At 39.1% G+C, this 115,343-nt stretch carries 104 protein-coding genes and 1 pseudogene (2 of these 105 only partly in view); 64 read left to right on the top strand and 41 right to left on the bottom strand.

The annotated features are described in order from the left end of the window. Together M1E96_RS10235 and M1E96_RS10230 are read left to right on the top strand one after the other, a co-directional pair. Window positions 1-517 carry the 3' portion of a dihydrofolate reductase family protein gene (locus tag M1E96_RS10235; protein ID WP_369426985.1) on the top strand. It extends 20 nt beyond the left edge of the window, so 517 of the gene's 537 nt are visible here — the last part of the coding sequence; its start codon lies beyond the left edge, outside the window; its stop codon occupies window positions 515-517. Between the two features lie 46 nt (window positions 518-563). Further along, a complete protein-coding gene (locus tag M1E96_RS10230) occupies window positions 564-1,172 on the top strand; it encodes a LysE family translocator (protein ID WP_070927943.1) in 609 nt (202 codons plus the stop codon). An 18-nt stretch (window positions 1,173-1,190) separates the two neighbouring features. Here M1E96_RS10230 and M1E96_RS10225 read toward each other — a convergent pair whose 3' ends face one another. After that, window positions 1,191-1,970: a GNAT family N-acetyltransferase gene (locus M1E96_RS10225; protein WP_318705723.1), complete on the bottom strand. Its 780-nt coding sequence runs from the start codon at window positions 1,968-1,970 to the stop codon at window positions 1,191-1,193. Between the two features lie 165 nt (window positions 1,971-2,135). Between M1E96_RS10225 and frmR the strand changes: the two genes are divergently transcribed. The 4 genes from frmR to yqfB all read left to right on the top strand — a co-directional run bounded on the left by frmR (window position 2,136) and on the right by yqfB (window position 4,860). Further along, entirely contained in the window at window positions 2,136-2,408 is a 273-nt protein-coding gene (frmR, locus tag M1E96_RS10220; RefSeq protein ID WP_070927947.1) for a formaldehyde-responsive transcriptional repressor FrmR, read from the top strand. 18 nt (window positions 2,409-2,426) lie between these two features. Further along, window positions 2,427-3,539, top strand: coding sequence for an S-(hydroxymethyl)glutathione dehydrogenase/class III alcohol dehydrogenase (locus M1E96_RS10215; protein ID WP_319066005.1), 1,113 nt, complete (start codon window positions 2,427-2,429; stop codon window positions 3,537-3,539). A gap of 60 nt (window positions 3,540-3,599) precedes the next feature. Further along, window positions 3,600-4,430, top strand: a complete 831-nt coding sequence (gene fghA, locus M1E96_RS10210; RefSeq protein WP_272579829.1) for an S-formylglutathione hydrolase — start codon at window positions 3,600-3,602, stop codon at window positions 4,428-4,430. 91 nt (window positions 4,431-4,521) lie between these two features. After that, window positions 4,522-4,860, top strand: a complete 339-nt coding sequence (gene yqfB / locus M1E96_RS10205) for a N(4)-acetylcytidine aminohydrolase (RefSeq protein WP_070927951.1) — start codon at window positions 4,522-4,524, stop codon at window positions 4,858-4,860. Here yqfB and M1E96_RS10200 read toward each other — a convergent pair. Then, the gene (locus tag M1E96_RS10200; RefSeq protein WP_070927953.1) at window positions 4,838-5,707 is read right to left on the bottom strand and encodes a LysR family transcriptional regulator; all 870 of its coding nucleotides are present in this window, start codon (window positions 5,705-5,707) and stop codon (window positions 4,838-4,840) included. The two genes, yqfB and M1E96_RS10200, sit on opposite strands and share 23 nt — an antisense overlap. Window positions 5,708-5,889: 182 nt before the next feature. Here M1E96_RS10200 and M1E96_RS10195 point away from each other — a divergent pair, with 182 nt between their 5' ends. After that, window positions 5,890-6,744 carry a DMT family transporter gene (locus tag M1E96_RS10195; RefSeq protein ID WP_369426984.1) on the top strand — a complete coding sequence of 285 codons (855 nt, stop codon included), beginning with the start codon at window positions 5,890-5,892 and terminating at the stop codon, window positions 6,742-6,744. Window positions 6,745-6,818: 74 nt separating this feature from the next. Here M1E96_RS10195 and M1E96_RS10190 read toward each other — a convergent pair whose 3' ends face one another. From M1E96_RS10190 to M1E96_RS10170, 5 genes are all read right to left on the bottom strand, one after another. Next, a complete protein-coding gene (locus tag M1E96_RS10190) occupies window positions 6,819-7,334 on the bottom strand; it encodes a GNAT family N-acetyltransferase (RefSeq protein WP_140180073.1) in 516 nt (171 codons plus the stop codon). Window positions 7,335-7,355: 21 nt separating this feature from the next. After that, a complete protein-coding gene (locus tag M1E96_RS10185) occupies window positions 7,356-7,793 on the bottom strand; it encodes an N-acetyltransferase (protein WP_272579831.1) in 438 nt (145 codons plus the stop codon). A gap of 336 nt (window positions 7,794-8,129) precedes the next feature. Next, a complete protein-coding gene (locus tag M1E96_RS10180; protein WP_272579832.1) occupies window positions 8,130-9,119 on the bottom strand; it encodes a D-cysteine desulfhydrase in 990 nt (329 codons plus the stop codon). A 17-nt stretch (window positions 9,120-9,136) separates the two neighbouring features. Next, window positions 9,137-10,564: a Na+/H+ antiporter NhaC family protein gene (locus tag M1E96_RS10175; protein ID WP_272579833.1), complete on the bottom strand. Its 1,428-nt coding sequence runs from the start codon at window positions 10,562-10,564 to the stop codon at window positions 9,137-9,139. A 473-nt stretch (window positions 10,565-11,037) separates the two neighbouring features. Next, a complete protein-coding gene (locus M1E96_RS10170; RefSeq protein WP_272579834.1) occupies window positions 11,038-11,583 on the bottom strand; it encodes a GNAT family N-acetyltransferase in 546 nt (181 codons plus the stop codon). Between the two features lie 128 nt (window positions 11,584-11,711). Here M1E96_RS10170 and M1E96_RS10165 point away from each other — a divergent pair, with 128 nt between their 5' ends. Continuing rightward, window positions 11,712-12,554, top strand: a complete 843-nt coding sequence (locus M1E96_RS10165; protein ID WP_272579835.1) for an AraC family transcriptional regulator — start codon at window positions 11,712-11,714, stop codon at window positions 12,552-12,554. A gap of 7 nt (window positions 12,555-12,561) precedes the next feature. On the opposite strand, the gene M1E96_RS10160 is transcribed toward M1E96_RS10165, so the two are convergent. After that, the gene (locus M1E96_RS10160; protein ID WP_272579894.1) at window positions 12,562-13,461 is read right to left on the bottom strand and encodes a LysR family transcriptional regulator; all 900 of its coding nucleotides are present in this window, start codon (window positions 13,459-13,461) and stop codon (window positions 12,562-12,564) included. A 175-nt stretch (window positions 13,462-13,636) separates the two neighbouring features. Here M1E96_RS10160 and M1E96_RS10155 point away from each other — a divergent pair, with 175 nt between their 5' ends. The 6 genes from M1E96_RS10155 (at window position 13,637) to M1E96_RS10130 (ending at window position 21,006) form a co-directional block, all read left to right on the top strand. Continuing rightward, window positions 13,637-14,821 (top strand): MFS transporter, encoded by a 1,185-nt coding sequence (locus M1E96_RS10155; protein WP_140180064.1) that lies wholly within the window; start codon window positions 13,637-13,639, stop codon window positions 14,819-14,821. A gap of 280 nt (window positions 14,822-15,101) precedes the next feature. Next, complete coding sequence (ada, locus tag M1E96_RS10150; RefSeq protein WP_070927967.1) at window positions 15,102-16,166, top strand: bifunctional DNA-binding transcriptional regulator/O6-methylguanine-DNA methyltransferase Ada; 1,065 nt, start codon at window positions 15,102-15,104, stop codon at window positions 16,164-16,166. A gap of 266 nt (window positions 16,167-16,432) precedes the next feature. Further along, a complete protein-coding gene (locus M1E96_RS10145) occupies window positions 16,433-17,680 on the top strand; it encodes an adenosylhomocysteinase (protein WP_070927969.1) in 1,248 nt (415 codons plus the stop codon). A gap of 19 nt (window positions 17,681-17,699) precedes the next feature. Beyond that, on the top strand, window positions 17,700-18,968 hold the full coding sequence (locus M1E96_RS10140) for a NupC/NupG family nucleoside CNT transporter (RefSeq protein ID WP_070927971.1): 1,269 nt from the start codon (window positions 17,700-17,702) through the stop codon (window positions 18,966-18,968). Window positions 18,969-18,990: 22 nt separating this feature from the next. After that, window positions 18,991-19,644, top strand: a complete 654-nt coding sequence (locus tag M1E96_RS10135; protein WP_272579836.1) for a Crp/Fnr family transcriptional regulator — start codon at window positions 18,991-18,993, stop codon at window positions 19,642-19,644. A gap of 201 nt (window positions 19,645-19,845) precedes the next feature. After that, a complete protein-coding gene (locus tag M1E96_RS10130; protein ID WP_272579837.1) occupies window positions 19,846-21,006 on the top strand; it encodes an MFS transporter in 1,161 nt (386 codons plus the stop codon). A gap of 29 nt (window positions 21,007-21,035) precedes the next feature. On the opposite strand, the gene ydeE is transcribed toward M1E96_RS10130, so the two are convergent. From ydeE to M1E96_RS10115, 3 genes are all read right to left on the bottom strand, one after another. Then, window positions 21,036-22,229 carry an efflux MFS transporter YdeE gene (gene ydeE, locus M1E96_RS10125; RefSeq protein ID WP_369426983.1) on the bottom strand — a complete coding sequence of 398 codons (1,194 nt, stop codon included), beginning with the start codon at window positions 22,227-22,229 and terminating at the stop codon, window positions 21,036-21,038. Between the two features lie 289 nt (window positions 22,230-22,518). Next, complete coding sequence (gene yghU, locus M1E96_RS10120) at window positions 22,519-23,358, bottom strand: glutathione-dependent disulfide-bond oxidoreductase (RefSeq protein WP_140180058.1); 840 nt, start codon at window positions 23,356-23,358, stop codon at window positions 22,519-22,521. Window positions 23,359-23,406: 48 nt separating this feature from the next. Further along, window positions 23,407-24,564, bottom strand: a complete 1,158-nt coding sequence (locus M1E96_RS10115) for an iron-containing alcohol dehydrogenase (protein WP_272579839.1) — start codon at window positions 24,562-24,564, stop codon at window positions 23,407-23,409. A gap of 314 nt (window positions 24,565-24,878) precedes the next feature. On the opposite strand from M1E96_RS10115, the gene M1E96_RS10110 reads away from it, so the two are divergent. Next, window positions 24,879-26,051 carry an anthrax toxin-like adenylyl cyclase domain-containing protein gene (locus tag M1E96_RS10110; RefSeq protein ID WP_272579840.1) on the top strand — a complete coding sequence of 391 codons (1,173 nt, stop codon included), beginning with the start codon at window positions 24,879-24,881 and terminating at the stop codon, window positions 26,049-26,051. 189 nt (window positions 26,052-26,240) lie between these two features. Beyond that, a complete protein-coding gene (locus M1E96_RS10105) occupies window positions 26,241-27,125 on the top strand; it encodes a 4Fe-4S binding protein (protein ID WP_272579841.1) in 885 nt (294 codons plus the stop codon). A gap of 179 nt (window positions 27,126-27,304) precedes the next feature. On the opposite strand, the gene M1E96_RS10100 is transcribed toward M1E96_RS10105, so the two are convergent. Then, entirely contained in the window at window positions 27,305-28,198 is an 894-nt protein-coding gene (locus tag M1E96_RS10100; RefSeq protein ID WP_272579842.1) for an alpha/beta fold hydrolase, read from the bottom strand. A gap of 95 nt (window positions 28,199-28,293) precedes the next feature. Beyond that, window positions 28,294-29,451 (bottom strand): MFS transporter, encoded by a 1,158-nt coding sequence (locus tag M1E96_RS10095; RefSeq protein ID WP_349489766.1) that lies wholly within the window; start codon window positions 29,449-29,451, stop codon window positions 28,294-28,296. Window positions 29,452-29,548: 97 nt separating this feature from the next. Here M1E96_RS10095 and M1E96_RS10090 point away from each other — a divergent pair, with 97 nt between their 5' ends. The 3 genes from M1E96_RS10090 to M1E96_RS10080 all read left to right on the top strand — a co-directional run bounded on the left by M1E96_RS10090 (window position 29,549) and on the right by M1E96_RS10080 (window position 33,606). Beyond that, window positions 29,549-30,481 carry a LysR family transcriptional regulator gene (locus M1E96_RS10090; protein WP_233445674.1) on the top strand — a complete coding sequence of 311 codons (933 nt, stop codon included), beginning with the start codon at window positions 29,549-29,551 and terminating at the stop codon, window positions 30,479-30,481. A gap of 288 nt (window positions 30,482-30,769) precedes the next feature. Further along, complete coding sequence (locus M1E96_RS10085; protein WP_369426982.1) at window positions 30,770-31,981, top strand: hypothetical protein; 1,212 nt, start codon at window positions 30,770-30,772, stop codon at window positions 31,979-31,981. A gap of 59 nt (window positions 31,982-32,040) precedes the next feature. Next, window positions 32,041-33,606: an autotransporter outer membrane beta-barrel domain-containing protein gene (locus M1E96_RS10080; RefSeq protein WP_272579845.1), complete on the top strand. Its 1,566-nt coding sequence runs from the start codon at window positions 32,041-32,043 to the stop codon at window positions 33,604-33,606. A 97-nt stretch (window positions 33,607-33,703) separates the two neighbouring features. Here M1E96_RS10080 and M1E96_RS10075 read toward each other — a convergent pair whose 3' ends face one another. After that, a complete protein-coding gene (locus M1E96_RS10075; RefSeq protein WP_272579846.1) occupies window positions 33,704-35,890 on the bottom strand; it encodes a glycoside hydrolase in 2,187 nt (728 codons plus the stop codon). Window positions 35,891-36,140: 250 nt separating this feature from the next. Between M1E96_RS10075 and alkB the strand changes: the two genes are divergently transcribed. From alkB to M1E96_RS10060, 3 genes are all read left to right on the top strand, one after another. After that, on the top strand, window positions 36,141-36,773 hold the full coding sequence (gene alkB, locus M1E96_RS10070) for a DNA oxidative demethylase AlkB (RefSeq protein ID WP_272579847.1): 633 nt from the start codon (window positions 36,141-36,143) through the stop codon (window positions 36,771-36,773). 124 nt (window positions 36,774-36,897) lie between these two features. Further along, the gene (locus tag M1E96_RS10065; RefSeq protein ID WP_272579848.1) at window positions 36,898-37,923 is read left to right on the top strand and encodes a low specificity L-threonine aldolase; all 1,026 of its coding nucleotides are present in this window, start codon (window positions 36,898-36,900) and stop codon (window positions 37,921-37,923) included. Window positions 37,924-38,194: 271 nt separating this feature from the next. Next, the gene (locus tag M1E96_RS10060) at window positions 38,195-38,659 is read left to right on the top strand and encodes a YaiI/YqxD family protein (protein ID WP_140186486.1); all 465 of its coding nucleotides are present in this window, start codon (window positions 38,195-38,197) and stop codon (window positions 38,657-38,659) included. Window positions 38,660-38,723: 64 nt separating this feature from the next. Here M1E96_RS10060 and M1E96_RS10055 read toward each other — a convergent pair whose 3' ends face one another. From M1E96_RS10055 to M1E96_RS10040, 4 genes are all read right to left on the bottom strand, one after another. Beyond that, window positions 38,724-39,287, bottom strand: a complete 564-nt coding sequence (locus M1E96_RS10055; protein WP_140180033.1) for a class I SAM-dependent methyltransferase — start codon at window positions 39,285-39,287, stop codon at window positions 38,724-38,726. Window positions 39,288-39,825: 538 nt separating this feature from the next. Beyond that, the gene (locus M1E96_RS10050; RefSeq protein WP_272579849.1) at window positions 39,826-41,124 is read right to left on the bottom strand and encodes an MFS transporter; all 1,299 of its coding nucleotides are present in this window, start codon (window positions 41,122-41,124) and stop codon (window positions 39,826-39,828) included. Window positions 41,125-41,209: 85 nt separating this feature from the next. After that, window positions 41,210-42,325, bottom strand: a complete 1,116-nt coding sequence (locus M1E96_RS10045) for a M20 family metallopeptidase (protein ID WP_272579850.1) — start codon at window positions 42,323-42,325, stop codon at window positions 41,210-41,212. A 617-nt stretch (window positions 42,326-42,942) separates the two neighbouring features. Then, a complete protein-coding gene (locus tag M1E96_RS10040; protein WP_272579851.1) occupies window positions 42,943-43,401 on the bottom strand; it encodes a GNAT family N-acetyltransferase in 459 nt (152 codons plus the stop codon). 211 nt (window positions 43,402-43,612) lie between these two features. Between M1E96_RS10040 and M1E96_RS10035 the strand changes: the two genes are divergently transcribed. Genes M1E96_RS10035 through M1E96_RS10020 form a run of 4 tightly spaced genes read left to right on the top strand, consistent with a single transcriptional unit; the run spans window position 43,613 to window position 53,713 of the window. Beyond that, window positions 43,613-45,448, top strand: a complete 1,836-nt coding sequence (locus M1E96_RS10035; RefSeq protein ID WP_369426981.1) for an AAA family ATPase — start codon at window positions 43,613-43,615, stop codon at window positions 45,446-45,448. Window positions 45,449-45,454: 6 nt separating this feature from the next. Beyond that, window positions 45,455-46,087, top strand: a complete 633-nt coding sequence (locus M1E96_RS10030; protein WP_369426980.1) for a 4Fe-4S single cluster domain-containing protein — start codon at window positions 45,455-45,457, stop codon at window positions 46,085-46,087. 17 nt (window positions 46,088-46,104) lie between these two features. Next, window positions 46,105-52,344: an AAA domain-containing protein gene (locus M1E96_RS10025; protein ID WP_369426979.1), complete on the top strand. Its 6,240-nt coding sequence runs from the start codon at window positions 46,105-46,107 to the stop codon at window positions 52,342-52,344. 7 nt (window positions 52,345-52,351) lie between these two features. Further along, entirely contained in the window at window positions 52,352-53,713 is a 1,362-nt protein-coding gene (locus M1E96_RS10020) for a hypothetical protein (RefSeq protein WP_272579855.1), read from the top strand. Between the two features lie 64 nt (window positions 53,714-53,777). On the opposite strand, the gene M1E96_RS10015 is transcribed toward M1E96_RS10020, so the two are convergent. Then, window positions 53,778-56,864, bottom strand: coding sequence for an efflux RND transporter permease subunit (locus M1E96_RS10015; protein WP_272579856.1), 3,087 nt, complete (start codon window positions 56,862-56,864; stop codon window positions 53,778-53,780). Then, window positions 56,861-57,952 carry an efflux RND transporter periplasmic adaptor subunit gene (locus tag M1E96_RS10010; RefSeq protein ID WP_349485328.1) on the bottom strand — a complete coding sequence of 364 codons (1,092 nt, stop codon included), beginning with the start codon at window positions 57,950-57,952 and terminating at the stop codon, window positions 56,861-56,863. Before M1E96_RS10010 ends, M1E96_RS10015 begins: the two co-directional genes overlap by 4 nt. A 201-nt stretch (window positions 57,953-58,153) precedes the next feature. Here M1E96_RS10010 and M1E96_RS10005 point away from each other — a divergent pair, with 201 nt between their 5' ends. The 4 genes from M1E96_RS10005 (at window position 58,154) to M1E96_RS09990 (ending at window position 62,039) form a co-directional block, all read left to right on the top strand. Then, window positions 58,154-58,801, top strand: coding sequence for a LysE family transporter (locus M1E96_RS10005; protein WP_070928014.1), 648 nt, complete (start codon window positions 58,154-58,156; stop codon window positions 58,799-58,801). A 136-nt stretch (window positions 58,802-58,937) separates the two neighbouring features. Further along, on the top strand, window positions 58,938-60,338 hold the full coding sequence (locus tag M1E96_RS10000; RefSeq protein ID WP_272579858.1) for an amidohydrolase: 1,401 nt from the start codon (window positions 58,938-58,940) through the stop codon (window positions 60,336-60,338). 128 nt (window positions 60,339-60,466) lie between these two features. Next, on the top strand, window positions 60,467-60,730 hold the full coding sequence (locus tag M1E96_RS09995; RefSeq protein ID WP_070928017.1) for a DUF3811 domain-containing protein: 264 nt from the start codon (window positions 60,467-60,469) through the stop codon (window positions 60,728-60,730). Between the two features lie 211 nt (window positions 60,731-60,941). Next, complete coding sequence (locus M1E96_RS09990; RefSeq protein WP_272579859.1) at window positions 60,942-62,039, top strand: pyruvate dehydrogenase (lipoamide); 1,098 nt, start codon at window positions 60,942-60,944, stop codon at window positions 62,037-62,039. Here the strand turns inward: M1E96_RS09990 and M1E96_RS09985 are convergent. Then, entirely contained in the window at window positions 62,036-62,470 is a 435-nt protein-coding gene (locus M1E96_RS09985) for a MarR family winged helix-turn-helix transcriptional regulator (RefSeq protein ID WP_233445675.1), read from the bottom strand. The two genes, M1E96_RS09990 and M1E96_RS09985, sit on opposite strands and share 4 nt — an antisense overlap. A 153-nt stretch (window positions 62,471-62,623) precedes the next feature. On the opposite strand from M1E96_RS09985, the pseudogene aceE reads away from it, so the two are divergent. Then, a pseudogene (aceE, locus tag M1E96_RS09980) lies at window positions 62,624-65,298 on the top strand (pyruvate dehydrogenase (acetyl-transferring), homodimeric type). Window positions 65,299-65,423: 125 nt separating this feature from the next. Here the strand turns inward: aceE and mnmH are convergent. Then, window positions 65,424-66,512, bottom strand: a complete 1,089-nt coding sequence (mnmH, locus tag M1E96_RS09975; protein ID WP_272579861.1) for a tRNA 2-selenouridine(34) synthase MnmH — start codon at window positions 66,510-66,512, stop codon at window positions 65,424-65,426. A 58-nt stretch (window positions 66,513-66,570) separates the two neighbouring features. Continuing rightward, complete coding sequence (locus tag M1E96_RS09970) at window positions 66,571-67,389, bottom strand: aminoglycoside adenylyltransferase family protein (protein WP_369426978.1); 819 nt, start codon at window positions 67,387-67,389, stop codon at window positions 66,571-66,573. A 113-nt stretch (window positions 67,390-67,502) separates the two neighbouring features. On the opposite strand from M1E96_RS09970, the gene M1E96_RS09965 reads away from it, so the two are divergent. Both M1E96_RS09965 and M1E96_RS09960 read left to right on the top strand, forming a co-directional pair. After that, window positions 67,503-68,105, top strand: coding sequence for a TetR/AcrR family transcriptional regulator (locus M1E96_RS09965; RefSeq protein ID WP_070928027.1), 603 nt, complete (start codon window positions 67,503-67,505; stop codon window positions 68,103-68,105). Window positions 68,106-68,157: 52 nt separating this feature from the next. Then, complete coding sequence (locus M1E96_RS09960) at window positions 68,158-69,258, top strand: alkene reductase (RefSeq protein WP_369426977.1); 1,101 nt, start codon at window positions 68,158-68,160, stop codon at window positions 69,256-69,258. 95 nt (window positions 69,259-69,353) lie between these two features. On the opposite strand, the gene M1E96_RS09955 is transcribed toward M1E96_RS09960, so the two are convergent. Beyond that, window positions 69,354-70,556, bottom strand: coding sequence for an MFS transporter (locus M1E96_RS09955; RefSeq protein ID WP_272579864.1), 1,203 nt, complete (start codon window positions 70,554-70,556; stop codon window positions 69,354-69,356). 165 nt (window positions 70,557-70,721) lie between these two features. On the opposite strand from M1E96_RS09955, the gene M1E96_RS09950 reads away from it, so the two are divergent. Further along, a complete protein-coding gene (locus M1E96_RS09950; RefSeq protein WP_070928033.1) occupies window positions 70,722-71,339 on the top strand; it encodes a TetR/AcrR family transcriptional regulator in 618 nt (205 codons plus the stop codon). A 27-nt stretch (window positions 71,340-71,366) separates the two neighbouring features. Further along, window positions 71,367-71,864, top strand: a complete 498-nt coding sequence (locus M1E96_RS09945; protein WP_369426976.1) for an N-acetyltransferase family protein — start codon at window positions 71,367-71,369, stop codon at window positions 71,862-71,864. A 125-nt stretch (window positions 71,865-71,989) separates the two neighbouring features. On the opposite strand, the gene M1E96_RS09940 is transcribed toward M1E96_RS09945, so the two are convergent. The 5 genes from M1E96_RS09940 to M1E96_RS09920 all read right to left on the bottom strand — a co-directional run bounded on the left by M1E96_RS09940 (window position 71,990) and on the right by M1E96_RS09920 (window position 76,655). Next, window positions 71,990-72,451 (bottom strand): GNAT family N-acetyltransferase, encoded by a 462-nt coding sequence (locus tag M1E96_RS09940; RefSeq protein ID WP_272579867.1) that lies wholly within the window; start codon window positions 72,449-72,451, stop codon window positions 71,990-71,992. 459 nt (window positions 72,452-72,910) lie between these two features. Continuing rightward, window positions 72,911-73,249, bottom strand: a complete 339-nt coding sequence (locus M1E96_RS09935; RefSeq protein ID WP_337979351.1) for a hypothetical protein — start codon at window positions 73,247-73,249, stop codon at window positions 72,911-72,913. 495 nt (window positions 73,250-73,744) lie between these two features. Then, window positions 73,745-74,374, bottom strand: a complete 630-nt coding sequence (locus M1E96_RS09930) for a tetratricopeptide repeat protein (protein WP_319066109.1) — start codon at window positions 74,372-74,374, stop codon at window positions 73,745-73,747. 822 nt (window positions 74,375-75,196) lie between these two features. Beyond that, window positions 75,197-76,051, bottom strand: coding sequence for an SDR family oxidoreductase (locus tag M1E96_RS09925; RefSeq protein WP_272579870.1), 855 nt, complete (start codon window positions 76,049-76,051; stop codon window positions 75,197-75,199). Window positions 76,052-76,184: 133 nt separating this feature from the next. Continuing rightward, on the bottom strand, window positions 76,185-76,655 hold the full coding sequence (locus M1E96_RS09920; RefSeq protein ID WP_272579871.1) for a GNAT family N-acetyltransferase: 471 nt from the start codon (window positions 76,653-76,655) through the stop codon (window positions 76,185-76,187). A 168-nt stretch (window positions 76,656-76,823) separates the two neighbouring features. Between M1E96_RS09920 and M1E96_RS09915 the strand changes: the two genes are divergently transcribed. The 6 genes from M1E96_RS09915 to M1E96_RS09890 all read left to right on the top strand — a co-directional run bounded on the left by M1E96_RS09915 (window position 76,824) and on the right by M1E96_RS09890 (window position 81,307). After that, the gene (locus tag M1E96_RS09915; protein ID WP_369426975.1) at window positions 76,824-77,939 is read left to right on the top strand and encodes a mucoidy inhibitor MuiA family protein; all 1,116 of its coding nucleotides are present in this window, start codon (window positions 76,824-76,826) and stop codon (window positions 77,937-77,939) included. A 103-nt stretch (window positions 77,940-78,042) separates the two neighbouring features. Then, window positions 78,043-79,251: an IS4-like element ISVsa5 family transposase gene (locus tag M1E96_RS09910; protein WP_369426974.1), complete on the top strand. Its 1,209-nt coding sequence runs from the start codon at window positions 78,043-78,045 to the stop codon at window positions 79,249-79,251. Next, window positions 79,248-79,784: a DUF4139 domain-containing protein gene (locus M1E96_RS09905; RefSeq protein WP_369426973.1), complete on the top strand. Its 537-nt coding sequence runs from the start codon at window positions 79,248-79,250 to the stop codon at window positions 79,782-79,784. Before M1E96_RS09910 ends, M1E96_RS09905 begins: the two co-directional genes overlap by 4 nt. Window positions 79,785-79,860: 76 nt before the next feature. After that, window positions 79,861-80,610 (top strand): bifunctional NADP-dependent 3-hydroxy acid dehydrogenase/3-hydroxypropionate dehydrogenase YdfG, encoded by a 750-nt coding sequence (ydfG, locus tag M1E96_RS09900; RefSeq protein ID WP_070928051.1) that lies wholly within the window; start codon window positions 79,861-79,863, stop codon window positions 80,608-80,610. A 78-nt stretch (window positions 80,611-80,688) separates the two neighbouring features. Continuing rightward, window positions 80,689-81,048 (top strand): DUF1283 family protein, encoded by a 360-nt coding sequence (locus tag M1E96_RS09895; protein ID WP_070928053.1) that lies wholly within the window; start codon window positions 80,689-80,691, stop codon window positions 81,046-81,048. Between the two features lie 25 nt (window positions 81,049-81,073). Then, window positions 81,074-81,307 carry a DUF1161 domain-containing protein gene (locus M1E96_RS09890; protein WP_070928056.1) on the top strand — a complete coding sequence of 78 codons (234 nt, stop codon included), beginning with the start codon at window positions 81,074-81,076 and terminating at the stop codon, window positions 81,305-81,307. A 50-nt stretch (window positions 81,308-81,357) separates the two neighbouring features. Here M1E96_RS09890 and bioD read toward each other — a convergent pair whose 3' ends face one another. The 3 genes from bioD to M1E96_RS09875 all read right to left on the bottom strand — a co-directional run bounded on the left by bioD (window position 81,358) and on the right by M1E96_RS09875 (window position 84,465). Next, window positions 81,358-82,032 carry a dethiobiotin synthase gene (gene bioD, locus M1E96_RS09885; RefSeq protein ID WP_140179588.1) on the bottom strand — a complete coding sequence of 225 codons (675 nt, stop codon included), beginning with the start codon at window positions 82,030-82,032 and terminating at the stop codon, window positions 81,358-81,360. 142 nt (window positions 82,033-82,174) lie between these two features. Next, the gene (locus M1E96_RS09880) at window positions 82,175-83,383 is read right to left on the bottom strand and encodes an ROK family protein (protein ID WP_272579873.1); all 1,209 of its coding nucleotides are present in this window, start codon (window positions 83,381-83,383) and stop codon (window positions 82,175-82,177) included. A gap of 179 nt (window positions 83,384-83,562) precedes the next feature. Continuing rightward, entirely contained in the window at window positions 83,563-84,465 is a 903-nt protein-coding gene (locus M1E96_RS09875; protein WP_070928062.1) for a LysR family transcriptional regulator, read from the bottom strand. Between the two features lie 112 nt (window positions 84,466-84,577). On the opposite strand from M1E96_RS09875, the gene M1E96_RS09870 reads away from it, so the two are divergent. From M1E96_RS09870 to tus, 3 genes are all read left to right on the top strand, one after another. Then, a complete protein-coding gene (locus M1E96_RS09870; RefSeq protein ID WP_272579874.1) occupies window positions 84,578-85,831 on the top strand; it encodes an MFS transporter in 1,254 nt (417 codons plus the stop codon). Window positions 85,832-85,945: 114 nt separating this feature from the next. Then, window positions 85,946-86,509, top strand: a complete 564-nt coding sequence (locus tag M1E96_RS09865) for a lytic polysaccharide monooxygenase (protein ID WP_272579875.1) — start codon at window positions 85,946-85,948, stop codon at window positions 86,507-86,509. A gap of 121 nt (window positions 86,510-86,630) precedes the next feature. Further along, window positions 86,631-87,551, top strand: coding sequence for a DNA replication terminus site-binding protein (tus, locus tag M1E96_RS09860; protein WP_272579876.1), 921 nt, complete (start codon window positions 86,631-86,633; stop codon window positions 87,549-87,551). 85 nt (window positions 87,552-87,636) lie between these two features. On the opposite strand, the gene fumC is transcribed toward tus, so the two are convergent. Further along, window positions 87,637-89,034, bottom strand: a complete 1,398-nt coding sequence (fumC, locus tag M1E96_RS09855) for a class II fumarate hydratase (RefSeq protein WP_319066117.1) — start codon at window positions 89,032-89,034, stop codon at window positions 87,637-87,639. A 180-nt stretch (window positions 89,035-89,214) separates the two neighbouring features. Here fumC and manA point away from each other — a divergent pair, with 180 nt between their 5' ends. From manA to add, 3 genes are all read left to right on the top strand, one after another. Further along, window positions 89,215-90,393: a mannose-6-phosphate isomerase gene (gene manA, locus M1E96_RS09850; protein WP_140179578.1), complete on the top strand. Its 1,179-nt coding sequence runs from the start codon at window positions 89,215-89,217 to the stop codon at window positions 90,391-90,393. A 111-nt stretch (window positions 90,394-90,504) separates the two neighbouring features. Then, window positions 90,505-92,145 (top strand): YdgA family protein, encoded by a 1,641-nt coding sequence (locus tag M1E96_RS09845; RefSeq protein ID WP_272579877.1) that lies wholly within the window; start codon window positions 90,505-90,507, stop codon window positions 92,143-92,145. Window positions 92,146-92,345: 200 nt separating this feature from the next. After that, a complete protein-coding gene (add, locus tag M1E96_RS09840) occupies window positions 92,346-93,350 on the top strand; it encodes an adenosine deaminase (RefSeq protein ID WP_272579878.1) in 1,005 nt (334 codons plus the stop codon). Window positions 93,351-93,506: 156 nt separating this feature from the next. Here add and M1E96_RS09835 read toward each other — a convergent pair whose 3' ends face one another. Together M1E96_RS09835 and M1E96_RS09830 are read right to left on the bottom strand one after the other, a co-directional pair. Beyond that, window positions 93,507-94,481 carry a bile acid:sodium symporter family protein gene (locus tag M1E96_RS09835; protein ID WP_272579895.1) on the bottom strand — a complete coding sequence of 325 codons (975 nt, stop codon included), beginning with the start codon at window positions 94,479-94,481 and terminating at the stop codon, window positions 93,507-93,509. Between the two features lie 48 nt (window positions 94,482-94,529). Then, a complete protein-coding gene (locus M1E96_RS09830; protein ID WP_319066119.1) occupies window positions 94,530-95,573 on the bottom strand; it encodes an oxidoreductase in 1,044 nt (347 codons plus the stop codon). A gap of 117 nt (window positions 95,574-95,690) precedes the next feature. On the opposite strand from M1E96_RS09830, the gene M1E96_RS09825 reads away from it, so the two are divergent. From M1E96_RS09825 to M1E96_RS09755, 15 genes are all read left to right on the top strand, one after another. After that, on the top strand, window positions 95,691-96,131 hold the full coding sequence (locus M1E96_RS09825; RefSeq protein WP_070928079.1) for a DUF2569 domain-containing protein: 441 nt from the start codon (window positions 95,691-95,693) through the stop codon (window positions 96,129-96,131). A gap of 88 nt (window positions 96,132-96,219) precedes the next feature. Further along, entirely contained in the window at window positions 96,220-96,801 is a 582-nt protein-coding gene (gene rsxA, locus M1E96_RS09820) for an electron transport complex subunit RsxA (protein WP_070928081.1), read from the top strand. Further along, window positions 96,801-97,406, top strand: coding sequence for an electron transport complex subunit RsxB (rsxB, locus tag M1E96_RS09815; protein WP_140179576.1), 606 nt, complete (start codon window positions 96,801-96,803; stop codon window positions 97,404-97,406). Before rsxA ends, rsxB begins: the two co-directional genes overlap by 1 nt. Beyond that, window positions 97,399-99,927 carry an electron transport complex subunit RsxC gene (rsxC, locus tag M1E96_RS09810; RefSeq protein ID WP_369427511.1) on the top strand — a complete coding sequence of 843 codons (2,529 nt, stop codon included), beginning with the start codon at window positions 97,399-97,401 and terminating at the stop codon, window positions 99,925-99,927. Before rsxB ends, rsxC begins: the two co-directional genes overlap by 8 nt. A gap of 13 nt (window positions 99,928-99,940) precedes the next feature. After that, a complete protein-coding gene (gene rsxD / locus M1E96_RS09805) occupies window positions 99,941-101,026 on the top strand; it encodes an electron transport complex subunit RsxD (protein ID WP_272581382.1) in 1,086 nt (361 codons plus the stop codon). A gap of 9 nt (window positions 101,027-101,035) precedes the next feature. Beyond that, window positions 101,036-101,662 carry an electron transport complex subunit RsxG gene (rsxG, locus tag M1E96_RS09800; protein WP_272581383.1) on the top strand — a complete coding sequence of 209 codons (627 nt, stop codon included), beginning with the start codon at window positions 101,036-101,038 and terminating at the stop codon, window positions 101,660-101,662. 2 nt (window positions 101,663-101,664) lie between these two features. Further along, window positions 101,665-102,381 carry an electron transport complex subunit E gene (locus tag M1E96_RS09795; RefSeq protein ID WP_140179569.1) on the top strand — a complete coding sequence of 239 codons (717 nt, stop codon included), beginning with the start codon at window positions 101,665-101,667 and terminating at the stop codon, window positions 102,379-102,381. 20 nt (window positions 102,382-102,401) lie between these two features. Beyond that, window positions 102,402-103,043 carry an endonuclease III gene (nth, locus tag M1E96_RS09790; RefSeq protein ID WP_070928091.1) on the top strand — a complete coding sequence of 214 codons (642 nt, stop codon included), beginning with the start codon at window positions 102,402-102,404 and terminating at the stop codon, window positions 103,041-103,043. Window positions 103,044-103,152: 109 nt separating this feature from the next. Further along, window positions 103,153-105,096, top strand: a complete 1,944-nt coding sequence (locus M1E96_RS09785; RefSeq protein WP_140179567.1) for an exoribonuclease II — start codon at window positions 103,153-103,155, stop codon at window positions 105,094-105,096. A 193-nt stretch (window positions 105,097-105,289) separates the two neighbouring features. After that, window positions 105,290-105,508 carry an osmotically-inducible lipoprotein OsmB gene (gene osmB, locus M1E96_RS09780; RefSeq protein ID WP_070928095.1) on the top strand — a complete coding sequence of 73 codons (219 nt, stop codon included), beginning with the start codon at window positions 105,290-105,292 and terminating at the stop codon, window positions 105,506-105,508. A gap of 415 nt (window positions 105,509-105,923) precedes the next feature. Beyond that, complete coding sequence (locus tag M1E96_RS09775) at window positions 105,924-107,165, top strand: YjgN family protein (RefSeq protein WP_140186597.1); 1,242 nt, start codon at window positions 105,924-105,926, stop codon at window positions 107,163-107,165. After that, window positions 107,162-108,184, top strand: a complete 1,023-nt coding sequence (locus M1E96_RS09770) for a M48 family metallopeptidase (protein ID WP_337979344.1) — start codon at window positions 107,162-107,164, stop codon at window positions 108,182-108,184. The genes M1E96_RS09775 and M1E96_RS09770 overlap by 4 nt, the downstream gene beginning before the upstream one ends. Window positions 108,185-108,302: 118 nt before the next feature. After that, the gene (locus M1E96_RS09765; protein WP_337979343.1) at window positions 108,303-108,818 is read left to right on the top strand and encodes a type II CAAX endopeptidase family protein; all 516 of its coding nucleotides are present in this window, start codon (window positions 108,303-108,305) and stop codon (window positions 108,816-108,818) included. Continuing rightward, entirely contained in the window at window positions 108,752-108,946 is a 195-nt protein-coding gene (locus tag M1E96_RS09760) for a CPBP family glutamic-type intramembrane protease (RefSeq protein ID WP_369427510.1), read from the top strand. Before M1E96_RS09765 ends, M1E96_RS09760 begins: the two co-directional genes overlap by 67 nt. Before the next feature lie 100 nt (window positions 108,947-109,046). Next, window positions 109,047-109,640, top strand: coding sequence for a tetratricopeptide repeat protein (locus tag M1E96_RS09755; protein WP_337979342.1), 594 nt, complete (start codon window positions 109,047-109,049; stop codon window positions 109,638-109,640). 24 nt (window positions 109,641-109,664) lie between these two features. Here the strand turns inward: M1E96_RS09755 and yciH are convergent, their stop codons facing one another. The 5 genes from yciH to pgpB all read right to left on the bottom strand — a co-directional run bounded on the left by yciH (window position 109,665) and on the right by pgpB (window position 113,120). Continuing rightward, window positions 109,665-109,991, bottom strand: a complete 327-nt coding sequence (gene yciH / locus M1E96_RS09750) for a stress response translation initiation inhibitor YciH (RefSeq protein ID WP_070928099.1) — start codon at window positions 109,989-109,991, stop codon at window positions 109,665-109,667. Next, entirely contained in the window at window positions 109,984-110,724 is a 741-nt protein-coding gene (gene pyrF, locus M1E96_RS09745; protein WP_337979341.1) for an orotidine-5'-phosphate decarboxylase, read from the bottom strand. The genes yciH and pyrF overlap by 8 nt, the downstream gene beginning before the upstream one ends. Before the next feature lie 42 nt (window positions 110,725-110,766). Continuing rightward, entirely contained in the window at window positions 110,767-111,936 is a 1,170-nt protein-coding gene (lapB, locus tag M1E96_RS09740) for a lipopolysaccharide assembly protein LapB (RefSeq protein ID WP_272581389.1), read from the bottom strand. A gap of 6 nt (window positions 111,937-111,942) precedes the next feature. Then, the gene (locus M1E96_RS09735; RefSeq protein WP_070928102.1) at window positions 111,943-112,260 is read right to left on the bottom strand and encodes a LapA family protein; all 318 of its coding nucleotides are present in this window, start codon (window positions 112,258-112,260) and stop codon (window positions 111,943-111,945) included. Window positions 112,261-112,397: 137 nt separating this feature from the next. Then, a complete protein-coding gene (gene pgpB / locus M1E96_RS09730) occupies window positions 112,398-113,120 on the bottom strand; it encodes a phosphatidylglycerophosphatase B (RefSeq protein WP_272581390.1) in 723 nt (240 codons plus the stop codon). A gap of 215 nt (window positions 113,121-113,335) precedes the next feature. On the opposite strand from pgpB, the gene ribA reads away from it, so the two are divergent. Next, on the top strand, window positions 113,336-113,932 hold the full coding sequence (gene ribA / locus M1E96_RS09725; RefSeq protein WP_070928461.1) for a GTP cyclohydrolase II: 597 nt from the start codon (window positions 113,336-113,338) through the stop codon (window positions 113,930-113,932). A gap of 301 nt (window positions 113,933-114,233) precedes the next feature. Continuing rightward, window positions 114,234-115,211: a porphobilinogen synthase gene (hemB, locus tag M1E96_RS09720; protein WP_272581391.1), complete on the top strand. Its 978-nt coding sequence runs from the start codon at window positions 114,234-114,236 to the stop codon at window positions 115,209-115,211. 54 nt (window positions 115,212-115,265) lie between these two features. On the opposite strand, the gene M1E96_RS09715 is transcribed toward hemB, so the two are convergent. Next, on the bottom strand, window positions 115,266-115,343 hold the 3' portion of the coding sequence (locus tag M1E96_RS09715) for a hypothetical protein (RefSeq protein WP_070928106.1). 378 nt of this gene lie beyond the right edge of the window; the window shows 78 of its 456 coding nt (coding positions 379-456); its start codon lies off the right edge, out of view; it ends in the stop codon at window positions 115,266-115,268.

Below are 115,343 nucleotides of genomic sequence, written 5' to 3'. Positions count from 1 at the left end.
TGCAACCAGTCTTGATGGTTATATTGCGGATAAAAATGGTGATATTGATTGGTTGACCAATATTGATAACCCCGATGGTTCTGATTTTGGCTATGCTGAATTTATGGCTAGTATTGACGCTGTTATTATGGGGCGAAATACCTTTGAAACCGTCTTGGGGTTTGGTGGTGATTGGCCGTTTGATAAGCCTGTATTTGTATTAAGTCAATCATTATCAACATTACCTGAATCACTCCCTGATTCAGTTAAGTTATTACAAGGTACACTTCAGCAAATTGAACTAACACTTAAACCTTATAATTTTAAAAGGGTGTATATTGATGGGGGAAAGGTAATACAGACGTTTTTAACAGAAAACAAAATTGATGAGTTGATTTTGACTAGAGCTCCAATCTTATTAGGTCATGGTGTACCTTTATTTACCCAAAGTGATATTCAATCTCACTATCGCCACGTTAAAACAACAGTTTACCTCGATACCCTAGTGAAATCTCATTATATAAAGCTTGCTGAATAGCAAACTTTTATCTGCTTGTTAACTAGGAAATAAAAAAGGGGAGGCCATGGATATTTGGGGATTCATATTAACATTATTACCTATCGTTATCTCTCCAGGGGCAAGTTTTGCGATTGCTCTTAATAGTTCGTTGAATAGCGGATTTCGTGGCCTTGTTGTTCCCATTGTAGGAACTGGATTAGGGATTTTAACTCATGGATTGTTAGTTGGTTTAGGTGTAACAAAAATCATCGTTTCTTCGCCTTGGTTATTTAAATTGATCGGTATCCTAGGCTCGATTTATTTAATTTACCTGTCTGTGATGTTAATTTATTCAGGAATCAAAGCATCGAAACAATCTATTGGTAAAAAGCTTAAAACTGTTACCTTAAAAGATGCCTATTTAGCGAATTTGCTTAACCCAAAGGCGATCATTCTTTATTTAGTGGTTGTTACCAGTTTCGCTGGTATAGATCCAACTCTATTTAGTTTTCTTTTATTATCAACTATTCATATTATTATGATGGCACTTTGGTTAGTACTGTCATGTGGTCTATTAATAGTGACATCAACAAAAATTGATATCGTGAAACTAAAAAAAGTGATTAATATTGGTGGTGGGATATTACTATTAATTATGACGATAGTACCTTATTTAACTACAGGTACTTTTTAATCAGTACCTGTAGATGGTTTATTCGACAATAAAGCAATGATACTGAAACAACGAAGTAAAGCCTAATTTTTTATAAATCGATAAGCCATCGCTTGATGCTTCCAAAAAGCACGACTCAATTCCTTTATTCTTACACTCGTTTAACGCATATTTAATCAAGTGCGTTGCTAGTCCTTTCCGCTGGTATTGGGTTTCTGTGCCGATATCATCTAAACGTGCCATTTTGCCATTTACAGTGAGTGTAAGTGAGCATACTGGTTGAGCATCTTTTAATAATACATAATGTTCTAATTGTGTATTCCTATCCAACGCTCTTTGGTGATAGCGAATGTATTCATTAATTACAGTTAAATCTTCTTCTTCATCATTATCTTGTGAACCGAAAGCACTGATCAATGGTTGTGCCCAATCAGTTAAATTCTGATTACATTGCATGATGGTATATCCTTCGGGAATTGTACTATCTGCATTTTTTATGATGTCTGCTTTGGCTAATATCATAGCCGTCGTTTCACCGTCACTTTGATAACGATGCTCAGTAATTAATGGCATGACTTGTTGTAATGTGTTCTCATGAACCACCAATAAATAAGGTTTGTTTTTTATCGTAAACTGATGATTAGCAGCAACAAAATCAGATAATTCAGCGTTTGCATGTAAGTAAATAAAACTAAACGCGGGGATAGGCAACTCCGAGAAATAAGCAGTTGTCGCCTGGCCAAATTGCATGGTTTCTTGGCAGATAGCCGACCAAAAATGTTGCTCTTGTTGATAGAATTTTATTTCATCGTTATTCATTGGGTTCACTCAAAAAATTAATTTTTTTCAGTGTATAAAAAGCGTATTGCTATTAATAGTATTACGCTAATAGAAAGCACTTTCTAACCCATATAGCATCAATTCTGTACAGATTATCTTAATAATACTATACTCCCCCTATGTATATTATAGGTACTCATTATCATGCCTCATTCACCGAAAGAAAAAAAAGCTGTGTTGACTCGAGTTAGAAAATTAAAAGGTCAGTTACAAGCTCTGGAAACCGCCTTGGAAGATGAGGTGGAGTGCGGCTTAGTATTGCAACAAATTGCCGCTATCCGAGGAGCCGTGAATGGCTTAATGGCTGGGGTGTTAGAAAGTCATTTACGAGAAGGGCTACAAGAGTCCGCAACAACACAAATCCAGAAAGAATCTGTTGATGATGCTATTTCACTCATTCGTACATACCTGCGTTAATAACAAAAAGGATCCATTATGAAATCACGTGCAGCGGTGGCATTTGGCCCCGGAGAACCACTGAAAATTGTTGAAATTGATGTAATGCCACCTCAAGCGGGTGAGGTACTGGTCAAAATCAGCCATACTGGTGTCTGCCATACGGATGCTTTTACACTATCAGGGGAAGATCCTGAAGGGCTTTTTCCTGTTGTTCTAGGGCACGAAGGGGCTGGTGTAGTAGTTGAAGTCGGTGAAGGGGTCACCAGTGTGAAACCGGGAGATCATGTTATTCCTTTATACACAGCAGAATGTGGTGAATGTCTATTCTGTAAATCAGGAAAAACCAATTTATGTGTCTCGGTACGTGCAACACAAGGAAAAGGTGTTATGCCTGATGGTACGACACGTTTTTCTTATAATGGTCAACCGCTATATCACTACATGGGATGTTCTACATTTAGCGAATATACGGTGGTTGCAGAAGTTTCATTAGCAAAAATTAATCCCGAAGCCAATCACCAAGAGGTTTGCCTATTAGGTTGTGGTGTGACAACGGGTATTGGTGCTGTTCATAATACCGCCAAGGTACAAGAAGGTGACTCTGTAGCCGTTTTTGGTCTCGGGGGAATTGGTTTAGCAGTAATTCAAGGTGCGAGACAGGCTAAAGCGGGGCGTATTTTTGCTATCGATACGAATCCAGCAAAATTTGAATTGGCACGTCAATTTGGGGCAACAGATTGTTTGAACCCTAACGATTTTGATAAACCTATTCAGCAAGTGATCATTGAAATGACCGAATGGGGTGTCGATCACACATTTGAATGTATTGGTAACGTGAATGTGATGAGAGCTGCATTAGAAAGTGCACATCGTGGTTGGGGCCAATCCGTAATCATCGGTGTCGCAGGTGCAGGGCAAGAAATATCGACCCGCCCATTTCAATTAGTTACAGGACGTTCATGGAGAGGTACGGCCTTTGGCGGTGTGAAAGGGCGAAGTCAACTTCCGGGCATGGTTGAAGATGCCATGAAAGGTGATATCGAACTGAAACCATTTGTTACTCATACATTACCTTTAGATAGTATTAATGAAGCTTTTGATTTAATGCATGAGGGCAAGTCCATCCGTACGGTGATCCATTACGATTGATTATCAAAGCCCGAATTATCGGGCTTATATTATTTACATACATATTTGGAGTCTGCATACATGGAAAGAATTGAACGCCATGCTTGCTTTGGTGGCTGGCAAGATGTTTATCAACACCATTCAGTAGCTTTAAACTGTACGATGAAGTTTGCCGCTTATTTGCCTTCTGATGTGATAGATAAACAATATCCTGTGATTTATTGGCTTTCAGGGTTAACTTGTAACGAGCAAAATTTTATTACTAAAGCGGGAGCTCAGCAATTTGCCGCTGAACATGGAGTGATCATTATTGCGCCGGATACTAGTCCTCGAGGGGAGCAAGTTGCTGATGACGATGCCTATGATCTCGGCCAAGGTGCCGGTTTTTATCTCAATGCGTTAATGGCGCCTTGGCGTGATCATTACAATATGTATGACTATATTGTTGATGAATTACCTACATTAGTTGAAGCGCATTTACCTGCAAATGGGAAAAGAGCTATTTTGGGGCATTCAATGGGTGGCTATGGTGCATTGATGATCGGGTTACGTAATTCTGAACGTTATTGCAGTATTTCTGCATTTGCACCTATTGTTGCGCCAACTCAGGTTCCGTGGGGGCAAAAAGCATTTTCTGCCTATTTAGGAGAAGATAAGTCTCTCTGGGCTCGTTACGATACCATTAGCTTATTGAATGAAATACAAGTGACTCCCCCTATGTTGGTTGATGTAGGGACTCATGATCCATTTTATCACGATCAGCTAAAGCCCGAATTATTCGCTGAAGTGTGCCAAAGAAAATGTCATGATTTCACCTTAAATTTACGTGAAGGCTATGACCATAGCTATTATTTTATTGCGAGTTTTATAGGTGAACATATTGCATTTCATGCCCGCTATCTAAAAAATTGAGTTACCTATTTTAGGTACCGCTGTAGCTACCATGCCTCAATGTACAGTACTTGGGAGCATGGTTAATAGAGATTAATTGAAAGGATTTTTGATGAAGAAGAACGTACCTGATACGATCACTTTTTTTGAGCGTTTGCTGCCGTTGGTCACTTCTGGCGAAAAAGTGATTACCATTCGTGATAAAAGTGAAAGCCATTATGTTCCGGGTACGGTTGTAAAGGTCTTTGCCCTAGAAACAGGCAAGTATTACACCAACATTGAAATCCTTTCTGTTGAAGCAATTCGTTACGATGATATCTCGGATTATCATGCTACCCAAGAAGCGATGACACTTGATACGTTAAAAGCCCTGATCCGTGAAATTTATCCAACAGAACAATCATTGTTTGTCATTCGTTATCGTCTAGTTAACGGATCTCAAGCGATTTAGCGATTTTTATAAAAGCTCTTGTTGCAGGCGATATTTCACTTTCATTAGTAATAGCAAAGGCAACAGTACGTTCAACTTTTGGATTAAGTGGTTTAATCACAATATTGTTTAAGTCAGAGGGGATCGCCAGTTGTGCAACAATAGATACTGCTTCTCCTCGGCCGACTAAAGCAAAAGTACTGAGTAATTGACGAGTGCGAAATTGAATTTTGGGCATCAGTTTTTGTGCATGAAAAAGCGCCATTACCATTTTACCTGAGCCCGCTTCAGTAAGATTAAAGGGATATTGGCATAGTTCTTTTAAACTCACTGCGTCTTTCGCTGCTAAAGGGTGCTCTAGTGGCAGAATCGCAACCATTTGGTCTTCAATAACTTTAAAAGTCTCAAATCGCTCATCAGGTAAGATCACGAAACCAATATCAACCCGTTTCTCTAATAACCACCTCGCCACACTTTCGTCATCACCTTCATCTACGATCACACTTATCAAAGGGTATTGTTCTCGATATTTTTTTAGTAATGGCGGCAAAATACCTGAAGATGAGCCAGGTCCAAATGATCCTATTCGCAAAACACCTTGTTTTAGCCCATTTGCGGCTTGAGCTTCCTGTTTCATAGCTTCATGAATATTCAACATATGTTGAGCTTTAACCAATAAAACACCGCCAATTTCAGTCACTGTAATTTGGTTTTGTTCACGGGTAAATAAAGACACGTTGAGATCTTGTTCCAGTGCTTTTATTGCATGAGAAACTGCGGATTGAGAGATATTTAATTGCATTGCCGCAAGGGTAAAGCTTTTTAGCTCGGCGACTAATGTGAAGATTTCAAGTTGGGTCAATGTCATGAGTAATTACTCATTTGTTTATGAGAATAAAGAAGTAATAACTTATTCTTCTAGCGCTGTCTAGTGTCAGTGAACTTTTAATTTAAATAGATAATAAGGGATCCTATGTCCAATGGTCGTGTTATCAATTTATCGCAGTCAGTGAATTACACATTCATTCAGTTGACATTGGTATCAATTCTATGGGGGGGACGTTTATTGCGGGGCGATACATTCAACCTGAAATTTCACCATTACTTTCAGCAACTATTCGTTTTATTTTAGCATCTGCCGCTTTAATTTTAGTATTAAGCTGCAAAAACATAGGTTGGAAGAAAGTGTCTTTAAAGCAATTTATGCAAGTTGCTATTTTAGGTTTGTCTGGTGTTTTTGTTTATCAAGTTTTGTTTTTTTATGGATTGCAAATTATTCCTGCTTCTCGGGCAGCACTGCTGGTGGCTATTAACCCTGCAATGATAGCATTAATATCGTTTTTAATTTGGCGTGAGAAAATATCTATTAGTAAAAGTATTGGTATTATTTTATGTGTATTCGGTGCTTTTATTCTTTTGTCGGACAAAACATCTGGTATAGAAGGTTTTATGACAAATACAGGTGATTTGGCTATTTTAGGCTGCGTGGTTAGTTGGGGGATCTATACAGTTGCAGGTAAACATGTGATTAGGCAAATTGGCGCATTACATACTGTCGCTTATGCTGTTTTATTTGGAACATTCTTACTGATTATTTGCACTGTATTTTCAGGGGAAGCTGTGTTAAATGATCTTTCAAAGTTAAATATGACGGATCTCTTGAGTTTAAGTTATTTAGGTATTTTAGGCTCCGCAGTAGCTTATGTTTGGTATTACCAAGGCGTTAATAAAATTGGTGCTGCTAATGCAGGGGCATTTATTGCACTCAATCCATTAACTGCGGTGATCGCAGGAGGGATATTATTGGATGAAAAGGTTAGCGCAATGGTGCTGTTTGGTGGTGGTTTGATTATTATGGGGATCTTGATTGCGAATAAACGCACTAAGACACAAAGTGAGTTGTAGAGAATAAACCTACCGTATAAGGTAGGGTTTATTCGCTTAGTGACTTACCGTAATTTATTGGAAAAATAGAGTGATTACAGATTTTTGCTCATAATAAATTCAAGATTTTGCTGAGTTTTACTCGTAAATATAACTTCTTTTAGTTTTTGCATACCATTCGCTTGATAGAACCGAAGGGCGTGGGCATTTTGTGCTAAGACATCTAGCCATAAAAGAGAGTCATTTTGTTGTTTTGCCAATGTTTCTATTTGAGTAAATACGGTTTTGCCTGTTCCTTTACCTGTTGCATCAGGTAAAAAATAGATTTTATTTAACTGCGTACCACAGAGAGATTCATCGGGGATCATCGCATGATAGGTTAGTTTTACTAAACCTATAGGCTGTTGTAGCTCCTTAATCAAAAACCATTCTGTATTGGTTGTTTGTATATCCTTAATAATTTGTTGAGGGGAATACTCTTGATAAAGATAATCCGCTAATTCGTCTACATTCAGCCACAACTTAGCGAAATGATGGCGATAGCTTTTTACTCCGATCTCGTGGAGCAGCTGGGCATCCTGTTCTGTGGCTTTTATAAGGGATACAGTCATAAAAATCATCTCAGGGTGCTGTTATAAATTAATAATAGCGAGCATTTCTTCACCATCTTCATCCAAACCTATTTCCATAAAACCAAGTGATGAATAGAACGATTTAGCAATACGGTTTTTGGGATCGTAGCAAATCTCAATTTGTTTTAATTGCTGATCTTGTTTAATTTCCGCTAAAGCAAGGTGCATTGCTTGGCGGCCAATACCTTTGTGCTGATGCTTTTTATCAACCATAAAACGCCAGATAGCAATTTTTTGACTTGATGTAGGTACCCACATAAAGAAACCTACAGGAGTATCCTTTAAATAAATAGCTCTAATTATATATTCAGGATTATAGGCAGCTTCAAGCATAGACCAAGTATTCGATGCAATGAAATCTTCCTGCTCCTCATAAACATCCAATAAAGAAACTGCTTCAAAATTATCTTTTGTAATTTCACGTAGATAAATGTTCATAGAATTCCCCTGAATGAGATAGTTAGTCTATACAACTCAAAGTTATTTGCCTATGACAGGTTATAGATAAAGCACTTTTGACGCGAAAAAGTAGGTCTGATGGGGAGCTAGGTTTGATGCCAATATCAGCATCATATTTAGTAATCAAAAAGACACGATTAATACAACGATGAATATCAAAATCTATTTTTAATGTGGTATTGGTTTTGCATAACTCGGAGAGTATTGTCGCTGGGGCGCGAGAGGGATGGTAATACTAGTAACGAAGATGTTTTAAAGCGTATTTTTAGATTAAAAACGGCTCACTTAAAGTACATGAGCCATTTTTTATATTAATCAAATAATCGATTTACTGACCTCAGGATAGGCAAATAACGCAGGAGAACCACCTGTGTGCACAAAAAGTACAGGTGTTTTTTCATTAGAGTTTTCTAAGTAATCAATTAAGCCAGCCATGGCTTTTCCTGTGTACACAGGATCTAATAAAATACCTTCACTACGAGCAAGCAGGGTGATTGCATTTAACCCCGCACGATTTGGCATACCATATTCAGGTTCAAAAAAATTATCCCACAGATGGATTTCCGGCGTTTTTACTATTGCCAGTAATTCCGCCAATTCTCTCTGAATTTTCTCAACTTTTGGCGCTTGGTCTTGTTTAAAACGTGACACGGTAACGCCGATAACTTGTGTATGAGGGAGAAGTTCTTGTAAACCAATAGCAAGTCCTGCATGAGTTCCCGCACTACCAGAAGCGACGACGACTTTGTCGAACTCTACCTGTAATGGTTTTTGCTGAGCGATTTCGATGGCACATTGAACATAGCCTAATGCACCAAGAGCATTAGAACCACCAACAGGCACAATATAAGCATCGTCTAACTCCAAATCCTCAATCAATTGTTCCATCTGTGATTGTGGATCGGTTAATGCTTCGCACATTACTGACTCCGTACCAAATAAGTCAGTGAGTAATTTATTACCATTATGAAGGAAGTTAGTGTCTTCACTCTGTATGGGATTTTCAAGTAAGGCAACGCATCTTAAACCGTACATTGCTGCAATCGCGGCAGTTTGGCGAACATGATTAGATTGGATAGCACCGGCAGTGATAATGACTTTGGCTTTTTTTTCTAATGCATCTGCAATTAGGAATTCTAGTTTGCGTAACTTATTTCCTCCCATGGCAAGGGATGAAATATCATCTCGCTTGATATATATCTCACGTCCATAAACACGTGATAAATTTTCAAGTCGTTCAAGTGGAGTCGAGACTTTGTTCAAACTCACTTTGGCGAAATGTGCTAATTTTTGTTGCAGTGACATTGTGACTCCCTCGAAAATTAATGTGAAAAACCTAAATATAAATAAATCGCAAGAACCATACTGGCAGTAACCAATGCATAAGGCATTTGCGTGCGAATATGTTCAATATGGTCACAGTCTGTCGCCATTGATGCAACAATTGCATCGGCTGAAATTGGCGATGTCATATCACCAAATATTGAACCTGAAATAGCGGCACCAATCATATATTCAACAGGCATATCAACTGAAATACCGAGTTGAACACCGATTGGGATCATAATGGCAAAAGTTCCCCATGAGGTACCTGTTGCCAATGACATAATGGCGCTAATAATGAAAATAAAGCCGATTGAGAAGCCTGGAGCCATTACACCTTGTGTAACTTCGGCAATATAGGCACCTGTATTGAGCTCAGCAGAAACATTACCCATTAAAAATGCAAGGATCATGATTGAGCTAATTTTCAGCATATTAGCATAACCAATAAAGAGTTCTTTAAAGAAGCCATCAATATTGAGTAAACGACGGCCAATAAACCAACAGAAAGAAACGACAGTACCAAACATGACTCCCCAATAAACAGAGGTAGAGCCACTGCCTTTACTGAAATCTCCATCTCCCGTAATGTACAGTGCGATAGGGACCATCAGTACGGTAGATAGGATTGGGATAAAAAAGTTTAAAACAGAATGGGCATTAGGATGCTCAATGATCTCAGCTTCATCGTCGGTAAGGTTGTGTTGAGAGAGAATACCTGCACTGTGGTCAGCCTGATATTGCATTTCTGCTTTTTTCATCGGCCCCCAAGAGATATTGCTGAACACATAAAATAGGATTGAGGCTAAAGAGAGCCAAGCCATTAGGTTATAGCCGAGAGATTTTATTAAAATATCAAAAGGTTCACCACTAATTAGTCCTTGTGAGATTTGCACGCCAATCAATCCCATAATCACGGCTCCCCAACCATTGATCACTGCGGAGGAACATACAGATACACAGGCCGTTTGGATGATGTACGACATTTTTTCGGGGGCGACAGCATATTTACGCGCTAGGTTCTTGGTTGAAGCACCGGCAACTAACTGATTGATAGAGCTTTCAATAAAAATCAGCGATGTGATCACAATAGCTAATAATTGAGTTGCCACACGATTTTTCACTAGTTTAGTACGATTTGTTAGTAACTGAACTAGCGCTCGTACACCGCCTGTTACGACAACTAAGCGCATAATACCGCCAATCATCACGATAAAGATAATAGTACGCGTATTTCCGGGAGAGGCAAAAGTATCGATAATGCCGTTAACTGTGCCTTTAACACCGAGTAAAATATTGTGGTCATGAATAACAGTAAAACCGACCAAAATCCCTAACATAAGTGAAAGCATCACTTGCCGAGTAAAAATTGCCAAAAGGATTGTGACAATGGGTGTGATGATTGTCCAAATGCCATAGTCATGCATGTGTTTACCTATTAATTTTATTTTAAAATTATAATTGTCGAAAAATCATAGCACTGATAGATAGGATAAATGAACAGTTATATGCAAATTTGCAGCGTTTTGTAACAAAAAACACGCATATACTCGTCATACTTCAAGTTGTAGGGCTTTTTGTTGAGATATAAGTGGCTACGTTCAGTTTTTATCTATACTCCTCGGTTATCGTCAATTGTGGCCTGAGTTATTTAGAGTATAAATAGTCACATGGGTATTCTTGTGGCAATAAAAGACAAAAAAAGCGACCAAAAGGTCGCTCAGACTGTTGACAAACATAGCATGTTTGGCGGCAGTCGTTAGGGGTTTTGAAATAAACGAGAAAAATCAATTCATTGATTTTCGGCTGATAACACGGAGCGGGAAAAACCCTGCTTTTATCCCGCTTCGTCAGCAACCTCAGCGACCAAAAGGTCGCTCAAATAAAAGTAATCGTGCAACTATTGTTGTGCTATTCGCCATTCTTGATAAGTGATCCGACTGGTTTCTTCTATCCTTGTTTCGCCAATTAACTCAATATATTGTGGAGCTAAAGTGGCATAATGGGTAAAGCCACATTTTTCTTGAGCAACTTTGGATTGCGCATTACCTTGGAAATAACCACACCAGAGATTATTCAGTTTTAAATCATTAAAGGCATGGCGCATAATTTCTCGTATCGCTTCGGGTATCAAACCTTTCCCCCAAAAAGGTACACCTATCCAGTAACTGACTTCTGCGTCATTTTCGCCGATCGGAAAATTACTGTCAGAGCTAAAGGATAAACCAATCAAGCCAATAGCTTGGTTATCTTCTTTTAATGCAACGGCGTATATCTCATCACGCATAAATATTTGCTGAATAATCGCTGCACTTTCTTCAACACTTTGATGTGGCGGCCATCCAGCAATAGGGCCAATATGTTCATCTTTAGCATAACGATAAAGGTTTTCTGCATCGCTGAGTTGCCAAGGGCGGAGGATCAATCTTTCGGTATAAAGTATCATTTTTTCATCTCTATATTGATATATGATGAAGCATATTTTAGGTGTTTTTGTGATATATATAAGCGCAAAACCTCGTCAATTTGGGTACTTTTGACAACTATCGTTGTTTTTGATGGAGTAATGGCACTATGGTTAATGGCTTAAGCCAACAATACAGTATTCCTAATAAGGTGAGTATAGGGGCATCAACACTCGATAAGATGTTGTTAGTACCATTAACGCCGAGCTATGTTTCGGTGCTGATATGTAAAAGTGGCTGTGCGGTTTTTAATATTAATTTCATGACCTATGCGGTTAAGAAAAACGATATTATTGTCTTATATGACGATACCTATGTGATGTTGCACCGACGTTCGCGTTTGGCGCAGTTTGATATTATTACATTAGAAAAAGCGTTCGCGACCGATATCGCTTTTAAATTACCAAACTCACTATTTGCATTCTTTAATCAATCCCCAGTGCTTCAGGTTGCTTTAGCAGAACAGGTTGTATTACAGCAATGGATGTCATTATTTGTTTATCTTATTCAACAGAAGGGGGAGTTTACTGAGTTAATGCTATGTCAGCATGTACAAAACTTTTTCTTATTGATTGCTGAAAAAATCCCTACAACGCTGTTACAACAAAAAATGCAACGTAGCCGTAAAGAGCAACTTTGTTGGCGTTTTTGGAATATGATCACTGAATATTGTCGCGAACAGCGTGATGTTCAATTTTATGCACAAAAGTTGTCGATCACACCGTTTTATTTATCCCAAATTACGCGTAATTTTTTTAATGACGCGCCAAAAGCTTTGATTGATAGACAAGTTGTATTGGAAATAAAAGCGCTATTAGGTACGGGGAAGCTATCAATTAAAGAAATTGCTGCTACCTTAAACTTTGAAGATACATCTTATCTATGTCGTTATTTTAAACGGCATACTGGGCTGACGTTATCTGCATTTAAAAAACACATTGCTCAAGTTTGAGTCACATTTAGTGTGTTTCAATTTGGCTGCTGTGTTTTTTCACAAAATCAATAAAACAGCGTAATCGTGGCGAAACAGCTTGATTGCGGTAATAGACAGCGTGAATTGGTTGCCTTAATTTATTGGTCTGTGCAGTTAATATTTGTACCAACTCACCATTGGCAAGCGCCTCATAGCTGACAAAATCAGAAGAAAGTAAGATCCCACTGCCGTGGAGCGCCAGATGGAGCAACACTTCGCCGCTAGAGGCTGAAATATCGGGTATAATTTTAAGTGGAGTCCCATCGTCCATATTCAGTGGCCATATATTTAATGACTCAGGCGCGGTGAACCCTAATAAACGGTGATTAGCTAAATCTTCGATACGGGTAGGGACACCATATTTTTTTAGGTATGTGGGGCTAGCAAGTAATCGCCGTTGGCTATAACCAATTAAGGTTGCATTCAGTGATGAATCTTTCAACTCACCAATACGAAAGGCAACATCGGTTTTTTTCTCTAATAAATTGGTAAAACCTTCAAAATTTGTGATTTCTAATTCGACTTGTGGATACTGTTCACTAAATAATGGAATGAGTGGGGCGATGACGCGAGTTAAAAATGGGGTCGATGCATCAATGCGCAATTTCCCTGAAGGGATACTTTGACGCGTTGAGAGCATCTCTTCGGCTTCTTGAGCCAATTGAATTATCTCTCGCGATTTTTGCAAAAATGCGGCACCTTCATCGCTGAGTTTAATTTTACGCGTTGTACGATAAACAAGGGTGGTTTGCATTTTTTCTTCAAGTCTGAGTAATGCTCTACTCACGGTGGATATCGTCAGGTTTAACTGTTCTGCGGCTGCGGTTATCGACCCACAATCAATAACGCTAATAAAGACTTGCAACTCTTCAAACGTGATCTTCATTTTTGCAATTTCCGCAAAAGTTTTTTCCACCTTAACGTCTTTTTCATTGCATATCAATGTGGAAAAATCTTGCCCCATCAGATGATTCAATAAACAAATATTTTTATGCTCAATAATTCACAATGCCTCTGAGTCAACATGCTATGCGGAATTATTGTGCCTAATAAGGTCAATTATGAAAATCAATACAGCGTTACTCGCATTAGCTGTCGGTGCTTTTGCTATTGGAGTCACCGAGTTTTCCCCTATGGGGATGTTACCTTACATCGCCGATAATTTGGATGTTTCGATTCCTTCGGTCGGCGCGATCGTGATTATTTATGCGTTGGGGGTCATGATAGGGGCTCCAGTCATGACATTAATTTTAGTCAAATATCGACCTAAGTATGCACTGATCTTTTTAATGTCTATATTTGCTGTTGGGAATTTATTATCGGCGATGTCACCTGATTTAGTGACGCTGTCACTTTCTCGCTTTGTGACCAGTCTAAATCATGGCGCATTTTTTGGGATTGGTGCCATTGTGGCTGCAAGTGTTGTTCCACCGAGTAAACAAGCAAGTGCGATTGCCGCTATGTTTATGGGATTAACCATTGCCAGTATAGGTGGTGTTCCTTTGATAACGAAATTGACTCAAGTGATTGGCTGGCGACAAGCGTTCTATCTGATCTCAGTACTTGGTTTCGTCACCATTATCAGCTTGGTTTTAGCGTTACCAAAACATTTAACAGGTAAAAGTGTGAATGTGCGGGAAGAGTTACGTATTTTACGCAAGCCACAAGTGATGTTAGGCATGTTGAGTACTGTGCTCGGCGCTAGTGCAATGTTTACTTTGTATACCTACGTAACACCGATGTTGATGGTATTTATTAATGCATCAGATCAAATGGTGACATTGATGCTGATGATTATTGGTATTGGTTTGACTGTGGGTAACTATCTTGGTGGCTTGTTTGCAGATAAATCATTGTATGGTTCATTATTTGCTTTCTTCGCAATGTTGGCGTTGAGTATGGCTATTTTCCCAATTATTGGGACGACGCCAATTGGGGCTGGAATTGGTTTAGCATTTTGGAGTATTTTCAGCTTCAGTATTGTACCTCCATTGCAAATATTGGTCATGAAAGCAGCTACTGGTGCACAAGCCCTAGCTTCTTCTGTAAATATTGGCGCATTTAATTTAGGAAACGCGATCGGTGCGATGATTGGTGCCAGTGTACTTGCTAATGGCTTCAGTTACGCAATGGTCAGCTATATGGGGACGGTGGTTGCTTTGTTAGGAATATTCGTTCTGTGGATCAAAGTACGTCAACATTCCAAACAAGCGGCTCTACAACAAGTGGCGTGTCTTTCGGATTAAACGGCCTGTTTATTAAGGCGTTGTCTTTCATTAATCGCTTGGTTTAGCTCTTGTTCTTGGTGGTTAGGCCGAGCGTTTCTGCTGCTGTTGTCTATGGCTTAGTGCCGAAGATAGTTTATCCCTAATTTACGAGTTCCTATAATTAACAGGGTTAGCTTTATTACTGTCATCATGAATTGGAGACGAAATAATTTGTGAATTAAAAAGCAAGAGATGGAGTTTGTGGTTGGATGATCTTCTCAATAATGACACCATCACAGGCAAGATGGAGTAACTTATTATGACAACAACAAATAAATGGTTAAACGATGAGGCACGTTGGCAAGCAGTTGTTGAACGTGATAAGTCAGCTGATGGTTATTTTGTCTATGGCGTGCGTAGCTCTTTAATCTATTGCCATCCATCAGCAGCGGGTCGTTTACCTAATCGTAATAATATTGAGTTTTTTGATAATGAACAGCAAGCGCTAGATAAGGGTTATCGTCCTGGAAAACGGAGTAATAAGCAGGCGCCACAACTAGAACAGTTTTACCAACAAAAAATAGCTCAAGCTTGTCGATATATTGAACAAAATAATGGTAATGCCAAGCTGGATGAGATTGCGGCTTTTGTCGGGATCAGTCGTTATCATTTTCATCGTCTATTTAAAAACCTCATAGGGCTAACACCTAAAGCATATGCAATCGCATATCGTCATGGAAAATTACAGCGGCAGCTACAACAGCAACCGAGTATTACTGATGCAATATATGATGCGGGTTTCAGCTCCAATAGTCGTTTCTATGAAACGTCTACTGAACGTCTAGGTATGACACCTACCGCATGGAAAGCGGGTGGCGATGGCTCAAGAATTTACTTTGCATTAGCGGCATGTTCATTAGGGGATGTTTTAGTGGCTCAAAGTGAAGTTGGAGTCTGCGCCATTTTATTAGGCGATGATCCGGAGCGTTTATTACAAGATCTGCAAGATAAGTTCCCTCAAGCCGAACTGATTGGGGGAGATCATCAATTTGAACACGTTGTTGCACAAGTTATTGGTTTTATCGAAGCGCCTGAAATTGGGTTAAAATTACCCTTAGATATTAGAGGTACCGCATTTCAGCAGCGAGTTTGGCAAGCATTACGTTCGATCCCTGTCGGAACAACCGTAAGCTATAGTGATATTGCTAAGCAAATCGGTGATCCGAAAGCGGTTAGGGCGGTGGCGGGAGCCTGTGCCGCCAATATGTTAGCGGTTGCTATACCTTGTCATCGAGTTGTGCGTAATGACGGCTCTTTGTCTGGTTACCGTTGGGGAATAGCGCGTAAACGCAGTTTATTGGATAAGGAATCCATCAACAAATAATTAGGAATGGTTAATCTTTGTTGCACCATTAATTATTTGAGTGAATTATTGTGTTTGAACGCTGTTCTACTGTTTTTAATACGAATAAAAAGCGACCATTGAAGACAGGTTGCCTAAGTTTAAAAAATAACCGTAGCTAACTATTGTTTGTAATTATTATATCTCGTTAACACTTTTCCAACCTAATATGGGCAAATGACCTATTGTGACCATCAAGCCTTTTGTATGTTTTGCTCCAATTAAAGCAACACGAAAAGGAATATATGATGGTCACCAGTATCTACAAAGATTTATCGTTAGCACCAGCAGGTGAGCAAAAAATTGCTTGGGTACGCGCCCATATGCCACTGTTACGTGCTCTTGAAGCGCGCTTTACACAAGAAAAACCCTTCGCAGGAAAGCGTATCGCACTCTCTATTCACCTTGAAGCGAAGACCGCTTATCTGGCTCAAGTCTTTGCGGCTGGAGGAGCAAAAGTTTCTGTTACAGGTAGTAATCCAATGTCAACCAAGGACGATATTGTCGCGGCTTTAGTCAAAAATGGCATCAATACGTTTGCCATTCATGGTGCAAGTGCTGAAGAATATCAACAATTTGTTAAGCAGACCCTTGCTTGTGAGCCACACATTGTGATTGATGATGGTGGTGATTTGGTGCATGAGTTGCACAGCGTTTACCCTGAATATGCTAATCACGTGATTGGTGCTTGTGAAGAAACAACCACGGGTGTATTGCGCGCAATGGCCCGAGAAAAAAGTGCTGAGTTAAATTTCCCTGTTATTTCAATTAATGGCGCACAATCAAAGCACTTGTTTGATAATCGTTACGGCACTGGGCAATCAACATTTGATGGCATAATGCGCACAACGAATCTCGTGATTGCAGGAAAAAAAGTGGTGGTTGCCGGTTACGGCTGGTGTGGTAAAGGCTGTGCGATGCGTGCTAAAGGTCTCGGCGCTGAAGTTATCATTACCGAAATTGATCCAATTAAAGCATTGGAAGCCAAAATGGATGGTTTTGAGGTGATGACAATGGAAGCCGCTGCACCACTTGGGGATATTTTTGTCACTGCAACAGGCTGCTGTGATGTATTAACTGATGTTCACTTTAATTTAATGAAAGAAGGTGCATTGATCAGTAACACTGGTCACTTTGAAGATGAAATCAATCTTAAAGCACTACAAGAGATCGCTATTTCAACGTTTGAAGCACGTGAAAATATCGAAGCATATCGTCTACAAAATGGCCGTACGGTTTATTTACTCGGTCGTGGTGCATTAGTGAATATTGCTTGTGCTGATGGCCATCCCGCAGAAATCATGGATATGAGCTTTGCTTTGCAAGCACTCGGTGCTGAGTATCTGTTAAAACATGATCTTGAAAACAAAGTCTATGCGGTTTCTGATGAAATCGACAGCGAAGTAGCACGTTTGAAATTGCAAGATATGGGTGTTTCTTTCGATATGCTCAGTGATAGGCAATATCAGTATTTAAATGCGTTTGAGCTGAAATAAAAGCAGGCGGAGGACGTTGATGTCGATACTGAATAGCCTTTTGGGTATTGCAGTCATCTTATTGGTTGCCTACCTATGTTCGAACAACCGCCGCAGGATCAGTCTGCGGCTTGTTTCCATCGCATTGCTAATGCAATTTTCCTTTGCCTTTTGCATGCTTTACCTTCCTGTGGGCAAGCAGGTTATGATGTGGATGGCAGATAAAGTCACGGCATTATTAGATTATACCCAAACAGGAACGCAGTTTTTGCTCGGCGGCTTAGCAACCGATAAAATGTTTGATCTGCTAGGTGCTGACGGATTTATCTTTGTATTCAAAGTATTGCCTGTTTTAGTGTTTTTATCAGCACTGTCAGCTTTGCTGTTCCATATCGGTATTATGCAAAAGCTAATCATTTTGATTGGGGGAGCATTACACCGTTTATTGGGGACTTCCCGTGCAGAATCTATGTCATCTGCTGCGAATATTTTTTTGGGGGTAACTGAGGCTCCGCTGGTTATTCGTCCTTATTTGAAATATCTATCCTCATCAGAATTTTTCACCATTTTAGTCGGTGGGATAGCCTCTATTGCAGGGACTGTATTATTGGGCTATGCGCAATATGGCGTTAAAATTGAGTATCTTCTTGCTGCATCTTTTATGTCTGCGCCAGCAGGGTTATTATTTGCAAAAATATTTTTCCCTGAAACCAAAGAAAATAGTGATAAGCATACGACAGCAACATCCATGAAAGGGGAAAAATCAGAGTACCGTAATAGTATTGATGCGGTGACTCAAGGTGCTAGCGTCGGTGTTAGTATGGCATTAAACATAGCAGGTATGTTGCTGGCATTGCTGGCGATTATTGCGATGTTTGATGGAATTATGATGTGGGCCACGAGTTTCACGGGCTATGAGGTTTCGCTCACTCAGTTGATCGGGTGGTTATTTTCACCTGTTGCTTGGCTGCTAGGTGTTGATTGGCAGGAGGCTCAGTTTGCAGGGCAACTATTAGGGCAAAAAGTATTATTCAATGAATTTATTGCCTATGCTAATCTACAGCCTTATTTGGATGGTTCGATTCTACCTGCGACAGGTGAGGCTCTCAGTGCGAAAACACAAGTGATCTTATCTTTTGCACTGTGCGGTTTCACTAATATAGGCACTATCGGTATCGCGATAGGTGGGATTGGTGCAATGTGCCCTGAGCGCAGAGGGGAGCTAACAAGCATCGCATTTAAAGCATTTGGTGCAGCAATTTTAGCTAACTTAATGAATGGTGCTGTGGCTGGATTAATTTTAGGTTAACTAACTATTAAATGGTGGCACTATGATGGATGAAACGCCTTTTCGTGAGTTATGGCTGAAGTTTAGTGAACAAGAGCTATTGCCCGATGTGGATTGGCTATTTCGTCATGCGCCACCTTCAGTTCAGAATACTTTTTGTACTATTCACTTACAAGAAGGCTATAAGCTGATCCAACAAGGCACTGAAAATCAATATACCTATATTATTATTGAAGGTGAGTTTGTGGTAAACAAACTCGCCGACAATGGTAAAGAGTTAGCATTAACCTTTTGTTATAAAGGGGAATTCTTAGGGGAAATGGAAGCGCTGTGTCAGCAAAAACACTACTGTTATGACGTCATTGCATTAACAGATGCAAGAGTGATCCGTATACCAACTGACAGCTTTTTAGTTTGGTTGTCGCAAGATCATCGCTTATCTATTTTATTGAATCGTCAATTAGCCAAACGCTCACTGATTAATGGCGAACAGCGCTTAATGACCGCAGTGGATTCAATCGAAAAAAACCTGTTGTATATATTGACGCAGATTTCAAGCCATCAAATTCGCCTACCACGAGAAACGCTTGCCGCGATTTTAGGTACTTCACGCCGCCATCTGGATAAGGTGCTGTTTAAATTAAAAGAGCAGGGTATGATCCGACAGGAAGGTCAAATTATACTGCTAAGTAACTAAGTTTATTGACACTGATAATATCTTTTTATATGCTGATATATCTACATTTGTTCTTCTTATAAATCTCCTTTTTTACCTCTTTTTTCGTCCAGTATTACCTTCTGTTTTAAATTCCAAACTCCAAAAAAACATTCCATTTCTTTGCTGTAGCTTTTGCTAGCGGCGGGTTTGTTATTGTTTTTTTATCTACGAATAAGGTTAATGATGTTATCTCAACGCTATTTATTATTGGTTTTCGCCGCTGCGGTTTATTTGGTGGGTACCACTGAATTTATGTTATCAGCGACATTAACGCCTCTCGCTGAAGTCTTTTCCGTCGATCCTATTCAAGTATCATGGCTAATATCTGCTTATGCATTAACTTATGCTATTACCGCGCCAGTACTAGGTTATTTTTCAGACCGTGTTGATCGTCGAAAGTTATTATTAGCGGGGATGCTTTTATTTGCCATTGATAGTTTGGCAATAATTGTGTCACCGAGCTTCGGTGTTGCGTTAATTTTTCGTATTTGTGGTGGTTTAGCATCTGCGATTATTGTTCCCACCGTATTTGCGCTTATTGCAGACATTGTGCCATCGTCACAGCAACCTGTCGCAATGGGGCATGTCATGTTGGGTATGACTCTCGGTATTGTATTAGGGCCAGTATTTGCAGGCGTTTTGACAGAGTATGCTGCTTGGTATGTGCCATTTATCATGACTGCAATCGGCAGCTTTATCGTGTGGTTTTGTGCATATCGCATATTGCCAAGTCATCAACCCTACGATATTCGGCAAAAACAAGCCAGTTTTCGCTGGTTACGTGACTTTAAACTAATACGCCTTGTTGGAGCAAAGGCCCTATGGAATGGCTCTGCGGTTAGTGTTTTTCTATTAGCTGGTGAAGTACTACGCCATAAATTTAAGATTGATAGCGCGGTGATTGGCATGGTGATCAGTGCATTTGGGATTGGCTTATTGGTAGGGAATTGGCAAGTTAAATCGCTTAGTAAAATTCTCTATAATAATCATCAACGATTATTATCTGTGGTGACCTTGATGTCTATTGCAATCATTGTATTCATGATAGCCAATTATTCTTTGTTGATAGCGATAGTTATTTTATTTATTTGGGGCAATTTTCTAGGCATGGCCGCACCGCTCAGTGCAAGTATTATTGCCACCGAAAGTGGTGAAAATAAAGGGCAGGTGCTAGCCGTTTCAGAGAGTTTGAATAATATTGTCTTATTTACAATGCTGCCGTTTTTATCATGGTTATTGAACCAGTTTGGGTTAAAAGAAGTGGGGGCGATGGTGGCAATCATACTTGTTAGCGCATTGTTAATTAGTTTATTTTCCATGCGGAAAAACCAAGAAGGGTGAGCGTTATAGGCTTTCACCCTTAAGTGTTGTCATGATTCAATTTTCAACGGACTTTTGGGCTTTACACTCATCCCTTTTAGCATGCTCATCCAGGCCAAAACGGTGACTCCCATCAATATGATAAATATAGTTTTAGGTGGGAATTCAGTTAAAACAACCCCTGTTAACATGGGGTTAAAGGCGCCACCTAATAAGCCAAGTGCTTGTGCAGAAAAATAGCTCGATTTCATGCCTTCAGGAGCAATATTATCAATTAGCATATATTCACCAGGCGCATAAATAATCTCACCTAAAGTAAACACAAACGAAGCAAACGCCCATAGATAAAGATTTTCACCTGCCTGCATAAACGTTGCTAAACCAGCAACAAAAAATACCGTTCCAATAGTCATATAACGCTTTAAATTATCGCGATGTAAACGTTTACCAACAACATATTGTAAGGTCACTACGACAATTGCATTCACAGGAAGAATAACGCCGATAACGGATTGAGCAAAATCACTGTTTGCAACGGTTATCACATATTGTGATATCCAAGTCATAAACGAGCCAAACACTAATGATCCGAGAAAGGTAGATAAGATAAACCAAGCCAATGCGCGATCGTAGAGCATTGCCATCGGGTTCCACACAACGGATTTACCTTCTGTATTTTGTAACGGCTTTACACTTTGTACAAAACGTTGCACAAAGAAAATGGGCAATGCTGCGGACACGGCTGCTAGCCAGAAGGGTAAATTAATACTATACATGAGCAGCCAAGTGCCTATTGGAGGGCCAACAGTCCAACCAATATTGAGGAAGGTATAGTTAAGCGAGAAGACCTTAGCTTTAATATTAATTGGTAATGTATCTGAGAAATAACCTTTTAATACGGTGGCAAATACAGAATATGAACAGTTAATCAGTGAAAAAAACACTACCACTAATGCCGCATGATTAGTGAGTGGAATGGCAATAAAACCGCAAATAAACGCGATGATAGCAATAAGCATACAGCGCTTTTTATCGATCCGATCAGCCAAAATACCAAATACAATGCTAAACAGTACACCGACTGTTAAGGCTAATGACATGGCAAATCCGACAATATCAATTGCCATTTGATATTGTCGCGTGAGGTATATTGCCATAAAGGGCAATGTTGCGCCGCGCCCAATGGTCAATAGCAGTGACGAACAGAGTAAGGCACTATTTGAGATATTTGATTTTGACAACATGAACTCACGATCCAGATTTTATTATTATGATGTTGTGATTATAGATATAAACTACCGAATTTTGTGGTCACTGGAAATCGCTTATGTGCTATGAAAATCAAAAAATAGAAAAACAAAATATTACATCATACCTATCTGGGATTACGATTTTAAAGATAGAAAATAGTATGTAAGTAGTTATTTTTCTAGATTATCCTACTGTTGTTTTTTTATGCATGAACGCATTAAGGATCATCAAGCCTTACAATTTACAGTGTAAGGCTTGATGGGAGATTATAACAGGGTTGGGTTATCGTAAATCACTGGCATCATGGCGTTCACGCACTTGTTGTGCAGGATCGCCTTGTAAGCGATTTACCCTGCGGCCACGTTGTACAGCCGGACGTGCATAGACTTCATCAGCCCAACGTATCAAATGTTTATATTCATGTACGCTCAGGAATTCACCTGCATCATATTGCCAACCTTTAACCAAAGCACCGTACCAAGGCCAGATAGCGATATCAGCGATAGAATAATGTTCACCTGCTACAAACTGATTTTGGGCTAAACGTTTATCTAACACATCGAGTTGACGCTTCGTTTCCATGGCAAATCGGTTGATTGGGTACTCAAATTTTTCTGGTGCGTAAGCAAAGAAGTGTCCAAACCCCCCACCTACGAAAGGTGCTGAACCCATTTGCCAAAATAGCCAAGACAACGTTTCTGCACGTTCAGGTTGGGTGGTTGGTAAAAATGTAGAAAATTTCTCGGCTAAATAGGTCAGAATCGAACCTGATTCAAATACACGAATGGGCTGAGAACCACTTCTATCAACGAGAGCAGGAATTTTTGAGTTAGGATTGATTTCTACGAACCCAGAACCGAATTGATCACCATCACCAATATTAATGAGCCAAGCATCATATTCAGCTTCTTTAATACCTAATTCAAGTAGCTCTTCTAACATGATGGTGACTTTTTGGCCGTTTGGTGTTCCTAAAGAGTAGAGTTGTAATGGATGCTTACCAATAGGCAGCTCTTTCTCATGTGTTGCACCAGAAATAGGGCGGTTGATATTAGCAAACTTACCGCCATTACCGGCTTCCCAATGCCAAACTTTAGGTGGCGTATAGGTTGAATTGCTCATTTTATCTCCTAATTAGCGTTCCCACCAGATGAGGTAGGAACGTAAGATTTATAAGGATGCAACATAAACACGGCGACTGATTTCAGGTGTAATATCATGATGTTCACCTAACGCGGTCATACCATTTTTCGTCAAACTCTCGATCAACGGCTCAATAACATCTTGACCAAGGTTATAGTCACTTAAACGTGTTTTGACCTGCATGCGTTCAAAAAACTCGCGTGTTAGTTCAATGGCCTGTAATGCCTTTTGTTTATCTGAACCATCATGAACTCCCCATACTTGTTCAGCATACTGAGCGAGTTTAGCTTGTTTTTGTGGTAATTTCTCAATCAACATAGAAGGTAAAACAATAGCGAGTGTTTGTGCATGGTCTAAACCATATAACGCGGTTAACTCATGGCCTAACATATGCGTCGACCAGTCTTGAGGGACACCAACACCAATTAAGCCATTCAAGGCCAGTGTGGCAGTCCACATTAAACTCGCTCTGATATCGTAGTCGTGTGGGGTGGCTAAGGCTTTAGGACCAATATCAATCAAGGTTTTTAATAACCCTTCAGCAAATACGTCTTGTACCGGCGCATTCGCGGGATAGGTTAAATATTGTTCCATTACGTGGACAAATGCATCCACAACACCATTACTGATTTGGCGTGGTGGAAGTGTAAAAGTTTTTACTGGATCTAAAATGGAAAACTGTGGATAGACACTATCATGCATAAATGCCCGTTTGGATTGTGTCGATTCACGTGTGATCACAGAACCTTTATTCATTTCAGATCCTGTTGCAGGTAGCGTTAAAACGGTACCAAAAGGTAGGGCGGAGGTCACTTTTGCACCACCACTGGTCAAGATGTCCCAGCTATCACCTTCAAAATTAACAGCTGCGGCAACAAATTTGGTGCCGTCAATCACTGAGCCACCACCTACAGCTAATAGGTAGTCATAGCCTTCTTGCTTAATTTGTTCGACAGCCTTGATTAATGTTTCATAACGTGGGTTGGCTTCGATGCCGCCAAATAGGCCAATTTGGCGGTGACCAAGTGCTTTTTCTACTTCATCTAATGTGCCTGTTTTACGGGCACTTTCGCCACCAAAAAGAATCAATACTTTCGCTTCTTTAGGGATCAATCTGTTCAACTCAACGATTTTTCCTTCACCAAATACAATACGGGTTGGGTTATAAAATTCGAAATTGTTCATGTACAGACCTTATTTCAGCATGGGAGGAGTAGGATCCTTCTCGTCAATATGTTCTTAACGATGAAGAAAAGCTTAATGAGATCATTAGGCAGTTGAATGCACTAATCAAATAACTAACCTAGCTATATTCTACATATATTAAGTAAATTTGTATTATCGCAATATGCGATTTTTTATAAATAATTGTAATTATTAATGATTAGGTATTTATTGTTAGTTGTAGGTAGTTATTGGTGCTGCAAAATTATTAAGTGAAAATTTTATTTTTACGAGTAAAAAGGAATGGTGAAAAATGAGTAGATAAGGAGAATTCAATGATTAAATTAAATAATAAACCAATATTACTATTGCAACCAGAAACATCATTAAACCACCAAACAGTAGAATCCACACAAGGTGAGCATATAGATCAACTGGTTAAAAAGGTCAGTGAAACGTCAGGACTTGTCAGTACACATTTAGCTCCTCTGCAAGCTGTTGCACAAACGCAAAACTGTATTATTGGTGTTCGACCTGTTGATCGACTAGCCACAGATCTTATTGCCGCAGGGTATCCTACTAAAAGCTTTCATATTAAAGGAAAAAGTGCTTCATGGGGGGCTCAAGCAGGGTTGATTTGTACCGATCAGCGGTTTAGTAAATTAGAAAATAAATCAACTGAACAAATAAAAAAATACAATCGTTTGATTGAACAATGCATTGCAGAACAGCATGCTGAGTCAGTGCCATTGGCGGTCACTTATGATCGCTTACATACATTATGTCAGCTCAAAGCTATTGATTCTCTGTCACTTGAAAATGAAGATGGCATTATCCAATTCACAGCAACAGCGCCAAGTCTTCAAACGTATCAATTTGAAGCTAAATGGGACGTTGGGTATCAGAGATACCTTGTTTCTTACCATGGAAAACAGCTACAAGTACTTTCACCTAAACAATCGACACTGCCTTTGACAGCGGACTATGATTTGTTACTGATTGGCCCCTGTTTGGAGGATTTTGGCGTAAAAGATAATCTACCAATTCAAGATGTAGCCCATGAAGTTTTCTTACGTCGATTTAGCCAGTATCGTCGCACCTCAACGGATTCAGCGTTATTTCAATACTATAAAGATCCGCAGAATTTTTATAAAAATGAAGATAAAGAAATTGGTAATGCTTCGTTACGTGTTCGTGAAATGATCCCATTGATCAACCAAGCATTGGTTGGTGACGGTGAAAAAGTGGTACATCACAGCATTGATGCGACTAATCCAGTTAGTGAATTAGAGGCTAATTTCCCTGCAACTTTTGCGTTACCCCGAAAGATAGGTCACTTTGACCCATTGTGCATGATCAATACTAAAGAAGAGTTAGTTGAGCTGGTCAAAGCAGCGAAAGCAGAGGGATATCATATTAAAACTAATCCACTATGGGAAAAAGAGTTGCCACAGGTGAGAAGGCCGAGCTTCGACCAAGCGCAACGGAAGTTTTCTCTTAATAAATAAAATAATGATTATCGAATGCAAGTGGTATAGAGGGGACTACGCCTCCTGAGCCCGCTTGTATTCACAGCATATTACTTGTTTTTACTGATGATTTGATTTGACAACTGATCTGCCTAATCAAAGCATGTTAAGATATTTATCGATTTTAAGCGTTATTTTGTTTGTTGCTAGGTCATGGAGTTTAGTTATATGAGGCGTTTTATTCGTGTGGAGCTTCCACCTGAACCCGTTATCAATGATAAATGTGTAAGAAGACGCCTAAAAAATAGCGTTTGTGACAGCTGTGCACAAGTTTGTCCTGTCGATGCGATTACCTTTGATACTATGGATGCGGTAATCAATAATCAACTCTGTTATCAATGTGGCAATTGCTTATTTTCTTGTCCTGTTGATGCGATTGATAACATTTCTCCCCATGAACGTACCTATCAGAACAATCATTTAGTGATCAGCCATGATGAACCTTTAGCCAGCGTAGAAGAGCTACTGGTTTGGCATAAGCAATATCAAATCGATGGAATAGAAATTGCGGAGCCGTTAGTTGATAAGTGGTTACCTGTATTAGCGGCACTAAACTTAAAGCTTAAAACACTTCAAGAGCCTGTTTGGCAATTGATCATGACGCAACCCCCCGAGGTAGACAGTGGTCGTCGTTTAATGTTTTTCCGACAAAAGTTAGACGAGGCACCTTTAAATAAAGGGCAAGTACGTACAGGACTCAATGCACGTAAACAGTTCTATCCACAAGACAGCTGGTTCCATATTGAGTTAGATCCGGAAAGTTGCATTCTTTGTGGCGCTTGTGCCAAGGTTTGTGATGAGCAAGCGATTACTTTTGGCGATCACCAATTTAATTTTGATGAAAAGCGGTGTACAGGGTGTATGAGCTGTCAGGTAGTTTGTTTTCCTAAATCGCTCCAAGTTAAACCGCAGGTAGCAAAAGACAATGAACCTGTTACTTTTCAATACTACGATGCACATTGTGAACGATGCCGATTACCTTTCTCTGCTTGGCAGCAAAATGAGCGATTGTGCCCAATCTGTATACAACATAAAAAACAGGGCTGGTTATAATGAATAAGACTGTTGACAAACATATCATGTTTGGCGGCAGTCGTTAGAGATTCTGAAATAAACAAGGAAAATCTATTCATTGATTTTCGGCTGATAACACGGAGCGGGAAAAACCACGCTTTATCCTGCTTCGTCAGTAACCTCAATAAGACCGCCTAAGCGGTCTTATTATGAATGAGTTATTCACTACTAGCAGAATTTAAATGTGTAATGATTTTATCTGCTATTAGAGGAATTAATAGTGGTGGCGTTTCATGCCCCATATCTGATATCAAATCAAAAGTAGCATTTGCAATATTGTCGGCAATATCTTTCCCCGCAGCGGTAGGGAACAATGGATCTACTGAACCATGGATCACTAGCGTTGGTGCCGTGATCGTGGTTAGATGAGGACGCATATCTCCCGTAATAGCGACTGCAACTAGCTGACGTTTAGTCCCTTTTGGTGAATAATTGCGTGCTAAGGCTTGCAGTATATAATGACGATAATAAGCTTCGTCGAATGGAAAAAGTGTCGAGCTGATACGCCGATAAAATGCCAATTGACCTTCTAGATACCCATCAAGATCTTCTTTTGGATTTGCACCTGAACTCATCAATAGTTGCATCACGTCAGGCTCTGGCTGTGGTAAAGCAGGGTTGCCTGTACTTGACATAATAGGACATAAACTTAATACGTTTTCAGGCGCTAAAGCCGCAACTAATTGTGCAACCATCCCCCCCATTGAACGACCAATAATATGTGCTTTTTCAATCGATAGTTGGTTTAACAGCCTTAGAACATCTTCCGCCATATCAAATAAGGTATAAGGAATATCAACGTGTTCACCACGTTGTAATCGTTCAATCAATTCAGGAATATTGATCTCAGGGAAATGATCAAAATGGGGTGACAGACCACTGTCACGGTTATCAACACGAATTATATAATAACCTGCATTTACCAGTCGTTGGCAAAAGTCTTCTGACCAACTAATGTTATGGCCACCTAAGCCCGGTATCAATACGACCGCGGGGTTAGCGCGATCGCCAAATGAATCATAATAGAGTGTAATTGGCGCATTATTAGTCATTTTATATCCAAATCTTGTGAATTAGTTTGTTATTTATCGAACAAAAACATATGCAAAGTAACAATAAAAAAACTTAAAAGTCATCTGAAAACACCTTAACCTTTGCGGTAGCTTAATAAAAGAATTAAAGTTGCAAGCAGCAAAGGTAAAGCAATCGATAGATTCGTGTAAAAATCACTCAAAGCGACAGTAAACCCACCTAAAGTAGAGCCTGCTGCAATGCCTAAATTGAAAAAAGCGATGTAAAGGGAACTGGTGATCTCAATATATTTGTGGCTATGAATTATCATCCATGTCATTAGTACAACAGAAACTCCACCATACATAAAACCCCATAACAACATAGTTATACTACCAGTAATGCTATTTATAGGCAGTAGTATAAATATCGTTAGAGATGCGCAGATTCCCAAAATAATCGTGATTATTGTTGAAGTTAACCAGCGACTGGCACAGAGCCCTAAAACAAAGTTACCGGCTATACCCGCTAAGCCATATATCAGCAGTATCCCACTGAGTTGTTGGCCATTGATTTGGCCTTCAACAGTGAGTAATGGGCGAATGTATGTAAAAGCCATAAAGTGAGCCGCAACTATTAGTAAGGTAATACTTAAACCAATCGTAATAACAGGCCGTTTAATTTGTTTAATAAACAGGCTAATCGTTGGAATTTGCAAACTAGGTAAGCTTGGTAAACTATAGGCCATGAAAAATAATAGTAATAACGAAAAGCCCCCCATTGCCATAAACACGCCACGCCAGCCAAGCCATTCACCAATAAGTACACCTAAAGGAATGCCAATAACAGAAGCCGCGGCTACACCACCAAAAATTAATGATGTCGCAAAACCAATATGCTTTACAGCAACTAAACGAGGTGCAAGTCCACCCGCATTTGCCCAGATAATGCCAATGCAAATACCAACAAAAAATCGACTGAGTAATAGTAACCAAAAGTAAGGTGTTACCGCTGCGACAAAGTTACACATGACCAAGAGCATGGCTCCAAACAATAGAACTGTTTTACGATCAAAGCGCCCAGTAAAAAGTACAATTAAAGGTGAACTAATTGCCGCAACCATGGCGGGTATTGTCATCAACAAACTGACACTGGAAAAAGACACCGAGAATTGTTCAACGATAGGGTTTAATAAGCCAATAGGTAACATTTCTGTGGTAACAACGGCAAAGGTAGCCAACGAAGCGGCAATAACGGGCCACCATGAATATTTAATTGTGGAAGTTTCTATCATCACTATTTTCTACATGTTATTAAAAAAAGTACGCAAATCATATAGGGGAAGGTATGATAGATAAACATGGCTATCGTCACATTATTGGGGACAAATTGTGTCAAATAAATCAAGGTTATTGATGGATAATCTGACTGATTTAAATGTGTTAGTCGATGTAGTTGAAACGGGGAGTTTTACTCTATCGGCTGAACGACTACAGCTATCACGTTCCGCAGTTGGCAAATGCATAGCTCGTTTAGAAGCTCGTTTACAGGTTAGATTACTGCATCGTACAACACGTAGTATTCGTCTGAGTGATGAAGGACAAGCTGTGTATGAATCTGCATTACGCATTTTGGCTGAAATTGACCAAATCGAAAATACACTTAGCCAAGGGCAACAACAACCACGAGGACTATTAAGAATTACCGTTCCTGTGGTATTTGGACGACGTTTCGTAATGCCTATTGTGCAGCTTTATCTATCACATTGGCCTGATGTTGAGGTTGATGTCGATTTTTCAGATGATTATTGCGATATCATCCGTGATGGGTTTGATGTGGCAATCAGGATCGGTGGTAACGACGACAATCGATTGATCCGTAAAGTATTAGCACCTCATCGTTATATTACTTGTGCTTCACCAATGTATTTACAGCAGTATGGCACTCCTCTGTCTCTGACTGATTTAGCACAACATCAGCTGTTGGGATTTCGCCATAGAGGGAGCAATGTACCTTGGCACTTTAAAACAGAACAAGGCAAAACCAACTATGCTGTGAATGGGCGGTTACTACTCAATGATACTGAAGCGATCCTCAATGCTGCTATACAAGGACAAGGGATTTGTCAGCTAGGCGCATTTTTGGTGAGTGAGTCGATTCAAAATGGCCAACTTCAACCTTTGTTGATGCAAAACTCTCAACCAGAGCCTCCTGTATGTGCTCTTTATCCAACAAAGCGCTATCTGCCTCCAAAGGTTCGCTTATTTTTACAACTTTTTGATGAATATTGGCAGGGCAAAGCGGTTTGGGAACAAAATCATTAACCTTGGTTATGTCTTGGCATAGCGGTAATAAATATAAATACGGAAAACATCCCAATGTTGAGCGACAGTGTCTATTGATTTTTTGATATTAAGTAACACCTTTATTTCTGAAATTCAGACTAAGATTTGATCTGATAATATCGACATTGTGCCATTGCCCGCCTAAATTATATATAGGCGGGTTATTTGTAAATCTATTATGTCGTCAGATCGGTTGTTAATCCTCTCCTTATCTCTTATCTAGCGTTTCATTCACGTGTAACAATTACTCACGAAAAGGTTGCAGTTATGCGTAAACTATTTCGTATTCGTCAACAGATAATACTGAGCATGCTGACTTTTATGGTTGAAACGGCACAAGGAGGAAACTGCACTGGAGAACTGGGGGTTTATGTTTGTTCAGGGGGGATCACTGACAATGACCAAACAATTATTCTACTTGGTGTTAGTGGTAAACCTACCATAGTGACGACAACAGACGGATTTGGCCTTTCAACTCAAAGCAATTATTCCATGATGTTAGCATCTAATGGCAATGGCATAACGTTGATTGATGATTATAAATCAACTATTTCCAGCGTTGGCTTTGGGATGTACGTATCAAGTGAAAATGGCGATCTTTTCGTCAAGCTAACCGGAGATGTCATTAATTTAGGTGATATAGGTCGTGCCGCTATAGCCGCAAGTATTAGTAAAAATGCAGAGGAGCTGACTTTGCAAGTTGCTAATACATTAGTTACTGACCATTATGCGAGTGTAATTAATGTATCGAGTTTTGGAGAGAATGGTAAAAATATTACTTTAATTGCTACAGGGGATACAGTTTCTACAAATGGCTGGGGGATCACAGGCACAAGCTATGCCGATAATGCATATATCACAGCAACTAATATTATTGCTGGTATAGGCGGTATTTCATTTCAAAATTATGGCAATGGAGAAAGCATTATTAATGTCACTGGTGAAATTCACTCTATGGGAAAAAATGCTTATGCTGTCAATATTATTAATAGTGAAAATGCAAAATCATTAATTATTAATGTGAATGATATTTTATCTGAAGGAAGTGGAATTTATGCTGTCGATCTCGGTTCTGGAACTGGATTTATTTCCATTACAACAACAGGATTAGTAACAGCTTTAGGGAATGGTAGTTATGGTATCTTTACTCAAAGTACTAAACCGATCTCTATCAATGTACAACAAGACAGCCTGATTGAAGGATCAGCAACGGGGATTGAGATACAGCCTTACAATGATGTCATCGCTAAGAAAGATGTTGCTATTGAAATCACTAACTCTGGCACTATACGTAATATTTCAGATTTATCGTCATCCAATGCAATCAAGAGTCAATGGGGTATGTATCCTTATGAGGTGACACATACTATTGTTAATAATGGTCTAATCAAAGGGCAAATATTACTGTCATCTCTTACGGGGGACAATATAGCAGGACCAATAATGTTGGTAGCATTTGGGATCTATCTGGGGGAATAAGTTTCCTCGGAAACTCAAAAAGTACATTAGACAACCATGGATTAATAACCGCTGCCAATTTGGAGTCCTTTGGGGGATATCAATCGACAATATTAACAGTAACCAACTTTAATAACTCAGGAACTATCAGTTTAGATAATGCACTAGCGGGTGATAATTTTACACTTGATGGGAATTATATGGGTAACAATGGGTATTTGCTCTTAAATACTGAATTAAATGATGATAATTCAGCTAGTGATTTATTATATATTACAGGAAGTACTTCTGGTTCGACCTATGTAACTATTAATAATGTAGGAGGAATGGGAGCAGCAACACTCAATGGAATACGAGTAATCCAAATAGGTGGAGAATCTAATGGGGAGTTCATTCAAACAGGCCGTATTGTGGCGGGAGCATATGATTATTGGCTAACTAAGGCTAGCAATAATAAAGATTGGAAGTTAATTAGTACTTTTATAGCAGCCGAGAAACCAGAGATAATCACACAACCTATTGAATCGATACCTACAGAAGCGCTGACTCTACCTATCGAACCCGCTCTCTCTACTGAAACAAAGATATCAACTGAACCGACCTTGATTGAAGAGAGTGTTGCAATTGAAAGGCCTGAGCTCGGGATTTATTCGGCAAGCCTATCAACAGCAAATACATTATTTATGCCTTCACTCCAAGATCGTAAAGGTGTCGCTCAAGAAGTTGGTGTGGCATTACGTATTTTCCAACCGTTTGGGATCATGCAAGCTCAATCACAAACTACAAATACCAAAAGACTTAACAATTTATGGATCCGCAGTGAAGGTCGCCACCAGCAAATAAATGATACACACGCTCAACTAAAAACACAGTCTAACAGTTATGTTTTTCAGCTAGGAAAAGATTTAGTACAGTGGGTTGAACAGAAAGTAGCTCGTTTTAGTTTTGGTGTGATGGCAGGTTATGGTGAAAGCCGTAGCAATACTCACTCAAGTCTTTCTCATTACAATGCAGAGGGGATGTTACGCGGTTACAGTTTTGGAGTGTACGGGTTAGGAGGGGCAAATACTGTTGATAATACCGGTTTATATGTCGATACTTGGTTAATGTATAGCCTATTTAACAACACTGTTTCAGGCGAAGGATTAGCAAGTGAACAATATAAATTGAAAGGGATAACTAGCTCTATTGAGGCTGGCTATACGCTGAAATTGGCTGAAAACACGACAAAAAATATCGCTTATTTTATTCAGCCTAGTGTACAGTTAATTTGGATGGGAATTAAACCCGATATTCATTACGAAGCAAATGGTACTGAAGTGAAAGGTATTGGTGATGGTAATATTCAATCACGTGTAGGTATTAGACTATTAATCAATGGAGTGAATGTTCAATCTACAGATAAAAATAGCCTGTTTTATTCCTATATTGAAGCAAATTGGAACCATAATAGTAAGGATTTTGGCGTGAGTGCCAATGGTGTCATTAGTACACAGAAAGGGAAAAAGGACACTGGAGAATTAAAGTTTGGTATCGAAGGGCAGTTGAATAACCAATTGAATATATGGGGTAATGTAGGTTACCAAATAGGTAGCCATGGTTATCATGACTCAATACTAATGTTAGGTGTTAACTACCAGTTTTAATCGCTTATTTATAGCGCTATTCGAGCTAAAAACAAGCGTAAAATATGGTCGAATACAGCTTGCTTTTTTTGTCGTTAAACCAGTAACCCATTATCTTTTAAGGATAACTTTGTTTAACGATTTTCCCATTCGATAACATAGCTTTTAATGAACGAGGTGGCACATCATTAAATGGTTTATCGGCAAAATTAGCGATAATCACTGAACCATCGCTAAAGGTGGTTTGTTGTACCCAACCTTCTTTATCGAGCCATGTAAATCCGACTAGTTTTTGATCCCATAATACTTGGTGTATAGGCCGAAAAACACTATCGGATTTGAGCATTGCGGGGAGCCGCTGATTAATCGTCCCTCGACTTAAATTATATAAAGGCGCTGTATTATATAATTGGCTTAATAACTCTCTAGTCGTTTGTACTTCAGGGAATTTGAGGTTATCAAATGTCCAGTGATGTGTGCTAATAATTGCGTCGTGAAATACTGTTTGATAGAGCGGCAGTCGCCAACGCGGATCAAACTCAACGGTTAAATAGGGTTGTTTTAACTTAGCTTTATTAAAAAAAACAGCTGGCTCACTTTCAGGCCACCATGCGCCTAAATAATAAGGTGAATTTTTATCTTTATGGATGCTTTTATCGCCCCAACCAAAACCCCATGTTTCCATTCCATGAGCAAACATAAGATGTTTAGCGGTCACCGCATTACCATCTTCTGAACCTAATGGGATCCGAAGCGTTTTTTCAATCCAACCTAATCGCGCATTACGTGCAGCTGTCATTTGCTCGGCACTCATAGAATTAATATCACTATAGTCATTGACCACCATACCGGTGCCATCGACATCGAGAAATAAGCTATTGATGTGCGACAGTTCAAGTAACGCTTTGATACGCGTTTGTGAATAATCTTGCATACAGTTTGGATTTAAGTAATAGCCTTTTCCCCCAAAGCCAGGGCTTTTTTGTCCATTTTGTTGCACGATGGCACATTTTTGTCGCAAAACAGTAGGAATTTGCGCGGTTAGCCAATGCTCATTGACTCCGATAGGGATCGCGGTGTCATATGAGTCATAAGCTCCTATCAAGTAACCCAATTTTACTGCCTGCTCAACGGCTTCAGGCTGGTAAAAAGTCACTGACCAATTATCAACACCTAGCCATAACTTAGGTAATCCATGAAGGTTCAACTGATTGATTAGTGGAATGGATAAACCTTGCCCCCAATTTTCATTGCCAGTTAGCCATGGTCCAAGTTGTTTTAACACCATGTGTTCTATCTTTTGTGCTTGAATTTGTTGATAGAGTAAGAAATCACTGTCTTCAGGCGTTTTAGGATTAGGCACGACAACTTTAAAAGCTTCATTAAGAGCACTAACTAAATAAGGTTGTTGCCATTTTTCAGGGGGAGATTGTTTGATTTTTTTGAATGCACGTTGTGCATCTTTATCAAGAGCATCCCAAATGGATTTACCTTTAGGTGATTGCAAATATTCATTTAAACCTGACCAGTTTTTAATGTCTTGTTGATCCAATAAACCTTTACCCCAAATATAGACATGAGAGGCACCAATCAATTTATTGCCATCTGGGATATTAAGGAATTTTTGTTGCAAGGTTTTAATTTCATCTATCGATTCTAAATAGCGCCGATAAGCCAATGCACCATCTATTGGACTTTCGCCAATAGAAAGAATGACTTCAAATGGTTGAGTAAGGTTAAATTGGTCAAATAAATGACTAGATGACATCTGCAATTGATTAGCTTGCTCAGAAAAGGTAATTTTATTGCTAAATGGAGTGATAAGCAGCCAGCTATATACTTGATTTTGTTGTTGGCTCCATAGCGGTAATTTAAGATCATAATTGGTATCAATCTCGTTTTGTTCATTAATTAAATATTGCCGCCAAATTGAGTTGTTGATAGGAACGTGGCTACCTTCACCGATAGGTAGATAGAGTGCAGAAACAGATTTAGGAAGTTGATACCAATCTAATTTTTGCTGTTTTGAAGTTTGAAAATGCAATCGTAATTGCTGATTTTCGAGATGAGCGGTGACTTGCATTTGTTTATCAGGCCAATACCACTGAGCTGTATCTGTACTGGTATTAAGTTTTTCCACCGTAGTTTGTGGCATCCCCCCATTAATAAGCGCATTTTTGTGCGTTATTTTTAAGGTATCAGGCTCGATATCAAGTAAAAAACCATTATGTTGAAGGGGCAGCGCATATGTGGATGAGCTAAAAACGAGCAAAGCTAAAGCTAGGTTGTAAGGATATTTTGTCATGTAAAGGTAAAGTCCTATATTTATAAAATATCGCGGTATGATTAATAACATCCTAACACTGACCTTATTTGATCAAAAACAGATTTGTTTGTAGATAAAAGTCGAGTTAATTGAACAATTATTGAAATTATTAATTTTTATATGATTGCATTGAAAATAATAATTTTTGCATGAATGGACAATGGCATCTGTCAAAAAACGTCATAATGTTTAACACTATTGCGCGGATTTTAATTTTCTTGGAGTTGGTATGTTGTTTTCAGATGAAGAAAATACTTTGCTAATGGCTGAAGATGCTTGGTTATTGAAAGGGTATCTATTAGGGAATGGGCAAGAACTGCTCGTTGGATTAGAGCAGGTCATACAACAGTCTCCATTTCGACATATGCTAACACCCGGTGGTTATTCAATGTCAGCATCAATGACTAATTGTGGATCTTGGGGCTGGGTGAGCGATCTCAATGGGTATCGCTATCAAATGGATGATCCTATCACTCAATCACCATGGCCAAAAATGCCGGCTATTTTCTTTGAATTGGCACAACAAGCCGCTAATAGTGTTGGATTTGAGCATTTCTCTCCTGATGCTTGTTTGGTGAATCGCTATGGCGTTGGGGCTAAATTGTCTTTGCATCAAGATAAAGATGAAACTGATTTTTCACAGCCAATCGTTTCATTTTCTTTAGGTTTACCAGCAATGTTTGAATTCGGTGGCTTGACCAGAGATGCACCGAAAAAAGTATTTTTATTAGAGCATGGTGATGTTGTTGTTTGGGGAGGAAAATCACGCTTAAATTACCATGGAATACGTAGCATAAAAGCAGGTAGCCACCCAGTATTGGGGGAATGCCGTATTAACCTGACTTTCCGGCGCAGCCAGTAACATCCTTCTAATCGTTATTAAAACATCCTACGAAAAATTAAAAATAACAATATCAATCGATTGATTGAAGATGGGGCAGTATTCGAATATAAATAATAATCTATATTAATTAGTAGGAATAGTAATGTATAGCTTTCAAAATGATTATAACGAAATAGCACACCCAAGGGTTATGCAAGTATTAAACGATTTAGTCGGAAAACGTTTTGACGGGTATAGCACGGATAAATATACACAGCAAATCACAGATAACATCAAGAAAAGGATCGGCCGCAACGATGCGGATCTCCACTTTTTTAATGGTGGGACAATCACTAATCTAACTGCGATTTCTCATGTGCTTCGCCCACATCAAGCTGTAATTGCAGTCGACTCGGGTCATATTGCAACTCATGAGACAGGAGCCATTGAAGCAACTGGGCATAAAGTGATTACAGTGAGTTCTGGATCAGGAAAATTAGAGCCGAAGCATATCCAAGCGATTTTGTCAGAGCATACTGATGAACATTCCGTTCAAGCTAAATTGGTTTACATCAGCAACTCAACGGAAATTGGTACCGTTTACCGTAAACAAGAGTTACAAGCACTGAAAGCGGAATGTAATAAACATGGGTTATTACTGTTTATGGACGGTGCGCGCCTTGCATCTGGTTTAATGTCGAAAGAAAGTGATTTGACGATCGAAGATATTGCACAGCTTACCGATATGTTTTACATCGGCGGTACTAAAATTGGTGCGTTTGCCGCAGAGGTATTGGTTATCTTACATCCTGCATTAAAATCTGATTTTCGTTTTTCTATCAAGCAGAAAGGGGCATTACAAGCCAAAGGTTGGTTATTAGCCGCGCAGTTTGATGCACTTTTTACCGATGATTTATTTTTTGAATTAGGGAAATATGTTAATGATAAAGCCCAACAGTTGGTGAGCTTATTCGAACAAAAAGGATTTAGTTTCCTTGCTCCACCTGAGTCAAATCAAATTTTTGTGATCCTTCCTGATGAATTAGCTAAAAAATTAATGGCGCACTATGCACTACGCAAAATTTGTGAGCCAGATGATGGGCTAAGCTGTTTACGTCTGTGTACTTCATGGTCAACGACTCAGCAAGATGTTGATAAGTTTATTTCTACATTTAAGCAATTACTGTAGTTCGTGATAGCACAGTAATAAACTGTGCTATCAATGATGACTTCTCTCATCGTTAATGAAAGAAGTCATTTAGATATTAAAACATGATTTGTGAGTGAGAAAGAAGTAGTTTAAGCTATTGTGATCTTATTGATAATAAAGAATTTACACTGAATGCTAGCTTTCAATCAGTTTTTATTTTAGTGATGGAAAAAATAGCTTAAAATCAAGAGCAATCAAATTGTTATTATTCAGTGGTAAAACACGATTTTAATTGTTATGGAGTAACTTGATGTTTATTTGGGTTGATGCGGATGCTTGTCCAAAAGTCATCAAAGAGGTTTTGTATCGGGCGGCTGATCGCGAAGAAGTTCAGATAACATTCGTTGCTAATCAGCGTTTAAGTGTACCGCCATCGGCTTTTTTACGTACCCTACAAGTGCCCGCTGGGTTTGATGTTGCAGATAATGAAATTGTACGTCGTGCACAGAAGGGGGACTTGGTCGTCACTGCGGATATTCCTTTGGCCGCTGAGGTGATGGAAAAAGGGGCTATCGCCTTGAATCCACGAGGGGAACGTTATAATGAAGCGACTATTCGAGAACGTTTAACAATAAGAGATTTTATGGATACGATGAGGGCGAGTGGTGTTCAAACGGGTGGACCCGCAAGTTTAAATCAACGAGATCGCCAACAATTTGCCAATGAATTAGATAAATGGTTATTGCAACGAAGGAAAACCTTATCTGCACAATAAAAGATTGATGTCACCTTAAAAGCCACTTTAAGGTGACATTGTATATTTATTCATGGTTTAACTCTTAATCTAACTTAGGCTTACAAGTATAGACCCAAGCGGGTGGAACATTAAGGTAAACCCTTTCTTTGGTAAAATGAAAGTAACGTGAAAACATAGATTCACAACCTTTTGTATATTGAAACAATATCAGACTGCCATTATTTTTCAGTAATCGTTCTCGGGTATTTTTCAGGATCTTCATACCTGTTTTCTTGCTTAATGAACGAAAAGGGAGCCCTGAAATAACAATGTCATAGTCCCCGAATAAATATTCTGCTGAACGATGATGTACGGTTATTCGGTGCTCATCTATTTGATTGAGGATCTTAATGAAATCGTTATTAATTTCATAGAGATCTAAACTGGCTAATGAAGACATACGTTGTAAAATATATTGACTAATAACGCCGTTGCCTGCGCCAATTTCCACTATTTTATAGCTATTTTTCCAATCTATATTATTGAGAATATTATTGCATAGCCAAGGTGAAGAGGGTAATAACGTTCCCATTTTAGTTGGCGAAGCAATAAAATTTTTCATATACAATGGGTAGTGATTAAATTGGTAAAAAAAAGATAGTTTCATTTTGCGTACCTTAATGAGAGGCGCTTTTGTTTATACCGATAGACCACATTCACTACAGAATTTCGCATTCTTATTTAAAATAGATTGGCATTGCCTACATTGTATTAGGGGTTGTTCTGATCTGTTAACATCCCAGTTTTGATATTCATATTGTCCATGATGCCTACCGTGTTTAGCGTAACCGCCATGTTTAGAATAGCGATTATAGTTGGAGTAACGTGATTTTCTATTGAAGCCAAATAACCAACTGAGAAATGACATGGTCTAATCCTCCTGCGTTTAATTTAATGATAGTATAAACCTTGGATATAACACTAAGCGCAATAGATTAATGCCATAATTACAATTAATTACATTGATAATGGTTTTAATAACAAAAACTGAAGATAATATTTAAATTTATAATAAAAACCATTTATAAGACTGGAAGAATATATTAAATGATATCTTGTTTTAATTGCGGTGAGAGTGAAATGGGGATTCTAAATAGATGTTGTAATTCTATACTTCTCAACATCTATTTAAATAATCATTAAAGTTAAACTTTTCGTTGGCTAAACATAATCACAGAAGCAATTAATAGTAATACTGTCATTAAAATTAAGCCATAAGTGAGTGAGCCTGTGGTTTGTTTGATCCACCCTAAGACATAAGGACTTAAAAAGCCACCAAATAACCCAATGGTATTGATCATAGCTATACCACCAGCAGCGGCAGTTCCCTGCATATATTTAGACGGGATAGACCAAAAGATGGTATAAGCTGTCCAGACTAATGCTGTTGCAATAATTAGCAATAATATCGCCAGAAAAAAATTGCTCATATAGTTAGAGGCAAATAAAGCAAGGCCCGCAACGAGAGCAGGGATAGCAACATGCAAACGGCGTTCTTGGCGTATATCCGATGATTTGGATAAGATCACCATGCTGAATAAGGCTGCAATATAGGGCAGAGCTGAATATAAACCAATATCAATCAGATCAGTAATGCCATGTGACTGCAAAATAGTTGGTAACCAGAAACTGATCGCATAAATACCACACATAATACAAAAGTATAGAATAGCTAATGCATAGGTAAGTGGTGTTTTAATGGCAGTTAAAAACGATGCATGGTTGATAACGCTTTGCTGTTTTTGGGAGATTGAAAAGGCAAGTTCTTGTTTTTCTTCTTTGGTTAACCAACTAGCTTGCTCTGGTTTATCTATAATATAGAACCAAGCCCAAATACCAAGAAGAACGCACGGTAAGCCTTCCAACATGAACATCCATTGCCAACCTTGTAATCCATTGACACCATGAAAGTGAGTCATTAACCATGTTGATAACGGGCCACAAATAATGCTGCCAATTGGGGCTGCTAACATAAGTAATGCCATTGCAGATGCCATACGTTGAACTGGAAACCATAATGTCAGATAGAAAATCACACCAGGGAAGAAGCCAGCTTCAAAAACACCAAGTAAAAAACGTAATATATAAAACATTGTTGGAGAAGAGACAAACATCATGGACGCAGATGTTAGCCCCCATAAGATCATAATACGGACAAATGTTCTTTTTGCGCCGATCTTAGTTAAATACAGATTACTTGGTATTTCAAACAGTACATAACCAAGAAAGAAGATCCCTGCACCTAAACCATATGCAGCATCACTAAGGTTAATCGCATCCTGCATCTGTAATTTAGCGAAGCCCATATTAATGCGATCAATATAAGCAAACATATAGCACAGCGCTAAAAAAGGCAGTAAACGCCAATATAACTTATTGTAGGTTTTGTCAGAAATAGCGCCCTGACTGGTAATAGTTTCGACTTCTACTGTATTTTGGTACATGTAACGACTCCTCGTTTATTTTACTTATGTTGACTAAAGAATTGGAGTACGTACTGCGCATTGATGATTGCTATTTACCCATTCTTCAAGCTGAAGCCCAATCAGAAATAATTTTGCTGTACAGTGTCTTAGCCGCCTCCATTTTAACGATAGAGCAATATTCATCCGTTTGATGTGCTTGTTCAGGTTCACCCGGACCTAACACAATGCAAGGGGGATTACCTAATGCGGGGACTAATAACGAGGCATCGGTAAAATAAGGCATTGTTTTTGCTTCTAAAGGTTGTTGGTGTAGGGCTTGGCAATGTTGATAAACTTGACGAACCCAAGTGTGCTTTTCATCGGTTAATACAGCAGGCAAATCAACCAATGTGGTTAATACAGCGCTTTCCCCTAAAAGGGCGGCCAGCTGCTGCGATATTTGCTGATGTGGTAAGTTTGGGACACTGCGAATATCCATATCGAAATGAACATAATCAGGGACAGAGTTAATATTCTCGCCACCTTGAATTCGACTTACATTCATAGTGGGTGAAGACATTAAAGGGTGAGGAGTACCTAGAGAATGATCTTTTATTTTGCCTAATGCATCAACGGCTAAATAAATGGCATTGATCCCTAAAGAAGGCATTGAGCCATGAGCCGTTTTGCCTTTAAGAGCACAGCGTAACCATAAAGCACCTTTATGACCGATAATAGGATAATTATTCGTTGGTTCGCCCACAATTAAGGCGCCGGGTTCAGGAACGTGTTCTTCAGCTAGCAGTGCTTTTGCGCCATCACAACCCGTTTCTTCACCTCCGGTTAAATAAAGCACTACCCCTGTACTGTTACGCAAAGCGGCTTGCTGCTGTATACAGGCAATGATAAACGCAGCTATAGAAGCCTTCATATCGCTGACTCCGCGTCCATAGAGCTTGTCTCCGTGAATATCGTGACCAAATGGGTCAAACTTCCAAGGTGTTTTGCCTAAAGGAACGGTGTCGATATGTCCAGTAAAACCCAATGGTTTACCAGCCTTTGAACCTGAGATCCACGCTAGAAGATTCATGCGTTGTTCACCAAATGAATGAAGTTTCGTTTCAAAACCTTTGTGCTTCAGATAATCCGCAAGAAACTGCATACATTCGGCTTCATTGCCGGGGGGATTAATAGTATTAAAACTGAGTAATTTTTGCGTTAAAGATAATGTTGAATTCATAGAGCTTCCTTATTTAATCTTTACTCTAGATAATTCGAAGTACAGCTAGGCAAAAAGTAAACAAGTCACTAGGCGCATACATAAGGATATGACTAGTGCGAGTGAACATCGTCAATGCAGCAACTTGAAGTATCACGAGTAAACTATTAACAGCCCCTAGTACTTAAATAATAAAATAGAGGCGCGACTAAACATCCATACTGAACAAGGATAAATAGCTGATATAAATTTATTTTTTGATAAAAAATGGCATAACAACCGATAATGCTGATGGATATAATTAATTAACAACCTGATAACACTATAAGGGATATATTATTGAAATTGCAATTACTTAATATCTTTAATGATATTCATTCGATATAAATAAATTTTCTGGATTATTATATTTAGTGTTTTCGATGGTAGAAATAGCTTCAACTACCATGATAGTTGAGCTGGAAAACAACATACTAATAAATAGTTGAGAGTGTTATTGATTCAATATGCTAACTTTATATAAATTAGCGGCACATTTCGAAGGTTATTTTTAGATGAAAAATTATAAAAGTGATACTTAATCATATTATCTAACATGATCTCACATTACTTTTTTTTATTCGGCCAGTTAAATCTATTTACTGCTTATATATATCTGGCCGAACAATTTGCCAAACAAAATTCTCTTGCTTAACTGGGCGATAACCGACTTTTTCGTAAAGCCAAGAAGCAGTCGAAGTTACTAACATAATACGTCGTAAACGCTGAGTAACATGGTGTTGTTGGCAACATTCAACTAACCAACGACTCAATTTATGATTACGCCATTCTTCTACAATATATACATCACATAAATAACCAAATGTTGCGTAATCAGTCACTAACCTCGCAAATCCAATTTGCTTATCATCTTTAAATAATCCGAAACATAAACTATTGGTAATAGATAACTGCACAGTTTCACGGGAAATACCCGCAGCCCAAGTCGAATGAGTTAAAAACTGATGAATGGCTGTAATATCCATGTTGTGTGGATTAGTCGTGATAGAACAGTTGGATAACGTTGGATGCAAATAGGTTTCAAATGAAGGGGACATCTCGGCTCACTTATTCAATATTAGGGTAAATTAAGGCGATTGATTGCTTATAAATTACAATGGAATATAGAAATATTAAACACAAAGATGAATGAATAACCAAATGTAATGAGAATGTTCAGATTATTGGTTGTTGTTATAGATAAATGCGCTATTTATCGAACATTTACGGTAAACTTGAATAAAATGCTCATGTAAGGTAAAGGATGTCATGGAAACTGCTTTTCAAAAACCACGTTGGTTACGCGATTTACTGAGATTTATACCATTAAAAAGCCAATTTGTATTATTTGGCAACGTTCGTGATCTTCAGGCAAGCGAAGTTGCTCCTAATGTGGTGACACCATTACCGTTTAATCAATCCTTATTTAATAGTTTATTTGAGGCTGGCTACGCGCATATTATTACCTATACCCCTTTATTGGGGTTCCAATGGGTGGCTAACCCAGCCAAACAGGTTGAGGCAGGGATGGCACTCATGCAAAAACTGGGGTTAACACCCACTGAAGGGTATTCCGCAGGAGGAATAGATATCCTCAATCAAGTGCTGGATAAATGGGTAAATTGTACTGAACAGCCGATAGCACTTTGCATTGATTTCGCCTCATGTTTAATTTCCCACCGCGCTAATTTGACGCCAGCAGAGCACAGTTTATTTACTCGAGCTTTAGTGGTATCCCATCAAGCAAAAGCACGTCCAGCAGGCGAAAAAAATCAACCTTATTTTAATAGCTTATTTTGGATTGTGGAAAAGGAAACGGATTTACCTGATTGGTTCTTAGTCAACAATCCACGAGTGCGCGCTATTTCGGTGGCTAAGCCAGATAGCCAAGTTCGCCGACAACTCGCGCCAAATTTATTGTCTTCGCTAGCAAATTTTAGCGATATTGAGGAAAGCGAAAAACAGCGTTTACTTAATGATTTTATCGATGAAACCGAAGGTCTACTGCTACTTGATTTAACTGCGATCATTCAGCTTGCGCGCATTGAGCAAGTTGACGCTGTGCGTATTAGTGATGCCGTACGTCGCTATAAAGTAGGTATTACCGAAGATCCATGGAAAAAAATCGATAAACAAAAAATTCGTCATGCACCACAAATGATCCAACGCAGGGTTAAAGGGCAACAGCATGCAGTCACCCATTTACTCGATATTATCAAACGCGCGATGACAGGGGTTGGTGGTCATAAAGGCGGCCGTCCTAGAGGGGTTGTCTTTTTGGCGGGACCAACAGGGGTTGGTAAAACGGAATTAGCCAAAACAGTAACTCAACTGCTATTTGGCGATGAGAGTGCTTATATTCGTTTTGATATGTCAGAGTTTAGTGCCGAACATGCAGATCAACGTTTGATTGGTGCTCCTCCTGGTTACGTAGGCTATGATTCAGGTGGCGAATTAACCAATGCCATCAGAGAAAAACCTTTTAGTGTTGTGCTATTTGATGAGATTGAAAAGGCACATCCTCACCTAATGGATAAGTTTTTACAAATTATTGATGATGGTGTTTTAACTTCAGGGCGGGGAGATCGCGTTTATTTCTCTGAATCTCTGATCATCTTTACTTCCAACCTCGGTATTTATCGTTTAGATGCTAATGGGGAACGCGTTGCTAATGTGCAACCCCATGAACCATTTGAAACAGTGACTCGCAATGTAAAAAATGAGATTGAGCGACATTTCAAATTAGTGCTCAACCGGCCTGAATTATTAAACCGTATCGGTGAAAATATCATTGTTTTTGATTTTATTCGCCCAGATGTGGCAGAGCAAATCTTTGAACAAATGGTTGATAACATTCTATTAGGTCTGGAAAAACAGTCATTAAACATTGTTATTTCCCAACAGGCAAAAGAGAGACTAAAAACACGTTGTTTAGCTGATTTATCGAATGGTGGGCGCGGTATACGCAATCAATTAGAAGCGTATTTAATTAATCCATTATCACGAGCCATTTTTGACAGCGAGTTGGTGGAGAATAGCGCTTATCAAATAACAGATATAGAGATAGGTGAATCAACGCGTATATTACTACAACCGATGGCGTAATAATAAATGACAAAAATCAGTCTTTCACGAATTCATTTTCCTGTCACGACTTTGGGGCCCGGTCAACGTATTGGCTTATGGGTTCAAGGCTGCTCTATACATTGCAAAGGATGTATGTCACCGGACACTTGGCATCGGCGAGAAAGTGGTATTGATATTACGGTTTTGATGCAGCAATTAAAACCATGGTTACAAGAGGCGGATGGGATCACCATTTCAGGTGGAGAACCATTTGAGCAACGAGATGCCTTGCAATGTTTATTAACAGAATTACGGCAAGATTTTCAGGGTGACATTCTAGTTTATAGCGGTTATGAATGGGATGATATTCATCAAGACATTTTAGATATGAATGGGTTGATTGATGCGTTAATCACAGGACCATATCAAGAAAGCGCGCCACAAACATTGGCATTGAGAGGAAGTGATAACCAACAGTTGCATTGTCTCACATCATTGGGAAAACAACGTTTCTCTCAATACGATACTCAGTTAATAGATTCTCATAAAGCGCTTGATCTCGCCGTAGATGAAACAGGTCGTATTTTTTTACTGGGGATCCCCCAGCGCCATGACATGTCCTATTTACAATCATGGCTTGAACAAAAAGAACAACCTTTAAAACAACTTAAAAAATAAGTGGATCGGAATAGCGGATGACCATGATACGTTTTTGCCCTCATTGCCAGACAAAACGCCCATTAACGGAGATTTTTTGTGAGGGGCAAATTAATCATCAACCTTGTGGTTGGGATCTTACTCTTGAAACCATTCAGGATGAAAGTTGGCAACCGCCATTACAGCAAAGCGAAGTTACCGGCGATCACATTTCAGCGGGCGATAAGGTTGTCGATGTATCGACACCAGACGCGATAGTTTGCGTCAATGGTCATCCAATGGACCCCAGTGATCTTATTTGCCTACAATGCGGTGCTGATGCAGCGTTATCCAATGATAGTCGCGAGCAGCAACAAGAGATAACTTCTCACCGATATATAGATGACTGGCGTCTAGATCAACGTATTAATGAAATTGATAGCGCGCGTGAGCGTTACACTGTCACAAATAAGCTGACAGGGCAAGTTGGTGTATTAACGCTGTACCAAAAGGGGGAAGAGCCTGATCCGGCGATTTACCAAGTACTCAAACTCATTCCCACTGAGCATGTGCCACAGTTTTATGAAACAGGGCGATGGGAAAATAGAGCATGGCATGTCACTGAACAGTTAACCGGTGGCTCACTTAGCCAATTTATCCAACAAGGGGATTTTTGGCGGCCTGATGAAATTCCTAAATTAGTTGAAGAGCTGGGAACTGCATTAGCCACATTTGCTGAACATGGATTACGTCATCGTGCTTTAAGGCCTTCTAACCTATTAATACGCAGTCGTGAACCACTCGATATTGTTATTATAGAATATGGTTCAGCAAGCTTGTCTGAATTTGATCTTGATATCGTCTCACCATTAGATATTTCACGTTATACCGCTCCAGAAACCTTAGCAGGAGGGGTTTGCGCCGCATCAGATTGGTGGAGCTTAGGGATTATTTTGCTGGAGCAATTAACCCGTGGAAAATGTTTTGATCATATCCATGATAATGCATTTCTGATTCATGTCATGACGAATGGTATTGAGCTCCCTAGTGAATTGGATGACCGTACTCAACTCTTATTACGTGGTTTATTAAATAGAGATCGCTTTTCACGTTGGCAGTGGCCTCAAGTTTCAGCTTGGTTACAAGGTCGTCCTGTCCAAGCTCCTGAATTGCTCAATAGCGACATACAGCAACAAGTACATAACTTGTCATTCGCAGGATACCAATTCAGTCATCCAGAAACATTTGCGTTGGTTGCAGCGGAACAAGCGCATTGGGACGATGCGATTGACTTGTTAACCCGTGGAGAAATCACGTCATGGTTAAGTAAATTTGACCAAATGGGCAGTGTATTAGGGCAATTACAGCGTTTAATGAATAATACAGAAATTATTCCTGACCTAAAATTGGCCTTAGCGCTACGGATTTTGAATCCAAATATTCCGTTTGTTTTTCAAGGTGAAATTATCACACCAGCATGGCTACTAGACAACCCAATGTTGGGTTACCAATTAATTAGTGAGCCATTAGCAAATCAACTTCAAGCGATAGACGAGCAACATTGGCTGGTTCAACTTTTTCATCGTCAATGTAGGATCCGCCTGCGCGCAGAACAACAGCAAATCCCACTCAATGAAGAAAGCTTAAAACTCTATTTATTAATTAGTTCTACCAGTCAGTTAATGGCGCGTTGGGATATTTTTCATCAGCAATTCCCTGATACACATAACGACAGTTTAAGGGTACTCATTGGTAAACAAAAGCCACAAGAAGATGATTATATTTTACTACTCAGTGCTGATATTGGGCAGTTTATTGCGGTAGACACTATTATAAGTGATGCGGCTAAATTGGCTACACAATATGATATTGCCCATTTTGACCATGAAGTGGCTAAGCAGCAGTTGCTTTTACCACGTAATGAGCTATTTCAATTATTAGCAGAACGATTAGATGGTTTTAAACGACTCGGTGTAATGGATATTGATCAGTGGGCTGACACTTTTTTATTAACGCGTCGCTTGCCACTCCCGCAGGTTTTGCTGATGTTAGCCGTCCCAATTGAGCAATGGCAAGTTCCAGAATCACAGAAGTATATCCTTGAGGTTCTTGGCTTTTTCGCACAAAAACTCACCTCTGTTACCCAACGTGGTAACCTTGTCCGTATGCGTTTAACGGCTACAGCCGGTCGGGTTGACCTTACTGAGTGCACGAGCTCACACCAAGGTGCTGATAAGCTATTAGAGCATTTAATTAATCGGAAAAGCCGTGCAATCACGATTGATAGTGATTTGTTGTTACAGCGTAAAGGCGTTAATTCACGTTTGTGGGCATTGCAATCAGATACGCAATTGTACCAAAGAGACACCGGTATCAATGGCATGTATTTAGGTTTTCCATTTTTACTCCTGAATACCCAACCCAATAAAATCAAACCACGTATTGCGCCATTATTTTTATGGCCCGTATCTATTTTATCTTCTGAATTACAACGAGGACCTGTCCAACTCGCTTTTGATAATGATAGAGCAGCGGTCCGCATTAACCCAGCGCTGGCTAATTTTGTTGGGATCCCCGCAGTGAGTGAATGGCAAGACGCGTTAGATAATATTCTTTCGCAAGCCGCCTTAAGTGTTGAAGAAACAATGACAATGCTCAATGGGCTTTTGCCCGTGAGAGAATTTAATTTATCACCATTACCCTCTATTACTGAAAATGTACCCGAAAACAGTGCACAAATTATTTGCTCGGCGGTGTTGTTCCATACTTCATTTATTGGGCAAGCCATCAGCAGTGATTTGCAATTAATTACTTCACAAAGTATTAATCAAACAGCACTAGCCACCATGCTCAACCTCAATGAGCAACAAAGTATAGATGGGGCACGACAGGAACAAACTAAAGACCAATACTTTTTATCACTGCCAGATCCGTCTCAGGAGGCGGTAGTACAGGCTGCTCGCCAAGGAACCGGACTATTAATTGAAGGCCCTCCGGGAACAGGGAAAAGCCAAACGATTGTCAACTTAATTGCTGATGCTATTGGTCGTCAGAAAACGGCATTAGTTATCTGTCAAAAGCCCGCTGCATTAGAGGTGGTTTATAAACGCTTAGTTGCTAGTGGATTGGCAGATCGTGTATTAATGATTAATCAAAATCAGAAATCACGAGAAGTTATTCAGGCAGTTCGAGAACAACTTGAACAATTATGGGTTAAATTGGCAACCGAGTTACACGATGATGATTGGCGCAATCAACGTCGGCAAGTTAATCAAACACTTGAACAGTGTGAAAATACGCTTGATGAATATTATCAGGCAATGTATACCGCTGATGACCAATTAAAATTGTCATATAAAGAGGTATTATCAGGGTTATTGGTTGCTGATAAAGCCGAACGTTATTTGCTGGATATTGATCAAATACAATCTGTTTTAGTCTTACAAAACAAAAACAGTATCACTCAATTTATCAATGATATTAATATTCATGCCCCTAACTGGTTTGCATTAAATTATGAGCAAAGTCCATTGAATGGAATAGCGCAATTTAACCTTGATGATCCAGAATACCGCTTGTTTGAGCAGACTTTTCCATTGTTTATCGCGGCAGAAACTCAGCGTTTAAGCACTGAGAGTGGCATTGAACATCAAATAAATATAGAGCTATTGCTAGATCATCGAACAACTTACCAGCAGTGCAAACAACAGTTTGCTTTATTGACCCCCGATCAATGGCACGACTTTTCGCAGTGGCTAACCTTGTTTTTAAATGAGCAGGGTAAACAAACCATTGGTGCTACGGTGATAGAGCAATTAATACAGCTAAATAACCGCTTAAGCAGCATTGATACCACAGGAACAGAATCTCATTATTTTTCGCTATTGGCATCATTGGATAATTTAACATTATCTCAGCTGTCACGTGCTATTTCGGAGAAATTACACGGCTCATTTCTACGTTTTTTAAATCCTTTCTATTACAGTCGAAAAAACAAACTCGCTCAATTCGTTGCTTCCAGTGGAATGAACAGTAGTGTTATTAAGTTTGATTGTTTATTAAAAACGATTAATACCGAGCAACAATGGCGCCTGTTATATCAAGAACTATTACCTATCTACCATCAATTACACATTGAGCCACTAAATCCAGCGATACAGTTATGGCAGAAAACCCTCAGCTCGCTAATTGAACAGCTTCGACAAGTTGAACAAAATGCGGCCACTTTGGCAAATTATCCACAACCAGAACATTTTTTATCGGCCATTGTTCAACTGCAACGACTTGGATTTATGCAGCAATGCCGCGAAGTAGAAGCGGCTATCGACAAAGCGGAAGCAAGGCAAAACAGCTTAGCTATTTTGGATAGGCTAAAACCTGTATTAACAGTAACTTATTGGCAACAATTTAAAGATGCTATTATGACGGGGAACTCATTAGCGACAGCTATTGAACAGTTAAAAAAAGCGTTACCTGAGCTAGCTCGATTTCAAAAATTTAGGGCTGAAACCGCGCATTTTTCACCAGCAAATTGGCAAATATTGGCTTTGTTACGACCGTTGATTGAGGCTGATCACTCTTCTCATTGGGTAAGTAAATTAGCCAATACGGTTAAACATGCCTTTTTGTTATCGGCTAAAAATAAAATTGAAACCCGATCACCCGTACTTTCTTTAGATAATAATCAAGTCACAGAACAGATTGCTCAACTCGCTGAATTGCAAAATCAATTACAACGGCATAATAAGCAAGCGTTAACTCTCAATATTGATACATTAATGTTAGCTAGCCGCCGTGAATGGGAAGCAATTACACGTCTAACAGGACCGAGAGCTAGGCGTCTTCGTGAATTTATTAGTGAAGGATGTGAGCTTGGATTAATGCAATTGCGTCCAGTTTGGTTGATGACACCGGATGTAGCAAGTCAGATTCTACCACTTAAAGCAGGTCTGTTTGACAGTGTCATTTATGATGAAGCATCACAAATGCCGATTGAATATGCATTACCAACCTTATTTAGAGGAAAGCAGGCGATTGTCAGTGGTGATGAAAAACAGATGCCACCATCAAAATTTTTTAGTGGAAAACTCACCGATGATGATGAACATGATGAAGATGAAGATCAACAAGAGCAAGCGGATGAGCAGTGGAATTACCGACAAATTAGCGATTGTCCTGATCTGTTGCATCTAGCACGTACGGTATTACCCGTATATTCTCTCGATATTCACTATCGTTCAGTCTACCGTGAATTGATTAACTTCTCTAACTACGCATTCTATGAAAATCGGTTGAATATCCCAGCCCAACACTCCACTAAAATCGTGAATGATGTTAAACCATTAAGATTGATCACCGTTAATGGTACTTATGTTAATCAAAGTAATGAAGATGAAGCAAAAGCAGTTGTAGAGCACTTATCTCAAATTTGGTTGCGCCCATTTAATGAAAGGCCTTCTATTGGTGTGGTCACCTTTAACCAAAAACAGGCTCAATTGATTAATCAACATATTCGGGCTAAAGCGCTAGTGGACGAGCAATTTCATCAAGCCTACAGTGAAGAAGCTCAACGCCAAACCAACGATGAAGATATGTCATTTTTTGTGAAAAATGTCGAAAACGTCCAAGGTGATGAGCGTGATGTGATTTTATTTTCCACCACATTTGGGCGTAATCAACAAGGAACATTTAGGCGTAATTTTGGTGTATTAGGGCAAACTGGAGGCGAACGGCGTTTAAATGTCGCGATCACTCGGGCGCGTCAACAAGTGGTGATCATGTCATCAATGCCAATCGATGAAATTTCAGATTTACTCACGACATATCGGAAACCTGAGATCCCACGTGATTATTTACAAGGCTATTTAGCTTACGCTAAAAACTTGAGTGACCCATTAATGCAAGCAGAAAACAGTAAATTGCTCAATCGAATGTGTTATACGCAAGCGGCACAAACGCAACCCGAAGTAGAGATTGATGCATTTGTTGGATCCGTCACCCAATTTATTCGTTCTCAAGGTTGGAAAATTGCACCTACAGAGCAAGTAGGGGTATTTTATTTTGATTGTTTAATTGAAAATGAAGCCACTGGGCAATTTTTATTGGGGGTAGAATGCGATATGCCACACCATATGTTATTGCAGCGTGCGCGTTCACGAGAACTCTGGCGAGAAGGGGTATTAAAACGTGTTGTAGTGGCTCGCCATCGTGTCTCGCTGAGAGAATGGTATTACGAGCGAGAAAAGGCACAACAACAACTTGTTGCAGCAATTCATCAAGCATCATTAATGATTAAATAGGTTAAATATGAGCTCCGCGGTTTATCAAATTTCAGTACGAGAAAGGCATGAAATCCTTTGCCAACGTCAACTTGCAGTCATGAATCGGGTATTTAAACAATGGCAAAAGCTCAACGAACAGCAACATAACAAAGATGCAAAAACCGATCAATTCATCGCAGCGCATCGAAAGTTAGTGGAACATAGCCAACGATTATATCGACTCAAATCGAGAGAACTCATTTCATTTAATCAAAAAATGGAGAGTTTTATTGCAAGTCTTAACGGTGAAATGCGTCAAATTCGTGAGCAAGTGATTGAAGAACAAGCCGCGCAAGCTCGTAGTCAATTTCATCGACAACGCAACCTTGTAGGGTTGATTACGCTACTACAACAGCAAGCTCCTAATGAAACCGCGTTAATGACTGAGTTGCAACGAGCAAGTTCATTAGATCAAGAACAGTTAGCCAATCTAACTTTCCGTGCAATTTCATTAATTGAAAATCTCGCACGGATTCCTTCAACGCATCAAAGTGAGTTACTTAAACAATTAAAAGCTCAGTCCGATAGCAAGAACGTATTTTGGCACAGTAGAGTTCCACAAACCCCGTTTTCTATGCAGTGTGAACAGATTGCTTTGATGATTGAAAAAGTAAAGATTTTAGCAGGAGAACAACAAGTTATAGGCTATTCAGAGACGTTAGCTGAAATTGAATTAATGCCTGAAGGTACCCAGCGCCATGTTCGCGCGGACTCATTGATCATGACGATCGCCGCACAGCTACATGACAGTCAAAAACGTATTGAACTGATGGAACGGTTAGAACAAGTTAGTGATGAGCTCAATAGCTTTAACAGCACAGAATTCACCTTACTCAGCCAGCAAGCTAGTCAATTATCATCAAGCGCTTCAATTATGCAAATTGAGCAACTGATCATACAAATAGAAGCCGCCATAGCGCAATTAGAACAACAAATTGTCACTCAAGCTCAGCGTACCATCGTCCTTGAAGGGCTTAGCAAATTAGGTTATGAAGTGCGTGATAGTTCTGTTGCCTCATGGCTAGCAAATGGCCAAGTGGTGGTGACTCATCCGGCTACGCCTGGCTATGGTTTGGAGCTTGGAGGGAAACAAACTCGTTTTCAAGCACGTACTGTTGCATTTTCTTCGCAGCGCGATACCCAACGTGATCATGATGTTGATGCTATTTGGTGTCATCAACATCAACAACTACAAGATATTATTGCGAAGTCAGATGCTGAGCTCACATTAGATAGAGCCTTACCTGCGGGCAGTAGTGAAATGAAAGTGATAGAAACCACAAATCAAGAAAATGAGCAGGCTCATAGGGTCATTGAACAAACCCAATATAGAACATTAAATAAATAGACTTAGAAATTATTTGTTTTACTAATTATTTAAATAAAAAGGGCAATTAAGCCCTTTTTATTTATTACCAATGTTTTACATCACGATCTGCTTTTGTTACGGATGTAAACTTCGCTAGTAGCGGCAATAGTTTCTTTTTTAGGTCATCAATAAAGCTATAAATGACGGGGACAAATAATAAACTCAATACCGTAGAGCTTAATAACCCACCAATGACAGCAACAGCCATTGGTGCTCTAAAGCCTGCGTCAGCACCTGTCGTTAATACTAATGGTATCATTCCTGCGATCATGGCAAATGTTGTCATAATAATAGGGCGGATCCGTTCTTGACCGGCTTCGACAATTGCTAATTCACGGCTTAAGCCCGAACGCTCTTTTTCTAAGATAAATTCGACTAATAATATTGAGTTTTTAGTCACGATCCCCATTAACATCAAAATACCGATAATCACCGGTAAATCAATCATGGCACCATATAACACTAAAGCAATAATCGCACCGCCAATGGAAAAGGGTAATGCAGCTAAAATAGTAATAGGCTGCATGAAATCCTTAAATAAAATAATTAAGATGGCAAAAACGAGTAAAATACTAAATAGCATTGTGGTACTAAAACGATTGAACATGTCATTCATATATTCCATATCGCCATATTCTAATTGAGTCACACTCGTTGGTAGAGCGTTGTATTCGGGTAATGCCATGACACTTTCTAACGCTTCACCCAAGGTTAATCCCTCTAAGTTACCCTCAATTGACATTTTTCTGGAGCGATTGATACGGTCAATCTGTGATGGGCCATCGCTAAAATCAATATTTGCTATCGACTTTATAGGAATATTTTGTTGTTGGTTATTGCGTACATAAAGATTATTCAAAACGTTGACATCATCTTTCTGGTAATCGGGTAATATCACCTGTAAGGCTAATTGGCGTTCCGGTAAGTTAAATTTCGCACTTCGTGAATTAGCTTCTCCCATTGTAGCAACACGCAAAGTATTGGCGATTTCATCGACATTAACGGCGGTACGGCCAAGATCGCGAGTAATTGGTTTAACGATTAGCTCTTTACGCAATAATGGCTTAACCACGCGAACATTATTAATGCCTTTTATCTTAGCAATACTGTCACGCAATATATGCATTTGATGTTCTAGTTCTTGTGGGTCTGTACCTGTAAAGGTGAGTGAAAACTCTTTATTGCCATCACTATTACTGAAAGTGTAACGAGCGTCAGGGCTTTGCTGAAGTAAATGTGCAATCGAGTTTTCGAATTGTTTTTGTGACATTTCCCTTTCATCGGGTTCAGTTAACGTTAAAATTAATTGGCCTTTATGTTGAGCGATACCCTCAGCATCGTCGCTGATCCCTGCAATAGTGTAGATAGATTTAATCTCTTCTCGCTGGTGTAATAATGATGCCATATGAATAATAGCTTGCTGTGTTTCTTCGACAGGTGTACCTGGAGGTAATTCAACCTCAATTTGGCTAACGCTAATATCACCTTCAGGCATAAAACCAGCAGGTAAATAAGCGACTGTTGAAACAGAACCCACTAAGAACATCAGTGCCAATGAAAGTGCTAATTTACGGTGCTTTAAGGTAGCCAATAACAACTTTGTATAGTTCACAATCCACTGTGGTGTCGTGTGTTCTGTAATAGTTCTTTTGCTGGGTAATAGCAAATATGCAGCCATTAATGGCGTAACCAACCGAGCCACTAATAAAGAGGACAATACGGCGGCAGAAACGGTGATACCAAAGGGAACAAAATATTTACCGACGAAACCACCAATAAAGCTAACCGGTAAAAATACGGCAACAATCGTTAATGTAATAGCAACAATGGCAAAACCAATCGCATCTGATGCTTTTAATGCCGCTAAATAAGGGCGTTCTCCGCGCTCAATATATTTTTGAATATTTTCAATTTCAACAATAGCATCATCGACTAAAATACCAATCACTAACGTTAAAGCTAATAAGGTAATACTATTTAATGTATAACCAAATAGCGCCAGTATAAAAAAGGTGGGTAATATTGATAGAGGCAGAGCCACTGCGGCCACTAAGGTGGCTCGCCAACTCTTTAAAAAGAAGAAAACGATGATGACCGTTAAGAATGCACCTTCTAATAGCGTTTGGATAGTTAAATGATAACTGGATTCGGTATATTTGACGGTTGAAGAAACCAGCTGAATCTCAATATCAGGATGTTTTTGTTTTAACTCTGCAATTGCGTTATCTACACCTGCTGCGACTACGGTATCACTCGAATCTTTCGCACGAAAAACCGCAAAACCAACTACATCGGCCCCATTTAATTGGGAAAAAGTTTTCGAGGTTTTTTGTCCATGATAAATGGTCGCAATTTCATCAAGTTTAATCCATTGTTGTTCACCAACAGGTAACTGGATATTTTTGATTTCATCGATATTATTCTTTTCGCCTAACACACGGATGGTGTGTTGTAATGCGTTATATTTAGATGAGCCACCTGCTGAATTTTGATGCACACTGCGCAGTAATTCATTAAGGCTAACAATTGAAAGCTGTAATGCAGCTAGTTTATTTGCATCAGGCTCAACACGTATAACACTTTCTGCACCACCTAAACGGCTAACTTTTTGTACGCCGGGGATCATAATAAGTTGTTTGCTAATTGTATCATCAACAAACCAAGACAAATCGGCAATTGACTGACTATCCGATGCAACGGCATAACGTAAAATTGCCCCTCCTTCTACATCAATACGATTAATTAACGGTTCATCGATAGTTTGTGGTAAATCACTTCTAATTTGCGAAATTTGTTCGCGAATATCGTTGGTCGCAATATATGAATCAATATTTAAATCAAATTCAACGGTAGTGGTTGAAACACCTTCAGTAATAGTAGATGAAATATGACGAATACCTGGAATACCAGAAACGGCACGTTCAACTTGTTTGGTAACCGCATTTTCAAGTTCGGTGGGTGATGAGCCATCTTGAGTAACGGTTACGGTGACAATTGGAAAGTTAATGACAGGATTTGCAGTCACGGGTAAATTAATAAATGAAAATATACCTGCGATGGTCAGCGCCAAAAAAATGACAATAGTCGGGATAGGGCGAGTTATCGCCCAAGACGATAGCTGTAATTTCATGGCTTAGCCCTTACTGGTGTAACCGTATCATTCTCTGTTAAAAACGCTTGCGCATTGGTCACAACATCAAGGTCAGCGAGTAATGGTGAAAGGATTTCAATATCTCCAGCCTGTATTCTACCAACAGTGACTTTCTGCGATTTCACGACATTGTTATCGACAGTGAAAATAACCCGTTCGCCATTATCAAGCGTTCTAATCGCACTGTAAGGCAAAGTAGTTTGCATTTTTGCTGCATTACTGACCGTCATTACACCTGACTCACCAATTTGAATATGTGGTTTGTCGGAGTCTAATGAAACGCGTATTTTCCCTAGCTGCGATATACTGTCTAATTTAGGTGAGATATAGCGTATTTTCCCTGAAAACTGCTGTTTATCTGAGGTTGTTAATACAATTGTCTCAACTGACGATAAGCGTTTTAACTCTGAGGCATGCGCCAGTGCTTCAAATTCTATGTCATCGTTTTCAATGATTTTAAATAGCAATTGATTATCAGATAACATACCGCGTATCGCATGGCGTTCACTGATCACCCCCGCGACAGGAGCAATAATTCGCGATTTATCTTGCTGGCTCTGTTCTTTCATAAGCTGTGCCTGCAATTGACGTAATTCTGCTTTGCTAGCTTCAAGCATAGCCGATTGGGCTAATGCTTCTGATTTGGCTTTTTCAAAATCATTAGCTGAAATAACACCAGAGCGTGCCAAGGGTTTTAAGCGAGCAAGTTCTTTTTGTGACTGTTCTGATAAGGCTTTTTGCTGCCTAATATAAGCACTTGCTTTTTCAGTCTCTGCTTGCAATTGTTTGACCGCGGCGCTTTGCACTAGTGACTCTAAAGTTGCAAGTAATTGACCTTTTTCAACCGATTCACCTTCTTCAACAAACACATCAATGACCATTTGTTGCTGTAGTGGTGAACCAATTGCTATTTCATTTTTTGCCACAAATTTACCGGGCAAAGAAAGTGTGTCTACATATTGAGTTTTTTGTGGTTGAGTGACACTCAAACGCATATTTTCTGCATTAGATATTGGTGAAATAAATAAAAAAAATAGTAAAGATGAAGTAGTAATAAAACGTCTCATAAATACATATGTTCCCTGAGTAGCATTGCCGGTAACATAATGAAACGTAGTGCTGATTACCATAAACCAAAGTTAAACCTTAATTTTTCGTTAAGCTTGTGAAGTCAGAAAAGAAAAGTAATTTACGCTTGAGTTATAGTGTTAAACATTATGATAAGTTTCAGGTGAATTATAACTTTCTAATTAATAGGTGGCTAACGTATGGATCCTCTACATAGCATTATTGTCACGTTGTTCTTGTTTATATTGACATTTCTTAACCCTGGAGCGAATTTGTTTGTCGTTGTACAAACCACATTGAGTTCGGGGAAGCGGGCAGGTTTAACGTGTGGCTATGGTGTTGTGTTAGGTAATGCCATTTATTCAGGATTAGGGCTATTTGGCTTAGTGGCTTTAATGACACAATTTGGTGAATTCTTTTCTATTATTAAAATTTTAGGTGGGGCTTATTTACTTTATTATGCTATCTCGACTTTTCGTAATAAAACACAGCTCAATTTAAATACAGATAGTGAAACCGAAAAATTGCACACTATTATTTATTTTAGGCGAGGGTTAATTTCTGATTTATCGAACCCACAAACTATTCTGTTTTTTATCAGTATTTTTTCAACAACGCTAAATGCAGATACCCCACTGTGGACAAAAATCGTGATCTGGCTAGGTATTGTGACGGCGTCACTTATTTGGCGCATTATTTTGTGCCAAACCTTTTCTTTATCATCAGTAAGGCGAACCTACTCACGGATCCATAAAATCGTTGGAAAAGTAGTAGGGGTGATACTTGGGGGATTGGCCTCAAGATTAATTATCCAAGGTATAGATGAGCTGATTTATCGCAAAATATGATCACGACTATGGATGGCGTAGTCTTTAGTTTATTACTGGTAGCGGGTGTTGTGGGACTGTAACCGCTATATGCATGTTTATCTCTATTATTCATAAGGGTATCATATTTAAATATCTTAATTCTTATGGGGTCATTATGTCTTTTTCTAAATCAGTGCTGGCATTAACTATTATTGCTACTTCTTTTTCCAGTTATGCCATCAAAGAGGCATCTTTAATGATTGTTGATGGAACCGTTCTCACCATGGATCCTCAAAATAAGGTGATTGAAAATGGCACTGTGGTGATAAAGGATAATAAAATAATTGCCGTAGGTGGCGCTGAGCTAGCCAAGGAATACCAAGCCACAGATGTATTGAATGTTGATGGCGATATTGTTATGCCTGGCTTAATCAATACCCATACTCATGCCTCAATGACCGTGTTTCGTTCATTGGCAGATGATGTACCTGATCGTCTTCACCGCTATATCTTCCCACTTGAAAATAAAATGGTGTCACGTGATATGGTACGGATTGGGGCGAACTTGGGTAACGTAGAAATGGTGAAAGGCGGCGTTACTACTTATGTTGATATGTATTATTTTGAAGATGAAGTCGCGAAATCTGTCGACAAAATGGGGAATAGAGCAGTTCTTGGTGAATCAGTGATCCAATTCCCTGTTGCGGATGCACAAAATGCAGATGAAGGTATTGCTTATGCTATGAACTTTATTAATCAATATAAAGATCATCCGCGCATTACACCTGCATTCGCGCCTCATGCCCCATATACCAATTCTACGGAGCATCTACAGAAAATAGCCAAGCTTTCGCAACAACTTGATGTTCCCGTCACAATCCATTTAGCTGAAACTGACCGTGAACAAGCGGAAATAGCTAAGCGTACGGGAGGGAAAAGTCCTGTTCAATATATGGCTGATATCGGTGCATTAAATAATAAAGTGATCGCAGCTCATGCCATTATGGTTGATGACAAAGACATTGATTTATTGAAGCAATATGATGTTGGCGTAGCCCATAATATCAGTGCAAATACTAAATCGGCGAAAGGTGTTGCCCCAGTGACAAAAATGCTAGAAAAGGGCGTTCGTGTTGGTCTTGGTACTGATGGCCCTATGTCGAGCAATACCTTAACCACCATGAACGAGTTAGGCTTAGTCGGGAAAATTCATAAATTAGAGAATAAAGATCGTTCTGCCATGCCTCCATTGACGGTCGTTAAAATGGCGACTATGGGATCAGCTCAAGCATTGCATATGGAAGATAAACTTGGTTCTTTGGAGGTGGGTAAGTTAGCCGATATTATTGTTGTTGATACTAAAGCCCCCAATATGGTTCCAATGTATAGTCCATATGCCGCATTAGTATATGGGGCAAATGGCGGAGATGTCCGTCATACTATCGTTGATGGCAAAGTATTAATGAAAGATCGCCAATTACTAACCGTTGATGAAAAAGTGATTATCAAAGAAGCCCAAAAATTCGCACAACAAGTGCGTGAAACAGTGATAGCCAGCGGTGAAGCTGTTAAGTAACACTAACCAATAGCAACGCTGATACCATCATTGTTGTTATGGTATCAGCTCTATTGATATTCTTCATAGTCAGCATGGTTTGTTCAGTGTTATATTATTATCTCCTACGCGATGACCGAGGTGATAAAATGAAGATGTTAACGCTACAAGAGATGACCGAAGCGCAGTTATTTAGAGTAAAAACACGCTTAGGTCAGGAAAGAAAAAAATTGGGGCGTGAATTAACGAATGCGGAACACAGTAGGGTAAAGACGGCAATAGTCACTGAAATATCTAAAGAAGTTGAGTTAGCCGCTAAAAAAGCCAGAGCACAAAAGAAAAAAGATAAATTAGTTTCTAGTGATGAAACATTCAGTTGGTCATCTAATAACCATCGTCGAGGCCTTCGTTAAATCATAGATTAATTACACGTTAGCGCATTTATTTCTGCCCGATACAGAGTCCTTAACGTGGATTCTGTATGTCTAGTTGATTCAAAAACTCCCCTTTATTCCCTTTTTTTAGCAGCTTAGCAACGAACACAGTTTCGCTATCTATCTATTTGACTCTTCATATGATTGCAATTACAATCATTGCAAATGCAATTGTGTTTCAGGCTAGAGTATGTTAACCCAATATTTTAAGATGCCTTCGACAACAGTTAAAACAAGGCAAGCTGTGCAAGCCTGCATTAATCAGATTGATTTATATAAGCAATATGTTTTAAAAATACAAACCTCTCCTGATTGTTATATCAACAATATTAGACAATTATTAAGTAAATTGGATACTCTGTGGATGGTTTCTGGCGATGAATCAAAGCAAGGACAGACGAATAAACTAAAAACAGCTTGGCCACTTTGGTTTCAAAATAAAGTAGGCAGTTATGAGAAACCCCTGTTTTATTTTTTGCACAGTAATACTATCTCCACATTACTTTCATTAGAAGTCGAAACCAATCGCAAAGGTATTTTTTTCAATAGTGCAGATAAATCTAATATTGAATTGCCGAAAGGCGTGCAAGCTTGGTTTCCTTTAATACTCTCCACTATGAAGAATTGGCTGCCTTTTGATCCTGCTAATGCTCAAGAAACCGCCGCAATAATGCAGCAAGCATTAAAAACTATCTATTTAGATGGCGAACAAAAAATGGTTTATATTGCGACTCATGAACAAGTTTCTGAATTTTCACCAATGACCAATAGTGACATAGTCGATGCTTATAAAGGTATGTATCAAATAAGTACCCCTGAAAAAAGACACAAAAATTTAGTTGTCAGATTGTGTGGGGCTGGTAAATCATTAGAGCGAGTAAAAAAAGCGGCTCATTTGCTTAAACATCATTGGGATATTGAGTGTGAAGTTTGGAGTTGCCCCAGCTATACTCGGCTCGCTTATGATGCAGAGCAACTTACCTATAATCGACAACAAAATGTTCAAAACCCGTTAGTCAAATCACATATAGAACGGTGCTTTGGAAAAGAAGATTGGCCGGTTATTGCTGTGACTGATTACAACTATTTAATTGCTAGCCAAATCAAGCCGTTTGTTACTGCTAAGTTCACCGCAATCGGTTCAGATCCACAAATACATGGAGAAGCGAGTTATCCTCAGCCAGAATGGATCGCATTATGTGCATTAAAAAGATTAGTTGAACAGCACAAACTGTCTACCGATATATTAGAAAATGCAATCCATCTCTTAGGTATCGAAAATAATTAATCTCTAACTTCTCTTGCTGAGGCATCTAAAGCTTCAGCAAAGCGAGTGATTTCGTCTGCACTAAACTGACTAATAAAATGCTCTTTGATCACAGTTTGGTAAACTGCCCACATTTCTTTTCTAAGGGCTTTTCCTTTTTCAGTAATAGTAGCAAAGGCAGCTCTGCGGTCATCATCTGAACGTGATCTAACGACCAATTGCTCTTTTTCAAGGCGGTCAATAAGTCGAGTTAAGTTATACCGTTCAATTACAACCACATCAGCGAGCTCATGCATACGCCGAGTTCCATCTTTACCGCTCTCTAAGCCCCAAAGCACATCATACCATGCATATATCGGGAGCTTTGCTTCAGCTAATTTCGCTTCAATTTTTCTAATAATTAACTTATGGGCTCTTACGAAAGAAAACCATAAATCAGGTTTTTTGCTCATCACTATTCGCCATTTATTAAGTCCCGGAAAAAGTTGCAATTGCAATTATAAAAGGATACAGTCACTTTTACCATGATTGCAATTGCAACTATAGCAATTGCAATTGTATGTGGGCGTATTAGCTACGATAGAAAGAAAATATTTGGAGAAATTATGTCCTCACCTGCAATAAAAAATGATCTAGATCCATTGGAAACTGCCGAGTGGATAGAAGCTTTTAATGATGTGACTGTACTGGATGGCCGTGAGCGAGCACATTTTTTGCTCGAAAAAATGACCGAGGCAGATCAACTGGTTTATGGCGATTATCATACCGTAGTGACTACGCCTTACGTTAATTCAATACCTGTAGATAAACAGCCTAATTACCCCGGAAATCTAATCACAGAAGAGCGTATTAATGCGTATATTCGCTGGAATGCAATGGCGATGGTACTAAGAGCAGGCAAACATTCAGGCGTTGGTGGTCATATTGCCACCTATCAATCTGCGGCAGTACTTTATGATGTCGGATTTAATCATTTTTTCCGTGGGCGAACAGATTCATATGCGGGGGATATGGTTTACATTCAAGGTCATTCTGCTCCAGGTATCTATGGTCGCGCTTACCTTGAAGGGCGTTTAGATAATGAGCAATTAGATAATTTTCGCCGTGAATCATTTCGTCGCGGTATCTCATCTTATCCACATCCACGTTTAATGCCAGATTTTTGGCAATATCCTACCGTTTCAATGGGGCTTGGCCCACTTACAGCAGCCTATCAAGCGCGTTATATGCGCTATCTTGAGCTACGCCAATTAAAACCAAATCAAAATCGTAAAGTATGGGCATTTCTTGGTGATGGTGAAATGGATCAACCTGAATCATTAGCTGCTATTTCATTAGGCGGCCGAGAAAAATTGGATAATTTAATTTTTGTTGTTAATTGTAATCTACAACGCTTAGATGGTCCTGTAAGAGGTAATAGCAAAGTCATTCAGGAGCTTGAAAGTACATTTAGAGCGGCGGGTTGGAATGTTATTAAAGTCATATGGGGAAGTGGTTGGGATAAACTACTGGAAAAAGATACTTCAGGATTATTAAAAGTTCGCATGATGGAATGTGTTGATGGTGATTATCAGACATTCAAATCACAAAATGGTGCGTATGTACGTGAACACTTTTTTGGTAAATATCCGGAATTACTCACATTAGTTTCTGATATGACTGATGATGAAATTTGGGCATTGCATCGTGGTGGTCATGATCCTAAAAAAGTCTATGCTGCTTATCATCAGGCGATGAATACCAAAGGTAAGCCGATAGTTATTTTAGCTAAGACGGTCAAAGGCTATGGAATGGGAGAGGCGGGTGAAGGGCAAAATATTAATCATCAATTAAAAAAATGAGTAATGACGCAGTTAAAGCATTTCGTGACCGCTTCAATTTACCTGTAACAGATGAGCAACTCGAAGAAATACCTTATATAAAACCACCATTAGACAGTGCAGAAGCATTGTATATGACTGCCGCCAGATCAAAACTAGGCGGGTATATTCCAGCGCGTTTTGGGCAAACGCAAGCACTAGACATTCCGCCACTGACACAGTTTGCAAATATTTTGAAAGGTAGTGGTGAACGTACTCAATCAACGACGACCGCTTTTGTCAATATCCTCAATGTATTATTAAAAGATAAAAACCTTGGCGAATTAATTGTGCCTATTGTACCTGATGAATCAAGAACCTTTGGGATGGAAGGATTGTTTAGACAAATAGGGATCCATTCATGGATAGGGCAGCTGTATACTCCGCAAGATGCAGGCCAATTAAGTTATTACAAAGAAGCTAAAGATGGGCAGATCCTTCAATAAGGAATTAATGAATCAGGCGCTATATCAACATGGATTGCAGCAGGTACTTCATATAGCAATCATGATGTGCCAACAATTCCGTTTTATATTTTCTACTCCATGTTTGGTTTACAGCGTGTTGGTGACTTAGCGTGGGCAGCAGCCGACGCAAGGACAAAAGGCTTCTTGCTGGGTGCGACCTCTGGGCGAACAACTTTAATGGGAGAAGGTTTACAACATGATGATGGGCACAGCCATGTATTATCATCAGTGATCCCTAGTTGTGTTTCATACGATCCATCTTATGCCTATGAACTCGCTGTTATTATTCGTAATGGCATGTATCGCATGTACACATTGCAAGAAGATATCTATTATTACATCACCTTATTAAATGAAAATTATCAACAACCTGCGATGCCTGAAGGCGTTGAAAATGGTATTTTACGAGGGGCCTATTTGCTGAAATCCACAGCGCAGTCTACGGATAGTGAAAAGCGTGTACAGCTGATATCCAGTGGATCAATAATGAATGAAACCTTAGCGGCCGCAGATATATTGCTGGCGGACTTTGCTATTGAGAGCAATATTTGGAGTGCAACGAGCTTAACCGAATTAAGACGTGATGGCATGGCAACGGAACGTTGGAATATGCTTCACCCAGAAGAGGAGCCGAGAAAAAGCTATATTGAGCAATTGATGGCACCACACTCAGGACCTGTCGTCGTTGCAACAGACTATATGAAAATAGTCGGTGACCAAATAAGGCCATATTTGCCTGAACGTAAGTTTATTTCATTAGGTACAGATGGTTTTGGACGTTCAGATACTCGTGAAGCTTTGCGTGAATTATTTGAAGTTGATCGTCATTTCATTGTTATTGCGGCACTGAAGCTATTAGCCGATGATAATATCATTCCAAGAACTGAAGTTCAGCGGGCGATTCAATTGTATGGTATTGTTCCTGAAAAAGTGGCTCCCGCAGAGGTAAACTAATTTGATAGCAGATAACCCACGATTGGTGGGTTATCTTTTTCGTATAAAGACAAAAAAACTTTTGATTTTTAACGTAAATATCATAATTATTATTTAATAAAGCGATTTGTTTTTTAGGTTTTACACTAATGTGTGGTTAGCCATTCAAATACTTCTGAATAAGTTCCCCGAAAAGCTATTCTTTCCTGTTTTTTATCTAATTGATAATTGTACATAGGATCATAGTATTCGTTTAACAAGGGACATAACCAAGTAAAGTGGGCTTCTGTGGAGCCTGTTTTTTTCTGCTCAATTAAGGCTATGTCTAATAAGGCTGTTAGCTCTAACGCACGTTGAGAACCTAAGCGACGGCGTATCGCAGATAAGCCATGATGCAAATATTCACTATAGGCTAACCAGCCTTGTTCCTCACCATAACAGCGTAAAAAATCGCGGGTCATACTATCAAAATACTCGTGTTTTAACCGCTGTAACCGCTGCTCGAAAGGATCACTAACAACAACTAATGAAGCTGTAGCCATTTTATGACGTAATGGTTCTGGTAAACTGTTTGCTCCGATCGCTTTGCTTTCGTCTTCGAATACCCAACGTGCAGTATGTGAAGATTTTTTCAGTAATTGAACGCCCAAATAGTTTTCAAATGTTGCTTGCGGAAATTGAGGCTGTAAAGTTCGACCAAACGATGAGCCTCTATGATGTGCAATACCTTCAAGATCAATACCATCAGGTAATTCACGTACTAATATCGTTTTACCATTACCCGTACATCCACCAACTAAAACAGTAGGCCGCTGTAATAACTCTTTGGTCGATTCAATGATCGTTTGTCTTATTGCTTTATAGCCTCCATTCACGAGTGGATAATCGATACCCGTTTCATGAAGCCATTGTTGAACAATGTGTGAACGCATTCCACCACGAGCACAGCAAATATAGCCTTGAGGGTTTTTAATACATGCATCGCGCCAAGCGGCTATACGCCTATCACGAATTTCACCGCTCACTAATTGATGACCAAGTTCAACGGCTTTCTGAGATCCTTGTTGCTTATAACATGTGCCTACCGCTGAACGTTCTTCATCACTCATTAATGGTAAATTATAAGCTGCGGGCATTGAACCTTGATTAAATTCAATCGGTGCTCGAACATCAATTAGCGGAGTATCTGTGGCTAATATCTCTCGGATATTTTGTTGTGAATGTATTAATTCCATAAATAAAACTATAGTTAATCAAAATTAAACCAGAGGTCACTATACGCCTGTATGGCGATTATGGCACGTAATGATCCGTATTTTGTATTGCAATTAAATGCTTACACTGCGCCTTTATCGCTAAAATACAACATGTAATGGCGGTTTTGTTTGAAGCATCGAATACTTCGCCCGTTAAATAGGTTTTTTTCGCAGCCATAATCAGTTGCTGATGTAAAGGTTCTGAAATTCTCTCAATTAACCAATCGGCAGCTACCGATTTGGACTCAATTTCACCAGTAGTGAGCGTATACATAATGCGCGCTAAAGCAAGAATGATATTACATTCGTCATTCTCCCAATCAGCAGGGGGGTTCCATTGGTTTAACGTCGATATAAAGGCTTGAGCGAGATCTTCACGAGGAATGGCTGGAAAATTTATCGTTGCTTCATCACCAAATAGAACAATATTATGTCGCCGAATTTTAGTGATTAAAATCGCAATATCTGGGTCAATTTGAGGTGCTTCATAAATCCCCGCGTTAATATCATCACGCAGCCATTCGCCAAATTGCAATTCACGTTTAGGCGGATAATGCCAGTGCTTGATGGTGTCATTGAGTAATATGGTAATCTCTAATGCTCTATATTGTGGATCCGCACCGGGCCAGGCCGAAATGTTCAGAAATTGCGTCATTAAATTTTTACGCTGTTGTTCTGAAAGAGGGGCATTTACAGTCACCAATAAATCGATATCACTTAATGGTTTTAATCCTCCAAGTAGAGCTGAGCCATATAAATGAATACTGTTAAGCTGTTTTCCAATGTTTTGTTGAATGATTTCACAAGCTGCTTTCACTTGCTCACGAATATCATTATCAATATTTTCAAAAATCACATTTCACCCATGTATTTGTTTTTAATATAATATACTGAAAAATATATAAGATATATCCAATCTTTCTATAAAACACACTTGCATTAGACTGGTCGGTCTATTATGGTATCCACATGAACAGAAAAACTGAACATGACACCCGTGAACACCTTTTAACCACTGGCGAACGCCTTTGCCTCCACCTTGGTTTTACTGGGATGGGGCTAAGTGAATTGTTAAAAACCGCTGAAGTACCTAAAGGGTCATTCTACCATTATTTTCGCTCAAAAGAGGCATTCGGCGTTGCTATGCTTGAACGCTATTATGCAGGTTATTTGCAAGACTTATCTGACCACTTTGAGCATGGGAAAGGGAACTATCGGGAACGTTTTCTGACTTATTATGGAAATGTTTTAAACAATACTTGTTTGCTAGAACATGTAAAGGGTTGCCTAACCGTTAAATTGTCAGCTGAAGTCTGCGATTTATCAGAAGACATGAATGCAGCGATGAATAATGGGGTTAGCCAAGTAATCGCATTGTTAGCTCAGGCCTTAGAAAATGGCCGAGAAGAAAAGTCGCTTTCTTTTCAGGGAGATCCATTTTCAACCGCACAAGTATTTTATTCATTATGGCTTGGAGCAAATTTACAAGCCAAAATTTTACGTAGTGATGCGCCGGTAAAAAGCGCCATTTCACATATCGAAAAATTAATCACAGCGCCTGAAAGTGAATAGGCGTTTTTATTTTCCTAGTTACTAGTCGACCGGTCTAATTTTCGGAGGTTAAATGTTACAAGAAAAACTATTTACACCCATTAAGATAGGTACATTCACTGCGCCCAATCGTATATTTATGGCTCCACTGACTCGATTACGTAGTATTGAACCTGGTGATATCCCAACTCCGTTGATGGCCGAATATTATCAGCAAAGAGCAACTGCTGGATTAATTATCACTGAGGCAACACAAATTTCAGCGCAAGCTAAAGGCTATGCAGGGGCTCCGGGAATTTATAGTACCGAACAAATCACAGCATGGAAAAAAATCACTTCAGATGTTCATAAAGCAGGAGGGCATATTGCTGTACAGTTATGGCATACAGGACGTATCTCACATACCAGTGTACAACCTAACGGGCAAGTGCCTGTCGCACCTTCAGCAATTAATTCAGGTACACGAACCTCATTGCGTGATGAGAATGGTAATATTACCCGTGTTGATACATCGACACCACGTGCTTTAGAACTATCTGAAATTCCGGGTATTGTTAATGATTTCCGTAAAGCTGTAGCTAATGCAAATGAAGCGGGCTTTGATATGATTGAATTACATGCAGCACACGGATATTTGCTACATCAATTTTTATCACCATCAGCAAACCATAGAACAGATCAGTATGGTGGAAGTAGAGAAAACCGTGCACGTTTTCTTTTAGAGGTGGTGGATGCAGTTTGTGATGAATTGGGTTCAGAACGTATCGGTATCCGTATTTCCCCAATTGGCTCTTTTCAAAATACCGATAATGGACCAAATGAAGTAGAAGATGCGCTCTATTTAATTGAAGAACTTGAGAAACGTAAGATAGCCTACATCCACATGTCTGAACCTGATTGGGCTGGAGGGCAACCTTACACAGAGGATTTTCGTCAAAAAGTTCGTGAACGTTTCAGTGGAGTGATTATTGGCGCGGGAGCTTACACCACAGAAAAAGCAGCCTCATTGATAGGAAAAGGCTTAATTGATGCAGTTGCATTTGGCCGCGATTTTATTGCGAATCCAGATTTAGTTGCTAGGCTTCAGCAGAACGCTGAGCTTAATCCACAGCGCCCTGAAAGTTTCTACGGTGGAGGCGCAGAAGGTTATACTGACTATCCATTTCTTTTATAACAATTCGTTATTGATAAAATAATATATTAAATAAAAAAATCCGATATTAATTCAATATCGGATTTTTTATTATTCAAACATTTTTGAGCATTTGGTTAAGAACATTCAACAATCTTTCTCTGAGCATTTTTGATACGATGGGTTAATGTGAATATTAATACAAACGCTAATGATGCGACCAGTAACATACTTACCATCAAGATATAACCATTAAAATTATCCATGATATAGCCGCCAACTAAGCTACCAATAGTAATTAAAATTAAAAACATGAATGTGATAAGTGCGGAACCTTTTTCAACTAATTCAGGAACATGAACGTGCATCCACATATTAATTGTCGCGGGTATCATACCTGCCGCCACTCCCCATAAAAACACAATCATTGCACTATTGAACCAACTAAAATGCCAAATAGATAAAGCTAAAAATGTGACTGATAATAAAAATGCACTAATTGCAAAATTGTAACGCACATTATATTTACCAACATAGCCTGCTAGTACATTACCCAGAAAACTAGCAATACCAAAAACCAGTAATAATGCAGAGATCTGCTCATCTAAAAAACTAATCGTTTCTTTAAAGAAAACAGTAAAATAGTTATATGCGGCAAAATGAGCTAAAAATATTAATGAAAATATAATTAAACCTTTACGAGCAATAGGATGAGAAGGAAGTAATAATAATTCTTTCCATTGCATTGTCGATGATGGTTTTAATGAAGGTAGAGATAGATATTGCATAACAAAAGCTATCACACCAAGGATCACTAAAATAAAGTAGGGGGCTCTCCAGCCATATAAATTACCTAGCCAAGAACCTAACGGTACTCCAAACACAGTAACGAATGTGACAGCAGAAAAGAATATAGTTACAGAAGTCGTAACGGGCATATTTTTAGGAGCTAAACGTAAGACTAACCCAGCTGCGACTCCCCAAAATCCCCCCAAAGCAATACCTAGAATGAATCGTCCTAATAAAACAAGATAATAATTGGTTGCTAATGCTGTAATGGCATTAGCAACTATCATTAATACCACTAGAAATAGTAGGACTTGTCGTCTATCGAGTGTTTTGGCATAGATAGGCACTAGTAATGCAGATGCCATACCTGCGATAGATGTAACAGTCACGGTTAGGCCAGCGGTGCCTACAGAAATCTGAAAGTCATATGCGATATTATTGATGACACTTATGGCCAAAAATTCACCTGTCACAATAATAAAGCAAGCAAAAGTTGCAGATATTAGCGAAAGCCAGTTACCATTGTGTGTAGAAAGGTTAGGTATTGCCATGTGTTTACCTTATTAAGTTATTGTTGCTAGTTAATATATAATTCTATAGCGGTCACTATAGAATTGAGCTATTCTTAATGGAAACATGATGGCTGTCAATTTATTTTATAGTGATCACTATAAAATAAAACAGTGATATGAAATTAATTGTTGGAAAACAAGTATATGACTCAGACAAAACGCGGACGTCCAAAAGGCTTTGATCAGCAAGAAGCTTTAGCTAAGGCGATGTTACTGTTTTGGGAAAATGGTTATGTTGCCACCTCAATTAGTGATTTGACTAAATCACTAGGCATCACTGCGCCTAGTTTATATTGTGCTTTCGGTGATAAAGCTGCCTTATTTAATCAATGTATTGATTATTATTTAACCCATGAGGCATGTCCCATCCTTGCTATCATGAAGCAAGCGAAGACAGCTAAAGTTGCGATTGAATTGTTAATGTATGATACAGCAAAAAGATTGGCGCAACCTGATAAACCCGCAGGTTGTATGCTTATCACTGCCACGATGAATGGTGCAAAACAAATCGAAGAAGTATCACAGAACGTACATGAAAAAAGACAAAATTATCAAGAAATTTTGCTGAAAAGATTGGAGCAGGGCATTGAAGAAGGCGATATTGCTCCAAATGCACCAATTCATGCAATTACTGATTTTTATATTACAGTGATTAACGGATTAACAATACAAGCCTGTGATGGCGCGGATATTGATAAGCTTAATCAAGTGATCCTAAATGCGATCAAAGCATGGTCAATTTTTGATGTTGATATTAACTAGCAATATTAAGGAAATAAAATTAATACTATGATTGAACCTAAAATTTGTCTACTCGGAGTAGCTGATGTACAAGATTTTCGTAACATTCGCTTGTCAGCGTTGAAGAAATCTCCAGAGATGTTTGGTTCAATTTATGATTGTGAGGAAAAACAACCAATTCAATCTGTTGCAAAACGGTTGGATAGTTTTACAGCATTCGGTGCATACATAGACGAAAAGATTGTCGGTTTGTGTGTCTTTAAACAAGATGATGGCATTAAAGATGCTCACAAAGCTTATTTATCGAGCGTTTTTGTTGAGCCTGAATTTCGAGGGTTAGGTATAGCGGAAAAGCTATTACAGTCAGTGAAAAATTATGCTCTTAAGCATGTTGAGCAAATCATGCTCAGCGTAGTAGATGGAAATACCGCTGCTATCAACCTCTATGAAAAACATGGTTTCAAAATCTACGGTGTGGAACCTCGTGCGCTGAAAGAGGGCACGGAATATCGAGACGAAATATTGATGGCGTTAATCCTTCGCTAAGGCTTTTTGTATAAACCTAATACTGCAAAATTTGGGATCTACATTACACAGAAGTAAAAGCATCGTTAATTTGCCTTTAGTAATTAGTGCAAGCCATTATTGACTATGCAATCCTAACCAATTGATTATATTGTTATTTTCATTTTTGGTATAAATCGTCCAGGGATTGACTCTGAAGGTGTATTGTACATCGTTATTGCGCCCATTTTTTTATAAAAATTTTCAGCATTAGGATCTGCATCAAGTACTAGCTCTTTTATGTTCATCTTTCGTGCATGTTCCACAGCTCGTTCATACAAGGTTTTGCCAATCCCTTGGCCAATAAAAGAGGGGGCGACAAATAGCTTTTCTAGTTCTCCTTGTCCTGCGTTATCATTCAATTTGAGTTGAACAAAACCACAATATTTTTCATTATTTTTTGCGACCAAAATTAAAGAGTTAACAAAATCGGCTTCTTTCAATGTGAGTTCATCACGGCACATCTCAATAAAGTCAGAACTGTATCCCCAGTATTGTTTAGATTCCAGAGCGATTGTTGTAAGTTCTTTTGCTTCAGAGGCATTAGCTATATCAATACTAATCGACATATTATTAAGTCCTTGTTGGGGATCCGCGCAGAATTGAATAATTTATTCTAAAGATTATCTCAATGCCTGAAGCGCAACAACAAATACAATAAGAAAGAAAAGGTCACAATGAGCATGTGGTGAAGATTGAAATCACATCACAAGATATTTGATAGAGGTTTGGTTGAGAATAAGTTGCTCGGTCAGTATCTGTTTTTTATCTATGCGTAAATGCTGTATCGAGTATCCCATTAAAATTCTCAGATTGGGCTAGAAGTGAAGTTATTAAATTCTCAACACGTATCTGAGTCAATAGGGCTTTGAAGCGGTAAATCCTTGAAAGGATCCATCTTATGAAGTTATTGGTGATTACATTCAATTTAACATAATATGCATTATGCGAACCTAAGTATGAAATGAAGAAATCCAGCGTTCTGGCTGGTTAATCGTGTTGGTTCTTTTTGGCTTTAAAGCTAGAGCCTAACCATAAACTGGATGTGTTTTAATTAAAATCGTGGGTTCTATCTGCACTGAAACTTCAGGAAGCCCGCTATTTTCTTCACGCTTAATCATCATTACATCTTTATTTAATTGAATTTTTTCAACATATCTAATATGTAGTACTAAATTCGTAATATTGTCTACTTTCATTTCTAACGTTACGAATCCCTCAAATGCTGTAAAATAAAAAAGTAATGACACATTATTTTTATGATACTCATATCCAAATGTCATATTATCTGATACATCTTTCAAAAAAGGCTCTGTTTCAAAAAAACATAAAAAATCCACTTCATCTGGCAGTTCTGTGATACCCATTACGATGCTCCCTTTTTTATGAATCTAGAGCCGAACATTCTAGCTGGTTAATTGGTGTTGGTTCGTTTATCACTAGAATGACTTTTTGTCTCTGGGTCATCAAGCTACTGAACCGCTTTGGTATTGCGAAAAGCAAAATGTTCCCATTTAATAACGTCGGTGAATCATTTGCGCCAGTGTTGGTTGATTGAACGCGAAAATGTGACTAATTGACCATATAAAAACGGCTATCCTATTAATTAGTGACCCTGTCACATAAATACAATTATAAAATGCCCCGTCATAGATGCCATGTGCGGTTAGATTTGCTCAGAACTAAAATTGCTCCCTATTCTACTACTTGCCGCTGAAAATGACTCATTGACAAAGATCCTGAGTACATAGGTTAAATTAATCCATGATAGGTTGTCCTAGTTTTAATTCGGATCGCATACTTAATTAATGAGGTAAGGTCACGCCATGTTTTTATCGGAATTTCATTATTTTTATCTATATTCAATGTGTTAAATCATTATATTTATTACAAGGATAAGTGTTTTTATCGTCAGCAGTGATTGCCTTAAGGATAGAATTAATGCTATCTAAAAAATAAAAAGCTGCTTTTTCAGTATCAACTTCTACTCCATCGCCATTTTTATACATTTCACCTAATAGATAAGATGCCGTTGGGTCACCTAGATAAGATGCCTTGACATATAACTCTTTGGCTTTATCAAGATCTTTGGCTCTCATGTGACCATTTTGATACATAAACCCCAAAGAGGTTATGGCATTTGGCAGTTCTTTCTTAGAAGATCTTTCAAATAGTTCAAAGGCATATATCCAGTTCATATCAACGCCGACGCCATCGTAATACATTAAACCAAGGACGTATTGAGATTTAGTGCAACCTTGAGATGCAGATTTTCTGGTCCATTCAAATGCTTCCTCTGGATTATTTTCATCAATGCTAAATATCCCAGCCAGATCAAATTGAGCATCAGGATCACCTTTCAATGCATTTTTACAAATATTCAAGTTGGATGTTCCTTCCCAAGCAGATTTATGTTTCTTAAATAAATCATCACACAAATCTGCTCGGGAACTAAAAGCCATAACAAGGCTGAACAATAATATTTTTTTCATGCCAAAGTTTATCCAATATAAATAGGGATATATAATACCATAAAATAAATATAACCATACGGTCACTTTACGATTATTATTTTGCATGACGTATTTAAAAACAAATCAATGCATTAAATGAGATAATTATAATTTTTATCAGTTTTTATTTTCTTTTTTACTTCGCAAGATCATTCCCATAACAAAGTAAAGTAAAAATGAAAATAAAAACAAGTTATCATGATGAAGACCTATATTATTCAGTAAATTAACAGTGAAATAGGATAAAACAGCAGATGCAATTAATAAGAGAATAATAATAAAGTCATCGAAAATCATTTTTATGATATCAAAAATAAAATTCATTTATTAATTCCTTTTAATGTATTGTTTAAAACTCTCTAATAAAGACTTACATAAGTGAATTGAAAATCTTAAAAAGAAAAAACACTCTAATTATGAATTATTTCTTTATATTAAACTTGTTACAAATAGTACTTTTAACATAAAATACCCCCAAAAATGATAGTAAAAATAAAATTAAGGCAGCTCCGGCACTCTCATAACCAAAATCTAAAAGAAAAAAATATATTGACATTGATATGAAAACTGAAATCAGTATATTTATCCATATAAATATTTCCAAAAATATCAAACTTAGCATTGCACCCAAGAAGTCATTCATAGCATTAACTTTTACCATAATATTTTAAAAAAAATCTAGAACATAATAGTGTAAATCTCACTGATGTAACATACAATAAATACTTTCTATTAATTAATATGCCCTTCCATATTTGAATACTTAACATGCCTAGTAGCATCCACTAAACATCGTGATAATTAGTTAAGTTTTTTTGCTTCTTCAATATAGAAGTCGATTAAGCGTTCATTACCTACTGATTGCCCTATGTGGTCAGAGCCCATAAATGTCAGAAAAAATTCGATCGGGCCATACGTTTTTTGTGACGTAAAATTCCTTACCAGTACAATTGCTATTTTTCTCATCCAATCGGGTAAGTGTGTGATTTTGATTTCACGACCAAGGGCTTGACCGGCTAAATGACTAATTTGATTAAGGCTGAGTATTTCTGGTCCTCCTACGGCAACATCGCTTTGTTTTTGTTCTATCAAACTTACAATAAAAGTAGCAAGATCACCACCGGAGATAGGATTAATTTTTACGTTACCATTACCGAAAAGGTAAATCCGTCCAGATGCAGCCATATTGAGAAAGTCCCCCATGTCACTGAAGTAACCGTTAGGACGGACAATCGTTGAATTAATCGATGAACGTTTAAGTTCATCAGCAAATCGCTCTTTGGCTTGAAAAATTTTAAGTTGTCGGTTTTTGTCACCGTCTATTGCGGAGATATAGATGAATTTCTTAACGCCTGAGCCTTCCGCTTCGTGTAATAAATTAGCATTACCTTGGTAATCTACATCCATATACGTTAAGCCGTCTTTCTGACGAGTGATACCGACAGCACTGATCACGACATCTATTCCATCCGCTATACAGTGTAAGGTTTCTGGCTTGGTAATCTGACCAACAAAAATTTCATCCGCAGCTGAAACCTGAATTTGCTGCTTGGCTGATCTGACCAATGCCCTTACCCAATATCCTTTCTGTTTCAATTCCGAAACAAGATGACGACCTAAATAACCTGTAGCCCCTGCGACCAATACTTTTTGCACACTATATCCTATGGTTAACCGTTTGTTCTAAGCCAATTTACGGCTTATATTTTAAAAGAAAAAGCTAAGCAGCTAATGGCGCTCGCTCGGCATAATGGGCTGTAATGTTTAACGGAAGTAACACCTATCAATGCTATTCATGCTTTGCAAATAACCTAAATCGTTGGAAGCAAATGCCATCATATACAAGAGTACCATCTGGTTGAAAGCCATAACGAGATACTGCTTTAGCTGCTCTGGATAGTGGTAATAAGATGGTTATGCTCTCCAGATTCATTTCATCAAATGCTCGGCGGATAATTTCTTTATAAATAGTTTTCCCCATTCCCCAATATTTAGGGTGAAGCACAAGCGCTAAGTCTGCATCTTCACCTTCTTTTTGAAGCCCTCCCCAGCCTATAAATATCCCATCAATTACAAAGGCCCAAGGGCCATAACCGTGAATATCCCATTGAGAGTCTTTATCTTTCGCCCAAGCTTGGCTTTTTTCAATGTCGAAATTAGGGCTACCTAGTGGCATATGTCTGAGAACCTCAGGGTGGTTATTTAATTCTGCGATATCACTCGGCGCTATATCAATCAGTCTTTTAAACTCTAATTGCATCTCTTTCCTTATTACGAAATTCTACCTAGTATGTTAATGATATTTTATAAGCAGTTACTTGCCTACCTTATAAAGGTCATATTTAGGTTTATTCTGTTATCTAGATATTATCATATGAAATATGATGCGTTGTAATCCGCTAATTTTCACATTTTTATGAGGTTAAATATGCCGACTGTAGCAAAATTGGTGAAAGGTGTTGCATTATTTTCAGCATTTATTTCGTTGCAATCTGTTGCTAATGAGATCCAATCAATAAATAAAGCATTAAAACTAAATCAAGCAACGATATTTTTGCGGGGTGCGGAACTTAATAATAGCGCTGAGTTAGTGCTGCCTGCTGGCCAAAGCCAAATAACGCTAACAAATGTAGCTCAAAATGTAGACAAACAAAGTCTTTCTATGAGTTTTGCAACTGATGATATTGTCATTCGTTCAGTCAATCTACAACATGTTCCGACAAAACCATCGTATACTGCTGATATTACAGCACTAATACAGAAAATTAATGAAATAAAAAATCAAATCGCAGATATCAATATCAACGTAAAAGTTAATGATGAACAACTTGCATTACTTAAAGATCAGCGTTTTTTTGGTGAATCTACAGCATTATCTTTAGAACAAATCTCATCAAAACTCGACTTTATTCGTAAACAAATGGCATCAATTCTCAGTGAGCAACGTGTACATGAACAAAACATACAAAAATTAACTGAGGAAATGGAGCTATTACAAACTCAGTTAGAAAGTAAAATGCCAGCCAATGCAGATTCTCAAACCGAAATTGTACTGACCGTTGATACACCTAAAAGTATTACAACAAATATGCACGTTTCTTATATGACTCCTGATGCTGGCTGGTCACCATCGTATGATATAAGAGCAAAAGCGATTGATAAGCCATTATTATTAACCTATAAAGCAGATGTTATTCAAAATACAGGTATTAATTGGGAGCAAGTTAAATTATCGCTTTCATCAACTAACCCTACTCGTAATATTATTCCCCCGGCTTTATCACCTTGGTATTTATCTGTTTATGATGAACAAATGGCAGATATATCCGGTGGAAGAATGATGATGGAAATGGCGCCATCAGCCCCTGCTCCAATCGCTAGAATGAGTGCTAAAAAGGTTAATTCAGGTATTGCAGATTATGTGGTTACGGACACGAATGGTTTAAATCTTAGTTATAATATTGAATTACCTTATAGCTTAAATAGCACACCACGCTCCCAATCTATCACGATCAAACAACAAGATGTTGATGCTAAGTACTGATGAATCCCCTAATGATTTTGGTAAAAATCATTAAGTTAAGGTGGATACACATCTTGTCATATGATCAAATGGTTTCGCGAAAAATCAATAATCAGACAACAAGATGTGCGAACTCGATATTTTACACGACTCTCTTTACCAATTCTGCCCCGAATTACACTTAAAACGACTCAACAGCTTAACGTTGGCTTGCCACGCATTACTTGACTGTAAAACTCTCACTCTTACCGAACTTGGCCGTAACCTGCCAACCAAAGCGAGAACAAAACATAACATCAAACGAATCGACCGATTGTTAGGTAATCGTCACCTCCACAAAGAGCGACTCGCTGTATACCGTTGGCATGCTAGCTTTATCTGTTCGGGCAATACGATGCCCATTGTACTTGTTGACTGGTCTGATATTCGTGAGCAAAAACGACTTATGGTATTGCGAGCTTCAGTCGCACTACACGGTCGTTCTGTTACTCTTTATGAGAAAGCGTTCCCGCTTTCAGAGCAATGTTCAAAGAAAGCTCATGACCAATTTCTAGCCGACCTTGCGAGCATTCTACCGAGTAACACCACACCGCTCATTGTCAGTGATGCTGGCTTTAAAGTGCCATGGTATAAATCCGTTGAGAAGCTGGGTTGGTACTGGTTAAGTCGAGTAAGAGGAAAAGTACAATATGCAGACCTAGGAGCGGAAAACTGGAAACCTATCAGCAGCTTACATGATATGTCATCTAGTCACTCAAAGACTTTAGGCTATAAGAGGCTGACTAAAAGCAATCCAATCTCATGCCAAATTCTATTGTATAAATCTCGCTCTAAAGGCCGAAAAAATCAGCGCTCGACACGGACTCATTGTCACCACCCGTCACCTAAAATCTACTCAGCGTCGGCAAAGGAGCCATGGATTCTAGCAACTAACTTACCTGTTGAAATTCGAACACCCAAACAACTTGTTAATATCTATTCGAAGCGAATGCAGATTGAAGAAACCTTCCGAGACTTGAAAAGTCCTGCCTACGGACTAGGCCTACGCCATAGCCGAACGAGCAGCTCAGAGCGTTTTGATATCATGCTGCTAATCGCCCTGATGCTTCAACTAACATGTTGGCTTGCGGGCGTTCATGCTCAGAAACAAGGTTGGGACAAGCACTTCCAGGCTAACACAGTCAGAAATCGAAACGTACTCTCAACAGTTCGCTTAGGCATGGAAGTTTTGCGGCATTCTGGCTACACAATAACAAGGGAAGACTTACTCGTGGCTGCAACCCTGCTTACTCAAAATCTATTCAAACATGGTTACGCTTTGGGGAAATTATGAGGGGATCTCTCAGTGCTAAGTATCGCTACACAGCAACGCCAAAACTATCAGAAGAGGTTTATCTACAGGCTGAAGTTGATAATTGGCAAAATCTTAATTTGCTTAATGGCCCTGCAAATATCTATTTAATGAATAATTATATTGGTAGTTACCAAGTGATGACGGATCAACTGACTAAAACATTAGACGTACCTTTTGGGGTAGATAAAAATATCCAAATAAGCCGAGCAAGTAATGAGCTATTACGCAAAAAACCGACATTTATCGGCTCAATGATTGAACAAAAAGAAAGCTATATTATCAAAGTTAAGAATAATCGTAATAATGATATAAATCTTGTGGTCTATGACCAGTTACCAGTTAGCCAAGATAGTGAGATTAAAATTACCGATATGGAATATGAAAACGGTAACTTGGATAAAACTAACGGTAAAATTAACTGGGATCTCTTGCTGAAACCTAATCAACAAACTGAAATTCCTCTTAATTACACCTTTAAATATCCAAAAGAAAAGCATATTGTCGGGTTATGATCTGCAATTTGTAGAACGGTGCCGCTAGCGCTAGAATGACGTAATACTAATCGATAATAATTTGACAGGGGTAATGATGATTATTTTAGTAACAGGCGCAACATCAGGTTTTGGCGAATCAATAGCTCGTCGTTTTATACAAAATGGTGCGACCGTTATCGGCACGGGTCGGCGTTCTGAGCGCTTAGCTGCATTGCAAAAAGAATTAGGTGATAATTTTTATCCTTTAACTCTTGATGTGAGAGATAGACAAGCTATACAAACTGCGATCGCTGAGCTACCTGCTGATTTAAAAAACATTGATGTCCTTGTCAATAATGCAGGCTTAGCACTAGGTATAGAGCCTGCATTCAATGCTAATCCTGATGATTGGGCAACTATGATTGATACGAATACTAAAGGCCTAGTCAATATGACCTATGAAGTTCTGCAAACGATGGTTGCGAACAATCATGGGCACATTATCAACATAGGTTCAACAGCTGCAAATTGGCCATATAAAGGTGGAAATGTTTATGGCGCAACAAAAGCATTTGTTAGACAATTCTCTTTAGGTTTACGGGCTGATCTGCAAGGTAAAAAAATACGAGTCACCGATATTGAGCCAGGCTTAGTGGGGGGAACTGAGTTTTCAAATGTCCGCCTTAAAGGTGATGATGATAAAGCCGCAAGTATTTATAAAGGTGCTGATGCATTAACACCGGATGATATTGCAGAAACTGTCTATTGGGTGGCCAACTTACCGGCTCGTATGAACGTAAATACACTTGAATTGATGCCTGTCTGTCAGACATTTGCTGGTTTGACGATCCATAAAGAAGGCTAATTTTTCGTACTTTTCTAAGGTATTTAAGTCAACTTTTATGGTTACATTGTTAGAATGGAACTAAAGTAAGGAACTAAAATGAACTCATCATCAAAGTTTATTAAACATGGTTTAGCAGCATTACTTCTCTGTTTACCTTTAATGGGCGCTCAAGCTGCGAGTGTCAACTGTACTGCTGGAAGTACGTGTGTAACTTCGGGTAATGTTGATAGTGTTTTGACAAAAGAACAAGCTCGTCAAGAAAAAGAGCAATGGGATCAAACTCGTCAATTGCGTACAAAAGTTAACTCTCGTACCGAAAAAGAGTTCGATAAAATTGATGCTGCGTTTGATGCTAAAGATGCATGTGAAAAAAGCCTTAATTTAAATGCTTATTGGGAACCCAGTACTCAACGTTGTCTTGATGTCAATACTGGACGCCCTCTTGCTCGCCCATAACTCATTAATCAATTAAGGAGTTATTATGAAAATGAGATTGGTACTACCTGCATTAGTCGTTTTACTCGCGCCTGTATTCGCTCAGGCATCATGTGAAAGTGTGATTGAAGAAATTAAACAAAAAATTATTAATAATGGCGTGCCTGCTGATAATTTCAGTTTAGTTGCCGTCCCAAATGATGAAGCGGAACAGTCTCAAGGCCAAGTTGTTGGCCACTGTCAAAACGAAACGTATAAAATTATTTATACGCGTCATTGATAGCCAAAAGGGCACTAATTTCAGTGCCCTTGTCAATTTCGTTCGTCTTACTAAGCGTATTCACACATAAACTCTTTCAGTTTATTTTGATTCAAATACTGACAGAGCTCTTTTTCTTCTGGCCTTAACAAATAAGGGATTTCTCCAAGTAATGGGGCTTGTATATGTTGCTGTAGACGATTAATAATTTGTGCATAGTGGCCTAGCCCTGGGTTGATTCGATTGGCAATCCAGCCAACAAGCGGTAAACCATCAGCACGTATCGCATCAGCTGTTAATAAAGTATGATTAACACAACCATGTTGAATGCCAACAACGAGTATCACGCCAACTTTTTGGTCTTTTAGCCAATCCGTATAAAATGTATTGTCATCTAATAGATAACGCCAACCACCATTTCCTTCAATAACAACAGTATCACATTGGCTATTTAAATTGTCTAAACCTTGTTTTACCTTATTGAAGTCAATGAGGTTTTCTTGATTATAGTTATCTTTAATTTTAATGGGATTTACATCATCATAGGATACTAATTGTTGTGATGCGCCATGTATTAGCAATGCATCTTTATTCCGCATTCCTTCTGGAGTATCAATACATTTATCTGCGATAGGCTTATAACCTACCGCTTTAATTCCTTGACTATTAAGTGCCTGCAATATCGCTAATGTGGATACTGTCTTCCCGACATCTGTATCTGTCCCGGTAACAAATAGATTCATCATGGTTATTTTCTATCCTGAAGTGACAGACGACTGCATAATTCGCAGTGAAAAATGATATGGGATCAGTTTATGGGAAGAGAGAACTCTGAAGTTTGCGTTAGCTCAATTTTCTAGTTAATAACAATAATTTTATTAATAGTTATTAACCTTGTAGTAACTGAAGTAATAAAGAACCATCATAGAGCGCTTGTAAAATTAATGCTGTTTCACTGTCTTTCTTGGTAATTATAGAATTTTCTATCTGTAATTCATTACAATATAGGGGAATGGATTGAGAAATACAGTATTGGCGTAAAAGAGAATTGAATTGATCTGAAATATTATTTAAAGGTGAATTGATTAAAATTAATTCGGTACCAAAGATATTGATTAATTGAGAAAGCTGGTTAGCAAGTATTTTAGCGACATACTTCAATACATATAAGCAATGGGGATCTTGATTTTCAACACCGTGACAAAAGTGATTAAATGAAATATCACGACTAGTCAGATTAGATAATGAGAGTTGTTCTTGTGACTGATTGAGTTTTGCTAAAATGGCGGGAATTGAGATGACACTTTCAAGGCACCCTGTCCTACCGCAATAACAGTTTTCATTGTGCCCCTCAATTTTCACATGACCAAAATGTATTGCACGGCGAGTACTACTATCTAATGCAACACCATTATTGATGATGGCAGCACTAACAATCTCATCAATTTGTAAGTAGATAATATTTTTGGCTGTTCGTTTAGTATGCAATGAAAAATAATCTGTTAACGCTAATGCATTGACGTAAGGCTGTATATAAGTTGGCAATCCTGTTTTTTCAGTTAAAAAATTCCCAAGCGATAGATTTTCAATATCATAGCTCGCTAATTTATAAATGACCCCAGAGAACGGTTCAATTAAACCATCGAGAAGAATGCTAATTGCGGTCACACGTTCTAATTGCTGTGCATAGGTTGAAAAAAAATCACTAATTAATGTTGCAATGGTGCTTGAAAATTCATCATTACCTTTTACATTAAAAGGATAATCTTGCTCAATAATGGTTTGTGTATTGATCTGTTTAAGTGAAAGACTGATTGAGTTATGTTCAATACGTATTGATAAAAATTGCCACCCTTCGCTCTCTATCACTAAGCCAATTGCTGGGCGCCCTCGTAAACCGAGTACAGGGAACTCAATCTCTTTCACTAAATGTGCATCAATTAATTCACGAGTAATTTTAGTGATACTGGCTGGTGCCAGTTGTGACTGCTTTGATAGGGCAATTCGGGAAATTGGTCCATATTGATCAATGACTCGGTAAACAATACCAGTATTTAATTGCTTTATTTGATCAATATGACCCGTTTGGTTTTCCATAATAAGCTGTTAGATCCCATTGTATAGCAGTAGATTGACTCATTAATCATCATCGTCCTTCAAGTTGCCTTGTTTTTAAGCGCCTAGCGACGTGCTTATCTGTCGCCTAGTTACAACTTGTAATTATTTAGAGTATACATCAAGTTATGGCGAACTTAGCTATCTTCATTTGAATTTGTTTAACCAACAATATTTTTGATTAGCAGATCCGTCAATTTTTTAGCCGCTGCGGGTAATGCTCTACGTGTATTGTAGACTAACCATACTTCTGAAGCTGCCTCGATGTTAGAAAATTTGATATATCTAACGCCATCAATTTTCATACGAGTAAAGGATTCTGTAATAATTGAGATCCCCATTCCAGCTGAAATTAACCCCAAAATAGTCATCGCTTCCCCCGCTTCTTGGGAAATTTTGGGCGTGATCCCTGCTGATGTTAGTAAATGATGGATTTCGTCATACAAAGCAGTACCAACCTCTCTTTCGAAAAATACTAGGGGATAATCGGCTAATAGATGAATGTCGATGCCTGTTTTTTCATATTTTAACAATGGATGTCCTTCATAAACAGCCACCATAAAAGGTTCTTTAAAGAGCAATTGATAATCTAAATGTTCAGGCAAAGCTGTATTTCGCATAATACCGATATCAATCCGCCCAGTAAGTAACGGAGCCAACTGTTGTTTAGTATTCATCTGGTGCATATGAATCGCCACTTCCGGAAATGATTCACGATACTGGCGTAAGCTTGTTGTGACTTTATTCATAAAAGGCGTAGTTGAAGTAAAGCCTATCGATAGCTCCCCTAGCTCTCCCTTTTCCATCCTTGCGGCCTTAGTTGCCGCTGCATCAACTTGAGACAAAATTTGATAAGCCTCTTTAAGAAACATACTGCCTGCTGGCGTCAACGAAACGTTTCTATTATTCCGCTCTAGTAGTTTTGCGTTGATCTGCTCCTCAAGAGCTTGAATTTGCTGGCTTAACGGTGGTTGAGAAATATGCAACCGTTCAGCGGCTCGTCCAAAATGGAGTTCCTCAGCGACAGCAATAAAGTATCGTAAGTGTCTTAATTCAATGGCCATTTTCATTTGATATTTTTAAAGTATTATTTTTAATAATTAATATATTAGACAAAAAACTCTGAAGTTTCTATCTTTGATCAAAATCAATTGGATTGTTATGACAAGGAACATTATGGAACACTCAACAACAAATAGTCTGCCGACTGAAAATACTGCTAATGGAAAGCAAGATAATCCCACGCCTAAAAAACACTACATTCAACGTGATGACTCGCTGTACTTACGCGTAACGCTGTCATTTTTCACTGTTGGGTTAGCAACATTTGCGTTGCTTTACTTTGTACAACCAATTTTACCAATGCTGTCGGAAGATTTTAATGTGTCGCCAGCCACAGCGAGCCTCGCCCTCTCATTAAGCACAGGACTAATGGCATTAGGGTTATTGATCACAGGGCCAATATCGGATGCGATTGGTCGTAAAAATGTCATGGTAGTTGCATTAACCAGTGCGGCGTTATTTACTTTATTGAGTGCCTTCATGCAAAGTTGGCAAGGCATATTAATTGCGCGAGCTATGGTTGGCCTATCTTTAAGCGGCGTTGCCGCTGTGGCGATGACTTATTTAAGTGAAGAGATTCACCCTAGCTATGTTGCGCTATCTATGGGCTTATACATTAGTGGTAATTCAATTGGTGGCATGAGTGGTCGTTTGGTGACCGGTGTGATTGCTGATTTCTATTCTTGGCGTGTTGCCGTCATTTTATTAGGTAGCTTAGCGCTAATTGCAGCAATAGGTTTTTGGCGTTTACTACCACCGTCACAACATTTTCGCGCTAGCTCATTAAAACCTAAAAATTTATGGATCAACTTACGCCTTCATTTTAGGGATAAAGGGCTACCTTGGCTATTTATTGAAGGTTTTGTTTTAATGGGTGGTTTTGTCACTATGTATAACTATATCGGTTATCGTTTATTGGAAGCCCCCTATCATTTTAGCCAAGCGACAGTAGGTTTATTATCTATTATATATTTAACAGGAACTTACAGTGCATCTAAATCAGGTAGCCTCACACACAAATTTGGTTTAGCAAAAGTACTACTGTCCGCACTGGCACTGATGCTTATTGGTATTTTGTTAACATTATTCTCAGAGTTTTGGATTATTTTATTAGGTATGACAATATTGACCACAGGCTTCTTTGCTGCTCATTCAGTTGCAAGTAGTTGGGTTGGCCATAGAGCGAAACGAGCAAGAGGTCAAGCTTCATCTCTTTATTTATTCAGTTATTACGCGGGTTCGAGTATTGCAGGCACAGTAGGCGGAGTATTTTGGTTGAAATTTGGATGGTCAGGTGTTGCCTTATTTATTGCTGCCTTATTGCTTATTGGTATGTTGATTGGTTATAAATTGAAAGTTAGTTGTTAAGAAAATAATTAATTTTTAATGCATTTGATTTGTTAATACCTATCAAACGATGAAATTTATTTATAGCGTTTAATTAAGAGAACATGTTGTCTTCAATCTTAACGAGGACAACATATGAAAAACTTTTTTCTACTCTCTGTTTTACTTTGCTTTTCTACCACTGTTTTTGCCCATGGCTATATTGAGAACCCAGAAAGCCGCGCCTATTTATGCAAACTGCAAAAAAATACGAGTTGTGGCGCTGTAGAATATGAACCTCAATCTCTAGAAGGTCCTAAAGGTTTCCCACAAAATGGACCTAAAGATGGTAAAATTGCCAGTGCGGGTATTCAGGGATTTAATGCATTGAATGCACAAACTCCTTCACGATGGATAAAAAACACGATTACTCACCCTCAATTAACATTTAAGTGGCATCTAACGGCTAGGCATGCAACTAAAAAATGGGAATATTTTATCACTAAGCCTAACTGGAATCCCTCCCAGTTATTGGCTCGTGAGCAACTTGTTTTAACCCCATTCTGTGAATATAACGAACCAGCTCATCCACAAACGATAGTAACTCATAATTGTAAGTTACCGGCAGAAAATAAAGGCTATCATGTGATATTAGCCGTTTGGAGTATTGCTGATACGGCAAATGCGTTCTATCAAGTTATTGATGTTGATATTAAATAATCATTCAGGGGAAAAGAACTCCCCTAATTGCTGGTTAAATTATTATTATGCACGGTGTCTAATATTTGTTATTCTTTTTTCAAGAACTAATGAATGTTGTAACTAAATGGACATCTGTGATATGAACAAAGCTAAATATGATCTTCTTGATAACTTCAAACAGTTGGAAAGTAGAATATCTGAATTCAGTCAACAGCTGTCACAATTAACTGACTTTACCGCTGTTGTATTTCGTTTACCCGACATAATGAAAGGCGATGAAAACAAAGAAATTAGTGAAATTTATGTTGAGAAATTTACCGGTGTATCCGCCATTAAACAGGCTATAGACCATTTTAACCTATTATTTCTTCAAGATAAATCAGAATCAACGAGCAATAAATCTGCTATTCGCTTACCTGGTGCAATATGTGTCAGTACCCCCTATTCTACTTTTCGTTTACTTCAGTCTCAATTAGATGAAATTAATCAGTTAAAAAAACAAATTAAACATATCGTTACGAAAAAATCAGGAATTGATGAATCACAACGCTTTGAATTTGTTCATGATAGTTTACATGGCCTATTGACTCTCAATACCTATCGAACACTAACCTATCTTGTTGATGTTGATACTGTTAGATTTGGCTGGGCCAATAAAAAGGTTATCAATAAAGTCACTAAAGAACAGATTCTAAATAAGTTACAGGATTCATTAGAGAGTAAACGTTCACCATTAGGAATGACCCGTGAACATTGGCAAAGCCAAATAGAACAAGAAATACTTCTGATCAAAAGTTTAAGCGATAACGCAGTTTTAAAAACACAACGTCCAGTGAAAGTACAACCTATTGCTCGAGTTTGGGACAGCGCACAGCAAAAACAAACGCAATTAGCCTGTGCGAACCCATTGATTGTATTTGCGGTTGATAAATCTTATGAAGAGATAGTGCTAGGCGATCTACCTGATTATCGAGCGACGAATATTGCTTTACGCAATCGGCCTCGTTCAAAGCCTGTTGAGTTGCTGCTCCCGCGTCTCAACTTATATGTCGAAATATGATGTGATAGAGTAACTGATACAATTAATTATATAAAGCACTTGCTACTCTACAAGCAAGTGCTTTTCATTACCAATCAATTAATGATTAGCTTTTCATGCTACCAACCATATCTTCAGGGCGAACCCACTCATCGAACTGCTCAGCAGTCAGATAATTCAGTTTCAATGCCGCTTGTTTCAGCGTTATCCCTTCTTTATGGGCTTTCTTAGCAATTTCAGCTGCTTTATCATAACCAATGTGCGTATTAAGCGCAGTGACTAACATTAGCGATTCATGCAGTAATTTTTCAATACGTTCACGGTTTGGCTCGATGCCAATTGCACAGTGCTCATTGAAACTACGCATACCATCAGCTAATAAACGGATAGATTGCAGGAAGTTATCAATCAACATTGGACGGAAAACGTTCAATTCAAAGTTACCAGAAGCACCACCGATGTTCACTGCAACATCGTTACCCATTACTTGAGCGCACAGCATAGTCAGTGCTTCACATTGAGTTGGGTTTACTTTACCAGGCATGATAGAGCTTCCTGGTTCATTTTCTGGAATAGAAATTTCACCGATACCACAACGCGGACCCGATGCTAACCAACGAACATCATTAGCGATCTTCATTAATGATGCGGCCAAACCTTTTAGAGCACCATGAGCATGTACTAATGCATCACAGGTTGCCAGTGCTTCAAATTTATTTGGTGAAGTAACAAATGGTTGCCCTGTTAGCTCAGCAATTTTTTTCGCAACACGCACCGCGTACTCTGGATGAGTATTCAAACCTGTACCAACAGCAGTACCACCTAACGCCAGTTCACAAACATGTGGAACTGAATTTTCAATGTGTTTCTCACTGTGAGCTAGCATTGCTGCCCAGCCAGAAATTTCTTGGCCTAAAGTCAGTGGAGTTGCATCTTGCAAGTGGGTACGACCAATTTTGACGATGTCTTTGAACTCTTTTGCTTTAGCATCTAACACTTTGTGTAACGCTTTCAGTTCAGGTAACAAGTGTTCGCGAATGGCAACAACTGCCGCAACATGCATTGCCGTTGGGAACACATCATTTGAACTTTGGCTCTTGTTCACATCATCATTTGGGTGAATAAGACGGTCGTTCCCTCTTTGCCCACCTAAGATCTCGCTACCACGGTTCGCTAGCACTTCGTTCATGTTCATGTTACTTTGCGTACCAGAACCTGTTTGCCAAATAGCGAGAGGGAATTCAGTAGGATGTTTACCCGCTAATACTTCATCCGCAGCTGCAACAATTGCATCACCACGATCTTTAGGGAGTAATCCTAAATCCATGTTCACACTCGCCGCCGCTTTTTTAGTGACCGCTAAAGCATGGATCAATGCGACAGGCATCTTTTCTACAGATATACGGAAATGTTCTAAAGAACGCTGAGTTTGCGCGCCCCACAACTGGTCAGCAGGTACTTCGATTGGTCCCATTGAGTCTTTTTCAATGCGAGTGGCTGCCATTACTATCTCCTTAAGTACATACACAGAATAATCGGTTTTGGAATCATTGGCTTGCAGGTAAGCCGATGACAACGAACCTATAATGCCACATATTTAATTTCAATAATGCGACTTAACCGTGTTTATTGTATTGTAGTACATAAGGAAATACGTTGATTTTTAGAAAAAGAGAGTTTACCCATGCTAAAAATGATTAATAAAGTTCAAAATTATGACTGGGGAAGTAAAACTGCTCTCACGCAGTTGTACTCAGTCCCTAATCCAGAACATTTGCCAATGGCTGAATTATGGATGGGGGCTCATCCCAAAGCGAGTTCTTACGTTATTGACAATAAAACAGGGCATAAACTCTCATTAATCGATTACATCGCACAAAACCCATCTCAAATTTTAGGCGATAAAATAGCAGAGACATTTAAATCTCGTTTACCTTTTTTATTTAAAGTGCTTTGCGCTGCAAGACCACTGTCAGTTCAAGTTCATCCAAATAAAGTATACGCTGAGGTTGGCTTTGCAAAAGAAAATGCGGCGGGTATTCCATTAGACTCCCCCATCCGTAACTATAAAGATGATAACCATAAGCCCGAGTTAATTTATGCACTAACTCCGTTTAAGGCAATGAATGCATTTCGCCCATTAGAGGAAATTGCTGAATTACTTGATTTTGTCTCTGCCGCACATCCAGAAATTCAGTTTTTTGTTCAATCACCTAACGATGAGAAACTCGCTAAATTATTTGCACAAATTCTCAGCCTGACTGGAGAGCAAAAAGAACTCGCTTTAGGGGTGTTAAAAGCAGCATTAAATAGCCGCCAAGGAGAACCGTGGAATACGATAAAACAAATGGTCAGTCTGTATCCAGAAGATACAGGGCTATTTGTTCCTCTTTTGCTTAATGTCATCGAGTTGCAGCCGGGCGAAGCTATGTTCTTGTATGCAAGAACGCCTCATGCCTATATTGAAGGTGTTGGTTTAGAAATCATGGCTAACTCAGATAATGTATTGCGTGCTGGGCTAACAAATAAGCATATTGATGTTCCTGAATTGATTGCTAATGTCGATTTTATTTCGAAAACTAAAGAAAGCTTACTTAGTGAACCAGAAAAATCAGGAAATATCTGTAAATATCATATACCAGTAGAAGATTTTGCATTTAGTATATATTCTATTAACGACACGGGAATAGGCATAACTAATGAAACCGCTTCTATTCTATTTTGCATAGATGGCGAATTAGTTTTGAAATCAGGCGATGATGAATTAAAGATCTGTTCAGGAGAATCTATTTTTCTTTCTGCCTTTGAAAAAGAAGTTTATGTCACAGGTGTGGGTAAACTCGCTCGCGTGTATAACCTTTAATGTGTTTTTTTGTGTTTTATTCGTCTTGATTGCACGCAATAGACGGTTGGATGAAACTTGTAAATTTTTATAGTGCGTTAATAAAACGTGCTAAAAGGATGGATGTTTATAATGAAAAAGTCATTAGTTGCAGTTGGTGTGATTGTTGCTGTTGGTGCGGCTTGGACCGGTGCATCTTGGTATACAGGCTCTAAAGTTGAAAATGAACTAAATAAAATCATCAGCAACACTAACGAGTTCTTTGCTGCAAATGCCCCTGAAGCGGGTGTTGTGTTTAAAGTTGAAAACTTTAAACGTGGCGTCTTTTCTTCACAAGCGAACATCGTTATTTCAGCAGCAGAATCTAACGGTGCTGATGAAACTATAGTCTTCAATACCGATATTGAACATGGCCCTTTCCCTCTATCTCAAGTTGCTAAGTTTAATTTAATTCCTAAACTAGGTGCCGCGAATATTGAGCTCGCAAATAATGCTGCGACTAAAGAGTTATTCGAAATCACTAAAGGTAAACCTTTCATTTCTGGTACTGCTGTTGTTGGTTATAGCAAAAGTATTGATTCTAATTTAGAGTTGCTTCCAATTGAATATTCTAAAGATGATGCAAGTATCTCTTTCAGTGGTTCAAAACTGGTATTCAATTCCTCTGCTGATTTCGCTGATGTTGATGGCTCAATTATCACTGATAACTTAGTTATTCAAAAAGCTGACAAATCTGAGAGCATGACGTTAAAAGGGTTAAAAATAACCACGAACGTAACCAAATCTCAATACGGCTTCTACACGGGTAAACAAGATCTCGTTATTGCTGATACTGATTTCAACATCCCAGAAACGAAGTTCTCTTTCAAAAATCTGGTTATAGGTTCTGATACTGTTCTTGAAAAAGAAAGTGTTAAAGGTAGCATCTCCTATAGCATTGACGATTTGAAAGCATTAGAGCAAAACTTAGGTTCAGGTAAAGTTGCACTTTCAATCGATAAACTGGATGCGAAAGCGCTGGGTAAATTTGTTGAGCAGTACAACAAAGCATTAGCCGAAGGTTTGGCTACAGGTGATCCTTCGGCAGCGGCTGAGCAAGTTGCAATGGATATGATGACCAAAACATTGCCTGAGTTACTGCAAAGTAAACCAACCTTCTCTATCAGCCCGGCTTACTGGAAAAACGACGCAGGTCAAAGTTCAATCGATTTGAGTATGACCTTCAACAAATGGGATCAAGATGAACTGACTTCATTGGCTATGGCTAATAAAGTGGATGAAGCCGTTAAGAGCCTACTGACTTCTTTTGATTTTAACTTTACGTTGAATAAACCAATGGCGATTGAGTTAATAGCTCAAGCCGCAATTTTAGATCAAGGTAAAGCTGTTGATGCAGCGACTAAGAAGCAATTTGTGGAGCAAGCAACCGCTGAGTTTGACCAAGCGCAAGTTATGCTGACTTCAGACATGTTCTCTTCACCATTCGAAGAAATGTTCATGACCGATGAACAACGTGCAGAAAAAGCAAAACAGAAAAAATCACCTTGGATGGTTGAAAAAGGTAATGACCTGACAATGACTATCAAGTTTGCAGGTAACGATATCACCTTCAATGCTGATAAATACACTCTTGCTGATTTCTTAACTAAAATGAAAGTTATGTCTAGCCCTGAAGATAACATGGGTTATGAAGAAGACTTAACTGAACCAGAAATGGGTACTGAAGAAGCCCCTGCGGAAGGTGCGGATATTGCTGTACCAGCAGCTAACTAATTACGATTAATTAGTTAGGATCACAAACAAACGCCAGCTTTATTTTTAAGCTGGCGTTTTATATTTATACCCCAAATAATTCGAGGTGCAGCCAATAGCAGATAAATTAGTCACCAAATGTGCTGACTAAAAGCACTGCAACGTGAAGGATGACGGGTATATACTAAAGATACGATATAACGACATAGGAACGGAATTCAGTGATCAACAAACAACTACCACTCACAGACATTCATCGTCATCTCGATGGTAATATCCGCCCTGAAACAATTCTTTCTCTCGCACAACAACATAATATTATTTTACCTGCTAATGAAATTGAAAGCCTACGCCCTCATGTGCAGGTTATTACTCAAGAAGCTGATTTAGTAGGTTTTTTACAAAAATTAGATTGGGGAGTCGCCGTTTTAGCTGATTTAGATGCTTGCAAACGAGTCGCTCAAGAAAATGTTGAAGACGCTTATAATGCTGGCATCGATTATGCTGAATTACGCTTCTCTCCGTACTATATGGCCATGAAACATCAGCTTCCTGTTGAAGGTGTCGTTGAGGCTGTAATCGATGGCATTGCCGCTGGTTGTCTAGAATACGATATAAAAGTAAATCTAATTGGTATTCTAAGCCGTACTTTTGGCCAAGAGGCTTGCGCAAAAGAGTTAACTGGATTATTAGCCCATCGTAATAAACTGTGTGCTCTTGATCTTGCAGGCGATGAACTTGGCTTCCCTGGCGCCCTATTTCATAATCATTTTAAACAAGCGAGAAATGCTGGCTTACAAATTACTGTACATGCAGGTGAAGCAGCCGGTGCTGAAAGTATTTGGCATGCAATAAAAGAGCTTGGTGCTCAACGGATCGGCCACGGTGTAAAAGCTAGCGAAGATCCGAAACTTATTGAGTATTTAGCAACACATAAGATAGGTATCGAAAGTTGTTTAACCTCTAATATTCAAACCAATACCGTTGCTTCTTTGGCTAACCATCCACTGAAAATGTTTTTACAGCACGGAATCATTGCCTCAATAAATACGGATGACCCTGCGGTAGAAGGCATTGAATTAGCTTATGAATATGAAGTTGCTGCACCTAAAGCAGGATTAACCCCTGCTGAAATTGAACAAGCTCAAATTAATGGTTTAACCATGTCATTCCTCAGTGATCATGAAAAACAGCAACTACGGCAAAAAGCTGCCCTACGGCAATAAGTCACCATCTAACGACCATGGGTAGAAAGTCACTTTCTGCCCTGTTTAACCTGTAAATGGCGCCATTGTTTATGTGATTTTTATTTTTTACACCATAAGTATGTTGTAACTAAAAGCTATAAGACCGAACAAGTTTAATTATTCGGCTGATAAATATTATTTAGTTAGACGATTGGCGTAGCGCTGTGCAAGAACAGCACTAACCATTAACTGAATTTGATGAAATATCATGAGTGGTAGAAGGATCACGCCAACTACCGAGGCTGGAAATAGTACATTAGCCATAGGTACCCCATTGGCGAGGCTTTTTTTAGACCCACAAAAAACAATGGTGATTTCATCTTCTTTACTGAATTTAAATAGTCGAGCTGCAATTATATTTAGCATCATAACAATAAATAAAATAATACAACTCACGACAGCAATCATAAATAATGAGAAAGCATCAATCCGTTGCCAAATTCCCTCTACTACCGCTTCACTGAACGCAACATAAACAACAAGTAGTATCGATGACCGATCTGTAATATTGATCAGCTTACGATTGCGACTCATCCAATTAGCAAGTAATGGTCGAGCTAAGTGTCCTACAACAAATGGTAACATCAATTGCAGTAAGATTGACCCTATCGCATTGAGCGTGTCCATCGCTTGACTGCCATCTTCATCCATTAAAAAACCAACAAGTATCGGAGATAAAAAGACCCCAAGTATGCTTGACGCTGATGCACTACAGATTGCGGCAGCAACATTACCTCCGGCAACAGAAGTAAATGCAATTGCTGATTGTACTGTTGCGGGCAATGCACATAAATAAAGGAAGCCCATATATACCGTTGGAGACATCCATGAAGGCACCATAAAGTGCAACCCTAGCCCAATAATTGGAAATAAAATAAATGTGCTAGAAAACACCATTAAATGTAGTCGCCAATGCCCTATCCCAGCAACAATTGATTCTCTAGATAGTTTTGCGCCATGCATAAAAAAGAGCAATGCAATCGCTGCTGTGGTTAAATATTGAAAAGCCACCTTTATATTCCCCTCACAAGGAAATAGGCTGGCAATCACGACAACACAAATCATGATCAATAAGAACGGATCAATTTTTAGTTTAGCTAACAAATTCATCATATTACCCAAAAAAGAACCAGCAAATGCTGATGCATCAAATAAATATTAGAAATCAATATTGATAGTACGTTTTTCCTTGTCAGAACGTATGCCTGCTTCAATAAGTTTCATAATATTGATAGCTTCTTGAGGAAGAACAGGCGTGGCTGCGCCATTGCGTATCGCCTCATAAATTGCAAGGTAATATCCACCATAGTTACCTTTCTCATTGGTCCATTCTTGGGTAACGAGCTCATCATTTTGTGACAACGTCACGTAACCGTTGCGTTTATCTATTCCCCAATTATCATCGGTAGGTAATCGCCCTTTTTTCAATTCATCTTCTTGTGAATCAAGGCCATATTTAACATAGCTACCTTTCATGCCATGAATAACATACAACGGTGATTCTGCTGCTGCGACTGTCGTCGCATGTAAAACCACTTTCTTATCTGAATAGTTAAGTAAAACATGAAAATAATCAGTTGCTTCAGCATTAGGGCGAATAATGCCTAAATCAGCCGTAATACCGAGCGGTTTACCAAAAAACTGCAATGCTTGATCTAATAAATGAGGGCCTAAATCATACCAAATACCGCCACCTGCAACGGCTGATTCACGCCATCTTTGACGCGTTTCGGGACGATAGCGATCAAAGTGTGACTCATAATATTTGATATCACCTAAGCAACCATCAGCAAACAGTTTTTTAAGGGTTAAAAAACCTGCATCCCAACGGCGGTTATGGTAAACAGAGAGTAACTTACCCTCTTTAAGCGCCTGTTGTTGTAACTTTTCAGCTTCTTCGACCGTCACTGTGAATGGCTTATCAACGACGACGTGCTTACCTGCAACCAATGCCTGGCTCGCTAATGCATAATGTGTGTCATTAGGTGTGGGAATTATGACTAGTTCTATTTCTGGATTAGCAAACAATTTTTCAGGGGAAGAGGCAACGGCTACATTAGGCCAATCTAGGGTGACTTTATTAGGATCGCTACTAGAGATGGCGGTCAATTCATATCCGGGTAAAGTGGCAATAAACGGCGCATGAAATGTTTTACTGGCATAGCCATAACCCACAATACCTACTTTTATCGGTGTAGACATAAGTAACCTCATTAATTATTTTTTATTCGTAACCACAAAAAGTATCACCATAACCAATTAATTAGCAAATTAAACTGTGGTAGGATACTCATTAATTGATTTTATGGAATAGATGATATGACTCCTGTTTATGACCATCACCGTATCACTGGTTGGCTACTAGCTCCAGCTGCTTTTATTTTACTCACTTTCTTTGCCGTTTGTGCGATGGTTGTTATGTATTCCATTAAGCTTTATCAAATAATCACCACCATCGATAATTGGACTAGTTATATTCCACTTGATTGGTGCTTATCTTTTTTGATTACCATCGTAATGGCATTATTTACTGCTCATATCATTAAACTCATGTTTAACCGTTCCCGCTTCTTCCCACGCCGCTTTATTATTTGGCTGTTGATCTTATTACTACTCGGGCTAAAAACATTTGCATTTGCCGCTGTCGATGATGCAACAGCCCTTAAAGCATTGGCTTGGCCTCTTATCGGTGCTGGTTTCTTTGTCCCCTATATCAAGAATTCTGCACGTGTAAAAATGACTTTCACACAAGATCGATAAGCATCACAAAAATAGCTTGTTATGATATGGCCTGTTTAACTGACATTCGTCGTTTTTTGTACTTTTAATTTTGTTTTCAGGCTATGAAATGACTGATTATCTTTTGCTATTTATTGGAACAGTACTGGTTAATAACTTCGTACTGGTAAAATTCCTTGGTCTGTGTCCTTTTATGGGCGTATCAAAAAAACTCGAAACAGCCATTGGAATGGGGTTTGCCACGACCTTCGTAATGACGCTCGCCGCGATCTCTTCTTGGTTAATGGACACCTTAATATTGGTTCCCCTTGACCTCCTTTACTTACGCACATTAAGTTTTATCTTAGTCATTGCAGTGGTTGTGCAATTCACTGAAATGGTGGTGAGAAAAACCAGCCCAACCCTGTATCGCCTACTAGGTATTTTCCTACCACTGATCACCACTAACTGCGCAGTACTGGGTGTCGCACTACTCAACATTAACCAGTCGCATGGCTTTTTACAGTCTGCCGTCTATGGCTTTGGTGCGGCCGTTGGTTTTTCATTAGTTATGGTGTTATTTGCAGCCATTCGTGAACGCCTTGCAGTTGCAGATGTACCCGCCCCTTTTCGAGGATCATCTATCGGCTTAATTACAGCTGGATTGATGTCTTTAGCATTTATGGGCTTTAGTGGTTTGGTGAAATTCTAATGATGTCATTATGGATTGCTATCGCTATTTTAGCTGTATTAGGGCTGATTTTTGGTCTGATCCTTGGCTATGCCTCTTTACGTTTTAAGGTTGAAGAGGATCCGATTGTTGAAAAAATTGATGCTATTTTACCTCAAAGCCAATGTGGTCAATGTAGTTACCCTGGCTGTCGTCCGTATGCAGAAGCTGTTGCCAATAATGGTGAAATGATCAACAAATGTGCCCCCGGTGGTGAACAAGTGATGCTTAAACTAGCAGAACTTCTTAACGTCGACCCTCAACCTATTGATGGTGATGAAAGCGCACAAAACCCTGTGCGTAAAGTCGCGATTATTGATGAAGACAATTGCATCGGTTGTACTAAATGTATCCAAGCTTGCCCTGTAGACGCCATTGTAGGTGCAACTCGTGCAATGCATACCGTTATCGAAGATTTATGTACAGGGTGTGATTTATGTGTAGCCCCCTGCCCAACAGACTGTATTGAACTTGTCCCCGTGAAAACCACCACAGCAAATTGGAAATGGGATTTAAACAGTATCCCAGTTAAAAATATACCTGTATCACCGAATCAAACAGCAGTAAAAGGTGAAACACATGTTTAATTTATTTAACTGGTTGAAAAAAGATAATATTTGGGACTTTGCAGGTGGCATACATCCACCTGAAATGAAGCTACAGTCTAGCCAAACACCCATGCGCATTGCCACGGTCCCTGATGAGTTAGTCATTCCATTACAACAACATTTGGGCCCAGAAGGTGAACTAATAGTTAATGTTGGCGATCATGTATTAAAAGGCCAACCATTAACGCGAGGTGTTGGGCGGACTGTTCCTGTACATGCTTCAACATCAGGCACGATCACCGCCATCAAACCGATGGTCACAGCTCACCCTTCTGGCTTGAGTGAATTATCCGTTTGTCTCAAATCTGATGGCCTTGACACTTGGTGTGAATTGTATCCAGAGACGGATTATTCACGTTTAACGCCTCAACAGCTACTGCAAAAAATCGAACAAGCAGGCATTGCGGGTTTAGGTGGAGCAGGATTCCCTACCGCTTCAAAACTTGCCGGTGGTAAAGATGCTATCAAAACATTAATTGTTAATGCAGCAGAGTGTGAGCCTTATATCACCGCTGATGACCGATTAATGCAAGAGCATGCTGATGAAGTGATTGAAGGCTGCCGAGTATTACAGCATTTGTTAAACCCAGACCAAATATTAATTGGTATTGAAGATAATAAACCTGAAGCAATCGCAGCGTTAAAAAATGCGATTACTGACCATGACAGACAGATCATTGTTCGTGTCGTGCCCACTAAATACCCTTCTGGCGGTGCTAAACAGCTCACTAAAATCTTAACTGGTAAAGAAGTGCCGTCTGGTGCCCGTTCGTCACAAATTGGCGTACTGATGCAAAACGTGGGAACTGTCGTTGCAATTAAACGAGCAATTATCGATGGACAACCATTAATTGAACGTGTTGTGACCGTGACTGGCGAGTCAATTACTTCTCCCGGTAACTTTTGGGTACGTTTAGGAACTCCTGTTTATCATCTCCTAAAGCAAACAGGCTTTACACCTGCCACTGAACAAATGGTGATCATGGGAGGGCCTTTGATGGGCTTTACCTTACCTGACCTTAACGTTCCTGTTGTGAAAATCTGTAACTGCTTATTAGTTCCTAGTCTTGAAGAAGTGGGTCAAAAACCACTAGAAGAAGCTTGTATTCGTTGTGGCCTGTGTGTTGAGGCATGCCCTGCTGCCTTGTTACCTCAGCAATTATATTGGTTTAGTAAAGGTAAAGAACACGAAAAAGCCCAAAAACATAACTTGTTTGACTGTATTGAATGCGGAGCTTGTGCTTATGTCTGCCCGAGTAATATTCCGCTGGTACAATATTATCGACAAGAAAAAGCTGAAATACGCGAAATTAATCAAGAAGAACGCCGTGCTGCTGAAGCTAAATTGCGTTTTGAAGCAAAACAACAGCGAATGGAACGAGAGAAACTCGCTCGAGAAGAACGCCACAAAAAAGCCGCAGTACAAGTCGAGGCATCTGATAAAGATGCAGTTGCAGCGGCATTAGCTCGCGTAAAAGCTAAACAAGCTAATGCAACAGCTGATATCAATATTGTCAGTGGCGCTGAACCTGATAACAGCGCAGTCATTGCAGCTAGAGCCGCTCGTAAAGAGCTTGCTAGAGCAAAACAAGCAGAAAAACAAGCCGCAACGACCACGGCTAATGATGTAGCAGATGACCCACGTAAAGCGGCCGTCGCCGCTGCGCTTGCTCGAGCCAAAGCTAAAAAAGCACAGCAAGCGGCGGAAAGTGACAGTGTAACTCAAGGAGCAGCTTCACCTGAAGTGGATGACCCACGTAAAGCCGCCGTTGCCGCTGCCATTGCCCGCGCTAAGGCCAAAAAAGCGGCGCAGCAAGCTGAGGCAGCCCCTGCCGCGACTGAGCTTGATGCATCCGTTGGAGTAGCCGAAGCCGAAGTGGATCCACGTAAAGCCGCCGTTGCCGCAGCCATTGCCCGTGCTAAGGCCAAAAAAGCGGCGCAACAAGCTGAGGCAGCCCCTGCCGCGACTGAGCCTGATGCATCCGTTGGAGTAGCTGAAGCCGAAGTGGATCCACGTAAAGCCGCTGTTGCTGCTGCCATTGCCCGAGCCAAGGCCAAAAAAGCGGCGCAGCAAGCTGAGGCAGCCCCTGCTGCTACTGAGCTTGATGCATCCGTTAGAGTAGCCGAAGCCGAAGTAGATCCACGTAAAGCCGCCGTTGCTGCTGCCATTGCCCGAGCCAAGGCCAAAAAAGCGGCGCAGCAAGCTGAGGCAGCCTCTGCCGCTACTGAGCTTGATGCATCCGTTGGAGTAGCCGAAGCCGAAGTGGATCCACGTAAAGCCGCTGTTGCTGCTGCCATTGCGCGAGTTAAGGCAAAAAAACTAGCTCAAGAAAAAGCACAAATGGTTGCTCAAATTAGAGAAGAAGAGTTGCTTTCTCCAGCCGCGGAGCTACCTATTGAAGAAGAAACGGATCCACGCAAAATTGCCGTTGCAGTAGCTATAGCTCGTGTAAAAGCTAAACAAGCTCAAAAGCAAAATGAACAAACAACGACAGAGTAAGTGATTAGACACCATGAAATTTAGGCCTATTGACCCAAATAATCGCCGCTTAAAAATTGCTAGCGCGCCATTTACCCACGATAAACAAAGTACCAGCTCGGTGATGTTTTGGGTTTTACTGGCAGCGATCCCAGGTATAGCAGCACAGCTTTATTTTTTTGGTATTGGTACACTCTATCAGATCATTTTAGCCATGCTGACTGCGTTAATTGCCGAAGGTATATCTATACGTTTGCGTAAGCAACCTGTTGTTAACGTACTAAAAGATAACTCCGCGGTCGTCACCGCATTGCTCTTAGGTGTAAGCTTACCGCCGTTAGCGCCATGGTGGATGATTGTTTTAGGAACAGCGTTTGCCATTATTATTGCCAAACAATGTTACGGTGGATTGGGACAAAATCCATTTAATCCAGCAATGGTTGGCTATGTTGTATTATTGATATCATTTCCCGTACAAATGACCAGCTGGTTACCACCTCATGAATTACAATCACTCAGCATAAACCCATTAGAAAGTTTAGCCATTATCTTGACTGGACATACGCCAACAGGTGTGACCCTTGATGCTCTACGCATGGGGGTTGATGGTATGAGCCAAGCAACACCTTTAGATAGCTTTAAAACAGGGCTGTTAACACACTCCATTTCTGATGTTTTACAACAACCTATTTTGCAAGGCTCATTAGCTGGTATTGGCTGGCAGTGGGTAAACCTTGGCTATTTGCTAGGTGGGTTGATCATGTTGAACCGCCGCATTATCAACTGGCAAATTCCAGTGTCGTTCCTTGTTACATTAGCTTTCTGTGCAACTGTCAGTTGGTTGCTAGATGATAGCCGTTACTCATCACCGATGTTGCAACTGTTATCTGGTGCAACGATGTTAGGCGCCTTCTTTATTGCAACCGATCCTGTTACGGCATCCACAACACCGAAAGGTCGCCTTATTTATGGTGTTATGATTGGTTTATTAGTTTGGTTAATTCGCGTATACGGCGGTTATCCAGATGCGATCGCTTTTGCTGTATTATTAACTAACATCGCAGTCCCACTTATTGACCACTATACGCAACCTCGCGCATACGGGCACGGACATAAGTAAGGAGCCTTTATGCTAAATACAATGCGCCGTCATGGCACGATATTGGCTATCTTTGCAGCAGGTACAACAGCACTCAGCGGGGCTGTCTATACCTTGACTAAAGATACTATTGCTCAACAAGCTGCGATCGTTCAAAAGCAGTTGCTCGACCAAGTCGTACCCACCAATTTATATGATAATGAATTTGGCCAAGAGTGTTATCTTGTAGGTGCAGAAGCTGAACTCGGCAGTAAACAGCCGCATCGACTGTATATTGCGCGTAAAAATGGTGAGCCTGTTGCAGCTGCTCTTGAATCAACCGCGCCTGATGGCTATTCAGGAGCAATACACTTATTGGTCGGTACAGATTTCAATGGAAATGTATTAGGTGTTAGAGTTACTGAGCACCATGAAACACCCGGTCTTGGCGATAAAATCGAAACCCGAATTTCAAACTGGATCACGTTACTTACGGGTAAAGTCGAATCAGAACATGATCCTAAATGGGCGGTAAAAAAAGATGGCGGTGATTTTGACCAATTTACAGGAGCAACGATCACACCTAGAGCTGTAGTGAATGCCACTAAGCGTACGGCCACATTTATGCAAAAAATACCACAAAACTTATCAAATTATCCTATTTGTGGAGCTGAATAAACATGAGTGAATCTAAAGAACTGTTTGCACAAGGCTTATGGAAAAATAACTCGGCTCTTGTACAACTATTAGGTCTATGTCCATTACTGGCAGTTTCATCAACGGCAACTAATGCCCTTGGTCTCGGCCTTGCGACCACTTTGGTTTTAGTTTGTACCAACGTCGCCGTTTCTGCGTTTCGTCGCTGGGTACCTACAGAAATTCGTATTCCTATCTATGTTATGATTATTGCATCTGTCGTAAGTGCCGTACAGATGCTGATCAATGCATATGCCTTTGGTTTATATGAATCTCTGGGAATATTTATCCCTCTTATCGTTACCAACTGTATTGTCATCGGTCGTGCTGAGGCCTACGCCTCAAGAAACCCTGTATCACTTTCTGCTATAGATGGTCTAGCGATGGGATTAGGTGCTACCGCCGCATTATTTGTGCTTGGTGCTATGCGTGAAATACTGGGTAACGGTACTTTGTTTGATGGTGCTGATTTACTCTTAGGTTCATGGGCTAAATCATTACGCGTTGAGGTATTACACCTTGACTCACCGTTTTTACTCGCTATGCTGCCACCGGGCGCTTTTATTGGCCTAGCCTTGATGCTTGCGGGCAAATATTTGATTGATGAAAAAATGAAAAAACGTGCCGTACTCAAGTCAGGTGAACAACCTGAACGCGAATATCAAAAAGAACAAGGGTGCGGCAGCCATATTTCTAGATAAAAATAACATTGAATGTGAGTATGAATAAATCGAAACGCATTGAAATATTAACTCGCCTGCGCGATAACAATCCAAATCCTACCACGGAGCTGCAATTCAGCTCCCCTTTTGAATTGCTGATAGCCGTATTGCTATCAGCGCAAGCGACCGATGTCAGTGTCAATAAAGCGACTGCAAAATTATACCCTGTCGCTAACACCCCTGAAGCCATGTTAGCGCTTGGTGTTGATGGTATTAAAGAATACATCAAGACTATTGGCCTATTTAATACTAAAGCCGAAAGCGTAATTAAAACGTGCAAAATCCTAATCGAAAAGCATAACAGCCAAGTCCCTGAAGATCGCGAAGCACTAGAAGCGCTTCCTGGAGTAGGTCGTAAAACGGCGAATGTCGTCCTCAATACGGCTTTTGGTTGGCCTACCATTGCTGTTGATACCCATATTTTCCGCGTTTGTAATCGAACTAATTTTGCTCCGGGTAAGAATGTCGTCGAAGTTGAAGAAAAACTTCTAAAAGTCGTTCCAGCAGAATTTAAAGTTGACTGCCATCATTGGCTGATTTTGCATGGTCGTTATACTTGCATTGCACGTAAACCTCGCTGTGGCTCGTGCATTATCGAAGACCTCTGTGAATTTAAAGATAAGGTTTACCCAGAAAATTAATCTAACACAGCTCCCAGTTATTTGTTGCCTGCGCAAATTTTTCCTTGCCCTAAGACTTTGTCTTACGTAACAATGGGAGCCAAACTCAACCTCCATAAAAACGGTAAGTATGTTTCAAGACAACCCATTGCTCGCGCAACTTAAACAGCAGCTACACTCTCAAACGCCTCGCGTTGAGGGCTTAGTTAAAAGCACCGATAAAGGTTTCGGTTTCCTAGAAGTAGATGGTCAAAAAAGCTACTTTATTCCACCGCCACAAATGAAAAAAGTCATGCATGGTGATCGCATCATTGCCGCCGTTCATACTGATAAAGATCGCGAATTCGCTGAACCTGAAGAGCTGATTGAACCCTTTCTCAGCCGCTTTGTGGGTAGAATTCAAAAAAAAGATAACGATAACCGTTTATTCGTTATTCCTGATCATCCACTTCTGAAAGATGCTATCTCTTGCCGCCCAATCAAAGAAGTTACTCATGACTTTGTTCAAGGCGATTGGGTCGTCGCTCAGATGCGCCGCCATCCTTTAAAAGGTGACAAGGGTTTTTATGCAGATATCACTGAGTTTATTACTGATGGCGAAGATCATTTTGCTCCTTGGTGGGTAACGTTACGCCGTCATCAACTCGACCGCGCTGAGCCGCAAATGGTTGACGGTGAGCGTGATGATGAAGGTATTGAGCGTGTTGATTTAACTGACTTACACTTTGTCACTATTGATAGCGCAAGCACCGAAGATATGGATGATGCGCTCTATGTCGAAAGAACAGAAAATGGTGATATAAAGTTGTATATCGCTATTGCTGATCCAACAAGCTACATCAAAAAAGATAGTGAACTAGATAAGCTCGCTTTAGCGCGTTCTTATACTAACTATCTACCGGGTTTTAACATTCCAATGCTGCCTAGAGAGCTGTCAGATAATCTTTGCTCTTTGCGCCCGAATGAACGTCGCCCTGCTCTGGTATGCTGTGCAACTATTTTAGATGATGGCCACATTGCTGATGATATTCAATTTTTCAGCGCATGGGTCGAGTCTAAATCCAAGTTAGTCTATGATGAAGTTTCTGATTGGCTAGAAAAGTCTGGTAGTTGGCAGCCTGCAAACAAGACTGATCAACAGCAAATTGAATTATTGAAAGAGATGGCTGATAAGCGCCATCAATGGCGTCAACAAAATGCATTAGTATTTAAAGATCGCCCAGACTACCGTTTCATATTAGATGATAAAGGTAATGTCATTGATATTATTGTTGAAAGCCGTCGCTCAGCCAATCGTATTGTTGAAGAAGCCATGATCACCGCGAACTTATGCGCTGCAATCCAACTCAAAAATAGCTTAGGTTTTGGGGTATTTAACGTGCATATGGGCTTTGAGCCCTTACAGATTGAGCAAGTTGTACAAACACTAAAAGATCACGGTATTGAAACAACGGCTGAATCTTTACTTACACTTGAAGGTTTCCGTCAACTTCGCCGTAAATTAGATGCTCAACCAACCCAATTCCTAGATAGCCGCATTCGTCGTTTCCAAACTTTTGCTGAAGTTAAAGGTGAGCCTGGACCACACTTTGGGCTCGGTTTTGATGCTTATGCAACATGGACTTCACCGATCCGTAAATATACGGATATCGTTAATCATCGCCTGCTCAAATCAGTTATTGCCGGTAAGCCTTCTACCGACAAACCAACTGAAGAGCTTTCTTTAAAGCTAGCAGAGCGTCGTCGCGCAAATCGCATGGCAGAACGAGATGTCGGTGATTGGTTATATGCGCGATTCTTGAAGCCATTTGAAGGGACAGATAAAGCCTTCCCTGCTGAAATCATTGATATAACCCGCGGTGGTGTACGTGTTAGATTAACCGATAATGGCGCTGTCGCCTTTATACCTGCTCCATTCTTACATTCTGTACGCGATGAAATTCAATGCAGCCAAGAAACGGGTAGCGTGCTAATTAAAGGTGAGCCCGCATACCAACTCAATGATATTATTAATGTCAACATCGCCGAAGTGCGTATGGAAACTCGTAATATTGTTGCTCGCCCTGTTGCATAATCAATTTTAATACTATAATTCTATGTGCTACTAAATACTTTTTAGTAGCACATTATTTTTATTATCGTCTATTTACCGTGTTGTACTCAGACATATTACTGCTCTCTATATAAGTCAATTCCCGATAATTCTGATTCGTATAATTACTGATTGTGATAATTTGGTTACGACCTTGAAACTAGGAGTCACTAAAATGAACACGACAAGTAAACGCGTTATGACATTTACTCTTGCTGCTGTACTAGCTGTGAGTTTAAGTGCTTGCTCAAACATGTCAAAACGAGATAAGAATACTGCTGTTGGCGCAGGTGTTGGTGCTGTTGGCGGAGCGATCCTAACTGGCGGTAGCACACTTGGTACTGTCGGTGGCGCTGCGGTTGGGGGGATCATAGGACATCAAGTCGGAAAATAGATAGATTCATGGATAAGGAGAGGCTTCTCCTTATCCAGCTTCTATAGAATAAACCCCCTCTCAATCTCAATTGTATTAGACTCTTATCCAATAAACTCGCCATAATATCTATTACATTTCAATAAATGTACTATTAAATTTATAACCAAATAACTCTTTAAATGGAAATATAACCCCAAAAATATCTATTTTTAATAATTAAAAAAGACAATCAATTAATGAAAAAGCATTCTTACTTGATTTAAAAAATCATTTAATATAAATAAAAATAATAATTTCCATATAACTAATTAGATGCTATATTCTCGCAGAAATTAATTCAGCATTAATAATCATCAGAAACTTATAAATCTGACAATCTAAATTTGATTTTTTATATACTCACAATGATATTGAGTATAATTAAGGCTCGTTTATGGAAAAGACAACAAACTCTTATTTAAATATAGAAAAAGAAAACCTGTGTTCGGAAACTCATCCTGTTATATTTCATGGTAAAAAATCCGAGTATTTCTTAATTTGGCTCGTAAACTTACTGCTAACAATAATCACTCTAGGTGTTTACTCCGCATGGGCTACAGTAAGAACAAGAAGATATTTCTTAGGAAATACAGAAATTAATGGTTCTAGATTTGAGTATCATGCATCCGCTTTCAGGATCTTTTTAACACGCTTAATTATTGTTGTACTGTTAGTTTTATTCATAGTAAGCGAGTATATTCACGTAGGTTTTAAATATGCATTTTTAGCTACCCTATTCCTTTTAACGCCCTATTTTTTAGTTCGTTCTTGGCGTTTTAATGCAATAATGACGAGTTACAGAAATGTGAGATTTAATTTTCAAACCAATTACTCTAAAGCCTATTGGATTATACTGCTCCTCCCATTTCTATTAATAGTAGCATCAATAGTATCTGTTTATGGAATTGGCTCAGTTATTTCCATCATAAACACGATAAATCAACGAAATAATGGGTATTCATACCAAGAATTAAAGAGTTTTTACTTTGTTATGTCGATTGTTCAAATCGCTGTAATGACTGTTTTACTCTACCTTATTGCTAGTTTTCGCTCAAAAAAAATATATGAATTTTTTGTAAATCACCTTTGTTTTGGAAAGTCAAATTTTAGTATAAAATTAAAATATTCAAAATTTCTTAATATCTATGGGATCGCTTTTTTAATATTTTTACCTTTTTTAATCATAGCAGCGTTAGGTTTCTATCAATTTTTATCTACAGAAGTCTTTCATGCAAACTACAATGTAGATAAAAAGAGCACTTCATTTGTTACAAGTGTTCTATTCCTGAGTTATATAGATGTATACGTTGGTTTTTTTGTTTCCTATGCCTATATTCATGTCGCTACTCGACGTCTTGTCATCAATACAATGGAATTCAATAACACATTGAATTTCAAATCAACAATGACATTTTCATCCTATTTACTATTGTTAATTACCAATGCTTTATTGGTTATTTTCACTTTAGGTTTTGGTGCACCTCTCGCCCAAATACGTTATGCCAATTATATGGCTGAAAATACAAAAATTATTGGTGATCTATCATTAAAAAATGAAATAGCTCATGACGATACACACGCAACGGCTTTACATGATGAAGTTCTCAATGAGTTTGATCTTGGGCTCAGTATATGATTTTCAAGGGTAAATACACCTATAATAAAATGGCACAGCAGTACAGTGCCATTTTATTGATAGACAATGTGTCGAATGAAATAACATTAACAATTAACGGCGACAAAAAATCATACTCTCTCTGTGAAATCAAAATATCCGATTCGTTAGGCTCACTACCTGATGTGCTCTACTTTTCGGATGGTGGATGCTTCACCTGTGATAAAAAAAACCAACTACGAAAAATAATTAGAAGTAAAAAAAAGAAAAAACTTGAAATCATTGACTTTTTAGAGCGCCGAAAAGCCACTTGCTTGTATTTGTTTATGAGCTTAATTCTAATGACTACTCTTGTTTTTCAATACGTCATCCCGTATTCATCCGGCATAGTTGCAAAGAATATTCCCATTTTCATCCAAAAAAGCCTCGGAGAAGAAACATTAGCATTACTAGATAAATCTGAGCTTAAACCAAGTAAGTTACCACTAGAAAAACAGCAAGAAATCAGCTTGCTATTTAATAACATTATGTCAATAGAGCTAAAGAACTCACCTTTAAGGCCATCGTTAATATTTAGAGATTTTCCCGGTGAGGCGAATGCGTTAACTTTAGCCGATGGTACAATTATCATTACTGATGAGTTAATTAATCTAACTAAAGATGAAAATGAAATTGCATCGGTATTATTACATGAGATGGGGCATCATTATCATCAGCATATCATGCATACACTAGTGAGCTCTTCATCCATTAAATTGCTATTTTTATGGATGGTAGGGAAAACGTCTAATTTAGAAGAGCTTCTTATAAATTCAGGAAGTTTATTACTCTCTCTGAGCTATTCGCGAGATATGGAATTAGAAGCCGACCAATTTGCATTAGATGCGATGGTAGAGCAGGAACGTCCAATAGAAATGATGAAATCTATATTTACCAAATTATCTGAACAGCACGTAAACGTAAATTCGAAGCTATTAAGTTCTCATCCTTCTTGGCAAGAACGGTTAGATAATTTAGATAAAGCACTATTACAACAGTAAATAGGTTATTGCTAATTTATCTATTGTTTCTCGCTATAAATATTAGATATATCAACAACAATAAATCTGTATTAGACTTAAATTCAAAATCAACCCATCTAAAATAGAAACCAGTCGTATGAATTCATTTGAAAACCGCGTATCTCATTCATTATTATGCGCTTTTATTTTTATCTTTTGTTTTTATTCGTCATATTTTATATTATTCATTCCTAATGTAATTCAATTACTACGTTCAGATTATGCTATACCTGCATCACTTCTGTGTTTTACACTTCCGGTATCATTAATCAGTTGGTATTACTATCAAAAAAAGTCCGGTCTAATGCCAGTTGGTGTGACAACATGGCAAATAGTGTTCTTACTATTATTAACCGCAATAGGTTTATCTATTATTAGTGGTTTTTTAGGAAATGAAGAAGAATGGCTTGTGCTTTTTAAACATATAAATGGTTTTCCATTCGTTTTGTTAAGTATTAGTATAATATTTGCCGCACCTATTTCAGAAGAAATTATGTTTCGAGGTTTTTTACTAAACGCGAGTATGTGGTATGGCCCAAATGGAAAATGGATCGGTATATTAGTGTCATCGCTCATATTTTCATCTTTGCATACACAGTATACTCTTCTATGAGCACCTTTGTTTACCTTTTTATAGCTGGTATCATTCTTTGCCAAATTAGAATTTATACGCGTTCACTCATTGCTCCCATGATACTTCACATGTTTATAAATACTATCGCGGTAATTTGTCTACTCTAAATAAGTTTTAGTTTAAATTGTAAGCTACAACCGAATTTTATCTAAAAAAAATGTCATATACCCTATGAAATTTATTAATAAATACTCTTGTATCCTATTAATGGCTACAAACATTTCATACGCAAATGTTTGTAATGATTTATATGAAAAAAATAAAGTCCGTTGGGACAAAAACCAAAACCTACAACTTTGTTATGATGCAATTAAAGGCGATCCTGATGCTCAATTCGATTTGGCGGGCTGGTATAAGTTGGAAGAAAATGATGCTAATGAAGCATTAAATTGGGCTTTAAAATCCGCAGAGCAAGGGTGTGCAAAATCTCAATTTGTGACTGGTCTTTTATATTATGATATCAATGGACCTGAGCCAAATTGGTTTAAAGCTTTTGAATGGATAGAAAAATCCGCTAATAATGGGCTACCACACGCACAAGCTATGCTTGGTTTCATGTATCAACATGGCCAAGCTGTCGCACAAAATAAAATAAAAGCCAAACAACTCTACGAAGCCGCCATTGAACAACAAAATGAGGATGGCTACAACTACTTAGGGAAAATGTATGAAAGTGGTGATGGGATCCCTATCGACAAACAGAAAGCTCAACTATTGTTTGCCCAAGAGAAAATAGCAAGGGTACTCACCATCATTAATAATAATAATTACCCCTGCCAGCAAAATGAAATTTCTCACTAAATGATTCAATCTAACTAAGTTAAATTAGCCACCAGCTAATTTAACTTGATAACCTTTAGCTTCAAGGAGTTGTTTGATCACATCACGTTTATCACCTTGAATTTCAATATCACCGTCTTTCACTGAGCCACCGCAACCACATTTTTTCTTAAGTTCAGCAGCTAACTTAGCTAAGCTCTCGTCATCGAGATCTAGGCCGGTAACAACGCAAACGCCCTTGCCTTTACGACCCGCAGTTTCTCGACGGATCCTTACAATCCCATCACCTTTAGGACGTTGAACTTTAGGTTTTTGTTCTTCGATACGCCCAACATCCGTACTATAAACGAGACGGCTATTTGAATCACTCATGACCATTCCTTATCGACTGATTGATTTGCTGTAGAGCCAATGCAGGATCATCACTACGCGTAATTGGGCGACCAATAACCATGTAATCAACCCCTGCTTGCAATGCATCTTGCGGGGTCATAATACGACGCTGATCACCAACCTCGCTACCAACTGGACGAATACCCGGTGTGACTAGTTTAAAATCAGCACCACACAATGATTTCAGTCTGGTTGCTTCATGTGCAGAGCACACAACACCATCTAGGCCACAATTTTTTGTCAGTAATGCTAACCGCTCCGCATGTTCCGCAGGAGTAGCATTAATACCGACACCAATAAGATCAGACTGTTCCATACTGGTTAATACCGTAACAGCGGTTAATAATGGCGCATCTTTGCCAAAAGAGCTCAAAGCTTGACGAGCGGCTTCCATCATACGGCTACCACCACCCGCATGGACGTTAACCATCCAAACGCCCATTTCTGCGGCAGCGGCCACCGCACGCGCTACAGTATTTGGAATATCGTGAAATTTTAAATCAAGGAAAACATCAAAACCACGTTGATGCAGCGATTTAACAAATTGAGGGCCATTGAAAGTAAACATTTCTTTGCCCACTTTCAAACGGCATTCACGCGGATCAATCAAGTCAACAAATGCTAATGCTGCATTTGCATCTTCATAATCAAGCGCAACAATAACAGGTGAATGAGTTGATGCACGAGCGTGGTTCTCAGATGAAGAAATCATTTCGTAATAGCCTTTAATCGTGTTTGGTAATAAGTGACGTTGTCACTGGCCATCCAACCCTCTAATCGGTTTGATTGTGTCCCATGAACGGCAGGATGGGCAATGCCAATATAACGAATGCGAAGTAAAACCACATTTGTGGCAACGGTAATCAGGTTTAGTTCTTATTTGTTCACCTACCATTTTGCGCAGCAGAATTAAGCTTTCTTTTGCACGCCCTTCTTCTGCTTCTTGTAGGTGGTAATCCATCAAACGATAAAACAGCCTCATTGTAGGATGGCGTTGTATTTGATCATTGATATAACTTGCAGCGGCTTCATGGCTTTGTTTAGCGACAATAATATCTGCTAAATACAGTTCAGCAATCGCTCCTGTATTCCCTGCTACACACTGGCGCAGATAGGCTTCCCATGCATCAATATCGGAAACCTTGTGGTAGCAATCATGAAGCAGCGGCAGAGTTTCTGCAACAAGTTCCCGATCTTGCTCATACACCTGTTTAAGTACCGCAATCGCTTTTTCATAATGAGACTGCTCAATAAAAATACGCCCTTTCATGATGGATACACGAGCACAATTTTTATCGGCTTGCTCAGCTTTATTAAGTAAGCTCAACGCACCATCAAGGTCATCACTACCGAGATGTTGAATCGCTAATTCACAGTAAAAATGAGCAATATTTTCTCTTAGCTCTTCATTACCCAATTTAACTAATTTAGTTGCTGTCTCAATGGCTTTAGTCCATTCACTTGTCAATTGGAAAATTGAAAGTAACGACTGTAACGCACTTTGTTTAAAATCAACTTCATCTGTCAGTTGTTGAAACATATTTTCAGCGCGATCATAAACCCCAGCAGCCATGTAATCACGGCCAAGTTGTTGAGTGGCTAAGAGTCGTTGTTCAAATGATAAGGCGGCACTTTCGACTAGGGATTGATGTATCCGTATAGCACGCTCTACTTCCCCCCTAGAACGGAATAAATTTCCCAAAGTGAGATGAGCTTCAAAGGCGGAACTGTCTTCCTTTAACATATCAAGGAATAAATCGACAGCTTTATCTTGTTGGTTTGACAACAGAAAGTTAACGCCTGTCACATAATCTCGTGACAGGCGATTAGCATGTTGCTGCTTGTCTTGTTGAGCGCTTCGACGCCCCATATACCAACCATATGCAGCAGCGATTGGTAATAACAGAAACAGCAACTCAAACATATAACGTTATTCCTTGCTATTCTGCGCAACAATCTCGGTTGATTCAGCGAATGTTTTATCGCCTGTGCTTAATTGAGATTCAAGACGCCTAATTTTACGGCGGGCATTTTTTAAACTCACCATAGCACGTAAATAGAACAGTCCAGCGACTAACCAACCCAGCACAAACCCGACACCAAACAAAGAAGCTAATAGTGAAGATACTGAGAAATCTCCCTGTGCAATCAGGTAGTTAAATGTAATAACCTGATTATTGCTTGAGCCTAGCGTAATTGAAATGATAAAAATGACGACAGCTAGTAATAAAATCAGAAAATATTTCACATTTTTTCCCGTTATCAGTTCTTATGAAAAACAAAATATCTACCTGATAAGGTAGCATTTCTAGGCCATTCAGACAAAGTAATTTATCTTATACGCCCACATAACGAATGGGAGAAGATCTGGCTACTTGTTTCTATTTATTCTTTACTCGTAATACGAATTTGCGTTTGCAATAAACGGCATGCCACCATAGCAAGAACTGCACTGATAATAATAGAAACGATGACATCTGAGGGCCAATGCATTCCCAATAACAAACGGCTAAAGACAATTCCTTCGGCCCAAACAGCAATAACAATTGCTAACGCATATTGGCGACGCTGCCAAAAAAGGCCAATCAACAACAGAGCCCAGCCAGCAGCAAATAAAACATGACCTGATGGAAAAGAATAACCCGTTTCAGCTTGCCAATGCTTACGCTGCCATGAAGGAACTTGTTGATTGCGCTTAACGACTTCTTTTATGACATCCACACGTTGTTTTCTTTTTAGCTCATAAAAATCTGAGCTAGAAACATCATAGTTTTCTTCTAACCAAACGACATAAGGCCGTGGTTCTTGAAATGTATTTTTCACAACCCCTTTTATACCTTGACCAACTAATATGCAGCAGATAATCACTATCATCCATTTTATTATATTAGCCTTCGTTGGCTGACAAATCACCAGCGCTAACACTAACAACACAGCAGAAGTTATCAAACTATAAGGAAGCCCTGCTGTTTCAGTAAGCCAATATAACCATTTAAGTGATTCTGTGCTTTCTGATGGCTGCCAATGCCAACCGGCAAATAACATTACCGCAGGGGGAATGATCAATAAAATTGAAAATGCAGATATTGAGTAAACAGTTTTATTCATTTAATGCTATCCAAACCGATAGGTTACGCAGATTGATAAAATTAAGTTCACAGCTAATTAACTCTGCTATAGTAATATATCGCTGACCGTGTGCAAATGAATGTCAGCCTTCTATATGCTAAGTGCTAAACACCATATAGCATCGATAAATGATTTTTCTTATCGGTTAACACTATTTAATTATGTAAGAGTTATTCCAACTAATGAATGAAAATATGCAGCTAAAACGTATTGCAGAGGCCAAATTACCAACGCCTTTTGGCGAGTTTTTAATGGTAGGTTTTGAAGAGATTGCAACCGGTCGTGACCATGTCGCCTTAATATTTGGTGATATTTCAGGCCCTGAGCCAGTTCTCAGTCGCATCCATTCTGAATGCTTAACCGGAGATGCATTATTTAGTTTACGTTGTGATTGTGGTTTCCAATTAGAAGCCGCGCTTTCGCAAATTAGTAAAGAAGGCCGTGGCGTACTTCTTTATCATCGCCAAGAAGGTCGTAATATTGGTCTACTCAACAAGATCCGTGCATACGCATTACAAGATCAGGGCTTAGATACTGTTGAAGCTAATTTAAAATTGGGCTTCAAAGCTGATGAACGTGATTTCACACTCTGTTCCGACATGTATAAGCTATTGGGAATTAATGAAGTTCGTTTATTAACCAATAACCCTAAGAAAATTGATATTATGCGCGAAGCGGGTATCAATGTCATTGAACGAGTGCCGTTAATTGTTGGGCGTAATCCAAGTAATGCCCACTATCTAGATGTGAAAGCTGAAAAAATGGGTCACATGCTATTCAAGCACCAATAACCCTTCTCAATAGGAAGAGCTAATAACAGTGCTCTTCCTTTTCTGATATTAAACAAATAACACTCTGTTGTATTTGTTTAATCAATCGATATATTCACTTTCAATTTATAAGGTTTATACTCTAAATAATTCGAGGTGCAGCTAGGCGACAAGTGAATGAGTCGCTAGGAACATACATAAGTATGTGACTGGTGCGAGTGAATGCAGTCAACAACGCTGCAACTTGAAGTATAACGAGTATATACTGTTTGCCAATAAATTTAACACCTTAAGTTTATTTTTCTGATAACAAGGAGCTACGGTGAACAACCTGCATTCTATCCAACGCATGAGAAGATTACGTAAATCCGAAAAAATGCGTGATTTATTCCAAGAAACCCATCTTTCTATTAATGATCTATGTCTGCCTATCTTTGTTGAAGAAGGCTTAGATGATTATCAGCAAATAACCAGTATGCCTGGTGTCGTACGTATTCCTGAAAAACGTTTAGCTTATGAAATCGAACGTATTGCTAAAGCTGGTATTAAATCCGTGATGACATTTGGTGTGTCCCACCATCTTGATGAAACAGGTAGCGATGCGTGGCAAGAAAATGGCCTTGTGGCGCGTATGTCGCGTATTTGTAAAGATACCGTTCCTGAAATGATTGTTATGTCAGATACTTGTTTCTGTGAATATACCTCTCATGGCCACTGTGGCGTAATGCATGGTGATATTGTCGATAACGATGCCACTATTCACAATTTAGGTTTACAAGCTGTTGCTGCTGCCCGTGCAGGGGCAGATTTTATCGCTCCCTCTGCGGCGATGGATGGACAAGTTGCCGCAATCCGTCATGCGCTTGATGCCGCAGGTTTTACAGATACTGCGATTATGTCTTATTCAACCAAGTTTGCATCCGCCCTTTACGGTCCATTTAGAGATGCAGCAGGATCCTGTTTAAAAGGTGATCGCAAAACTTACCAAATGAATCCAATGAATCGCCGTGAAGCACTTCATGAATCATTAATTGATGTGCAAGAAGGTGCTGATGCGCTAATGGTTAAGCCTGCCGGTGCCTATCTCGATATCATTCGTGATCTGCGTGAGTGCACAGAGCTTCCTATCGGTGCTTATCAAGTCAGTGGGGAATATGCACAAATTAAATTTGCTGCCATGGCTGGGGCGATTGATGAAACCCGCGTCACCCTTGAAACATTAGGCTCGATTAAACGTGCTGGTGCAGATTTGATCTTCACCTACTTCGCATTACAACTGGCTGAAGCCAAAATTTTGTAAATATCGGCGTAATACTCTGAAGCCCGCTATTGGCGGGCTTTTTATATTTAAGATTTAGGCTTTTTGGGCTGCTAGTTGCTCAGTCAAACGTTCGACATAGTTTTTAGCGACACTAGGCTCAAATACGCCTGT

The organism is Providencia sp. PROV236 (assembly GCF_033676985.1).
GTDB classification, from domain to species: Bacteria; Pseudomonadota; Gammaproteobacteria; order Enterobacterales; family Enterobacteriaceae; genus Providencia; species Providencia manganoxydans.
Note: the sequence above shows the minus strand (reverse complement) of the source record. Positions and strands in the feature narration are given on the sequence as shown.

Coding starts and splice junctions, on each gene's coding strand:
- M1E96_RS10230 (WP_070927943.1), top strand. CDS start 564: ATGGATATTTGGGGATTCATATTAACATTATTACCTATCGTTATCTCT.
- M1E96_RS10225 (WP_318705723.1), bottom strand. CDS start 1,970: ATGAATAACGATGAAATAAAATTCTATCAACAAGAGCAACATTTTTGG.
- frmR (WP_070927947.1), top strand. CDS start 2,136: ATGCCTCATTCACCGAAAGAAAAAAAAGCTGTGTTGACTCGAGTTAGA.
- M1E96_RS10215 (WP_319066005.1), top strand. CDS start 2,427: ATGAAATCACGTGCAGCGGTGGCATTTGGCCCCGGAGAACCACTGAAA.
- fghA (WP_272579829.1), top strand. CDS start 3,600: ATGGAAAGAATTGAACGCCATGCTTGCTTTGGTGGCTGGCAAGATGTT.
- yqfB (WP_070927951.1), top strand. CDS start 4,522: ATGAAGAAGAACGTACCTGATACGATCACTTTTTTTGAGCGTTTGCTG.
- M1E96_RS10200 (WP_070927953.1), bottom strand. CDS start 5,707: ATGACATTGACCCAACTTGAAATCTTCACATTAGTCGCCGAGCTAAAA.
- M1E96_RS10195 (WP_369426984.1), top strand. CDS start 5,890: ATGGGGGGGACGTTTATTGCGGGGCGATACATTCAACCTGAAATTTCA.
- M1E96_RS10190 (WP_140180073.1), bottom strand. CDS start 7,334: ATGACTGTATCCCTTATAAAAGCCACAGAACAGGATGCCCAGCTGCTC.
- M1E96_RS10185 (WP_272579831.1), bottom strand. CDS start 7,793: ATGAACATTTATCTACGTGAAATTACAAAAGATAATTTTGAAGCAGTT.
- M1E96_RS10180 (WP_272579832.1), bottom strand. CDS start 9,119: ATGTCACTGCAACAAAAATTAGCACATTTCGCCAAAGTGAGTTTGAAC.
- M1E96_RS10175 (WP_272579833.1), bottom strand. CDS start 10,564: ATGCATGACTATGGCATTTGGACAATCATCACACCCATTGTCACAATC.
- M1E96_RS10170 (WP_272579834.1), bottom strand. CDS start 11,583: ATGATACTTTATACCGAAAGATTGATCCTCCGCCCTTGGCAACTCAGC.
- M1E96_RS10165 (WP_272579835.1), top strand. CDS start 11,712: ATGGTTAATGGCTTAAGCCAACAATACAGTATTCCTAATAAGGTGAGT.
- M1E96_RS10160 (WP_272579894.1), bottom strand. CDS start 13,461: ATGAAGATCACGTTTGAAGAGTTGCAAGTCTTTATTAGCGTTATTGAT.
- M1E96_RS10155 (WP_140180064.1), top strand. CDS start 13,637: ATGAAAATCAATACAGCGTTACTCGCATTAGCTGTCGGTGCTTTTGCT.
- ada (WP_070927967.1), top strand. CDS start 15,102: ATGACAACAACAAATAAATGGTTAAACGATGAGGCACGTTGGCAAGCA.
- M1E96_RS10145 (WP_070927969.1), top strand. CDS start 16,433: ATGGTCACCAGTATCTACAAAGATTTATCGTTAGCACCAGCAGGTGAG.
- M1E96_RS10140 (WP_070927971.1), top strand. CDS start 17,700: ATGTCGATACTGAATAGCCTTTTGGGTATTGCAGTCATCTTATTGGTT.
- M1E96_RS10135 (WP_272579836.1), top strand. CDS start 18,991: ATGATGGATGAAACGCCTTTTCGTGAGTTATGGCTGAAGTTTAGTGAA.
- M1E96_RS10130 (WP_272579837.1), top strand. CDS start 19,846: ATGATGTTATCTCAACGCTATTTATTATTGGTTTTCGCCGCTGCGGTT.
- ydeE (WP_369426983.1), bottom strand. CDS start 22,229: ATGTTGTCAAAATCAAATATCTCAAATAGTGCCTTACTCTGTTCGTCA.
- yghU (WP_140180058.1), bottom strand. CDS start 23,358: ATGAGCAATTCAACCTATACGCCACCTAAAGTTTGGCATTGGGAAGCC.
- M1E96_RS10115 (WP_272579839.1), bottom strand. CDS start 24,564: ATGAACAATTTCGAATTTTATAACCCAACCCGTATTGTATTTGGTGAA.
- M1E96_RS10110 (WP_272579840.1), top strand. CDS start 24,879: ATGATTAAATTAAATAATAAACCAATATTACTATTGCAACCAGAAACA.
- M1E96_RS10105 (WP_272579841.1), top strand. CDS start 26,241: ATGAGGCGTTTTATTCGTGTGGAGCTTCCACCTGAACCCGTTATCAAT.
- M1E96_RS10100 (WP_272579842.1), bottom strand. CDS start 28,198: ATGACTAATAATGCGCCAATTACACTCTATTATGATTCATTTGGCGAT.
- M1E96_RS10095 (WP_349489766.1), bottom strand. CDS start 29,451: ATGATAGAAACTTCCACAATTAAATATTCATGGTGGCCCGTTATTGCC.
- M1E96_RS10085 (WP_369426982.1), top strand. CDS start 30,770: ATGCGTAAACTATTTCGTATTCGTCAACAGATAATACTGAGCATGCTG.
- M1E96_RS10075 (WP_272579846.1), bottom strand. CDS start 35,890: ATGACAAAATATCCTTACAACCTAGCTTTAGCTTTGCTCGTTTTTAGC.
- alkB (WP_272579847.1), top strand. CDS start 36,141: ATGTTGTTTTCAGATGAAGAAAATACTTTGCTAATGGCTGAAGATGCT.
- M1E96_RS10065 (WP_272579848.1), top strand. CDS start 36,898: ATGTATAGCTTTCAAAATGATTATAACGAAATAGCACACCCAAGGGTT.
- M1E96_RS10060 (WP_140186486.1), top strand. CDS start 38,195: ATGTTTATTTGGGTTGATGCGGATGCTTGTCCAAAAGTCATCAAAGAG.
- M1E96_RS10055 (WP_140180033.1), bottom strand. CDS start 39,287: ATGAAACTATCTTTTTTTTACCAATTTAATCACTACCCATTGTATATG.
- M1E96_RS10050 (WP_272579849.1), bottom strand. CDS start 41,124: ATGTACCAAAATACAGTAGAAGTCGAAACTATTACCAGTCAGGGCGCT.
- M1E96_RS10045 (WP_272579850.1), bottom strand. CDS start 42,325: ATGAATTCAACATTATCTTTAACGCAAAAATTACTCAGTTTTAATACT.
- M1E96_RS10040 (WP_272579851.1), bottom strand. CDS start 43,401: ATGTCCCCTTCATTTGAAACCTATTTGCATCCAACGTTATCCAACTGT.
- M1E96_RS10035 (WP_369426981.1), top strand. CDS start 43,613: ATGGAAACTGCTTTTCAAAAACCACGTTGGTTACGCGATTTACTGAGA.
- M1E96_RS10030 (WP_369426980.1), top strand. CDS start 45,455: ATGACAAAAATCAGTCTTTCACGAATTCATTTTCCTGTCACGACTTTG.
- M1E96_RS10025 (WP_369426979.1), top strand. CDS start 46,105: ATGACCATGATACGTTTTTGCCCTCATTGCCAGACAAAACGCCCATTA.
- M1E96_RS10020 (WP_272579855.1), top strand. CDS start 52,352: ATGAGCTCCGCGGTTTATCAAATTTCAGTACGAGAAAGGCATGAAATC.
- M1E96_RS10015 (WP_272579856.1), bottom strand. CDS start 56,864: ATGAAATTACAGCTATCGTCTTGGGCGATAACTCGCCCTATCCCGACT.
- M1E96_RS10010 (WP_349485328.1), bottom strand. CDS start 57,952: ATGAGACGTTTTATTACTACTTCATCTTTACTATTTTTTTTATTTATT.
- M1E96_RS10005 (WP_070928014.1), top strand. CDS start 58,154: ATGGATCCTCTACATAGCATTATTGTCACGTTGTTCTTGTTTATATTG.
- M1E96_RS10000 (WP_272579858.1), top strand. CDS start 58,938: ATGTCTTTTTCTAAATCAGTGCTGGCATTAACTATTATTGCTACTTCT.
- M1E96_RS09995 (WP_070928017.1), top strand. CDS start 60,467: ATGAAGATGTTAACGCTACAAGAGATGACCGAAGCGCAGTTATTTAGA.
- M1E96_RS09990 (WP_272579859.1), top strand. CDS start 60,942: ATGTTAACCCAATATTTTAAGATGCCTTCGACAACAGTTAAAACAAGG.
- M1E96_RS09985 (WP_233445675.1), bottom strand. CDS start 62,470: ATGAGCAAAAAACCTGATTTATGGTTTTCTTTCGTAAGAGCCCATAAG.
- mnmH (WP_272579861.1), bottom strand. CDS start 66,512: ATGGAATTAATACATTCACAACAAAATATCCGAGAGATATTAGCCACA.
- M1E96_RS09965 (WP_070928027.1), top strand. CDS start 67,503: ATGAACAGAAAAACTGAACATGACACCCGTGAACACCTTTTAACCACT.
- M1E96_RS09960 (WP_369426977.1), top strand. CDS start 68,158: ATGTTACAAGAAAAACTATTTACACCCATTAAGATAGGTACATTCACT.
- M1E96_RS09955 (WP_272579864.1), bottom strand. CDS start 70,556: ATGGCAATACCTAACCTTTCTACACACAATGGTAACTGGCTTTCGCTA.
- M1E96_RS09950 (WP_070928033.1), top strand. CDS start 70,722: ATGACTCAGACAAAACGCGGACGTCCAAAAGGCTTTGATCAGCAAGAA.
- M1E96_RS09945 (WP_369426976.1), top strand. CDS start 71,367: ATGATTGAACCTAAAATTTGTCTACTCGGAGTAGCTGATGTACAAGAT.
- M1E96_RS09940 (WP_272579867.1), bottom strand. CDS start 72,451: ATGTCGATTAGTATTGATATAGCTAATGCCTCTGAAGCAAAAGAACTT.
- M1E96_RS09935 (WP_337979351.1), bottom strand. CDS start 73,249: ATGGGTATCACAGAACTGCCAGATGAAGTGGATTTTTTATGTTTTTTT.
- M1E96_RS09930 (WP_319066109.1), bottom strand. CDS start 74,374: ATGAAAAAAATATTATTGTTCAGCCTTGTTATGGCTTTTAGTTCCCGA.
- M1E96_RS09920 (WP_272579871.1), bottom strand. CDS start 76,655: ATGCAATTAGAGTTTAAAAGACTGATTGATATAGCGCCGAGTGATATC.
- M1E96_RS09915 (WP_369426975.1), top strand. CDS start 76,824: ATGCCGACTGTAGCAAAATTGGTGAAAGGTGTTGCATTATTTTCAGCA.
- M1E96_RS09910 (WP_369426974.1), top strand. CDS start 78,043: ATGTGCGAACTCGATATTTTACACGACTCTCTTTACCAATTCTGCCCC.
- M1E96_RS09905 (WP_369426973.1), top strand. CDS start 79,248: ATGAGGGGATCTCTCAGTGCTAAGTATCGCTACACAGCAACGCCAAAA.
- ydfG (WP_070928051.1), top strand. CDS start 79,861: ATGATTATTTTAGTAACAGGCGCAACATCAGGTTTTGGCGAATCAATA.
- M1E96_RS09895 (WP_070928053.1), top strand. CDS start 80,689: ATGAACTCATCATCAAAGTTTATTAAACATGGTTTAGCAGCATTACTT.
- M1E96_RS09890 (WP_070928056.1), top strand. CDS start 81,074: ATGAAAATGAGATTGGTACTACCTGCATTAGTCGTTTTACTCGCGCCT.
- bioD (WP_140179588.1), bottom strand. CDS start 82,032: ATGATGAATCTATTTGTTACCGGGACAGATACAGATGTCGGGAAGACA.
- M1E96_RS09880 (WP_272579873.1), bottom strand. CDS start 83,383: ATGGAAAACCAAACGGGTCATATTGATCAAATAAAGCAATTAAATACT.
- M1E96_RS09875 (WP_070928062.1), bottom strand. CDS start 84,465: ATGGCCATTGAATTAAGACACTTACGATACTTTATTGCTGTCGCTGAG.
- M1E96_RS09870 (WP_272579874.1), top strand. CDS start 84,578: ATGGAACACTCAACAACAAATAGTCTGCCGACTGAAAATACTGCTAAT.
- M1E96_RS09865 (WP_272579875.1), top strand. CDS start 85,946: ATGAAAAACTTTTTTCTACTCTCTGTTTTACTTTGCTTTTCTACCACT.
- tus (WP_272579876.1), top strand. CDS start 86,631: ATGAACAAAGCTAAATATGATCTTCTTGATAACTTCAAACAGTTGGAA.
- fumC (WP_319066117.1), bottom strand. CDS start 89,034: ATGGCAGCCACTCGCATTGAAAAAGACTCAATGGGACCAATCGAAGTA.
- manA (WP_140179578.1), top strand. CDS start 89,215: ATGCTAAAAATGATTAATAAAGTTCAAAATTATGACTGGGGAAGTAAA.
- M1E96_RS09845 (WP_272579877.1), top strand. CDS start 90,505: ATGAAAAAGTCATTAGTTGCAGTTGGTGTGATTGTTGCTGTTGGTGCG.
- M1E96_RS09835 (WP_272579895.1), bottom strand. CDS start 94,481: ATGAATTTGTTAGCTAAACTAAAAATTGATCCGTTCTTATTGATCATG.
- M1E96_RS09830 (WP_319066119.1), bottom strand. CDS start 95,573: ATGTCTACACCGATAAAAGTAGGTATTGTGGGTTATGGCTATGCCAGT.
- M1E96_RS09825 (WP_070928079.1), top strand. CDS start 95,691: ATGACTCCTGTTTATGACCATCACCGTATCACTGGTTGGCTACTAGCT.
- rsxA (WP_070928081.1), top strand. CDS start 96,220: ATGACTGATTATCTTTTGCTATTTATTGGAACAGTACTGGTTAATAAC.
- rsxB (WP_140179576.1), top strand. CDS start 96,801: ATGATGTCATTATGGATTGCTATCGCTATTTTAGCTGTATTAGGGCTG.
- rsxC (WP_369427511.1), top strand. CDS start 97,399: ATGTTTAATTTATTTAACTGGTTGAAAAAAGATAATATTTGGGACTTT.
- rsxD (WP_272581382.1), top strand. CDS start 99,941: ATGAAATTTAGGCCTATTGACCCAAATAATCGCCGCTTAAAAATTGCT.
- rsxG (WP_272581383.1), top strand. CDS start 101,036: ATGCTAAATACAATGCGCCGTCATGGCACGATATTGGCTATCTTTGCA.
- M1E96_RS09795 (WP_140179569.1), top strand. CDS start 101,665: ATGAGTGAATCTAAAGAACTGTTTGCACAAGGCTTATGGAAAAATAAC.
- nth (WP_070928091.1), top strand. CDS start 102,402: ATGAATAAATCGAAACGCATTGAAATATTAACTCGCCTGCGCGATAAC.
- M1E96_RS09785 (WP_140179567.1), top strand. CDS start 103,153: ATGTTTCAAGACAACCCATTGCTCGCGCAACTTAAACAGCAGCTACAC.
- osmB (WP_070928095.1), top strand. CDS start 105,290: ATGAACACGACAAGTAAACGCGTTATGACATTTACTCTTGCTGCTGTA.
- M1E96_RS09775 (WP_140186597.1), top strand. CDS start 105,924: ATGGAAAAGACAACAAACTCTTATTTAAATATAGAAAAAGAAAACCTG.
- M1E96_RS09770 (WP_337979344.1), top strand. CDS start 107,162: ATGATTTTCAAGGGTAAATACACCTATAATAAAATGGCACAGCAGTAC.
- M1E96_RS09765 (WP_337979343.1), top strand. CDS start 108,303: ATGAATTCATTTGAAAACCGCGTATCTCATTCATTATTATGCGCTTTT.
- M1E96_RS09760 (WP_369427510.1), top strand. CDS start 108,752: ATGGATCGGTATATTAGTGTCATCGCTCATATTTTCATCTTTGCATAC.
- M1E96_RS09755 (WP_337979342.1), top strand. CDS start 109,047: ATGGCTACAAACATTTCATACGCAAATGTTTGTAATGATTTATATGAA.
- yciH (WP_070928099.1), bottom strand. CDS start 109,991: ATGAGTGATTCAAATAGCCGTCTCGTTTATAGTACGGATGTTGGGCGT.
- pyrF (WP_337979341.1), bottom strand. CDS start 110,724: ATGATTTCTTCATCTGAGAACCACGCTCGTGCATCAACTCATTCACCT.
- lapB (WP_272581389.1), bottom strand. CDS start 111,936: ATGTTTGAGTTGCTGTTTCTGTTATTACCAATCGCTGCTGCATATGGT.
- pgpB (WP_272581390.1), bottom strand. CDS start 113,120: ATGAATAAAACTGTTTACTCAATATCTGCATTTTCAATTTTATTGATC.
- ribA (WP_070928461.1), top strand. CDS start 113,336: ATGCAGCTAAAACGTATTGCAGAGGCCAAATTACCAACGCCTTTTGGC.